106 protein-coding genes and 1 pseudogene are annotated in these 99,577 nt (G+C 69.8%); 59 read left to right on the top strand and 48 right to left on the bottom strand.

What is annotated here, in order from left to right; genetic code table 11:
• The first annotated feature begins 74 nt into the window (after nt 1–74).
• Nucleotides 75–1,163: an AraC family transcriptional regulator gene (locus tag NYZ98_RS20385; RefSeq protein WP_262844424.1), complete on the top strand. Its 1,089-nt coding sequence runs from the start codon at nt 75–77 to the stop codon at nt 1,161–1,163.
• Between the two features lie 8 nt (nt 1,164–1,171).
• Here the strand turns inward: NYZ98_RS20385 and NYZ98_RS20390 are convergent, their stop codons facing one another.
• Nucleotides 1,172–2,023, bottom strand: coding sequence for a L,D-transpeptidase (locus NYZ98_RS20390; RefSeq protein ID WP_262844425.1), 852 nt, complete (start codon nt 2,021–2,023; stop codon nt 1,172–1,174).
• A gap of 102 nt (nt 2,024–2,125) precedes the next feature.
• Entirely contained in the window at nt 2,126–2,929 is an 804-nt protein-coding gene (locus NYZ98_RS20395) for an Ig-like domain-containing protein (RefSeq protein WP_262844426.1), read from the bottom strand.
• 653 nt (nt 2,930–3,582) lie between these two features.
• Between NYZ98_RS20395 and NYZ98_RS20400 the strand changes: the two genes are divergently transcribed.
• Nucleotides 3,583–4,557: a zinc-binding dehydrogenase gene (locus tag NYZ98_RS20400; protein ID WP_262844427.1), complete on the top strand. Its 975-nt coding sequence runs from the start codon at nt 3,583–3,585 to the stop codon at nt 4,555–4,557.
• Here the strand turns inward: NYZ98_RS20400 and NYZ98_RS20405 are convergent.
• The 6 genes from NYZ98_RS20405 to NYZ98_RS20430 all read right to left on the bottom strand — a co-directional run bounded on the left by NYZ98_RS20405 (nt 4,535) and on the right by NYZ98_RS20430 (nt 11,321).
• On the bottom strand, nt 4,535–4,681 hold the full coding sequence (locus NYZ98_RS20405; protein ID WP_262844428.1) for a hypothetical protein: 147 nt from the start codon (nt 4,679–4,681) through the stop codon (nt 4,535–4,537). The two genes, NYZ98_RS20400 and NYZ98_RS20405, sit on opposite strands and share 23 nt — an antisense overlap.
• Complete coding sequence (locus NYZ98_RS20410; protein ID WP_262844429.1) at nt 4,681–5,436, bottom strand: PadR family transcriptional regulator; 756 nt, start codon at nt 5,434–5,436, stop codon at nt 4,681–4,683. Before NYZ98_RS20410 ends, NYZ98_RS20405 begins: the two co-directional genes overlap by 1 nt.
• On the bottom strand, nt 5,433–6,227 hold the full coding sequence (locus NYZ98_RS20415; RefSeq protein WP_262844430.1) for a DUF4097 family beta strand repeat-containing protein: 795 nt from the start codon (nt 6,225–6,227) through the stop codon (nt 5,433–5,435). The genes NYZ98_RS20410 and NYZ98_RS20415 overlap by 4 nt, the downstream gene beginning before the upstream one ends.
• Nucleotides 6,228–6,388: 161 nt before the next feature.
• A complete protein-coding gene (locus NYZ98_RS20420; RefSeq protein WP_262844431.1) occupies nt 6,389–6,568 on the bottom strand; it encodes a DUF6104 family protein in 180 nt (59 codons plus the stop codon).
• Nucleotides 6,569–6,699: 131 nt separating this feature from the next.
• The gene (locus tag NYZ98_RS20425; RefSeq protein WP_262844432.1) at nt 6,700–10,401 is read right to left on the bottom strand and encodes a multifunctional oxoglutarate decarboxylase/oxoglutarate dehydrogenase thiamine pyrophosphate-binding subunit/dihydrolipoyllysine-residue succinyltransferase subunit; all 3,702 of its coding nucleotides are present in this window, start codon (nt 10,399–10,401) and stop codon (nt 6,700–6,702) included.
• Between the two features lie 233 nt (nt 10,402–10,634).
• The gene (locus NYZ98_RS20430; RefSeq protein WP_262844433.1) at nt 10,635–11,321 is read right to left on the bottom strand and encodes a B3/B4 domain-containing protein; all 687 of its coding nucleotides are present in this window, start codon (nt 11,319–11,321) and stop codon (nt 10,635–10,637) included.
• Nucleotides 11,322–11,418: 97 nt separating this feature from the next.
• Between NYZ98_RS20430 and NYZ98_RS20435 the strand changes: the two genes are divergently transcribed.
• The 7 genes from NYZ98_RS20435 to NYZ98_RS20460 all read left to right on the top strand — a co-directional run bounded on the left by NYZ98_RS20435 (nt 11,419) and on the right by NYZ98_RS20460 (nt 16,710).
• Nucleotides 11,419–11,997: a winged helix-turn-helix domain-containing protein gene (locus NYZ98_RS20435; protein WP_262844434.1), complete on the top strand. Its 579-nt coding sequence runs from the start codon at nt 11,419–11,421 to the stop codon at nt 11,995–11,997.
• Nucleotides 11,994–13,379 carry an MFS transporter gene (locus NYZ98_RS20440; protein ID WP_262844435.1) on the top strand — a complete coding sequence of 462 codons (1,386 nt, stop codon included), beginning with the start codon at nt 11,994–11,996 and terminating at the stop codon, nt 13,377–13,379. Before NYZ98_RS20435 ends, NYZ98_RS20440 begins: the two co-directional genes overlap by 4 nt.
• 58 nt (nt 13,380–13,437) lie before the next feature.
• Complete coding sequence (locus tag NYZ98_RS20445; RefSeq protein WP_262844436.1) at nt 13,438–14,646, top strand: MBL fold metallo-hydrolase; 1,209 nt, start codon at nt 13,438–13,440, stop codon at nt 14,644–14,646.
• A gap of 63 nt (nt 14,647–14,709) precedes the next feature.
• Nucleotides 14,710–14,790: a putative leader peptide gene (locus NYZ98_RS41545; RefSeq protein WP_380707096.1), complete on the top strand. Its 81-nt coding sequence runs from the start codon at nt 14,710–14,712 to the stop codon at nt 14,788–14,790.
• An 87-nt stretch (nt 14,791–14,877) separates the two neighbouring features.
• Nucleotides 14,878–15,393 (top strand): NADPH-dependent FMN reductase, encoded by a 516-nt coding sequence (locus NYZ98_RS20450; protein ID WP_262844437.1) that lies wholly within the window; start codon nt 14,878–14,880, stop codon nt 15,391–15,393.
• Nucleotides 15,390–16,019 (top strand): flavin reductase family protein, encoded by a 630-nt coding sequence (locus NYZ98_RS20455; RefSeq protein WP_262844438.1) that lies wholly within the window; start codon nt 15,390–15,392, stop codon nt 16,017–16,019. The genes NYZ98_RS20450 and NYZ98_RS20455 overlap by 4 nt, the downstream gene beginning before the upstream one ends.
• 115 nt (nt 16,020–16,134) lie before the next feature.
• A complete protein-coding gene (locus tag NYZ98_RS20460) occupies nt 16,135–16,710 on the top strand; it encodes a DUF305 domain-containing protein (RefSeq protein ID WP_262844439.1) in 576 nt (191 codons plus the stop codon).
• Between the two features lie 13 nt (nt 16,711–16,723).
• On the opposite strand, the gene NYZ98_RS20465 is transcribed toward NYZ98_RS20460, so the two are convergent.
• The gene (locus NYZ98_RS20465) at nt 16,724–17,782 is read right to left on the bottom strand and encodes an NAD(P)H-dependent amine dehydrogenase family protein (RefSeq protein ID WP_262844440.1); all 1,059 of its coding nucleotides are present in this window, start codon (nt 17,780–17,782) and stop codon (nt 16,724–16,726) included.
• A gap of 204 nt (nt 17,783–17,986) precedes the next feature.
• Between NYZ98_RS20465 and NYZ98_RS20470 the strand changes: the two genes are divergently transcribed.
• The 7 genes from NYZ98_RS20470 (at nt 17,987) to NYZ98_RS20500 (ending at nt 26,524) form a co-directional block, all read left to right on the top strand.
• Nucleotides 17,987–18,883, top strand: a complete 897-nt coding sequence (locus NYZ98_RS20470; RefSeq protein ID WP_262844441.1) for an SDR family oxidoreductase — start codon at nt 17,987–17,989, stop codon at nt 18,881–18,883.
• Between the two features lie 192 nt (nt 18,884–19,075).
• The gene (locus NYZ98_RS20475) at nt 19,076–20,248 is read left to right on the top strand and encodes an ROK family protein (RefSeq protein ID WP_262844524.1); all 1,173 of its coding nucleotides are present in this window, start codon (nt 19,076–19,078) and stop codon (nt 20,246–20,248) included.
• 162 nt (nt 20,249–20,410) lie between these two features.
• The gene (locus NYZ98_RS20480) at nt 20,411–21,919 is read left to right on the top strand and encodes a sugar ABC transporter ATP-binding protein (RefSeq protein WP_262844442.1); all 1,509 of its coding nucleotides are present in this window, start codon (nt 20,411–20,413) and stop codon (nt 21,917–21,919) included.
• The gene (locus NYZ98_RS20485) at nt 21,916–22,971 is read left to right on the top strand and encodes an ABC transporter permease (RefSeq protein WP_262844443.1); all 1,056 of its coding nucleotides are present in this window, start codon (nt 21,916–21,918) and stop codon (nt 22,969–22,971) included. The genes NYZ98_RS20480 and NYZ98_RS20485 overlap by 4 nt, the downstream gene beginning before the upstream one ends.
• 172 nt (nt 22,972–23,143) lie before the next feature.
• Nucleotides 23,144–24,202 carry an ABC transporter substrate-binding protein gene (locus tag NYZ98_RS20490; RefSeq protein WP_262844444.1) on the top strand — a complete coding sequence of 353 codons (1,059 nt, stop codon included), beginning with the start codon at nt 23,144–23,146 and terminating at the stop codon, nt 24,200–24,202.
• A 15-nt stretch (nt 24,203–24,217) separates the two neighbouring features.
• Nucleotides 24,218–25,402: a Gfo/Idh/MocA family protein gene (locus NYZ98_RS20495; RefSeq protein WP_262844445.1), complete on the top strand. Its 1,185-nt coding sequence runs from the start codon at nt 24,218–24,220 to the stop codon at nt 25,400–25,402.
• A gap of 114 nt (nt 25,403–25,516) precedes the next feature.
• On the top strand, nt 25,517–26,524 hold the full coding sequence (locus NYZ98_RS20500) for a sugar phosphate isomerase/epimerase family protein (RefSeq protein ID WP_262844446.1): 1,008 nt from the start codon (nt 25,517–25,519) through the stop codon (nt 26,522–26,524).
• A gap of 78 nt (nt 26,525–26,602) precedes the next feature.
• Here the strand turns inward: NYZ98_RS20500 and NYZ98_RS20505 are convergent, their stop codons facing one another.
• Genes NYZ98_RS20505 through NYZ98_RS20515 form a run of 3 tightly spaced genes read right to left on the bottom strand, consistent with a single transcriptional unit; the run spans nt 26,603 to nt 28,413 of the window.
• Nucleotides 26,603–27,688, bottom strand: a complete 1,086-nt coding sequence (locus NYZ98_RS20505; protein WP_262844447.1) for a Zn-dependent alcohol dehydrogenase — start codon at nt 27,686–27,688, stop codon at nt 26,603–26,605.
• A gap of 23 nt (nt 27,689–27,711) precedes the next feature.
• Nucleotides 27,712–27,900 carry a ferredoxin gene (locus tag NYZ98_RS20510; RefSeq protein WP_262844448.1) on the bottom strand — a complete coding sequence of 63 codons (189 nt, stop codon included), beginning with the start codon at nt 27,898–27,900 and terminating at the stop codon, nt 27,712–27,714.
• 36 nt (nt 27,901–27,936) lie between these two features.
• Nucleotides 27,937–28,413 carry a pyridoxamine 5'-phosphate oxidase family protein gene (locus tag NYZ98_RS20515; RefSeq protein WP_262844449.1) on the bottom strand — a complete coding sequence of 159 codons (477 nt, stop codon included), beginning with the start codon at nt 28,411–28,413 and terminating at the stop codon, nt 27,937–27,939.
• 149 nt (nt 28,414–28,562) lie between these two features.
• Here NYZ98_RS20515 and NYZ98_RS20520 point away from each other — a divergent pair, with 149 nt between their 5' ends.
• Nucleotides 28,563–29,204 (top strand): class I SAM-dependent methyltransferase, encoded by a 642-nt coding sequence (locus NYZ98_RS20520; RefSeq protein ID WP_262844450.1) that lies wholly within the window; start codon nt 28,563–28,565, stop codon nt 29,202–29,204.
• Between the two features lie 252 nt (nt 29,205–29,456).
• Complete coding sequence (locus NYZ98_RS20525) at nt 29,457–29,936, top strand: NUDIX domain-containing protein (RefSeq protein WP_262844451.1); 480 nt, start codon at nt 29,457–29,459, stop codon at nt 29,934–29,936.
• Between the two features lie 126 nt (nt 29,937–30,062).
• On the opposite strand, the gene NYZ98_RS20530 is transcribed toward NYZ98_RS20525, so the two are convergent.
• The 4 genes from NYZ98_RS20530 to NYZ98_RS20545 form a co-directional block, all read right to left on the bottom strand.
• On the bottom strand, nt 30,063–30,395 hold the full coding sequence (locus tag NYZ98_RS20530; RefSeq protein WP_262844452.1) for a P-loop NTPase family protein: 333 nt from the start codon (nt 30,393–30,395) through the stop codon (nt 30,063–30,065).
• A 17-nt stretch (nt 30,396–30,412) separates the two neighbouring features.
• Entirely contained in the window at nt 30,413–30,580 is a 168-nt protein-coding gene (locus NYZ98_RS20535; protein WP_262844453.1) for a P-loop NTPase family protein, read from the bottom strand.
• A 243-nt stretch (nt 30,581–30,823) separates the two neighbouring features.
• Nucleotides 30,824–31,021, bottom strand: coding sequence for a DUF397 domain-containing protein (locus NYZ98_RS20540; RefSeq protein ID WP_262844454.1), 198 nt, complete (start codon nt 31,019–31,021; stop codon nt 30,824–30,826).
• Nucleotides 31,014–31,871 carry a helix-turn-helix domain-containing protein gene (locus NYZ98_RS20545; RefSeq protein ID WP_262844455.1) on the bottom strand — a complete coding sequence of 286 codons (858 nt, stop codon included), beginning with the start codon at nt 31,869–31,871 and terminating at the stop codon, nt 31,014–31,016. Before NYZ98_RS20545 ends, NYZ98_RS20540 begins: the two co-directional genes overlap by 8 nt.
• 478 nt (nt 31,872–32,349) lie before the next feature.
• Between NYZ98_RS20545 and NYZ98_RS20550 the strand changes: the two genes are divergently transcribed.
• Nucleotides 32,350–32,871, top strand: coding sequence for an ATP-binding protein (locus NYZ98_RS20550; RefSeq protein ID WP_262844456.1), 522 nt, complete (start codon nt 32,350–32,352; stop codon nt 32,869–32,871).
• Nucleotides 32,872–33,226: 355 nt separating this feature from the next.
• On the opposite strand, the gene NYZ98_RS20555 is transcribed toward NYZ98_RS20550, so the two are convergent.
• The 8 genes from NYZ98_RS20555 to NYZ98_RS20590 all read right to left on the bottom strand — a co-directional run bounded on the left by NYZ98_RS20555 (nt 33,227) and on the right by NYZ98_RS20590 (nt 39,072).
• The gene (locus NYZ98_RS20555; RefSeq protein WP_262844457.1) at nt 33,227–33,958 is read right to left on the bottom strand and encodes a DUF7873 family protein; all 732 of its coding nucleotides are present in this window, start codon (nt 33,956–33,958) and stop codon (nt 33,227–33,229) included.
• Between the two features lie 137 nt (nt 33,959–34,095).
• Nucleotides 34,096–34,428, bottom strand: coding sequence for a winged helix-turn-helix domain-containing protein (locus NYZ98_RS20560; protein WP_262844458.1), 333 nt, complete (start codon nt 34,426–34,428; stop codon nt 34,096–34,098).
• Entirely contained in the window at nt 34,428–34,904 is a 477-nt protein-coding gene (locus tag NYZ98_RS20565; RefSeq protein WP_262844459.1) for a hypothetical protein, read from the bottom strand. The genes NYZ98_RS20560 and NYZ98_RS20565 overlap by 1 nt, the downstream gene beginning before the upstream one ends.
• A 186-nt stretch (nt 34,905–35,090) precedes the next feature.
• Complete coding sequence (locus NYZ98_RS20570) at nt 35,091–35,429, bottom strand: helix-turn-helix domain-containing protein (protein ID WP_262844460.1); 339 nt, start codon at nt 35,427–35,429, stop codon at nt 35,091–35,093.
• Complete coding sequence (locus NYZ98_RS20575) at nt 35,429–35,788, bottom strand: type II toxin-antitoxin system RelE/ParE family toxin (RefSeq protein WP_262844461.1); 360 nt, start codon at nt 35,786–35,788, stop codon at nt 35,429–35,431. Before NYZ98_RS20575 ends, NYZ98_RS20570 begins: the two co-directional genes overlap by 1 nt.
• 249 nt (nt 35,789–36,037) lie before the next feature.
• Entirely contained in the window at nt 36,038–37,123 is a 1,086-nt protein-coding gene (locus NYZ98_RS20580; protein ID WP_262844462.1) for a prenyltransferase, read from the bottom strand.
• Nucleotides 37,120–37,833: a class I SAM-dependent methyltransferase gene (locus NYZ98_RS20585; protein WP_262844463.1), complete on the bottom strand. Its 714-nt coding sequence runs from the start codon at nt 37,831–37,833 to the stop codon at nt 37,120–37,122. Before NYZ98_RS20585 ends, NYZ98_RS20580 begins: the two co-directional genes overlap by 4 nt.
• The gene (locus NYZ98_RS20590; protein ID WP_380707098.1) at nt 37,834–39,072 is read right to left on the bottom strand and encodes a glycosyltransferase family 4 protein; all 1,239 of its coding nucleotides are present in this window, start codon (nt 39,070–39,072) and stop codon (nt 37,834–37,836) included.
• Nucleotides 39,073–39,497: 425 nt separating this feature from the next.
• On the opposite strand from NYZ98_RS20590, the gene NYZ98_RS20595 reads away from it, so the two are divergent.
• Nucleotides 39,498–40,523: a GDP-mannose 4,6-dehydratase gene (locus tag NYZ98_RS20595; RefSeq protein WP_262844464.1), complete on the top strand. Its 1,026-nt coding sequence runs from the start codon at nt 39,498–39,500 to the stop codon at nt 40,521–40,523.
• Nucleotides 40,524–40,630: 107 nt separating this feature from the next.
• Here the strand turns inward: NYZ98_RS20595 and NYZ98_RS20600 are convergent, their stop codons facing one another.
• The 5 genes from NYZ98_RS20600 to NYZ98_RS20620 all read right to left on the bottom strand — a co-directional run bounded on the left by NYZ98_RS20600 (nt 40,631) and on the right by NYZ98_RS20620 (nt 45,427).
• The gene (locus NYZ98_RS20600) at nt 40,631–42,748 is read right to left on the bottom strand and encodes a multicopper oxidase family protein (protein WP_262844465.1); all 2,118 of its coding nucleotides are present in this window, start codon (nt 42,746–42,748) and stop codon (nt 40,631–40,633) included.
• A complete protein-coding gene (locus tag NYZ98_RS20605) occupies nt 42,745–43,179 on the bottom strand; it encodes a DUF6220 domain-containing protein (protein WP_262844466.1) in 435 nt (144 codons plus the stop codon). The genes NYZ98_RS20600 and NYZ98_RS20605 overlap by 4 nt, the downstream gene beginning before the upstream one ends.
• A gap of 447 nt (nt 43,180–43,626) precedes the next feature.
• Nucleotides 43,627–43,875: a hypothetical protein gene (locus NYZ98_RS20610; protein ID WP_262844467.1), complete on the bottom strand. Its 249-nt coding sequence runs from the start codon at nt 43,873–43,875 to the stop codon at nt 43,627–43,629.
• Between the two features lie 241 nt (nt 43,876–44,116).
• Nucleotides 44,117–44,524, bottom strand: coding sequence for a VOC family protein (locus tag NYZ98_RS20615; RefSeq protein ID WP_262844468.1), 408 nt, complete (start codon nt 44,522–44,524; stop codon nt 44,117–44,119).
• Between the two features lie 258 nt (nt 44,525–44,782).
• The gene (locus NYZ98_RS20620) at nt 44,783–45,427 is read right to left on the bottom strand and encodes a TetR/AcrR family transcriptional regulator (RefSeq protein ID WP_262844469.1); all 645 of its coding nucleotides are present in this window, start codon (nt 45,425–45,427) and stop codon (nt 44,783–44,785) included.
• A 107-nt stretch (nt 45,428–45,534) separates the two neighbouring features.
• Between NYZ98_RS20620 and NYZ98_RS20625 the strand changes: the two genes are divergently transcribed.
• Both NYZ98_RS20625 and NYZ98_RS20630 read left to right on the top strand, forming a co-directional pair.
• Nucleotides 45,535–45,744, top strand: a complete 210-nt coding sequence (locus NYZ98_RS20625) for an ATP dependent DNA ligase (RefSeq protein ID WP_262844526.1) — start codon at nt 45,535–45,537, stop codon at nt 45,742–45,744.
• A gap of 82 nt (nt 45,745–45,826) precedes the next feature.
• Nucleotides 45,827–46,645: a helix-turn-helix transcriptional regulator gene (locus tag NYZ98_RS20630; protein WP_262844470.1), complete on the top strand. Its 819-nt coding sequence runs from the start codon at nt 45,827–45,829 to the stop codon at nt 46,643–46,645.
• A gap of 95 nt (nt 46,646–46,740) precedes the next feature.
• Here NYZ98_RS20630 and NYZ98_RS20635 read toward each other — a convergent pair.
• Nucleotides 46,741–46,953: pseudogene (locus NYZ98_RS20635) on the bottom strand (tyrosine-type recombinase/integrase); the annotation flags it as partial.
• A 173-nt stretch (nt 46,954–47,126) separates the two neighbouring features.
• Nucleotides 47,127–48,071, bottom strand: a complete 945-nt coding sequence (locus tag NYZ98_RS20640) for a GlxA family transcriptional regulator (protein ID WP_262844471.1) — start codon at nt 48,069–48,071, stop codon at nt 47,127–47,129.
• Nucleotides 48,072–48,172: 101 nt separating this feature from the next.
• Here NYZ98_RS20640 and NYZ98_RS20645 point away from each other — a divergent pair, with 101 nt between their 5' ends.
• The gene (locus NYZ98_RS20645; protein ID WP_262844472.1) at nt 48,173–49,204 is read left to right on the top strand and encodes a saccharopine dehydrogenase family protein; all 1,032 of its coding nucleotides are present in this window, start codon (nt 48,173–48,175) and stop codon (nt 49,202–49,204) included.
• A gap of 236 nt (nt 49,205–49,440) precedes the next feature.
• On the opposite strand, the gene NYZ98_RS20650 is transcribed toward NYZ98_RS20645, so the two are convergent.
• Together NYZ98_RS20650 and NYZ98_RS20655 are read right to left on the bottom strand one after the other, a co-directional pair.
• On the bottom strand, nt 49,441–49,962 hold the full coding sequence (locus tag NYZ98_RS20650; RefSeq protein ID WP_262844473.1) for a hypothetical protein: 522 nt from the start codon (nt 49,960–49,962) through the stop codon (nt 49,441–49,443).
• Between the two features lie 609 nt (nt 49,963–50,571).
• A complete protein-coding gene (locus NYZ98_RS20655) occupies nt 50,572–50,928 on the bottom strand; it encodes a winged helix-turn-helix transcriptional regulator (protein ID WP_262844474.1) in 357 nt (118 codons plus the stop codon).
• A gap of 97 nt (nt 50,929–51,025) precedes the next feature.
• Here NYZ98_RS20655 and NYZ98_RS20660 point away from each other — a divergent pair, with 97 nt between their 5' ends.
• A complete protein-coding gene (locus NYZ98_RS20660; RefSeq protein WP_262844475.1) occupies nt 51,026–51,907 on the top strand; it encodes an NAD(P)-dependent oxidoreductase in 882 nt (293 codons plus the stop codon).
• A gap of 263 nt (nt 51,908–52,170) precedes the next feature.
• On the opposite strand, the gene NYZ98_RS20665 is transcribed toward NYZ98_RS20660, so the two are convergent.
• Nucleotides 52,171–52,827, bottom strand: a complete 657-nt coding sequence (locus tag NYZ98_RS20665; RefSeq protein ID WP_262844476.1) for a TetR/AcrR family transcriptional regulator — start codon at nt 52,825–52,827, stop codon at nt 52,171–52,173.
• A gap of 19 nt (nt 52,828–52,846) precedes the next feature.
• Nucleotides 52,847–53,566: a maleylpyruvate isomerase family mycothiol-dependent enzyme gene (locus NYZ98_RS20670; protein WP_262844477.1), complete on the bottom strand. Its 720-nt coding sequence runs from the start codon at nt 53,564–53,566 to the stop codon at nt 52,847–52,849.
• 322 nt (nt 53,567–53,888) lie between these two features.
• Between NYZ98_RS20670 and NYZ98_RS20675 the strand changes: the two genes are divergently transcribed.
• Nucleotides 53,889–54,626, top strand: a complete 738-nt coding sequence (locus NYZ98_RS20675; RefSeq protein ID WP_262844478.1) for a hypothetical protein — start codon at nt 53,889–53,891, stop codon at nt 54,624–54,626.
• A gap of 91 nt (nt 54,627–54,717) precedes the next feature.
• Here the strand turns inward: NYZ98_RS20675 and NYZ98_RS20680 are convergent, their stop codons facing one another.
• On the bottom strand, nt 54,718–55,920 hold the full coding sequence (locus NYZ98_RS20680) for a cytochrome P450 (RefSeq protein WP_262844479.1): 1,203 nt from the start codon (nt 55,918–55,920) through the stop codon (nt 54,718–54,720).
• A 284-nt stretch (nt 55,921–56,204) separates the two neighbouring features.
• Between NYZ98_RS20680 and NYZ98_RS20685 the strand changes: the two genes are divergently transcribed.
• The 9 genes from NYZ98_RS20685 (at nt 56,205) to NYZ98_RS20725 (ending at nt 65,067) form a co-directional block, all read left to right on the top strand.
• Nucleotides 56,205–57,083 carry a fumarylacetoacetate hydrolase family protein gene (locus tag NYZ98_RS20685; RefSeq protein ID WP_262844480.1) on the top strand — a complete coding sequence of 293 codons (879 nt, stop codon included), beginning with the start codon at nt 56,205–56,207 and terminating at the stop codon, nt 57,081–57,083.
• Nucleotides 57,080–58,396, top strand: coding sequence for an L-fuconate dehydratase (locus NYZ98_RS20690; RefSeq protein ID WP_262844481.1), 1,317 nt, complete (start codon nt 57,080–57,082; stop codon nt 58,394–58,396). Before NYZ98_RS20685 ends, NYZ98_RS20690 begins: the two co-directional genes overlap by 4 nt.
• A 36-nt stretch (nt 58,397–58,432) precedes the next feature.
• Nucleotides 58,433–59,179 (top strand): SDR family NAD(P)-dependent oxidoreductase, encoded by a 747-nt coding sequence (locus tag NYZ98_RS20695; protein ID WP_262844482.1) that lies wholly within the window; start codon nt 58,433–58,435, stop codon nt 59,177–59,179.
• A gap of 98 nt (nt 59,180–59,277) precedes the next feature.
• A complete protein-coding gene (locus NYZ98_RS20700) occupies nt 59,278–60,348 on the top strand; it encodes a sugar ABC transporter substrate-binding protein (RefSeq protein WP_262844483.1) in 1,071 nt (356 codons plus the stop codon).
• Entirely contained in the window at nt 60,348–61,853 is a 1,506-nt protein-coding gene (locus NYZ98_RS20705) for a sugar ABC transporter ATP-binding protein (protein WP_262844527.1), read from the top strand. The genes NYZ98_RS20700 and NYZ98_RS20705 overlap by 1 nt, the downstream gene beginning before the upstream one ends.
• Entirely contained in the window at nt 61,846–62,889 is a 1,044-nt protein-coding gene (locus NYZ98_RS20710; RefSeq protein WP_262844484.1) for an ABC transporter permease, read from the top strand. The genes NYZ98_RS20705 and NYZ98_RS20710 overlap by 8 nt, the downstream gene beginning before the upstream one ends.
• Nucleotides 62,890–63,228 (top strand): L-rhamnose mutarotase, encoded by a 339-nt coding sequence (locus NYZ98_RS20715; RefSeq protein ID WP_262844485.1) that lies wholly within the window; start codon nt 62,890–62,892, stop codon nt 63,226–63,228.
• On the top strand, nt 63,225–64,190 hold the full coding sequence (locus tag NYZ98_RS20720; RefSeq protein ID WP_262844486.1) for an aldo/keto reductase: 966 nt from the start codon (nt 63,225–63,227) through the stop codon (nt 64,188–64,190). The genes NYZ98_RS20715 and NYZ98_RS20720 overlap by 4 nt, the downstream gene beginning before the upstream one ends.
• Nucleotides 64,191–64,221: 31 nt before the next feature.
• Complete coding sequence (locus NYZ98_RS20725; protein ID WP_262844487.1) at nt 64,222–65,067, top strand: amidohydrolase family protein; 846 nt, start codon at nt 64,222–64,224, stop codon at nt 65,065–65,067.
• Nucleotides 65,068–65,127: 60 nt separating this feature from the next.
• On the opposite strand, the gene NYZ98_RS20730 is transcribed toward NYZ98_RS20725, so the two are convergent.
• Entirely contained in the window at nt 65,128–66,675 is a 1,548-nt protein-coding gene (locus NYZ98_RS20730) for a serine/threonine-protein kinase (RefSeq protein WP_262844488.1), read from the bottom strand.
• A 276-nt stretch (nt 66,676–66,951) separates the two neighbouring features.
• Between NYZ98_RS20730 and NYZ98_RS20735 the strand changes: the two genes are divergently transcribed.
• Nucleotides 66,952–67,542: an NADPH-dependent FMN reductase gene (locus NYZ98_RS20735; protein ID WP_262844489.1), complete on the top strand. Its 591-nt coding sequence runs from the start codon at nt 66,952–66,954 to the stop codon at nt 67,540–67,542.
• A 32-nt stretch (nt 67,543–67,574) separates the two neighbouring features.
• Here the strand turns inward: NYZ98_RS20735 and NYZ98_RS20740 are convergent, their stop codons facing one another.
• Nucleotides 67,575–68,462, bottom strand: a complete 888-nt coding sequence (locus NYZ98_RS20740; protein ID WP_262844490.1) for an EamA family transporter — start codon at nt 68,460–68,462, stop codon at nt 67,575–67,577.
• A 73-nt stretch (nt 68,463–68,535) separates the two neighbouring features.
• Between NYZ98_RS20740 and NYZ98_RS20745 the strand changes: the two genes are divergently transcribed.
• The 7 genes from NYZ98_RS20745 to NYZ98_RS20775 all read left to right on the top strand — a co-directional run bounded on the left by NYZ98_RS20745 (nt 68,536) and on the right by NYZ98_RS20775 (nt 74,035).
• Entirely contained in the window at nt 68,536–69,519 is a 984-nt protein-coding gene (locus NYZ98_RS20745; RefSeq protein WP_262844491.1) for a LysR family transcriptional regulator, read from the top strand.
• A gap of 238 nt (nt 69,520–69,757) precedes the next feature.
• Entirely contained in the window at nt 69,758–70,456 is a 699-nt protein-coding gene (locus tag NYZ98_RS20750; protein ID WP_262844492.1) for a hypothetical protein, read from the top strand.
• Nucleotides 70,457–70,511: 55 nt separating this feature from the next.
• On the top strand, nt 70,512–70,799 hold the full coding sequence (locus tag NYZ98_RS20755) for a hypothetical protein (RefSeq protein WP_262844493.1): 288 nt from the start codon (nt 70,512–70,514) through the stop codon (nt 70,797–70,799).
• Nucleotides 70,796–71,398 (top strand): hypothetical protein, encoded by a 603-nt coding sequence (locus NYZ98_RS20760; RefSeq protein ID WP_262844494.1) that lies wholly within the window; start codon nt 70,796–70,798, stop codon nt 71,396–71,398. The genes NYZ98_RS20755 and NYZ98_RS20760 overlap by 4 nt, the downstream gene beginning before the upstream one ends.
• A 12-nt stretch (nt 71,399–71,410) precedes the next feature.
• Nucleotides 71,411–72,526: a Mov34/MPN/PAD-1 family protein gene (locus NYZ98_RS20765; RefSeq protein WP_262844495.1), complete on the top strand. Its 1,116-nt coding sequence runs from the start codon at nt 71,411–71,413 to the stop codon at nt 72,524–72,526.
• Nucleotides 72,527–72,545: 19 nt separating this feature from the next.
• Entirely contained in the window at nt 72,546–72,857 is a 312-nt protein-coding gene (locus NYZ98_RS20770; protein WP_262844496.1) for a hypothetical protein, read from the top strand.
• Complete coding sequence (locus NYZ98_RS20775; protein ID WP_262844497.1) at nt 72,854–74,035, top strand: ThiF family adenylyltransferase; 1,182 nt, start codon at nt 72,854–72,856, stop codon at nt 74,033–74,035. The genes NYZ98_RS20770 and NYZ98_RS20775 overlap by 4 nt, the downstream gene beginning before the upstream one ends.
• 39 nt (nt 74,036–74,074) lie before the next feature.
• Here the strand turns inward: NYZ98_RS20775 and NYZ98_RS20780 are convergent, their stop codons facing one another.
• The 4 genes from NYZ98_RS20780 to NYZ98_RS20795 form a co-directional block, all read right to left on the bottom strand.
• On the bottom strand, nt 74,075–74,746 hold the full coding sequence (locus NYZ98_RS20780) for a FadR/GntR family transcriptional regulator (RefSeq protein WP_262844498.1): 672 nt from the start codon (nt 74,744–74,746) through the stop codon (nt 74,075–74,077).
• Between the two features lie 66 nt (nt 74,747–74,812).
• Nucleotides 74,813–75,844: an MBL fold metallo-hydrolase gene (locus NYZ98_RS20785; protein ID WP_262844499.1), complete on the bottom strand. Its 1,032-nt coding sequence runs from the start codon at nt 75,842–75,844 to the stop codon at nt 74,813–74,815.
• Nucleotides 75,841–77,001 carry a steroid 3-ketoacyl-CoA thiolase gene (locus tag NYZ98_RS20790; RefSeq protein ID WP_262844500.1) on the bottom strand — a complete coding sequence of 387 codons (1,161 nt, stop codon included), beginning with the start codon at nt 76,999–77,001 and terminating at the stop codon, nt 75,841–75,843. Before NYZ98_RS20790 ends, NYZ98_RS20785 begins: the two co-directional genes overlap by 4 nt.
• A gap of 117 nt (nt 77,002–77,118) precedes the next feature.
• Complete coding sequence (locus NYZ98_RS20795) at nt 77,119–77,793, bottom strand: TetR family transcriptional regulator (RefSeq protein ID WP_262844501.1); 675 nt, start codon at nt 77,791–77,793, stop codon at nt 77,119–77,121.
• Nucleotides 77,794–77,971: 178 nt separating this feature from the next.
• Between NYZ98_RS20795 and NYZ98_RS20800 the strand changes: the two genes are divergently transcribed.
• From NYZ98_RS20800 to NYZ98_RS20825, 6 genes are all read left to right on the top strand, one after another.
• Nucleotides 77,972–79,639 carry an AMP-binding protein gene (locus NYZ98_RS20800; protein WP_262844502.1) on the top strand — a complete coding sequence of 556 codons (1,668 nt, stop codon included), beginning with the start codon at nt 77,972–77,974 and terminating at the stop codon, nt 79,637–79,639.
• Nucleotides 79,639–80,736 (top strand): acyl-CoA dehydrogenase family protein, encoded by a 1,098-nt coding sequence (locus tag NYZ98_RS20805; RefSeq protein WP_262844503.1) that lies wholly within the window; start codon nt 79,639–79,641, stop codon nt 80,734–80,736. The genes NYZ98_RS20800 and NYZ98_RS20805 overlap by 1 nt, the downstream gene beginning before the upstream one ends.
• Entirely contained in the window at nt 80,736–81,890 is a 1,155-nt protein-coding gene (locus NYZ98_RS20810; RefSeq protein ID WP_262844504.1) for an acyl-CoA dehydrogenase family protein, read from the top strand. Before NYZ98_RS20805 ends, NYZ98_RS20810 begins: the two co-directional genes overlap by 1 nt.
• Nucleotides 81,891–81,931: 41 nt before the next feature.
• Nucleotides 81,932–82,888 carry a bifunctional MaoC family dehydratase N-terminal/OB-fold nucleic acid binding domain-containing protein gene (locus NYZ98_RS20815; protein ID WP_262844505.1) on the top strand — a complete coding sequence of 319 codons (957 nt, stop codon included), beginning with the start codon at nt 81,932–81,934 and terminating at the stop codon, nt 82,886–82,888.
• A complete protein-coding gene (locus NYZ98_RS20820) occupies nt 82,888–83,295 on the top strand; it encodes a MaoC/PaaZ C-terminal domain-containing protein (protein WP_262844506.1) in 408 nt (135 codons plus the stop codon). The genes NYZ98_RS20815 and NYZ98_RS20820 overlap by 1 nt, the downstream gene beginning before the upstream one ends.
• 81 nt (nt 83,296–83,376) lie before the next feature.
• The gene (locus NYZ98_RS20825) at nt 83,377–84,549 is read left to right on the top strand and encodes a lipid-transfer protein (protein ID WP_262844507.1); all 1,173 of its coding nucleotides are present in this window, start codon (nt 83,377–83,379) and stop codon (nt 84,547–84,549) included.
• Nucleotides 84,550–84,667: 118 nt separating this feature from the next.
• Here NYZ98_RS20825 and NYZ98_RS20830 read toward each other — a convergent pair whose 3' ends face one another.
• A complete protein-coding gene (locus NYZ98_RS20830) occupies nt 84,668–86,512 on the bottom strand; it encodes a hypothetical protein (RefSeq protein WP_262844508.1) in 1,845 nt (614 codons plus the stop codon).
• A 382-nt stretch (nt 86,513–86,894) separates the two neighbouring features.
• Between NYZ98_RS20830 and NYZ98_RS20835 the strand changes: the two genes are divergently transcribed.
• From NYZ98_RS20835 to NYZ98_RS20855, 5 genes are all read left to right on the top strand, one after another.
• A complete protein-coding gene (locus NYZ98_RS20835; protein ID WP_262844509.1) occupies nt 86,895–87,938 on the top strand; it encodes an ABC transporter ATP-binding protein in 1,044 nt (347 codons plus the stop codon).
• A complete protein-coding gene (locus NYZ98_RS20840) occupies nt 87,931–88,596 on the top strand; it encodes an ABC transporter permease (RefSeq protein ID WP_262844510.1) in 666 nt (221 codons plus the stop codon). Before NYZ98_RS20835 ends, NYZ98_RS20840 begins: the two co-directional genes overlap by 8 nt.
• Nucleotides 88,593–89,264 carry an ABC transporter permease gene (locus NYZ98_RS20845; protein ID WP_262844511.1) on the top strand — a complete coding sequence of 224 codons (672 nt, stop codon included), beginning with the start codon at nt 88,593–88,595 and terminating at the stop codon, nt 89,262–89,264. The genes NYZ98_RS20840 and NYZ98_RS20845 overlap by 4 nt, the downstream gene beginning before the upstream one ends.
• 35 nt (nt 89,265–89,299) lie before the next feature.
• Complete coding sequence (locus tag NYZ98_RS20850; protein ID WP_262844512.1) at nt 89,300–90,223, top strand: ABC transporter substrate-binding protein; 924 nt, start codon at nt 89,300–89,302, stop codon at nt 90,221–90,223.
• A gap of 351 nt (nt 90,224–90,574) precedes the next feature.
• A complete protein-coding gene (locus NYZ98_RS20855; protein ID WP_262844513.1) occupies nt 90,575–91,447 on the top strand; it encodes an SAM-dependent methyltransferase in 873 nt (290 codons plus the stop codon).
• A gap of 559 nt (nt 91,448–92,006) precedes the next feature.
• On the opposite strand, the gene NYZ98_RS20860 is transcribed toward NYZ98_RS20855, so the two are convergent.
• On the bottom strand, nt 92,007–92,585 hold the full coding sequence (locus NYZ98_RS20860) for a GNAT family N-acetyltransferase (RefSeq protein WP_262844514.1): 579 nt from the start codon (nt 92,583–92,585) through the stop codon (nt 92,007–92,009).
• A gap of 9 nt (nt 92,586–92,594) precedes the next feature.
• A complete protein-coding gene (locus tag NYZ98_RS20865) occupies nt 92,595–93,332 on the bottom strand; it encodes a GntR family transcriptional regulator (RefSeq protein WP_262844515.1) in 738 nt (245 codons plus the stop codon).
• A 273-nt stretch (nt 93,333–93,605) separates the two neighbouring features.
• Here NYZ98_RS20865 and NYZ98_RS20870 point away from each other — a divergent pair, with 273 nt between their 5' ends.
• Both NYZ98_RS20870 and NYZ98_RS41385 read left to right on the top strand, forming a co-directional pair.
• On the top strand, nt 93,606–94,100 hold the full coding sequence (locus tag NYZ98_RS20870) for an ATP-binding protein (protein WP_262844516.1): 495 nt from the start codon (nt 93,606–93,608) through the stop codon (nt 94,098–94,100).
• A gap of 186 nt (nt 94,101–94,286) precedes the next feature.
• Nucleotides 94,287–94,589 (top strand): flavin reductase, encoded by a 303-nt coding sequence (locus NYZ98_RS41385; RefSeq protein WP_316249583.1) that lies wholly within the window; start codon nt 94,287–94,289, stop codon nt 94,587–94,589.
• Here the strand turns inward: NYZ98_RS41385 and NYZ98_RS20880 are convergent.
• The gene (locus tag NYZ98_RS20880) at nt 94,514–94,840 is read right to left on the bottom strand and encodes a rhodanese-like domain-containing protein (RefSeq protein WP_262844517.1); all 327 of its coding nucleotides are present in this window, start codon (nt 94,838–94,840) and stop codon (nt 94,514–94,516) included. The genes NYZ98_RS41385 and NYZ98_RS20880 overlap by 76 nt on opposite strands.
• A 367-nt stretch (nt 94,841–95,207) precedes the next feature.
• Here NYZ98_RS20880 and dprA point away from each other — a divergent pair, with 367 nt between their 5' ends.
• Both dprA and NYZ98_RS20890 read left to right on the top strand, forming a co-directional pair.
• A complete protein-coding gene (gene dprA, locus NYZ98_RS20885; RefSeq protein WP_262844518.1) occupies nt 95,208–96,185 on the top strand; it encodes a DNA-processing protein DprA in 978 nt (325 codons plus the stop codon).
• Between the two features lie 55 nt (nt 96,186–96,240).
• Nucleotides 96,241–96,498, top strand: coding sequence for a ComF family protein (locus NYZ98_RS20890; RefSeq protein ID WP_262844519.1), 258 nt, complete (start codon nt 96,241–96,243; stop codon nt 96,496–96,498).
• Nucleotides 96,499–97,016: 518 nt separating this feature from the next.
• Here the strand turns inward: NYZ98_RS20890 and NYZ98_RS20895 are convergent.
• Nucleotides 97,017–97,283, bottom strand: a complete 267-nt coding sequence (locus NYZ98_RS20895) for a DUF397 domain-containing protein (protein WP_262844520.1) — start codon at nt 97,281–97,283, stop codon at nt 97,017–97,019.
• A gap of 27 nt (nt 97,284–97,310) precedes the next feature.
• Nucleotides 97,311–98,168, bottom strand: coding sequence for a helix-turn-helix domain-containing protein (locus NYZ98_RS20900; RefSeq protein ID WP_262844521.1), 858 nt, complete (start codon nt 98,166–98,168; stop codon nt 97,311–97,313).
• Between the two features lie 231 nt (nt 98,169–98,399).
• On the opposite strand from NYZ98_RS20900, the gene NYZ98_RS20905 reads away from it, so the two are divergent.
• Together NYZ98_RS20905 and NYZ98_RS20910 are read left to right on the top strand one after the other, a co-directional pair.
• Nucleotides 98,400–98,795 carry an ATP-binding protein gene (locus tag NYZ98_RS20905; RefSeq protein ID WP_262844522.1) on the top strand — a complete coding sequence of 132 codons (396 nt, stop codon included), beginning with the start codon at nt 98,400–98,402 and terminating at the stop codon, nt 98,793–98,795.
• A 339-nt stretch (nt 98,796–99,134) separates the two neighbouring features.
• Nucleotides 99,135–99,577 (top strand): flavin reductase family protein (locus NYZ98_RS20910; RefSeq protein ID WP_262844523.1); only part of this gene is annotated, 443 nt, incomplete at its 3' end.

The raw sequence follows: 99,577 nt of genomic DNA on the forward strand, positions 1-99,577 counted from the left end.
GGGCTCGGCCGGTGGTCGGGCCCCTTTGTCGCGTGTGGGGGTGGGGTGAGCAGGGGCGGGGGGAGAATGGGGGGGTGGGAGGGGACTGGTCGCGGTACTGGCGTTCGCCCGATCGGCCGCTGGAGGCGATGCACGCGCACTTCGAACGGCACGTCTACCACCGGCACAGTCACGAGACGTACTCCTTCGGGTTCACCGAGGAGGGGGCGCAGAGTTTCACCTGCCGGGGGGCGGCGCATACGAGCGCGGCCGGCATGGTGATGGTCTTCAACCCTGACGATCCGCATGACGGGCACGCGACCGACGAACTTGGCTTCACCTACCGCATGGTGCACATCGGGCCCGAGCTGGTGGCGGACGTCCTGGAGGAGGCGGCCGGGCGCCGGGTCGGGCTGCCGCTCTTCACCGAGCCGGTGATCCACGAACCGGGGCTGGCCCACGCGCTGCGGGCGGTCCACGAAGCCCTCCTCGGCGCGGCGACGCCGCTGCGCAGGGACGAACTGCTCGACACCGTGGTCGTGTCCATGGCGAGACGGGCGAGCGTACGGCTGCCGGAACTCACGTCGTTCGCCGCGACGGCGGCCCCCACGCCGGCAGGCGGTGACGCCCTTCCGCGGCGCCCGCGCGATCAGGCGTTCGGTGGTACGGACGCGGGCGTGGGGTTGTCGCGGGGGCGCTCGCGTGATCAGGTGTCGGGTGGTATGGACGCGGGCGTCGGGCTGTCGCGGGGGCGGTCGCGCGATCAGGTGCTCGGTCGTACGGACGCGGGCGGGGGGCTGTCGCGGGGGCGCTCGCGTGATCAGGTGTTGGGTGGTACGGACGCGGGCGTGGGGCGGCGGGTGGGGGTGGGGGTGGCGCGGGTTGTGCGGGAGTTGCTGCATGACGGGGATGATCTGGAGGTGTCCGCAGGGGACCTCGCCGCCGCCACCGGGCGCAGCCGGTTCGCGGTGTACCGCTCGTTCCGGTCGGAGTACGGCATGGCGCCCAGCGACTACCAGCGGCAGCTACGGTTGCGTGCCGCCCGGCGGCTTCTCGTCCAGGGGCGTTCGCTCGCGGAGATCGCCGCCCTGACCGGGTTCACCGACCAGAGCCATCTCACCCGCTGGTTCACCCGCTACTTCGGTGTGACCCCGGGCGCCTACCGCCGGGCCGTCGCCCGCTAGGTGACGGTCTAGCGGGTGATGATGATCAGGGTGCCCAGGGGGATGTGGGAGATGGCGTCCAGGGCCGGTTTGGGGAGGCGGACGCAGCCATGGGAGACGGCGTGGCCGAAGGCGGACGTGTCGGGCCAGCCGTGCAGGCCGACGGTGCCGGGGCCGCCGTCGAAGGTCTGCAGTTTCTCCGAGTGCATGCCCAGCGGGAGGATCACCGGGCTGTAGGTGACCTCGGGCGGTGAGAGGGAGGCGAGCAGGAACGTCCGGCCGACCGGTGTGGGGGTGTCCTTGGTGCCGATCGCGACGGGCCACGAGCCGGTCTGCTGCCCGTCCTTGAGCAGGTTCAGCCGCCGCGCCGTCAGGTCGATGCGCACCTGGTAGGGGCTGTGGCTCTCCTTGGTCTTGCCGGCGCCGGTGTAGATCCAGCCGGTGGAGCCGTTCGGCCGGCTCGGCAGGAGCACGCGCGCCCATTCCGGGCGGGACTCGATCACCGGCAGCCAGGTGGGGTTGTCGAGCTGGGTGGTGGGGAGCATCGCGATCGCCGGGCCGCCGGGTTCGGCGTACACCACCCTGGACGTCTGCGGGTGCAGTAGGAGCCCGTCGTTCGGGGCGAAGGGCTGCGGGTCCGGCTCCGCCCTGGCGATCTTCGTCCAGGTGGTGGAGAGCGGGAGGGCGGCGATCTGCTTGGAGGTCAGTTTGACCGGGGCGACGGGTTTGGCCGGCGGTGCCGGTGGCGCCGGCGGCCGGGCGAGTTCGCGGTCGACCTTCTTGTTGGTGAGGACCACGAGCAGCACGAGGCCCGTGAGTGCCGCGGCCACCACCGCGATGAGCGCGATGGTGGTGCGGAGGGACCGTTGGCGGAGGTACATGGGACTCTCCCGGTGGTACTGGCTCCTGTAGGTCGGGGGGTTCGGGGCCTGAGGGCCCGCCCGAGCGGATCGGGCGGGCCCTCGAAGACGCCGAGCCGTCTATCAACCGGTCACGGCGAAGTGGTGGACCGGCGGTGCCGGCTTGTGCCAGTGATGGCGGGGCTTCGCCGGGACCCAGCGGTTGTGCCTGGAGTCCCAGTACTCGCGGCCGCCGCCGCCGGTGTCGTAGTGACCTTCGATGTGGCGGCGGATGCCCCTGTCGATGAGCGTGGTGTAGTCCCTGTCGTGCCGCTGCCAGTGCCTGTGGCAGCGACGGCGGAGATCACGCCACGCCTTGCTGTGGGTGGTGTCGCTGGTTCCGGCCTCGTCGTCCTCCTCGTTCTCCCTGAAGTGGCGGCAGCGGCGCTCGAGGTTGTCGTCGCTGCTGGTGGTCGCCTCGTCGTCGTCATCGTCATCGTCGTCGTCGCTGACCTCCTTCTTCGCTTCGTCGACCTTCTGGATCAGCACCTGGGAGGTGCTGGGGTCGAAGGTGACGTTGCCCTGGTAGAAGGCGGTGAGGTTGTGCGTTCCCTCCGTCATGCTGGACATGGAGAAGGTCGACTGGGCGACCCCTTCGAGCTGCGACGTTCCGACATTCACCGAGCCGTCCCGCCAGATCACGGTGCCCGTGGGCACGATGGCGGAGCCGGTCGCGGTCACCGTGGCGGTGAACGAGACCGATTGTCCCTTCTTGGAGGGATTCTGGGACGAGGTCAGTGTCGTGGTGGTCGCGATGGCCCGTCGTACGTGGACGATGAACCCAGTCTTCACGGGCGCGGCGGGAAGCAGGGATGCTGCCTTCGTGCCGAGGTCATGCGGCGCCTGGATCGCGCTCGCGCTGCCTGGTGTCGCGACGAGTGCGCCCATCGCGAGAGCGCCCGTGAGAGCTGCGGTCAGCCATGAACGACCGACATTACGTTGTAGAGACCGAGGGTGACCGACGTCTATCATAAAGCGGTCCTTTTCTTTTTGCAGTTCAAAGTAAAGGAGCACCTCGATGCTGGCGCGCCTGCATGTCCGACCCTACTCATGGACGACCTCGATACTGTTGTCCGACATGCGAGAGATTCGCGCTACCAGGGAGTTAATTGCAAAAAATATAAGGTGACTACTCGGCCTTTTATCATGAAAAGTCGGGCAGTGTCCTTGCAGGTGAACTGGCCGGAAGCCCTGCCGACACGGGAAATCGGGGACACGCGAAAAATCGGCCGAAGGGCTTCAGCGATTCAGCGTGTCGGCTCGGTTTTTATTTGGTGTCGGCGTGTCGTCGGAGCATTGTGGGTTGGTTTGTCCGAGATTGCCGACAAACTCCGATAATCGCCGCAGGCGTGAGCGATCAGGCGGTCCCGTGGGACCGGGGAATGGTGTGCGGGAATTCGCGGCGGGTCGCATGAGTTCGCGTTCGATCCGGCCACGAGAGCGGCGCCCGATCACGGCCGCGAGGAGGGCGGGCCGGTGGGCCGTGGCGGGGCGCGGGGACGCGGTGGGGCCGTGCGGGGGTGCGGGGATAGGGTTCCGCCATGTTCGCCGTAACGTGCACGCGCACCGACTCCGACAACCCCCTCGCCGGGCTCACGCTCGGCGAGCGCCCCGAGCCGAAGGTCCCCGACGGGTGGACCACGGTGACCGTGAAGGCCGCCGCCCTCAACCACCACGACCTGTGGACGCTCAAAGGGGTCGGCATCCGCCAGGACCGGCTGCCCATCGTCCTCGGCTGCGACGCGGCCGGCGTGGACGAGGAGGGCAACGAGGTCATCGTCCACTCGGTGATCGGCACCCCCGTCAACGGGGACGAGACACTGGACCCCCGGCGCTCCCTGCTCTCCGAGAAGTACGACGGCACGTTCGCCGACAAGGTGGCGGTGCCCCGGGGGAACCTGGTGCCCAAGCCGGGCGCGCTGTCGTTCGAGGAGGCCGCGTGCCTGCCCACGGCGTGGCTGACCGCCTACCGGATGCTGTTCGACAAGGCGGGCCTGGAGCCGGGGTCGACCGTGCTCGTCCAGGGGGCCGGCGGCGGCGTGGCGACCGCGCTCATCGCGCTCGGCCGCGCGGGCGGCTACCGCGTCTGGGCGACGAGCCGTTCGGAGGACAAGCGCGCGCGGGCGCTGGACGTCGGCGCCGACCAGGTGTTCCCGCCGGGGGCGCGGCTGCCTGAGCGGGTGGACGCCGTGATGGAGACCGTGGGCGAGGCCACCTGGGACCACTCCCTGAAGTCGCTGCGTCCCGGCGGCCGCATCGTCGTCTCGGGCGCGACCAGCGGCGCGGTCCCGCCGGCCGACCTCAACCGGGTCTTCTTCCTCCAGCTGTCCGTGGTCGGCACCACGATGGGCACCCGTGACCAGCTCGGGCGGCTCGCGACGTTCCTGGAGCAGACCGGGGTACGTCCGATCGTGGACCGGACCGTGCCGTTGACGCGGGCCGACGAGGGGTTCGCGGCCCTGCACCAGGGCGACGTCTTCGGGAAGATCGTCTTCACTGGTTCCGCTGGGGGGTGAACGCCGCCCCGGGCCGCTCCGCGTCGGGCGGCTCGGGGTCGAGGGGGCCCGGATCCAGGAGGTCCAGGCCCGGTGCGGGTGCGGCGAGCCGGAGCAGCGCCGGCCGGAAGGCGTAAAGGATCATCATCGGAGCGCGGACCGGATCCGGGTCATGGCCTCGTACAGGGCGTCCTGCGCGGTCGCCAGGGCCTCCTCGGTCACCGAGGACGCCGCGGCGGCGCCGCGCACCTCCTCGACGAACTCGGCCAGCATCTGCCCCAGCTCGGCGTCATGGTCACGCGAACCCCGGCCCTCCCAGGTGTCGCCCCAGACGCCGCGCATCCAGTCCTGCTTCCAGCGCTGGGTCTCCGCCCGCCACACCCGCTTCTGACGCTGGAACTCCCGCTTCTGCTCCTGCCAGGCGCTCTTCTGCTCACGCCACGCCTGGCGGTAGTCGTCCTTGGCGGACCGCAGGTCGTCCTTGGCCGTGCGCTGCTCCTCGCGGGTGCCCTGGCGCACGTCCCTGGCCAACTGCGTGAGCTCGTCACGGAGGGACCGCACGGTGTCGCGCACGTCCTCCTTGACCTCGCGGGCGATGTCCCGCACCGACTGGGAGATCTCCAGCTCCAGCTCGGCGAGCTCGTCCATGCGCGCCTCCAGCTCGGCGCGGCCCTCGTCGGTGATCGTGAACACCTTCTTGCCCTCCACGACCTGGTGGGTGACCAGGCCCTCTTCTTCGAGGCGGGCCAGCCGGGGGTAGATCGTGCCGGGCGAGGGGGAGTACACGCCGAGGAAGCGGTCCTGCAGGAGACGGATCACCTCATAGCCGTGCCGCGGGCTCTCTTCGAGCAGCTTGAGCAGGTACAACCGCAGCCGTCCATGGGCGAAAACCGGGCTCACTGATCTCTCCTCAGAAGCGTCACATCGGCGGACACCGTGGTGGCCGACAGGGAGGCCATCCCCCCGCCGAGCCGGCCGGACACCGATTTGGCCCCCGGACGGCTGTTGTTGTCAAGGCCGGGGAACGAGGTGTGCAGGCGGCCTGACGTCGAACGGAGGTGCACTTCGGTGTCGACCACGTGCGGCAGCCGTACGACGATGGCGCCGGACACGCTGTGCAGGGTGACGTGACCGGTCGGCGGCAGCTCCAGGTCGGCGGTGATGCGGCCGGACACGGTGTTGGCGCGCAGGCGGTGCGGGGTGCCGCCGGCGACGGTCAGCTCGCCCGCCATGCTGGTGAAGGTCAGGTCTCCGGCCATGCCCCGGCTCTCGACCGCGCCGGACACGGTCTCGGCCTCGATCTCGCCGCTGACCCCGTCGAGCACGATCTCGCCGGACACGCTCTTGACGTTGGTGCGGCCCTCGAAGCCGGCCACCACCGCCGATGCGGAGATCACGCCGGCCTGGACCCGGCAGTCCTTGGGGACGGTCAGGGTCAGCACGGTGTCACGCCGGCCTGGCCGGAGCCAGCCGAGGATGCCGTCCCAGGTCAGGTCCTTGTACGCGACCGTCAGCCGGCCTCGCTCGTCATGTTCCACCAGGAGGGGCGGCGTCCCGATGTCGCTCACCTCGAGGCTCGGCGGCCCGTCGCTGGCCAGCACGGCGAGGCGGCCCGCGACGATGCGGACGCTCAGCTCGGTCACCGAGCCGAACGTCAGTTGCTCGGGCTTCTCGATGGTCCATTTGGGCATGGTCCCCGCCCTTCGACGGCTCTGCTTAGTTATCTACCATAAGACACGATATATCGCGTCGAGCAGAAGTCAAGATGTATCGCGTTGTCGTTCCGGCCGGTCCGCGATGCGGTTCGTGCGGCTACCGGGTCCGAGCGCGCGGGAACGAGGGGACCGAAAGGTCAGTCGTCCTCGTCGTCGTCGAGGCGGGCCAGCCAGGTCGCCAGGCGCTCCACGGGCGTCTCGAACTGGGGGTTCAGGTCGACGAACTCGCGCAGGCGCTCGGCCAGCCAGGTGATGCCGACCTCCTCCTCGCCGCGCCGCTCGACGAGCTCCTCGATGCCCTTGTCGGTGAAATACATCACATCTCCATGACCACATAACCGGACATATGGCGAAGTCCTCCACGGAAACCGACCGTGGAGGACTTCCTACGCGAACCAGCCGGTCCGAACGAATGCTCGGACCGGCCGGTTCGTGCTGGTCTGTACCGTCAGCCGAGGCTCTCGGTGACGATGCGCTCCAGCTCCGCGTCGTGGGCGGCGTGCGAGCCGACCGCCGGCGAGGAGTTCGCCGGACGCGACACCCGGCGCAGCCCCCGGTTCCCGATCACGCCTGGGTCCTCGGTGAGCTTCAGGGCGAGATAGGGCCACGGGCCCATGTTGATCGGCTCGTCCTGCGCCCACACCAGCTCGGTGTCGAGGCTGTAGCGGGAGAGCTCCGCGCGCAGCTCCTCGCCGGGGAACGGATAGATCCGCTCCAGCCGAACGACGGCCACGTCGGTGCGCTCCTGCTTGTCACGGGCGGCCGCCAGGTCGTAGTAGACCCTGCCGGAGCAGAGCACCACGCGCCGGACGTTCGACGGCTCCACCGTGGAGTCGCCGATCACCGGCTGGAACGCGCCGGAGGTGAAGTCGACGGTCGCCGAAGCGGCCGCCTTGTGCCGGAGCAGGGACTTCGGCGTGAAGACGATCAGCGGCTTGCGGCGGTTCGACAGCACCTGCCAGCGCAGCAGGTGGAAGTAGTTCGCCGGGGTCGTCGGCTGGGCCACCGTCATGTTGTCGAGCGCGCACATCTGCAGGAAGCGCTCGATGCGGGCGGAGGAGTGGTCGGGACCCTGGCCCTCGTAGCCGTGCGGTAGCAGCAGCACCACCGAGGAACGCTGGCCCCACTTCTGCTCGCCCGACGAGATGAACTCGTCGATGATCGACTGGGCGCCGTTGGCGAAGTCGCCGAACTGCGCCTCCCACGCGACCAGCGCGTCCGGCCGCACCACGCTGTAGCCGTACTCGAAGCCCATGGCCGCGAACTCCGACAGCAGGGAGTCGTAGACGTAGAACTTCGTGGTGCCCTCGTTGAAGGACTTCAGCGGGGTGTGGTCCTCGCCGGTGACCCGGTCGACCAGCACGGCGTGCCGCTGGCCGAAGGTGCCCCGGCGGGAGTCCTGCCCGACGAGCCGGACGGGGTGCCCGTCGATCAGCAGGGAGCCGAAGGCCAGGGTCTCGCCCATGGCCCAGTCGATGGCGTCCTCGGTGACCATCTGGCCACGGCGTTGCAGCACCGGGGACAGGCGGGGGTGGACCGTGAAGCCCTCGGGCAGGGTGAGCTGGGTCTCGACGACCCGCTTGACCGTCTCCTCGGAGATCGCCGAAGCGGTGTCGTCGTGGGACCAGGGCACCACCTCGTCGGGGACGGGCTTGACGACCGCACCCGGCTCCAGCGGCTTCTTGCCGGCCTCGCGGGTCTCGGTGAAGGCCCGCTCAAGCTGCTCCTGGTAGTCGCGGAGCGCCTGCTCGGCCTCGCCGACCGTGATGTCGCCCCGCCCGATCAGCGCCTCGGTGTACAGCTTGCGGATCGACCGCTTGGCGTCGATCAGGTCGTACATCAGGGGCTGGGTGAAGCTCGGGTTGTCGGCCTCGTTGTGACCTCGGCGCCGGTAGCAGACCAGGTCGATGACGACGTCCTTGCGGAAGGTCTGGCGGTACTCGTAGGCGAGCTTGCCCACCCGCACGACCGCCTCGGGGTCGTCGCCGTTGACGTGGAAGATCGGCGCCTGGATCATGCGCGCGACGTCGGTGGCGTACACGCTCGACCGCGAGGAGGCGGGCGAGGTCGTGAAGCCGACCTGGTTGTTGACCACGACGTGCACCGTGCCGCCGGTGCGGTAGCCGCGAAGCTGCGAGAGGTGCAGCGTCTCGGCCACGACGCCCTGGCCGGCGAAGGCCGCGTCGCCGTGCACCATGATCGGCAGGACGGTGAAGCCCTCCTCGCCGCGCTCCAGCAGGTCCTGCTTGGCCCGGACCACGCCTTCGGTGACGGGGTCGACGGCCTCGAGGTGGGAGGGGTTGGCCACGACGGACGCCGCGATCTTCTGCCCGCCGGGGGCGGTGAAGTCGCCGGAGGCGCCGAGGTGGTACTTCACGTCGCCGGAGCCGTGGGCGCTGCGCGGGTCGAGGTTGCCCTCGAACTCCCCGAACACCTGGGCGTAGGACTTGCCGACGATGTTGGCGAGGACGTTCAGCCGGCCGCGGTGGGCCATGCCGATCACGACCTCGTCCAGCTCCTCCTCGGCGGCGGCGGCGATCACCGAGTCGAGCAGCGGGATGAGCGACTCGCCGCCCTCCAGCGAGAAGCGCTTCTGCCCGACGTACTTGGTCTGCAGGAACGTCTCGAAGGCTTCGGCGGTGTTGAGCCGGCGCAGGATGTGGAGCTGCTCCTCGCGGTTCGGCCGCGCGTGCGGCTTCTCGACCCGCGTCTGGATCCAGGCCCGCTCCTCGGGGTTCTGGATGTGCATGTACTCGATGCCGACCGTGCGGCAGTACGAGTCGCGCAGCACGCCGAGGATGTCGCGGAGCTTCATCAGGGGCTTGCCGCCGAAACCGCCGGTGGCGAACTCGCGCTCCAGGTCCCACAGCGTCAGGCCGTGCGACTTGATGTCCAGGTCGGGGTGCTTGCGCTGGTTGTACTCCAGCGGGTCGGTGTCGGCCATGAGGTGGCCGCGCACGCGGTAGGCGTGGACCAGCTCGATGACCCGGGCGGACTTGGCCACGTCGTCGTCGTGGCTGGCGGAGATGTCCTGGACCCAGCGGACCGGCTCGTAGGGGATCCGCAGCGCCTGGAAGATCTCGTCGTAGAAACCGCCCTCGCCCAGCAGGAGCTGGTGGATGCGCCGCAGGAAGTCGCCCGACTGGGCGCCCTGGATGATGCGGTGGTCGTAGGTGCTGGTCAGCGTCATGACCTTGCTCACCGCGAGCCGGTTGAGCGTCTCGGGGGAGGCGCCCTGGTACTCGGCGGGATACTCCATGGCGCCGACGCCGATGATCGTGCCCTGCCCCTGCATGAGGCGGGGGACGGAGTGCACGGTGCCGATCGTGCCGGGGTTGGTGAGGCTGATCGTGGTGCCGGCGAAGTCGTCGACGCCGAGCTTGCCTGCCCTGGCCTTGCGCACGATGTCCTCGTACGCGGTCCAGAACTGGCGGAAGTCCATCGACTCGGCGCCCTTGATCGACGGCACGAGGAGCTGGCGGGAGCCGTCGCTCTTCTGCACGTCGATCGCGAGGCCCAGGCCGACGTGCTCGGGCTTGATCAGGGTCGGCTTGCCGTCGACCTCGGCGTAGGAGTGGTTCATGTCCGGCATCGCGGCCAGCGCCTTGACTATGGCGTAGCCGATGAGGTGCGTGAACGACACCTTGCCGCCCCGCCCGCGGGACAGGTGGTTGTTGATGACGATGCGGTTGTCGATCAGCAGCTTCGCCGGGACCACGCGCACGCTGGTGGCGGTCGGGACCGCCAGGCTGAGGTCCATGTTCGCCGCGGTGCGCGCGGCCGCACCGCGCAGCCGCACCTCCTCGGCGCCCGGACGCGCGGCGGCGGGCTTGGCCTTCTCGGCCTGCGGGGCCGGCACCGGGGTCGTCGCCTTCGGCGCCGCCTTCGGAGCGGCGGTGACCGGCGCGGCCTGCGCGGGTGGCGCCGCTGGTGCGGTCCGCTGGGCGGCGTCGGCCGTCGCGCCGTTGGACCCCACCGGCGCCGGTGTGCGGCTCGTACCGGAATCGGGGTTGTAGTCAGCGAAGAAATTCCACCAGGCGCGGTCGACAGACTCCGGGTCCTGGAGGTACTTCTGGTACAGCTCGTCGACAAGCCACTCGTTCTGGCCAAAGTTGGTGAGTGGGTTTGTCCGCGACGACTCAGACGACACGGCGGAAATCGCCCTCTTCCGCAGATCGGCGTTGTTGATTAGAGAACCTGTCCAAGGCTACTCGCCCAAATCAGTGGCGTGTGCGCTCATGGCCAGGGTCACCGCCCGATCATCCCAGGACCGTTCAAACTGGTCACGCCCGGGTAGTCCGTCCGGGGGGTGAGGTCATGCTCACCCGCGGGACCGTTCCTCTTACCCCGAGGGACCGCCCCTCACTCCGGAAGGACCGTCCCTCACCCGGGATCGGCGGCCCGCTCGGGGGGACCGACGAGCCGCGACTCGATCCGCACGTCCGGGCTGATCTCCCGGAGCAGCCCGGCGAGCTCGTCCCCGGCCGTCGACAGCTCCTCCAGCGTCATCGGCGCGAGCCGTTCCAGCAGGAACAGGGCGTCCACGGTGTCCTCGGTGATCCGCGTGCGCACGCACTGGCGCCAGTTCCACCTGCGGCAGGTGATCCCCCGGTCGTCCCGCCAGACCACTTCGCCGATCTCCGGGTGGTCGACGGCGGGCTCGCCCTTCTCGATCACGTCGAACGGCTCGTCGCCGCTCGCGCGGACCAGCCTGGCCGTGCCCTCGTAGTGGCGCAGGTCCTCGCCGCCGATGGGCAGCACGTGGCGGATGCTGACGGAGTTGTACGCGTCCACCACCAGGTTGATGTCGGGGGGCGGCATCCTGCGGACCAGGGCGTCCACCGAGGGGCGGGTGCGCTGGGGCTTGGCGCCGAAGGCGCGGTAGGCGTCCTGCCAGGCGACGATCTTCTCGTCGCCCGGCTGGGGGGCCAGGTCCGCCGCCTCGGCCAGCCACCGCCGGGAGTGGTCGTCGGACGGCCCGTTGCGCAGGCCGTACGCGGCGATGACGAGCACTTTGAAGTCCGGCCGCAGGCCGGTGACCGCCTCGTCGACCCAGATGGCTTCGATCATGCCGGACACCTTAACGGGCCCGTGGCGGGGTTCCGGGGGCCCGCCAGTTCGCAAAGGACTCTTTGCAAAGAGAGCTTTGTGAAGTTATCTTCATCACATGAGCGAACCTTCCGGCATCTTTCACGTGAAAGACCCACAGGCCCTCAAGGCGGTCGCCCACCCGCTCCGGGTGCGGCTGCTCGGCGCCCTGCGCGTGGACGGCCCCGCGACGGCCACCGAGCTGGCCGCCAGGTTCGGGGAGAGCTCCGGCTCGACCAGCTACCACCTGCGCCAGCTCGCCCGGTACGGCTTCGTCGAGGAGGTCCCCGAGCGGCGGGACGCGCGCGAGCGCCGCTGGCGGCCGGTGCACAAGTACACCTCCTGGAGCGAGCTGGAGCTCAGCGGCTCCCCGGAGGGGCGCGAGGCGGCCGGGTTCCTGCGCGACCGGCAGATCGAGGTGCTGGTCCAGGACCGCGAGCGGTTCGAGCGCGAGCGGGAGTCCTGGGGGCCGGCCTGGTCCGACGCGGCGGGCATGTCCGACGACGCGGCCCGGCTCACCCCGGCGTCCGTCTCGTTGCTGTACGAGCGCTTCAGGGCCATGATCCGCGAGCTGGAGGCGGCGGACGCGGGCGGCGCGGACGTCGAGCGGGTCTCCCTGCACCTCGCGGCCTTCCCCGCCCGGGGGTACGCCCGGTGACCTCCCCTCGCGCCGACGACACCTCCCGCGCCCACACGCCCCACGCCGACGACCCTCCCCGCGACGCCGGCGTCCCCCGCACGGACGGCACCCCGCCCGCCGGGGCCGCCTCCCACGCCGAGCCCCCCGCCGGCGGGCACACGCTGTCCCCGCGGTCGGCGATGCGGCGGTACGGGCTGGTCGGCTTCCTCACCTGGTTCCCGCCGGGCCTGATGATGGCCTCGATGGTCCTGCTGATGACCTCGCGCGGCCTGGACCTCGGTGAGGTGGGCGCCGCGACGGCCGTCTTCTCGGTGGTCGTCGTGGTCCTGGAGCTGCCGACCGGCGGCCTGGCCGACGTGGTCGGGCGGCGCGCCGTCCTCGCCGCGTCGGCCCTGTTCAGCGTCGTGGCGCTGAGCCTGATGGCGGTCGCCACCTCCTTCTGGGCCTTCGTCCTCGTGTCGGTGCTGAAAGGGGTGGCCAGGGCCCTGTCCAGCGGCCCGGCCCAGGCCTGGTACGTCGACACGCTGCACGCCGCGCGCGGACGCGACGCCGACCTCAAGCCCGGCCTGGCCAGGGGGAACGCCATGGAGTCCTCGGCGCTGGCCCTGGGCACGCTCGGCGGGGGCCTCATGCCGCTGTTCGTGCCCGGCGGCCTGGTCGCGCCGATGGTCGCCGCCGCGGTGGCGGCCGCCGCGCTCTTCGTCGTGGTGCTGGTCGCGATGCCCGAGCCGCCGCGCCCGCGCACGTCCCTCGGGCCGGTCCTGCGGGGCGTCCCGGTGACGGTCGGCTCCGGGATCCGGCTGGCCGTCGCCGACCCGGGGCTGCGCCGCCTGCTGTTCGTGGCGTCCGCGCTCGGCGCCGGGCTCATGGCGATCGAGCTGCTCACGCCCGGCAGGCTCGCCGCCCTGACCGGCGGGGCCGAGTCGGGCAGCTCGGTGTACGCGCTGGTCGCCTCGGCCGGGTTCGCCGCCAGCGCCCTCGGGTCCTGGGCGGCGCCCTGGGTGGCGCGGCGGCTGCGCCGCCCTGGGGTGGCGGCGATCGCGGGCATGGTGGGCGGCGCCGTGGCGCTCGCCACGCTGGCGGCCTCGGTCACGCTGTCCGGAATACCCGGCATCGTCGCGGCGGGCGCCGCCTATGTGGGGATGTTCGCCAGCGTCGGCGTCGCCGAACTGATGCGGGTGGAGATGATGCACCGCCGGGTCGGCGCCTCGCGCCGCGCCACGCTCATGTCGGTTGACTCGCTCCAGCTCCAGTTCGGCGGGGTGCTCGGGTCGCTGGGCCTCGGTTTCCTGGCCGCGCGGTCCGGGACGGCGTCGAGCTGGTGGGTCGCCGCCGTGATCGTCCTGCTGGCCGCCCTGCTGTACGTGCGCCTGCCGGCCGTCCGCCCCGACCCCGAGTAGAACAACATTCGGTGACCGGTGCACAATCAGGGCGTCGGATGCCGAAGGGAGCGCGGGGATGAGCGATCAGGGGGCCGCACGGGTCGCCGGTGCGGCGGGGGATGCGCCTGAGCCGGGGAAAGCGGGGGATGCGCGCGAGCCCGGGAGAGCGGGGGATGCGCGCGAGCCGGGGAGAGGGGTCACGCCGGCCGGCGGGGACGCGCCCGAGCGGGGGAGGCGGGTCACGCCGGCCAACGAGGAGCAGCGGGCGGCCTGGCTGGGCGGCGCCATGCCCGAGGTGGAGCGGGTGCGCCCGGGGCTGTGGTCGATCCCGGTGCCCATCCCGGTGAACCCCCTGAGATACGTCCTGGTCTACGCCCTCGAAGTGCCGGACGGCGTGGTGATCATCGACGCGGGGTGGAACACCGACGAGGCCTTCGCCGCCCTCGCGAGCGGGCTGGGCGTCGCGGGGTACGCGATGGCCGACGTGCGCGCGGTGCTGGTGACCCACATCCACCCCGACCACTACGGCCTGGCGGGCCGGGTGCGTGAGGCGTCGGGCGCGTGGATCGGCCTGCATCCGGCGGACGCGGCGCTGCTGCACGACCGCTACGACGAGTCGGCGATCGACTCCCTGGTCGGGCGCGAGCGGGCGATGCTGGCCCGCTCGGGAGTGCCGCCGCTCAGCCTGGACGAGCTGAGCGGGGCGTCCAGGATGATCAGGAACTACGTGTCGATGGCCGTGCCCGACCGGCTGATCGAGGATGGTGCCGCGCTGGAGGTGCCCGGGTGGGACCTGCGGGCCGTCTGGACCCCGGGCCACTCGCCCGGCCACCTGTGCTTCCTGTCGCCCTCGCGGCGCGTGCTGTTCTCGGGGGACCACGTGCTGGCCAGGATCACGCCGATCGTGGCCGTCCACCCGCAGTCGGCGCCGGATCCGCTGGCCGACTACCTCGGCGCGCTGGCGGCCGTGCGGGACTTCGAGGTCGACGAGGTGCTGCCCGCCCACGAGTTCCGGTTCCTGGAACTGGCCGACCGGGTCGACTACGTGACCGCCCATCACGGCAGGCGGCTCGCGGAGATCGAGGAGGCGGTGTCCGGCGCGGACGGGGTCACGTGCTGGGACGTCACGACCCGGCTGACCTGGTCGCGGCCCTGGGACACCATCCCGGCGTTCATGCGGAGGGCGGCCACCAACGAGACCCTCGCGCACCTGGTGTACCTGGAAGCGCGAGGCCGGCTGCGCCGCGTGCCGGGCGAGGCGGACCTCTGGTATCCGGACATTTAGTATTTCAGGCAATACTGGTAGGGAATATTGACATTACGGTTTGGTCTACGTAGGTTTTCGACCATGAGCCAGATCCCCCTGACCCGGCGCCAGCACGTGGACCTCGTCCGCGTGACCAGTGCCCAGTGTCGCCCAGCGAGCTGACGACGGCGATATCGAAACACTCCTGGCACCGGCCCGAGGGCCCGGTGCCGTCGCGGGAACCGGGAGAAGATGAGTGGTGAGCGGCAGATGAGCCTCGTGACGTTGGTGGGCAATCCGCGGGAGGGGTCGCGTACGCGGACGGTGGCGGAGCACGCCGCCGCGCTGGTGGCGGATCGGCTCGGGCACACCGGGCCGGGGGACGTGGTGGACCTGGCCGGGCTGGCCCCCGTCCTGCTCGCCCCGCGGCCTCCCAGCGAGGTCCAGGCGGCACTGGAACTGGTCGCGGGCGCCGATGTCCTGCTGGTGGCCAGCCCGACGTACAAGGGCACCTACACGGGCCTGCTCAAGGTCTTCCTGGACCGGCTGCCGTCCCAGGCGCTGGCCGGGACCACCGCGCTGCCGGTCCTGGTGATGGGCGACCCGAGGCACGCCCTGGCGGTCGAGACCCACCTGCGCCCGCTCCTGGTCGAGCTGGGCGCGAACGTCCCCACCCCCGGGCTGGCGCTCCTGGAGGCGGAGATCGCCGCCCCCGAGGAGGTGCTCGGCCGGTGGGCGGACCGGGTTGTGCCCCAGATAGTGCGGCGGGAAGGCGCGAGGGTATGACCGAGACGCTCTCAGGATGCGCCGTGGCCGGCGAGCCGCGCCGGGAACGCGCCGTGAACGGTGAGACACGTCCAGAACACGCCGTACGCAGGGAAACGCGCCCGGAACGCGCCGAGTCGCTCCCCGAACCGCCCCTGCGGCGGGCCGTGGACGGCGAGGGCTTCCGCCGGGCGCTGGCCGTCCACGCGGCCGGGGTCGTCGTGGTGACGGCGCAGACCGAGGGGGTGCCCGTCGGCCTGACGGCGACCTCCTTCTCCTCGGTCAGCCTGGACCCGCCGCTGGTGTCCTTCTACGTCGACCGGTCGTCCACGACCTGGCCGTGGCTGCGGCGGGCCGGGAGCTTCGCGGTCAACGTCCTGGCCAGCGACCAGGCCGAGCTCGCGTCCCGGTTCGCCAGGAAGGGGGCCGACCGGTTCGGCGAGCCGACCCGGTGGGCGCCGGGCCCCGAAGGCGTGCCCCTGCTCGGCGGCGTGTCCGCCCACCTGATCTGCGCGCCGCACAGGACCGTCGAGATCGGCGACCACATCCTGGTCGTCGGGCTGGTCACCGGGACCGGCATCGACACGACCGGCCGTCCGCTCCTCTACCATCAGGGCCGGTTCGGCCGGTTCACCCCGCACTCCTGATCCCTTTTCGGGCCGTCTGAACGCTTCGCCGGATATTCGCGTATCTCGGCAGGAGCGGTGCGCGGGAGTCTCCGCGCGCCGGCCGGACGCCGCCGACAGGGGAAGAGGAGAGTCGATGGGCAGGGCCTTCAGCGTCACCGCGATGGGCCTTCTCGTCGCACTGGGCTTGTCGGCGGTCACCGGCTGCGCCTCGGCGCCCGGCCGGGGCGCGGTGTCGGTCGCGGCCACCTCGGCGGTCCCGTACAACCTGACGGACGTGCTGTTCTCGCGGGAGATGATCCTGCACTACCGGCAGTCGATCGTCATGGCGGGCCTGGTCAAAGGCCGCAGCGACGACCCGTACGTGAAGGGCCTGGCGGACGCGATCGTCAAGGAGGAACCGCCCCTGATCGACGCGATGGTCCGCTCGCTGAAGACCTGGGAGTTCACCGTGCCGGACGCGGACAACCCGCCCGAGCACCAGATGCCGGGCATGCTGTCACCGGCCCAGCTCCTGCTGCTCAAGGGCAAGTCGGGCGAGGACTTCGACAAGCTGTGGCTGACGACGCTGGCCCGGCACGTCAACTACGGCGTGCTGCTCGCCGAGAAGGCGCGCGACCAGGGCAAGGACCGCGCGACCGTGGAACTGGCCCGGGGGATCGCCGCGACCGAGAAGCCGAGGATCGCGCAGATCGTCCAGCACCTCTCCTGACCGGGACGGCCGCTCAGGCCAGGCGGGTGGTTCCCCGCCCGGTCGCCAAAGGGAGGTCGAGCAGGGTGCGGATGCCGGGCGGGGCCGCGCACACCGAGGCGATCGAGTTGACGGCGTGGGCGGCGGCCCCGGCCAGCCCGTGGGACACCTCGTCGATGGTCAGCATCATCTGCGGGCGGCCCTCGATGTGGATGGCGAACCCCGGCTCCGGCCACCGGCGCACCTTGGCGGCCGAGGCCTTGTAGACGCACTCGACCGTCATGAACGGCCGGCCGCGTACGAGCCCGGAGAAGATCCAGCGCGACGCGCAGACCGTGCCCGGCCGCACCGTGCCGGCGGCGATCTCGAACTCCTCGGCGGCCAGCTCGTACTCGTCGGTCTCCTCGACCTCGTCCAGCCGCACCTCCAGCGCGCTCGCCACGAGCTGGACGCTCTCGGAGAACAGCGCGCGCTGGACGTTCCTGAACGGTCGCACGGTCGTCGCGTACTCCTTGGGCGCGCGGCCGAACCCGATCAGGTCCATGACGATCTGCCGCGAGGGGTGCCCGACGTAGTCGGAGGACTCGCGGACGTAGATGTGGTCGAGCCGGGTCGACAGGCCGCTGAGGGCCAGCGGCAGCAGGTCGCTCATGAACCCGGGGTTGATGCCGGTGCCGTACACCGAGGTGCCGCCCGCCTGGCAGGCCGCCTCCAGGCGCTCGACGACCGCGGGGCCGTACACCTGCGGGTAGATGAACCCCGTGGTGGTGATGACGTTCTTGCCGGAGGCCAGCAGCGCGCAGACCGTCTGGAGGTCGGCGGCGTAGTCGCCGCCGAAGTAGGCGGCGGGGAGCGGCATGTGGAGCACGCAGTCGGCCTCGGAGGCGAGGACGTGGTCGACGTCGTCCACACAGCGCACGCCGGTCTCGGGGAGGCCGACCAGCGGGCCGGCGTCCAGGCCGACCTTGTCGGGGTCGTAGACGAGCACGCCGGAGAGCTGGAACTCCGGGCGGGTGATGACGCTGTGCAGCGCGTCGGCACCGACGGCGCCCGTGGCCCACTGGATCACGCGGAGGGGCGGCTGAGCAGGCATGCTGGGCCTCCAGCCCGTGGTTCCTTGCGTGGTCCTGCGGGGATGGGGGTCGGCGCTGACCACGTCCGTGCGGGGCAGAAACTATAGCAGGATCCGACCCTCACGATCACAATCCGCTACGTCGCGAACGGCTCTGGGTGCGGCGGCCGGTGCAGGCTATTGTGATGGTCACTAGAACCTTGTTCTCCTAGAAGGGCGGGCGGCATGCCGGAACTCAGGTTCAACGGGAAGGTCGCGGTCGTCACCGGCGCCGGGCACGGGCTCGGCCGGTCGCACGCGCTCCTGCTCGCCGAGCGCGGCGCGAAGGTCGTGGTCAACGACCTCGGCGGCGCGCTCGACGGCACCGGAGCCTCCACCGGACCCGCGGCCGAGGTCGTCGAGCTGATCGTCAAGAACGGCGGTGAGGCGGTCGCCAGCGCCGACAACGTGGCGACGCCCGAGGGCGCCGAGGCGATCGTCCAGGCCGCCCGTGACGCGTTCGGCCGGGTGGACATCCTGGTCAACAACGCCGGCATCCTGCGGGACAGGTCCTTCGGGAAGATGAGCGTGGAGGAGTTCGACTCCGTGCTGGCCGTGCACGTGCGCGGGTCGTTCCTCGTCAGCCGCGCCGCGTTCCCGCACATGAAGGAGCAGCGGTACGGGCGCATCGTGAACACCTCCTCTCCCGCGGGCCTGTTCGGCAACTTCGGCCAGGCGAACTACTCCACGGCCAAGATGGGGCTCGTGGGCCTGACCAAGACGCTCGGCATCGAGGGCGCCCGCGCGGGCATCCGCGCCAACGCGATCGCGCCGATCGCCTGGACGCGGATGACCGAGGCTTTGCTCCCCGCCGAGTTCGAACAGCGCTTCACCGCCGACCGGGTGAGCCCGCTGGTGGCCTTCCTCGCGCACGAAAGCTGTGAGACCAGCGGCGAGGTCTTCAGCGTCGGCGCGGGGCGGATCGCCCGCGTGTTCGTGGCCGAGGGGCCCGGCTGGCGTACCGACGACCTGAGCATCGAGTCCATCGCCGACAACTGGGACGCCATCCTGGCCGAGCAGCCGTACGTGCAGCCCACGACCCTCGGCGAGCAGGCCAGCGCGTCCATGAAGGCCATGCTCTGACCCCTGCCCGACCACCGGCCCCCAGGAGCGGACGCCCGCACCTGGGGGCCTCGTCATGGGTGAGGTGTGTCACCGGCTTTCGTTTATAACGGCGAAAGTTATGAAATCTCATCGTAAAGCCCTTCCCGTATCAGCGGAAGTGAACTAACTTCGGCCTCACATCACTCCGATTCCGGAGGCTCTGTGAAGCGAATGCCCGTACGCCCGGAGAACGTCCACCAGGCGACTCTGCTGCGCCTGCTGCGTGACGGCGGCCGGTCGCGCGCGGAGCTCGGAGACGTCGTCGACCTCTCCCGGTCCAAGCTCAACCTCGAACTCGACCGGCTCATCGAGATGGGCCTGGTCGAGCAGGCGGGGCTCGCCGCCTCGCGCGGGGGGCGGCGGTCGGGGATGGTCCGGCTGTCGCCGCACATCAGGTTCGTGGGCATCGACATCGGCGCCACGTCGGTGGACGTCGCGGTCACCAACGGCGAGCTGGAGGTCCTCGGTCACGTCAGCGAGCTCTGCGACGTGCGCGAGGGCCCGGCGGCGGTGCTCGACCGGGCGATGGAACTGCTCGGCAAGCTGCGCGAGCAGGGCCTGTTCACCCAGCTCCACGGAGCGGGCATCGGGGTCCCCGGCCCGGTCAGCTTCCGGGAGGGCGTCCCGGTGGCCCCGCCGATCATGCCCGGCTGGGACCGCTACCCGGTCAAGGACGCGATCAGCCAGGAGCTCGGCTGCCCGGCGATGGTGGACAACGACGTCAACCTCATGGCCCTGGGCGAGCTCCACACCGGCCTGGCCAGACAGGTCGACGACTTCCTGCTCATCAAGATCGGTACGGGCATCGGCTGCGGGATAGTGGTCGACGGCAAGATCTACCGAGGTGTGTCGGGAAGCGCCGGCGACATCGGCCACATGCGGGTCGACGACCAGGGACCGACCTGCACCTGCGGGAACACCGGGTGCCTCGAGGCCTACTTCGGCGGCGCGGCGCTCGCCAGGGAGGCGGTCAGGATCGCCCCCCGCTCGTCGTACCTGGCCGAGCGGCTGGCCCTGGTGGGGCGGCTGTCCGCCGAGGACGTGGCCGCCGCCGCGACGCTCGGGGACCCGGCGGCGATCCAGCTCATCCGGGACGGCGGGCGCCAAGCGGGACAGGTGCTCGCGAGCCTGGTCAGCTTCTTCAACCCGGGCCTAGTGATCATCGCGGGAGGAGTGGCCCGTCTGGGCCATGTACTGCTGGCCGAGATCAGGAGTGTCGTCTACCGCAGGTCGCTTCCCCTGGCGACCGGGAACCTTCCCATCGTGCTCTCCGAGCTGGGTGACACCGCGGGGGTCATCGGGGGCGCCCGGCTGATCAGTGACCATGTCTTCTCCGTCTCCTAGACCGATGCCGCCGCGACCGACAAACGTCGGATCTATTCCCGCTTCGCTCGATCTTTATCCGATCGTTCGACTCCGCACCTGCTCATACCTCCGATCTATGAAACACTCACAATGACTCCAGCCCCTCAGAACACCCCTCTAGACCCCCCTTCCGGAGGCCCTGTGAGCGACCTGCTGGTCATGCGCGGGATCGTCAAGCAGTTTCCCGGCGTGCGCGCCCTGGACGGCGTCGACCTGGACGTCCGCGCCGGCGAGGTCCACTGCCTGCTAGGGCAGAACGGCGCGGGCAAATCGACCCTCATCAAGATCCTCGCCGGGGCCCACCAGCCGGACGAGGGCACCATCACCTTCGGCGGGGAGGACGTGCGGTTCTCCGGCCCCATCGCCGCCATCAAGTCCGGCATCGCGACCATGTACCAGGAGCTCGACCTGGTCGACGGCCTGTCGATCGCGGAGAACATCTTCCTCGGGCACGAGCAGGCCACGATCGGCTTCACCCGCCGCGGCGAGATGAACAAGGCCGCGTCGGAGCTGCTGGGGCGGCTGGGCCACGGCGAGATGCGTCCCGCGACCGAGGTCGGCCGGCTGTCGGCCGCCGGCAAGCAGATCGTCAGCATGGCGCGGGCGCTGTCGCACGACGTGCGCCTGATCGTCATGGACGAGCCGTCGGCCGCGCTCGCGCACGACGAGGTGGGGAACCTGTTCCGGGTCATCAGGGACCTGACGGCGCAGGGGGTCGCGGTCGTCTACATCTCCCACCGCCTGGAGGAGATCCGCGAGATCGGCGACCGGGTCACCGTGCTCAAGGACGGCAGGACGGCCGCCGTCGGGCTGCCCGCCCGCGACACGCCGACCTCCACCGTGGTGTCGCTGATGACCGGCCGGGACGTCGCGTACGTCTTCCCGCCGCGTCCTGACCCAGGATCTCACGACAACAGCCCCGAGGTGCTGAAGGTCGAGGGCCTCACGCTCCCCGGCCGCTTCACGGACGTCTCGCTCACCATCAGGGAAGGCGAGATCGTCGGCCTGGCCGGCCTGGTCGGCTCGGGACGGTCGGAGATCGTCGAAACGGTGTACGGCGCGCGGCGCGCGTCGGCCGGGCAGGTGGTGCTCGCCGGCGAGCCCGTGCCCCCCGGCAGCACCTCCAGGTCCGTACGGCTCGGCATGGGACTGGCGCCCGAGGAGCGCAAGTCGCAGGCCCTGCTGATGAACGAGTCCGTCGCTCGCAACATCACGATCGCCGGACTCACCAAGTACGCCCGGTTCGGCTGGGTCGACCGCAAGGAGGAGAGCGCCGCGGCCGTCCGCCTGGCCGAGGCGCTCGACATCCGGCCGCCCGACCCCCGCCGCCCGGTCAGGACCCTCTCGGGCGGCAACCAGCAGAAGGCCGTGTTCGCCCGGTGGCTGGTCGAGGACCGCAAACTGCTGCTCCTGGACGAGCCGACCCGCGGCGTCGACGTCGGCGCCCGGGCCGAGCTGTACGCCGTGATCCGGCGGCTCGCGGACGAGGGCGTGGGCGTGCTGCTGGTGTCCAGCGAGGTGCCCGAGGTCCTCGGCCTCGCCGACCGGGTCCTCGTCCTGCGCGAGGGCAAGGTCATCCACGAGTCGGACGCACGCGACCTCGACGAATCACGCGTTCTAGACATGATCATGGAAGGGAGCGCGCTGTGACGGACGCACGCGCCACAGGGGGCACCCCGCCCAGTACCCAGCCGCCCGCAGACGAGCACACCAGGGTCGAGGAGCAGGCGCGGGCCGTCCCCGCCCAGCCCGGCGTGCTGAGCCGGGTGGGGCAGGCACGCCACCTCGGCCTCGTCGTCGCGCTGGCCCTGCTGGCGGTGGTCGGCCTGGTGACGACCCCGGAGAACTTCGCCACCTCCTCCAACCTCGTGAGCATCCTCGCGCTGGCCTCGACGATCGGCGTCATCACGGTCGGCATGACCTTCGTGATCATCGGCGGGGGCATCGACCTGTCGGTCGGCGCCGTCATGGCGCTGGCGTCGGTGTGGGCCACGACGCTCGCCACCCAGGCGTACGGGCCGGTCGTCATGGCGATCTGCGCGATCCTGGTCGGCACGGGCGCCGGGCTGCTCAGCGGCTTCCTGATCTCCTACGGGAGGATGGTGCCGTTCATCGCCACACTGGCCATGCTGGTGGCGGCGCGCGGCCTGGCCCAGCGCATGTCCGACCGCAGGACCCAGCTCGTCCAGCCGGACAACAGCGCCATCGTCGACCTGTCGACCACCCGGGTGCTCGGACTGCCGCTGCTGGTCTACATCTTCGCGCTCGTGGTCGCGATCGGATGGATCGTGCTCAACCGCACGACCTTCGGGCGGCGCACCTACGCGGTCGGCGGCAACCCGGAGGCCGCCAGACTCGCCGGGATCAACGTGCGGCGTCACACGATGATGCTGTACGCGCTCTCCGGCCTGTGCTGCGGCATCGCCGCAGTGATCATCATGGCCCGTACCACCACGGGCTCCAGCACCCACGGCGATCTCTACGAGCTCGACGCGATCGCCGCGGTCATCATCGGGGGCACCCTTCTCACCGGTGGCCGGGGAACCATCATCGGCTCGATCCTCGGGCTGCTGATCTTCACGGTCATCACCAACCTGTTCATCCTCAACGGCCTCAACACCAGTGACCAGCTCATCGCCAAGGGGCTGATCATCGTCATCGCGGTCCTCCTGCAGCGACGAAGCCTGGAATCGCGAACATAGGACCCGGCGCCGGGGATCGCGCACTGAGGGCATGACGGCACGTCCGGACGGCCGCGGGGGTTCCGCGGTCCCGTTCGCCGCGCCGGGAAGCCACCAGGCCGCGAGGTTCCAAGACATCGAAGGTCTCCGCACCGAGGCCCTGTACCCCCCGCATCAGAAGGAGATAGTCACCATGAAGAAGAGCGTCGGCCGGCGAGGGTTCCTCGTCAGCGGAGCCGTCGTCGGCGCAGGGGCACTCGTGACCGCCTGCACGAGCAACGCGCCCGCCGCCACCCCCAGCTCCGCGGCCCCGCAGGCCACCACGGCCGGCACCGACAACGACCAGCCGGGTACCAAGGTCGTCATCGGCTTCTCGGCCCCCGCCGCCGACCACGGCTGGATCGCGGCCATCGCCAAGAACGCCGAGACGCAGTCCAAGGAGTACTCCGACGTCGAGTTCAAGCCGGTCGAGCCGACCAACGACATCAACCAGCAGATCTCCGCGGTCGAGTCGCTGATCGCGGCCAAGGTCGCCGCCCTGGTGATCCTCCCGAACGACGGCGAGCAGCTCAACCAGGTCGCACGCAAGGCCATGGACGCCGGCATCCCGGTGATCAACCTCGACCGCGTGTTCCCCGACAAGCTGTCGTACCGCACCTGGATCGGCGGCGACAACTACGGTATGGGCGTGGCCGCGGGCACGTACGTCGGCAAGACCCTGAAGGACAAGGGCGTCACCAACCCGGTGATCCTGGAGATCCAGGGCATCGCGACGCTCCCCCTCACCATGGACCGCAGCAAGGGCTTCGCCGACGCGCTCAAGACCTTCGGCTTCACGGTCACCGCCAAGCAGGACGCGAAGTTCACCGTCGAGTCCGGCACCCAGGTGGCCAGCAACCTGCTCCAGGCCCACAAGAAGATCGACGCCATCTGGAACCACGACGACGACCAGGGCATCGGGGTGCTCGCCGCCATCAAGGAGGCGAACCGCAGCGAGTTCTTCATGGTCGGCGGCGCCGGCTCGGCCAACGCGATCCGCGACATCGCGGCCGACAGCGGTGTCCTGAAGGCCACCGTGACCTACAGCCCCACGATGGCCTCGTCCGCCATCAAGCTCGCCCGGCTCATCGCCCAGGGCAAGGGGCTCAGTGACCTCGTCGAGAACTCCGTCCCGACGTCGATCACGCTGGCATCGGAGACCATCACCAAGGAGAACGCGCAGAAGTATCTGCCGCTCGGCTTCGAATCCTAATCGGGGGTTTTTTTCGTGAGTGACAACAGGCCGGCGCTCGGGGTCGGCATGGTCGGGTACTCGTTCATGGGACGCGTGCACTCCCAGGCGTGGCGCAGCGTCGGCGCGTTCTTCGACCTGCCGGTCGCGCCGGTCATGGCCGTGCTGTCCGGCAGGAGCGAGGAGCGTACGGCCGCCGCCGCCGCGAGCCTTGGCTGGGCCGCGGTCGAGAACGACTGGAAGGACCTCATCAGGCGGGACGATGTGGACATCGTCGATGTCTGCACGCCTGGTGAGTCGCACGCCGAGATCGCGATCGCCGCGCTCGAGGCGGGCAAGCACGTGCTGTGCGAGAAGCCGATGGCCAACACCGTCGCCGAGGCCGAGGCGATGGCGGCGGCCGCCGAGCGGGCCGCGGAGCGCGGCGTGCGGAGCATGGTGGCGTTCAACTACCGCCGGGTCCCCGCCGTGGCGCTCGCGCGGCAGTTCGTGGCCGAGGGCCGCCTGGGGGTGCTGCGCCACGTCCGCGCGCAGTACCTGCAGGACTGGATCGTCGACCCGGAGTTCCCGCTGGTGTGGCGGCTGCAGAAGGACAAGGCGGGGTCGGGGGCGCTCGGCGACATCGGCTCCCACATCGTGGACACCGCCCAGTTCGTCACCGGCCAGCTCCTGACGGGGGTCTCGGGACTCACCGAGACCTTCATCAACGACCGGCCGACGGCCGAGGAGTCGGCGGGCCTGGCCGCCGGCTCGGCGGGCGCCGAGTCGACCGGCCACGTCACCGTCGACGACGCGGCGGTGTTCATCGGCCGGCTCTCCGGAGGGGCCCTGGCCTCCTTCGAGGCCACCCGCTTCGCGACCGGGCGCAAGAACGCGATGCGCATCGAGATCAACGGGTCGCTCGGCAGCCTGTACTTCGACTTCGAGTCGATGAACGAGCTGTGGTTCCACGACCACACCCTCCCCGCCGAGGAGGCCGGGTTCCGGCGCATCCTGGTCACCGAGGGCGGGCACCCGTACGCCGGGGCCTGGTGGCCGCCGGGGCACGGGCTCGGGTACGAGCACACCTTCAGCCACGAGGTGAAGGACTTCCTGGAGGCGATCGGCACGGGCACCGACCCGGCCCCGTCGTTCGCCGACGGCCTGCGGGTGCAGCGGGTGCTCGCGGCCGTCGAGGAGAGCGCGGCCGGCGACAGCCGCTGGACGCCGATCCCGCAGTGAGCGTTGCCCCGCGCCAGGGCCCCGGGAAGCGCCGCCTTCCCGGTGCCCTGGCGCGGGTGGATCCCGGCAGAGGATCCTCGTGAGACACGTGTATGCACCGAAGGAGAAGCGGACATGACGCGACCGATCACCTTGTTCACCGGCCAGTGGGCCGACCTTCCCTTCGAGGAGGTGTGCCGCCTGGCCGGCGAGTGGGGATACGACGGCCTGGAGATCGCCTGCTGGGGTGACCACTTCGAGGTCGACAAGGCGCTGTCGGACGACACCTACATCCCTCGCAAGCTGGAGATCCTCGACAAGCACGGGCTGAAGGTCTGGACGATCTCCAACCACCTCGTCGGGCAGGCGGTCTGCGACACCCCCATCGACGAGCGCCACAAGGGGATCCTCCCGGCGCGCATCTGGGGCTCCGGCGACCCCGAGCAGGTGCGCCGCGCCGCGGCCGAGGAGATGAAGGACACCGCCCGCGCGGCCGCCGCGCTCGGTGTGCGGACCGTGGTCGGGTTCACCGGGTCGTCGATCTGGCACACCGTGGCCATGTTCCCGCCGGTCCCGCCGTCCATGATCGAGGCCGGGTACCAGGACTTCGCCGACCGGTGGAACCCGATCCTGGACGTCTTCGACGAGGTCGGCGTGCGCTTCGCCCACGAGGTGCACCCGAGCGAGATCGCCTACGACTATCACACCACCGTGCGCGCCCTGGAGGCCATCGGCCACCGCCCGGCCTTCGGCCTCAACTGGGACCCCTCGCACATGGTCTGGCAGCAGATCGACCCGGTCGGCTTCATCCTCGACTTCGCCGACCGCGTCTACCACGTCGACTGCAAGGACGCCAAGGTGCGCTCGGGCGACGGCCGCCGTGGCCGGCTGTCCTCCCACCTGCCCTGGGCCGACCTGCGCCGGGGCTGGGACTTCGTCTCCACCGGCCGGGGCGACGTGCCCTGGGAGGACTGCTTCCGCGCCCTCAACTCCATCGGGTACGACGGCCCGATCTCCGTGGAGTGGGAGGACGCCGGCATGGACCGCCTGGCCGGCGCCCCGGAGGCCCTGGGCTTCGTCAGGGGCCTCAACGCCATCACGCCGCCCACCGCCTCCTTCGACGCGGCCTTCTCCTCGGAGTGACCCCGCGCGAAGCCGCGGCCCCGCCCTCTGGGAAGGGCGGGGCCGCGGCTTTCGGCTTTGCGGGGGGTGGGACCGGCGTCAGTCGAAGACGACGATCTGGCGGAGCACGTCGCCGCCCCGCAGGGCCGCGACGGCGTCGTTGAGGTCGGCGAGCTTGATCCGGGAACTGATCATGCTGTCCAGGTCGAGCTTCCCCGCCTTCCACAGGTTGGCGAAGAACGGGAAGTCGCGCCGCACGTCGCTGCCCCCGTACAGCGAGCTGAGCAGGTTCTTGCCCTCGAACAGCAGGCTGAAGGCCGTCAGGGGCACCACGTCGTCCATGGCGCCCGCGCCGACGACGATGACGTCGCCGCCGCGCCGGGTGGCCTGCCAGGCCGACATGATCGACGCCGACTTGCCGACCACCTCGAAACCGTAGTCGAAGCCCTGGCCGCCGGTCAGCGCGCCGATGGTCTCCATGAGCTTGTCGGGGGTGCAGGCGTCGGTGGCGCCGACCTTCTTGGCCAGCGCGTGCTTGGACTCCAGCGGGTCGACCGCCAGGATCGTCGTCGCGCCGGACACCCGGGCGCCCTGGATGACCGACAGGCCCACCCCGCCACAGCCGATGACGGCGACGGTGGAACCGGGCTTGACCTTCGCCGTGTTGATCGCGGCGCCCACGCCCGTGGTGATGCCGCACCCGATCAGGGCCGCGACCTCGTACGGGACCTCGGGGTCCACCTTGATCGCGCCCTGCCAGGGGACCACGATCTCCTCGGCCCAGGTGCCGCATCCGGCCATGCCGAACGCGGGGGTCTCGCCGCCGTAGCGGAACCGGGCCAGGGAGAAGCTCTCCATGACGTAGGTCATGCACAGGAACGGCTGGCCGACGATGCAGTTGGGGCAGGTGCCGCAGGCCGGCGTCCAGTTGATGATGACGTGGTCGCCCGGCTTGACCGAGGTGACGTGGTCGCCGACCTCCACGACCTCGCCCGCGCCCTCGTGCCCGGGGATGACCGGGAGGGGCATGGGCAGCACGCCCGAGATCACCGACAGGTCCGAGTGGCAGACACCGGTCGCTCTGATCTTCACGCGGACGTCCGTGGGACCTACCGGCATGAGCGTGAAGTCGTCGCGGATGTCGAGCTTGTCATCGCCTACGGCGTGCAACAGCGCGGCTCGCATAAAGGGACCTCCTTGGGGGACGCCTACTCGAGGGAGAGGGCGGCTTTGGGGCAGGATCGGACCGCGTGGCGCACGCGGTCGAGCATCTCCGGCGGTGGCTCGGGGAGCAGGACGTTCAGGTTGTCGTCGTCGTCCACTTCGAAGACCTCGGGCGCGAGGCCCATGCAGACGGCGTTGGCCTCGCAGACGTCGTAGTCGACCTTGATTCTCATCGGAACCCTCCTCGCGTGTTCACGGCTACAGCGAGACTAGGCCGAAGCGGGGGTCGCCAGCTTGCGATGATCCCAAGAGACCACTCGGTCCGGTTCGACGATGTAGGCGATCCGCTTGCGCCCGGTCTGCTCCACGTACCCGCGAAGCTGCTCCGTGGACTCGGCGTCGGAGATTCCGGTCATCCGCTTGGTGATGGTCATGCCGATGTCGAGGACGTCGGCCGGCGTGTCGATGAGACGCGCGGTGCCGTACAGCAGGACGCCCCGCAGGTCGAAGTAGTCGTCCCCGGCCTCGATCAGGCAGGTCACCCGGGCGTCTCGCTCGATGTTGCGCGTCTTCTGGGCCTTGCCGTACGTCCAGAAGCCGATACGCCCCTCGACGAGGCCGTAGAACATCGTCACCATGTGCGGTGTCCCGTCGGGATTGATCGTGCCCAGCTGGAGCTTGCGGGACTCCTCCAGGAACGTGGTCACCTCGTCGTCGGACATCACTATGCGAGCACGCTGGTTCACGCAGCAAAGTAGAACACGTTCCACCAGGTGGGGCAAGGGTTGCCCGAATATTGTTCGGCTGGTTTCGATCAAGAAAGGGGGCACGGTTCCCGCGCTGGAGACGTTGACAGATAGGGTGCACCAGCATTGCCGTACTCAGGGGAAAAATCATGACTCACGTGTCCATGCCGCCGGACCTGCGTCACGCGGCCGAACGGGCGAAAGGCTTCATGCCGCCGGCCGAAGGCGCGGCATTGTTCGACACCGCCTGCGCCTACGGCACTCTCGGCCCCATCTGCGAGATCGGCACGTACTGCGGAAAGTCGGCGATCTACCTCGGCGCCGCCGCCCGCGAGACCGGCACGGTCGTCTTCACCGTCGACCACCACCGGGGCTCGGAAGAGATCCAGCCCGGCTGGTCGCACCACGACCCCACACTGATGGACCCGCGTTTCGGCAAAATGGACTCCCTCCCGTTCTTCCGCACGGCCATCGCGTCGGCAGGGCTGGAGGACCACGTGATCGCGATCGTGGGGAGCTCGGAGACGGTGGCCCGCTACTGGCACACCCCGCTGGCGATGCTCTTCATCGACGGCGGCCACTCCGAAGGGCCCGTCACCAAGGACTACGAGGGCTGGGCCAAACACCTCCTGCCCGGCGGCGCCCTGGTCTTCCACGACATCTACCCCGACCCCGCCAAGGGCGGCCAGGCCCCCTTCCACGTCCTCCAGCGCGCCCTCGCCTCCGGCGACTACAAAGAGATCACCACCGAAGGCTCCCTCCGCGTCCTCGAACGCACCCCCACCCCCTGACAGCTTTCCGCCTATCGTCCTCGCCTTCGGCTTCGACCTTCGGTTTGGCCTTCGGTCCTCGCCTTCGGCTCGGGCAGTGTCTCCCAGGAGGGCTCCGCCCCCTTCGACCCCCGCACGAGGGCTCCGCCCTCGCGGCTCCCGGCCCAGCAGGGCCATTTCGGCGATACCGCTCGACAGCCGGGCATTCCGCCAGACAGACGACATCAGGCCGGGAGCCCTCTTGACCACGACCTGGTCCCGTACGGTGTGCGGATGGGCGATCCGGATCCTTCCTTCATCGCGGGACTGCCACGTGTGCGCGCGGCGGCAGGCGCGCTGATCCGCGACGAAGGCGGGCGGGTGCTGGTGGTGCACCCGACGTACAAGCCCGGCTGGGACATCCCCGGCGGCATGATCGAGCTGGACGAGTCCCCGCGTGCGGCCTGCGTACGCGAGATCGCCGAAGAACTGGCCATCGTGCCGCGGCTCGGGGCGATGCTCAGCGTCGACTGGGTACCACCACGGCCCCCTTGGGACGCCGGCCTGCTGTTCGTGTTCGACGGGGGCGTGATCACCGCCGCCGAGGCGGCGACCATTCAGCTCCCGGCCGACGAACTCGACCGATTCGCCTTCGCCGAGACCGCCGAACTCGACACCCTGCTACCGCCGATCCTCACGCGCCGCGTGAAAGCCTCCCTGCACCGCCTCAACACCGGCGCCCTCTACCTGGAAGACGGCTTCCCAATCGGCTGACCCCCAACGTCCTCGCCTCGGGCAACGTCCTCGCCTCCGGCTCGGGCAGTGTTTCCCAGGGGGTTCCGCCCCCTTCGACCCCCGGACGGCTCGGTGTCTGGCCCGGGGACGGCCTGCCCGCTGGTGTCAGGCCGTTTGGTGACTCGTCGCTAGTCGGTCGAGTAGCCGATTGGCCTCGTCCCGGCTGTGGATGACGTGCACGGTGGCGTGGCCGGCATGCTCCTCGATGAGTCTCCGGACCCGAGGTGCCATGGCGCGACGGTAGTTCCACACGTATCGGACGAACTCCCAGGTGATCCGGTCGTAGACGCCGATGGCATCGTGCTGCCCGCCACCCAGACGAATGCGACGTTGCACGATCCCCCAAAGACAGGCGGCCGGGGAGATGTCGAGGAAGATGACCGTGTCGGCGGCCTTGAGCCGGATGGGCAGTGTGGAGGCGTAGTTGCCGTCGATCACCCACGCGGACGCGGAGGTCAGTTCCCTTGGACGGCGGCGAACTTCTCCACGGACAGCGTGTTCCAGGCGTCGTCGTAGTACACGCCGTCCAAGTGCGTGACCGGGACGTCAAGAATCGCGCCCAGGCGCCGTCCCACAGTGGACTTGCCACTACCCCCACAACCGATCACCGCCACTCTGCGCACGGCTGCAACGTCCTCGCCTTCGGCTCGGGCAGTGTTTCCCAAGGGGCTCCGCCCCCTTCGACCCCCGGACGAGGGCTCCGCCCTCACGCTTCAGCCCAGCACGCTATTCGGCATCTGAGCCCGGTACCGAGGTTCTACGGTCCGGTCGAGTACGGTTTTCGCGTTCTACATAGGCGTCCACGCGATCAGGCCCCGGGCCGCACCGACTCCATGTTCAAGCCCGGTCTCATCGAGGGTGAAGCGTCAGCGCGATGTCCCGTCCTTGACCCCATTGACGAAGGCTCTCCATGCGGCGGGTGTGACCCGCAAGACAGGGCTCGTCGGGTTCTTGCTGTCCCGGACCGCGACGGCCCCGGGGAAGCCGCGACTCACCTCGACACAGTTGTTGCCGCTGCCGCTGAAGCTGCTTCGTCGCCATCGGACTTGAGTCAGATCAGTCATGGGCCATGCGTTCCTTCGTCTCCGCGATCAGCCTCAAGGATTCGCTCGGAGGCAGAGCGGCATCACAGATGCGCGCAAAGGCCACCTTATAGCGGTCAACCTGCTCGGAACCCTCGACGTACACATCACCCGCCGTCCCTTCTACATAGGCCACATCGGGGTCGACTTCCTCGGAGAAGGACAGGATCGAGAAGGCTCCCTCCATGCCGGCGTGTGCTCCGATGCTGTACGGGAGGATGCGAATCGTCACATTAGAGCGGCGTGCGGAGACGAGCAGTGCTTCCAACTGGTCGCACATAAGGTCCGTCCCGCCGATCGGACGGCGGAGGGCACCCTCATCGAGTACCGCGTAGAGTTCGGGCGCATTGGGGCGGCTGAGAAGCGTGCGCCGTGCCATACGTGCCATGACGCGCCTGTGGACATCTTCGACGTCACAGGCGTCCGGTCGTCCAGCGCTGATCACCGCCCGGGCGTAGTCCTCGGTTTGCAGAAGGCCCGGAATGAGCTGAACTTCCCACTGGTGAATATGAGCGGCTTCGTCTTCCAAGCCAATGTAAGAGCCCGTAAACACATCGGCATAAGCCGTCCACCACCCCCGTTGCTGGACATCTTTCGCGAGCTGGACTAATGCTGCACGGACTGCGGAATCAGCACCGTACAGGTCGCACACTTGAGTGACGTCGCTGGGGCTCGCGCGTGTGCGACCTGTTTCGACCCGGCTGACCTTACTGCGGCTCCATCCAAGTCGTGCGGCGGCGCCCTCAGGGCTCAATCCACTCTTTTCTCTCATCTTGCGGAGCTCCCGTGCGAGCCGCCGAAGCCGCACGGTCGGGCTATGGGTCACTGACATGCCTCAAGTTTGCCTGAGGAGTCGATCAGGAGTCTGGGAGATGCGCAGACTGTATAAATTCTGCACAGTGCATTGACAGCTTGCATTGATTGAGAGCATCATCGCCTCCATGGCCACACAGAGCGATCGTGTGGCTACATTTCGTCAATCGGGGCGCCGGGGTGACGGTCTAGGACTGTCTACGTCGCCGGCACCTTTGACCAGGCAGGAGGTTGGTCGTGATCGCACACTTCCAGGAACAGCAGTTCATTCACCTGGTTCGGCTGGCATGGGATCTGCGTGGTCGAGGGCGGAACACGGCGCTCGAATTACCGAACGAGAGCGAACCGGCCCTACTGGTGTCACGGGTCCCCATTCCGCTCCGAGTCACGGCGATCATGTCCCGCGGACAATGGTTCTTCACGTGGGGACGCGGGCGGGACCGGCACGTGCGAGCACTAACGATCCACGCGGCGGATCGTGTCTGGGAGTTGACGCGATGACGACTCTCGGCCTAATCGGCACGATTCATCTTCCTGGCCGAGCGCTGTCGGTTCACGTGGCGCGGGCATTCGTCCGAGAAGCGCTGCGGGCCGATGGGTGGCAGGAGGTCGACGAGGCCGAACTGCTGGTCAGCGAGCTCTTCACCAACGCCGTGCGGCACTCTCGTTCTGGCAGTAGGCCGCACGGACTGGTGACGCTGGTCGTGACCGAACACACTGGCTCGGTTCGTATCGAGGTGATCGATGAAGGATCGCCTGAGCGTGTGCCCTCTGTGCAAGATGCCGATGTCGACGGTGACGGTGGACGTGGTCTGTGGTTGGTCGAGCAGATCGCTTCGACATGGGGCGTCCGCGAGAACCTGACGGGGCGCGCAGTCTGGTTCGAGATCTCCGACTCCCGCTCTGGCCCGGTCGCCGGCGATCTGGCGTTCATCGGGATGCTTGAGGCCGAGCCTGATTTCTCCGAGCGGGCCGGGGAGATGCTCGGGGCATGGAGCGACCCCCGGGAAATGCCCTGAATCCCGGGGGTCTGGGGGCCGTCATATCGTGGTGTCAGCGGCGTTTAAGGGTGCCGGTCAATCGTCACGTTGTCGCGCTCTGCCATTAAGCCATGGGCGCGTGTGGAGCACCCAGCGGGGATCGAACCCGCATCTCGACAATCACTGCCTTCACCCGGTTGATCTGACACTCGACGGCGATGCTGAGTCTGGAGCGAGAATCTGAACTTGAGCGGCTGCCTCTGCCATTGGGCTACCCCAACCCGTGGTGTTGGGGAGAGGAATCGAACCTCCACTGGGGCCGTAGATCAGGTTGAGCCTCATTCTCAGCTTGCGCTCCTGGCGCACCCCGGCTCGCGCCGGGGGGTCTGTGGGGTCATCCGATGAGGTAGCCGAACACCTTCTCGCCGATCCGCTGGTCGACGATCTCGATGCCGTTCGCCTCCTCGCGAGCGTACTTCACCGCGTCCTGGAGTTTCTGCAGCCGGCCCAGAAGCTCGTTGACGCGACGCTGCGGAAGGGCGCCGGAGAAGGCGACCTTCGTCCAGTAGCCGACGACGACGTCCTCGGTGAACACCTGCACCTGCGCGGGGTGCTTGTCGGTGGCCTCCGCGAGGACGTGGTTGCGCGGCACCTTCTTGGTGCGCGTGGTCTTCACGGCCTCGGTGCGCCAGGTGTCGGTGTTCTCGTCCAGCGTCCAGGACTCCGACGGGTCGAGCGTCGGGAGCTTGGAGATCAGCGTGTGCAGGTCGACGAGCTGCTTCTCCAGGAACAGCAGATAGGTCACCGGGACGGCTTCGAGGAGCACGACCCCGTCGACCTTCACGTCGCCCCTGGCCGAGCAGTTCGCCACGTCCTTGGTCGCGGTCACGTCGAACAGCCGGGTCAGCGTCGCGCCGACCTCCCGGAGGACCTGCTCGGCCTGCACCTGGACCCGCGTCGACTCGGGCGGAAGCTGCTCGCCTTCGTCGTCGATCGGCTGGTAGCTCCGGGAGATCCCCGAGAGCAGGGGCGTCTTCTGAATCGCGTGGTAGGCATCGGTCACCTTGCGCTGAACGTCGGACTTGACGCCCTTCTCCACGGCCAGGATCTGGTTGAGCTTCGTCACGCTATGACCATAGGGGCAGGAGATACCCCTTCACACCTTTATTTCGCTGACGCGGAGAATGCGAGCGCATTGCCGTTAATCGCACGTGTTCCACCTTCGTGGAAAAGACGCAAGGCGTTCGGGCTCGTCCGGCCGGGTCATCGGGTTCTCGCGTCCGGTGCGGTCACCCGCTCCACCGGGGTGCGCGCGGCCTCAACGATCCGTTCCAGGGCGGCCGCGTGCCGCTGGAATGCCTCCCGGCCCTCCGGGGTGAGCTGTACGTGGGTGCGCCGGGTGCCGTTGTCCTGCGTCTTGCGCACCGAGACATATCCGGCGCCGGCCAGCGCGGAGACCTGTTTGGACAGGGCCGAGTCGCTGGTCTCGATCGTGTCGCGCAGGAAGCCGAAGTCCACCCAGCCGGCCGGCGCCAGCAGCGCCACGATCGACAGCCGAGCCGGGACGTGCAGGAACTCGTCGAAGGACGGGTCCATCAGCCTCGCCCGTCCTGCCGCTGCATGATCGACTTGACGATCCCGCGGAACAGCGGCGTGGCCGCGACGTACGCCAGGGCCGTGACGGCCGCGGCGAGCGTGTCCGTCGCGGGCAGGCCGAGGGCCTCGGCCACCCACCTGGCCACGAGGAAGAACACCAGAGGGCTGGCCGCCCAGCTCAGGTAGAAAACCAGCTCCAGGCGTTCGGGCACCCACAGGAAGCGCGGGCGCACCGAGGCCCTGCACATGCGTAGATGTTGCACGACCACCACTCCTATGAACAGGCCGAATCCGAGCACGACAGCGACATCGTCCCAGGAACCCGGGAGGTCGGACGATGCGTACCCGATGAACAGGCCCACGGCCATGAGGGCCATGTAGGGAAGGGAGAAGAGCTGGCGGGCGAGCTCGTCGCGGGTCTTGTCCTGTAGGCGGCGGATGTCATGGAGGGCGGTCTGTGCGTCCTGAGCGTTCATGGGGGGTCCTTGTTCGCCGTGGCTGCTTTCCTAAGAGGAAAGTAGCACCTATTTTCCTCACAGGAAAGTAGGCACCCGCGCCGACGTTCCGGCCGACCCGCTCAGGCCCGGACGATAAGCCGCACACGGGCGAGGGCGGCAGCAAGCCGCCGTAGTGCTCAGCCGTGCGGCCGGCCTCTACCTTGGTCAGCCCGCGCGACGTCCGCGTGGCGTGTCGAGCACCATGACGGACTCACCGAAGTCGGCGACGATCTTCAGTTGTCCACCTAGGGCCGCGACGTAGCCGGCCAGAGTGGCCACTTCGCTGATCACTCCGTTCTCGATCTGGGAGATACGTGCCTGCGAGACGCCCATCGCCGCGGCGACATCCTCTTGGCGCAGCCCGCGCTCTTTCCGGGCCTCCGCCAGTTGATACGCACGCTGCCGCGCTACAAGCTCCTCGCGAAACCTGGCGACCTCCGGCTCGTCCTCCGGACGGATCAGCTCGGCACGCAGGTCCTCCCAGCTCATCTCCTGATCGCTCATTACTTCCTCTCCTCGATATGCCGCGCGAAGCGTGCTTCTGCTTCCTTTATCGCCACGTCATACCAATTGTCCCAGTCAGCGGATTTGTCTCCTACCACCAGGAAGACGGCCTGGCGCCAGGGGTCGAAAACGAAGAGCAATCGCACTTCGCTTCGTCCGCTGGATCCGGGCCGGAGTTCCTTGAGGTTGCGAATGGTTGAACCGCGGAGCGTATCGACCAAGGGTCGTCCCATGCCGGGGCCGTCCTCCGCCAAGCGGTCCAAGGCTGCAGTGACCAGCGAGAGTGTCTGCCGATCGGACCTCCGAAGTCCATGCAGCCACTCGCGGACCTCGGGAACGATTTTTATCTGCCAATGCACGCCAGTATAATAAGTTTCTTATCTTCCGCCAAGTGTGGGGACGGTAACTTTTCGTGGGTAGATTTTTACCGTGAGTTGCGGTGGTCGCAAGGCTCCGAGCGTGAAGACGGTCTCGCTGAGTCTGGCCTGCCGAGATCAAGGTATGGACGGGCGGACCTGGGGCGAAGTTCGGGGGTCGAAGGGGGCGGAGCCCACCTGGGAGATACTGCCCGAGCCTTGGGCGAGGACATTGCCTTGGGCCAGGGGTGTTCACGCGTGGGTGGAGGTGTGGGAGCAGCCGCAGGTTTCGGGGTTGGTGGCGGGGATGGTGTGGCGGCCGGCGTCGCGGAACAGGGAGGCGGCCGGGGTCGCGCCGGAGAGGGCGTCGGCGGCCAGGATGACGGCGGCGGCGGTGTAGGCCGACTGCTCGTTCGGGAACCACTGCTCGTTGACGAACTGCCAGCCCGTCCAGTACGAGCCGTCGTCGTGCCGGAGGTGCTGCATGTCGCGGAACAGCGCCAGCGCGCGGTCCCGGTCGCCGATCGCGTCAAGGGTGAGGGCCAGCTCGCAGGACTCCGCGCCGGTCACCCACGGCTGGTCGGACACGCAGCGGATGCCGAGCCCGGACACCACGAAGGTGTCCCACTCCTCCTCCAGCCGCTCGATCGCCGCGGTCCCGCGCACCGCGCCGCCGAGGATCGGGTAGTACCAGTCCATCGAGAACCGGCTCTTGTCGGCGAACGCCTCCGGGTGGGCGGCGAGCACGTGCCCGAGCCGGTCGGCGGCCAGTTCCCAGTCGGGTTGCGGGTCGCCCAGGTGCTCGCCGAGCAGGACCCCGCAGCGGAGCCCCTGGTAGACCGAGGAGCAGCCGGTCAGCAGGGCGTAGTCCGCGGGCAGGCCGGTGGCCGCGCGCTCCCAGACGATCTCACCGCGCGGGGTCTGCAGGCCGACGGCGAAGTCGAGGGCCTTCCTGACGACGGGCCACATCGCGCGGGCGAAGGCCGGGTCGCCGGTGACCAGCAGTTCGTGCCACACGCCCACGGCGACGTACGCGGCGTGGTTGCTCTCGCCGTTGCGCTCGGCGGGCTCGCCGCCCACGATCCGCATCGGCCACGCGCCGTCGTCCCGCTGGACCCGGGCCAGCCAGTCGTAACCCTTCCTGGCCTCGGCGGTGAGCCCGGCGACCGTCATGGCCATCAGGCATTCGACGTGGTTCCAGGCGTCGACGTGCCCCTCCGGCCAGGGCACCCCGCCGTCGGCCTCCTGGACGGCGGCGATGCTCCGCGCGGTCTGGACGACCTGCTCCGCTGTGATGATCCCGGGTACGGCCGGGACGGCCCGGCCGTGCGGGGTCAAGCGGGCTTCCGGACGTAGACGACCACGCTCTTTCCGATGAGAGGGTTGAGCACGGCCTCGGCGATCCGGGTGGCCGCGGGGCGCTTCATGATGTCCCAGACGAGCAGTTCGTGGTAGGCCTTGGCCAGCGGGTGGTCGTCGTCGTTCACGCCGACCGCGCACTTGATCCACCAGTACGGGGAGTGCAGGCCGTGGGCGTGGTGGTGCGGGCCGATCTCCAGGCCGGTCGCCTTGAGTTTGGCCGTCAGCTCCGCCAGCGTGTAGATCCGGATGTGCCCGCCGGGGGCCGTGTGGTACGCCTCGGACAGCGCCCAGCAGATGCGTTCGGGCAGGAAGCTCGGCACGGTGATCGCGGCCCGGCCGCCCGGCTTGAGCACCCGGTGGATCTCGCGCATCGCCGCCATGTCGTCGGGAATGTGCTCCAGCACCTCCGCCGCGATCACCCGGTCGAACGAGGCGTCGGGGAACGGCATCGCGAGCGCGTCGCCGGTCACGGTGTCGGCGGTCGCCTCCGGGGGCACTTCGCCCGCCTTGTCCATGGCGGCGAACATGTTCGCGACGGTCTTCAGCTCGGCGGCGTCCTGGTCGAACGCCACGACGTCGGCGCCGCGCCGCAGCACCTCGAAGGCGTGGCGGCCACCGCCGCACCCGAGGTCGAGCACGCGTACACCGGGTCCGACCGGGAGCTTCCCGAAGTCGACGGTCAGCACTTACCGCTCCCCTTTCGCCTTCGCGCGGGCCTCGATGGCCTCGCGGTACGCCTCGACGGTCCGCTTGGCGACGACGTGCCAGGTGTACCGCTCCATCACCCGCTCGTAGCCGGCCCGGCCGACCCGCTCCCGCTCCTCGGGGGAGTCGTGCAGCCTGCGCAGCACCGACGCCAGCTCCTCGGGGTCGCCCGGCGGGACCTGGACCGCCGCGTCGCCCACGACCTCGGGCAGCGCGCCCGTACGGCTGGCGACCAGCGGGGTGCCGCAGGCCATGTGCTCAACGGCGGGCAGCGAGAAGCCCTCGTACAGCGAGGGCACCACGGAGATCTCGGAGGTCGCGATCAGCTCGCCCAGCGCGTCGTCGGAGATGCCGTGCACGAAGCGGACGCGGTCGCCAAGGGCCAGTTCCTGGACCAGCTTCTCGGTGGGGCCGCCGGCGGTCGGCTTGCTCACGACGGTCAGGTTCACGTCGCGTTCGGTGGCGAGCTTGGCGACCGCGCGCAGCAGGGTCGCGACCCCTTTCATGGGGGAGTCGGCGCTCGCCACGGCGACGATCGAGCCCTTGCGTTTGGGCAGGTGCGGGCGCGGGTGGAAGTACCGGGTGTCGACGCCCAGGGGGATGAGCCGCATGTTGTTCTGCGGGACGTTGAAGTCGCGGTGGATGTCGGCGAGGCTGGACTCGCTCACCGTGAGGATCGGCTTCAGCCGGGGCGCGACGTGGCTCTGCATGCGGACGAAGCCGTACCAGCGGCGCATCGAGAGCTGCTTGCGGAACGGCGCGGCCTTCAGCTCGATGCGGCGGTCGACGCTGATCGGGTGGTGGATGGTGCCGACGACGGGAAAGAGTTTCTGGATGCCGAGCAGGCCGTAGCCGAGCGTCTGGTTGTCCTGGACGACGTCGAAGTCGCCCTGGCGCTTCTTCAGCTCGCGCAGCGCACGCAGGCTGAAGGTCAGCGGCTCGGGGAACCCGGCCGTCCACATCGTGGCGACCTCCAGCACGTCGATCCAGTCGCGGTACTCCGACAGGCCGGGGGTGCGGAAGGGGTCCTCGTCGCGGTAGAGGTCGAGGCTCGGGATCTTGGTGAGGACGACGCCCTCGTCCAGCTCGGGGTACGGAGGGCCGGACAGCACCTCGACGTAGTGCCCGAGCGCGACGAGCTCGCGGCTGAGATGGCGCAGGTAGACGCCCTGGCCGCCGCAGGTGGGCTTGCTCCGGTACGACAGGAGGGCGATGCGCAGCGGGCCTTCGGGGGATCGTCCGTCCGGACCGGGCGTCACGGCGTCCTGGTCCCCTCCGCTGGCCTCGTGCTCCCGCGCGTCGTCTGGAACCTCCACGGACACCCCTTTTCGTGAGCGGTGCTCCGGCAGCCGCCCGCATGGGGCACACACCGCGAAAGCCGATCTTAGCCGCGAACCCTACCATCTGGTAGTGGACTCATCTTTAATATGGAATTGTGCCTCATATCACCCTCACGCATCGCGAACTGCGAAGTTAGGCCGACCGAGCGCCGCTCGGTAGAACGTGTTCTACGGTCTGGGCGCCCAGGATCATGGGCATCCCATAGCGCTTGCCGGGGCCCATGACGGTACATTCGCGTCTTACAGCTCAAAGTTTCGGACGAGGGCCACCCGAGCCGCCGAGTCCGAAGAACAAGGAGGACCCGTTGGCCAGGCGTGCGCTGATCACTGGCATCACCGGGCAGGACGGCTCCTACCTCGCCGAGCACCTGCTGGACCAGGGATACGACGTCTGGGGGCTGGTGCGCGGGCAGGCCAATCCCCGCGTCTCGCGGGTGCGCAAGCTGCTGGGGGACGTCCAGCTCGTCCGGGGCGACCTTCTCGACCAGGGCTCGCTGATCTCCGCTGTGGAACGTGTTCAGCCCGACGAGGTCTACAACCTGGGCGCCATCTCGTTCGTGCCCATGTCGTGGGAGCAGGCCGAGCTGACGGCCGAGGTGACGGGCATGGGCGTGCTGCGCATGCTGGAGGCGATCAGGGTCTGCTCGGGGATCACCGCCTCCCGGGGCTCGGGTCCGGGGCAGATCCGGTTCTACCAGGCCTCCTCCTCGGAGATGTTCGGCCAGGTCCGCGAGACGCCGCAGAACGAGCGCACCCCGTTCCACCCCCGCTCGCCGTACGGCGTGGCCAAGGCGTACGGGCACTTCCTCACCCAGAACTACCGCGAGTCCTACGGGATGTTCGCCGTATCCGGGATCCTGTTCAACCACGAGTCGCCCCGGCGTGGCGCCGAGTTCGTCACCCGCAAGGTGACGCTGGGCGTCGCGAGGATCAAGCTGGGCCTGGCCACCGAGCTGCGGCTGGGCAACCTGGAGGCCCGGCGCGACTGGGGCTACGCCGGCGACTACGTCAAGGCCATGTACCTGATGCTCCAGGCCGGGACCGCCGAGGACTTCGTCATCGGCACCGGCCGCACGCAGTCCGTCCGCGAGCTGGTCGTCGCCGCCTTCGAGGCCGCCGGGCTCGACTGGGAACGCCACGTCGTCGGCGACCAGGCCCTGCACCGGCCCGCCGAGGTGGACCTGCTGTGCGCCGACCCGAAGAAGGCGCGGGTCCAGCTCGGCTGGGAACCGTCGGTGCCCTTCGAGGAGCTCGTCGCGATGATGGTCGAGTCCGACATGCGCCTGCTGTCCAACGGCGACGACCTGGAGCAGGACTCCTCCTGGCCGTGACCCGGCCCTGCCCGGTTTTATGAGCGGCCGGGATCGTTCTGCCCGGCGGGAGTACGGTCCGGTTTCGTGGGCGGCCGGAATTGTCCTGCCCCGCTTTGCGCGTGTGGTCAGCCGCCGTGGGCGCCGTGGAACGGCGTGGTGACGCCCTCGTAGGCGAGGTGCAGGGCCATGCCCAGGTCGGCGTGGGCCAGGTTGTGGCAGTGGTTCATCCACATCCCGGGGTTGCCGGCGCGGAAGGCCACCTCCCAGACCTCCCCGGGCCGCACGTCGAAGGTGTCCAGCCACAGGGGGCTGCCCGCCGGGCGGCGGCCGTCGCGGGACAGCACCAGGATCGTGTGCCCGTGCAGGTGCCAGGGGTGGGTGTCGCCGCCCCGGTTGACCACGGTGAAGCGGACGAGGTCGCCTTCGCGCACCATCTGGGTGGGGATGGAGGGGAACGCCCGGCCGTTGACCGTCTGCGCGTACAGCGGCCGGCCGCCGGTGAACGTCAGGCCCCGGTCGAGGACGAGGGTGAACCGGCGGTCGAAGCGGCTGCCCGCGTCGAACGGCGTGGCGGCGGGCGTGCCGTACGACAGCGGGTCGAACTCGGGCCACCCGGCGGTCTCACTGGGTGCGACCGGACTGCTGTCCGTGACGGGCGTGCCTTCTGGGACGGGGGCGTCGGTTGCAGTGGTGGGGGAGGTGCCGGTGGCGTCCGGGACGAGGTGGAGGCTCGCCGCGCGGCCGTCCACGATCAGCGCCGCCGGTCGCCGTGGCATCGGGAACACCAGGTCGTACCGGCCACCCGCGGGCAGCCGAAGCCGGGTCCGGCCCAGCTCACCGGGGCCGTGCAGGTCCCTGCCGTCGATCGCCGCCAGCCGGTACGTCGTGCCGGCGAGCGCGAACTGGTGCGGGGTGTCGTCGGTGTTGATCAGCCGCAGCCGCACGGGGGCGCCGGGCGGCACCCGCCGCTCGAACGGCCGGTCCTGGTCCCCGAGCGCGGTCACCCCGGCGAAGGTGTGCACCGGGAGCACGAGATCGGCTCCGGGTGGGACGTTGCCGGTGGCCGGTGGTTCGGTGGTGGCCGTTGGTTCGGTGGTGGGCGAGGCGAGGTCGGTGGTGGGTGGGACGTGGTCGGGGTCGGCGGCGCTCCCGTCGGCCGCCGTCCGGGGAGTGACGATGAGCGTCCCGTAGAGGCCCATCTTCACCCCACGGTCCGACACTTCGTGCGTGTGGTACCAGTACGTCCCCACCTGCGTGGCGCGGAAGCGGTACACGAACTCCCGGCCGGGCAGAACGGCCTCCTGGGTGAGACCGGGGACGCCGTCCTCGCCGGAGGCCACGTCGTAGCCGTGCCAGTGCAGGGTCACGCCCGCCGCGATGTCGGAGTTGCGGAGCCGTACCTCCACCAGGTCGCCCTCGGCGGCGGTGACCGGCGGGCCGGGGACCCGGCCGTCGAAGGTCCACGCTTCGACACGTCGCCCGGAGGAGAGAGTGATCGTCGCGGTCCGGGCGGTCAGGGTGTACCGGCGCACCGTGCCACCGGGCGCGGGCGTGACCGGCCCCCGCAGGTCGGTCACCGGCCGCCCCGGCCGATCGCTGGTGTCGACCGCCCTCATGCCGGCCGGACCCATGGCGCCCGGGTGGGTGCGGGCCATGCTCATGGGGCTGCCGGCGTCCGGGGGGCCGCCGCCGGTGTCGGTGGCCGGGGCGGGGACGAACGCGAGGCCGGCGCCGAGCAGGCCCGCCGCCAGCGTCGCGGCCGCCGCCGCCCGCAACCTCGGGGCGGGAGACGCGACGACCCGCCAGGTCACCAGCACGGCCACCCCGACCAGGGCCAGGGTGAGCAGCCCGGTGCTCAACGTCGCCGGATACCCGACCAGGAGCGTGACCACCGGCCCTGCCGCCGCCGAGAACCCGGCTCCGAACAGCGGCACCACGACGACCGGCTTCGTGAGCGCGTCCGTCGTCAGGAGGCGGGGCGCGGCCAGGACGGTCGCCGCGAGCGCGGCCACGACCAGCAGTGGCACGGTGAGGGTGATCTTCTCCTGGACGAACCACCACCCGGAGAAGCCGAGCGCCACCGTCAGCCCCACCCGGGCCAGCGACGCCACCAGCGCGACGGCGAACAGGGCCGCCGCCACCCGGGCGCGCCGGGTGGCGGCGGTGGCGCCCGCGCCGAGCCACGCCAGGGCGGCGACGACCCCGGCGAGCAGGTCGAGCGCCGTCAGGCTCGCGACGGTCATCGCACGGGTGCGGTCTCGCCGGGGGCCGTCGCGCCGGCGAAAAGCCTGGCCTGGCGGAACACCATGGCGGAGACCCCCATGATGGCGAGTCCGTTGAGCGCGTGCAGGCCGAGGACGATCAGGCTCGGGGTCGTGGTGTTGCCTGCGCTGTCGTCCAGCGCGCCGCCCAGCACGATGATCAGCACCTGGACGATGACCAGGCCGAGCGGGGCGATGCTCATCCCGATCAACCTGCCTGGTGCCTTCGCGATGGCGGCGGCGACGGTGGCGAGCACGGAGAGCAGCGGGATGATCATCATGCCGGTCATGCTGTGCAGCGCGAACGAGCCGTCCTCCTGTGGCTTGTCGAACGCGCCGACCGCCGCGAGGTAGAACTGCACGACCACGGAGAGCAGCAGAAGGCCGGCAAGGACGGCATAGGCCTTGCGCACGGGGTACCTCCATCGGTAGGGGGTGGTACCGCGATCGTGGCCGACACGACCTCGCCAGGTCGTCCGTCGAGCAGCGTCTTATCCGCTACGCCCCAGGGAGTACTTCCGCCCATCCCAGATACACAGGGAGTACTCCCGCCCTCCCACACCCTCGCCCCACCAACACGGATACCACCGCCCGCGCAGCTCGTACTTCCGCCCCCCACACTCGCCCCACCAACGCGAATGCCAAGGACATCCGCCCCGACCTGATCACCCCCACCGGCAATCGCAAAGGAAAAAGCCCGAGCCTGGCCAGCATCTACCGCGCGCTCGCCGAACACGCCAAGACGCAGGCCTACCCCGAAGCCGTCGACCAGGCCCACACCGAGTTCGCCACGCTCCCGACCCAGGACCTGACACAAGCTCACCGCGGGTCGGCGATATGCGCCCGTTTTCCGGCGAGTACTACGGCGTCCCCTTGACGCGGGCGCGGTCGTAGCCCAGGCGGGCGTGGCCGGTGTGCGGGCAGATGTCGGCGGCCGCGGGCCGGCGGGCCGGGGCGGGGCGGCGCATCGACAGGAACAGCGGGCCGCTGGTGCGCGAGGTCTCATCGGGCAGGCGCAGCAGCCGGGGGAGCAGGTGTCCCAGTACACCTATTCGATCGCCCCGCCCTTGGAGCGGACCGGGGCGCGCGGGTTGTTCGTCTCGGGGCATGACGAGCATCGGACCCGGGCCGGTTCCGCCGCAAGTCCACCCCGCCCAGCCTGCCCGCTGCGGTCTGGATCAACGAACCTGCCAAGGAGGAATCCAACTCCGATAAAGAACAAGCTTCCTAATACGTCTCAAACGGTTTGACAGCTACCGTTGCCGTACCTATGCGGCCACAACCAGCGAGATCACGATCTGTCACTGGAGTATTAGCTGCCGAGGCTCCCGGTCGTTGTGGCGGGAGGTCTCAGGCTCCTGCTTTCGGGATCCAGCTCTTGTGGACGAATTCGAGCCGGTTGTCGTCGAGGTCGATGACGTTCGCGGCGTAATAGCCGTCGCTGAAGTACGTGCGCATCGCGGGAGGACCGTCGTCCCTGCCGCCCGCCTGCAAGGCCGCAACGTAGGCGGCGTCGACCGTTGCCTGCTCCTCGGCTGCCAGGCCGAGGTAGAACCCGGTCTCGCCGGCCGTGCGCTGACGAAGCCAGATGCTGTTACCGCCTTCGCTGATCAGGCCCCAGAGATCGGGCACGCTGGAGGGGCCCGAGGTGGAGTCGTACTTGAGGAACTCCTGCCACCCCAGGGGCTTGAGGGCCGCGGTGTAGAAAGCCAGCGAGCGAACGGGGTCGCTTACCGAGATGTAGACGTGGTCGATCATGTGAGGTGCCCCCCGTTGATGTGCTGACGTTCGGCGCGAGTTGCGCTGCCACGTGGCTCGATGCATCACCGTACCTTCTATTTTACACCTGTCAAACAGTTGGCCGTGGAGGCATCGAGACCTCCGCGCCACCCGCGGGGCCGCCTCATCCACTCGTGCACGCGCTCGCGATGATCCACCGGCTGCGGACGAACGGCCCCGGGCCCGGCATGCAGGGTCTGTCAAACAGACGGGAGTGAAAGGCGTTAAGGCCCCGCGCTAGCCGCGGGGCCGCCTCATCCACTCGGGAAGCAGAGAGTACGCGACAGACGCGACGTCAGCGGCGTCTTGCTCTCCCCTAGCGCCAGTGAGCAGCACGGCATACAGGCCGGCCGAGATGTAGATGTCCTCGGCGGCGGAGTTCACCGTTGCCGGTGCCCCGAACTCGGCTCGGTAGCGATGTATCTGGGCCAGCACGATGTCGGCGAGGCCGGGCAGCACGGAATGCGTTTGATAGCTGTCGGCCAGACGCACGAGTTCGCCATTGGCGCGCAGCAGTTCGACGATCTTGCGCAAGCTGTCGACGCCAACGACGTCGGGGGTGAGACCATCGCGTCGCGCGGCGGTGTCTTGGGTCATGAGATGCTCAAAACTGTCGAGAATCGCGTGCCAGGCCGCTTCCTCCAGACTCACGAAGTGGTTGTAGAAGGTCGCTCTGGTGATCCCGGCCGCTGAGCTCACCGCGGATATGGTGAGATCGTTTTCGTGTGCGACGTGCCGCAGAGCCGCCATCATGCGGTCACGTGATCGACTGGTTCGCGGATCGTCCGGCGACGAACGTCCTCTCGCTTTCGACATGTCTGTTCGGCTCATCTCGTGCGGCGCGCCTTCGCGCCTGAGACCACGCTGGCGAGCGTCGTTCACCGATAATAGATTGTCTGCCGGCGTGCCGGAACTGAAGGCCCGCTCGGCTGTCGATCGCCTTGAAGTGACAACCGGACGCGGGGTACCGCGCCGGCACGCTGACCGAGATCCTCGCCCCGCTCGCGCGGCCCACGCCGCCCTTCGACGGGCCGGTGCCCCGTGAACAGGCCAGGCACGCCCGCTGGGTGGACCCGGTGCTGGCCGGAGAGGTGCAGTACGCCGAGTGGACCCACGAGGGCATGCTCCGCCGCCCCTCCTGGCGCGGCCTGCGCGACGACAAGGACCCGCGTGACATCACCCGCGAAGACCGCTCGTGAGCCGGCCGGGCACGCCGGCCGATCACCTTGGGAGGGCGTGAGGGGACATCTTGGGATTTGCGGCATGTCGTAGCTTGGAGATATGGAGCCTAGAGGGCCGCTTGGGGAGTTTCTCCGGGCTCGACGGCAGGCCACGAGCTTGGGGCAGGTCGGGCTGACCACCACCGGGCGGCGCCGCACACCGGGGCTGCGCCGCGAGGAGGTCGCCCTGCTGGCCGGGGTCAGCACCGACTACTACATCCGCCTGGAACAGGGCAGGGAACGCCGCCCGTCGGACCAGGTGCTCCACGCCCTGGCGCAGGTACTCCAGCTCGACGACGAGGCCAGCGCGCATCTGTACCGGCTCGCGCACCCATCCTCCTACGATCTCCAGGCCAGTAGGCCCTCCGACGAGGTGGGCGCGAACATCTTGCGGCTGATCGGCAGATGGGACGACGTCGTGGCCTTCGTGGTGAACCACAGGCTGGACGTGCTATCCAGGAATGTGGCGGCCACCGCCCTCTACGGCGCGATGGAGCACCGGGAGAACCTGCTGCGACTGGTATTCCTCAACCCCGATTCACGGGCGTTCTACCGGAACTGGGAAGAGGATGCCATCTCCAAGGTGGCCCATGCCCGTGCCGTGGCGAGCCTGGGCCACCGCGATCGGGCGACGCACGAACTGGTGGGGGAACTCTCCCTCAAAAGCGAGGATTTCCGATCGATGTGGGCACGTCACGACGTCCGGGTCGAGGCCCGCCAGAACATCTACCTGCACCACCCGGAGGTGGGCGACGTGATACTTCTGCACGAGACCCTGTCCGTCGACAGCGCACCAGGGCTGCGCGTCTTCACCGGCCAGACCGAACCCGGCAGCTCGTCGGAGGCGGCCATCGCCAATCTCGTCGACCGGTACCAGTAAGAAATGACCTTGAGTTCGTTGGGCTCGTTGTGGCCTGCGTAGCCCCAGGACCTGGGCCACCACCGTTCGGTGAACCAGGGGTCGGTGAGTTGGACGTAGATGCCCAGGGAGCGCAGGTTCCGATGGCCGGACAGAGCCATGAGCATGGAGGATGACCAGCCGTCCTCGCCCAGGTGGGTCAGCCGGGAGTGGCGCAGTTGGTGAAGGGTGTAGCCGGCACCGGTCGAGTCGATGCTCTTGGTCAGCTGCTTGAACAGGTACTCGGCGCGTTCGCAGGACAGGCGGGCGCGTCCGGTGACCGGGCACAGATCGGCTGCGGCTGGAGTGCGGGCTGGGCCGGGCCGCCGGTCGGTGAGGAAGACAGGCCCGCGGGTGCGGCCGGCGAGTAGTCGGGGAACCTCAGCTCAGCATTTCGGAGAACACGACCGCGTCGCTAGTCGGCGGCTAATCGCATGTTGCGAGCAGGCGCCGGCCTCGGGGGTCAACGGGGCCGTGAGCGGAAGGTGCGGCGGTAGGTGTCCGGGGGCACGCCGACCGTGCGGTTGAAGTGCCGGCGCAGCGTCGTGGCGGTGCCCATGCCGGTGGACGCTGCGATGGTGTCGATACTGTCGTCGGTTTTCTCCAGCAGTTCCTGGGCGTGGCGGATCCGCTGGGTCAACAGCCATCGCAGGGGGGTGGTGCCGGTCGCCGCTTTGAAGTGGCGGCCCAGGTGGCGTGAGCTCATCCGCGCCCGGCGAGCCAGGTCCTCCACTGTCAGCGGCTGGTCAAGCCGTTCGATGATCCAGGGAAACAGGGCGGCGAGCGGGTGGTCGTCCTGGGCGGGCACCGGGGTGGTGACAAACTGGGCTTGGCCGCCGGCCCGGTGCGGTGGTACGACCAGGCGGCGGGCGACGGCGTTGGCGATCGACGCGCCGTGGTCGAGGCGGACGAGGTGCAGGCAGAGGTCAAGCGCGGCGGCCTTGCCGGCGGAGGTGAGCACGCTGCCGTTGTCGACGTAGAGCACGTCCGGGTCGACCTCCACCCGGGGGTGGCGGGCGGCCAGAGCCTCGGTGTGCGCCCAGTGCGTGGTCGCGCGCTTTCCGTCCAGCAGGCCAGCTGCGGCCAGCACGAACGCGCCCGTGCAGAGGGAGGCCACGCGCGCGCCCGCCTCGTGAGCCGCGCGCACCGCGTCGACCAGGTCGGCGGGCGGATCCTCGTCGATATCGGCCCTTCCGGGGACGATCACGGTGTCGGCGTGCCGGAGCCGGTCGAGCCCGAGGTCGGGCTCCAGCCGGAATCGGCCGACCTGCACGGCGACCGGCCCGCAGACGGTGACGTCGTACCAGGGGACCGTCACGCCGTCCGGGGCGGCGGTGAAGACCTCGTGTGCCAGGGACAGTTCGAAGTGCAGCGTGCCGTCGGTGACGGCCAGCGCGACAGTGTTCATGTCCGGAATTGTACGAGTCATGGCGTTCCGGACACTCACGGTCGGCTGCCCGCCGCCGTCAGGATGTCCGCAGTGGATCATTCGAGCACAGGGGAGAGCACATGGGATCGGGGCAGATGGTAGCGGTGTTCGGCGCGTACGGGCACACCGGGCGGTTCGTGGTGGCGGAGCTGCGGGAGCACGGGTTCGTCCCGATTCTCTCCGGCCGCGACGCCGGCAAGCTACAGGCGTTGGCGGCGTCGTGGCCCGGACTCGAGGCCCGGCCGGCGTCAGTCGGCGATCCGGTCTCGCTCGACCTCGCGCTGGCCGGGGCGGCAGCCGTGATCAACTGTGCCGGGCCCTTCGCCACGACGGCCGCCCCCGTGATCGAGGCGGCACTGCGCGCCGGGATCGCGTACGTGGACGTGGCGGCCGAGATCGAGGCCAACGTCGACACGTTCGCGCACTTCACCGACCGCGCCCGCGCCGCGGGAGCGGTGATCGTCCCCGCGATGGCCTTCTATGGCGGCCTCGGCGACCTGCTGACCACCGCGGCGATGGGCGACTGGACGGCAGCCGATGAGGCGCACATCGCGTACGGGCTGAGCGGTTGGCAGCCCACGGACGGGACGCGGGTCGCGGGAGCGGTCTCCCGGCAGCGGCGGGGCGGCGCACGCGTCGTGTACAGGAACGGGCGGCTGGACTATCGCCAGGACGACGCGACGACCCTCAAGTGGCCCTTCCCCGACCCGATGGGCCCCCGGGAGGTCATCGCGGAGTTCACGATGGCTGATGTCGTCACCGTTCCCAGCCACCTGTCCATCCCCGAAGTGCGCACCTACATGACGGTCGAGGCGGCCAGGGACCTGTCGGCCCCGGACACACCGACGCCGGTTTCGGTCGACGAGCGGGGGCGGTCCGCGCAGACCTTCCTCGTCGACGTCGTCGTGCGCTCCGGCGGCGGTGAACGGCGCGCCGTGGCGAGCGGCCGGGACATCTACGCCGTCACCGCGCCGCTCGCGGTGGAGGCGGTCCACCGCATCCTCACGGGACAGACCAGGACGGTCGGCGTCGCCTCCGCCGGCGAGATCTTCGACGCGCCAAGCTTTCTTCGCGCGCTGTCCTCGCACATCTCCTTGGAATTGCGTTTGTAGCAGGCGGGCAGCAGGTCGAGCCGCCTGTTCGTGTCGAGGGCAGCCGAATATGGCAAGCCCGCATAGTCACGGAAGTACCTGGCGGCTAGGACGTTCGTGGGCGGAGGGCCGGTCAGAGCCTACTTTGGGGCTGGGGCCACGTGCGGGAGCGGAGGGCCCAGACAGCGCGTTACATCCGATGCTTTTTCACCCGTCAGCCCGTCGGCTGACCACCTCAACGGCGGGGCCGTCGAGGACTAGGAAGCTGTCACGATGCTGCGCGGCCCCGGGCGCAGAGACCTCTTGGTCTCGGTGAAAGTCAGCAAGCCGCGCTCGGCCAGGTGGTGGATGGCCGCATCGACCACGGGGCGGGACCACCCGAAGGTCGCCCCGACCTCTTGCCAGGTGGGGCCGACATTGCGCCGGGCGACAAAGTTTGTGACGAACGCGACGACCTCGCCTGTCCGGCCAGCGAGATCGTCAGGCACCTGAGATCTCTGAGCCGAGACCTCCTGCTCGACGGCCTCCGGAGTGGGCAGCTCACCGCGGCTGACCAACGCCTGCCAGACCAGTACTTCCTGGCGGGTGACGTGGCCGATGCGCTGGACCCACGGCGCTAGCCGATCGATCTGGAGCAGGGTCACCGGCTGGCCCAGAATGTCCAGCCAAGCCATCGCCACGGCCGGACGCGGCAGCTTGATCATGCGCTGGTCGCGGCCCCGTCCAATCTGCACGACCTTGGCGGCCCACTGCACCAGCTTCGGCGTCGGGTTGGTCACCCCCGCGCAACGCAGCCAGTATCGGGCATGTCGCCGACTCTCAGCGGGAGAGTTCGAGCGCCGCTGATCCTCCGGACGCAAGTTCATCATGAGCCTCACACCTATCGAACCGGGGGTGCTCCCACACACGGACACGCCGTCCATGGCCGCTCATCAGGGGACTGTGACATGGGCTTTCCACATGTTCGATAACGAGGGGAGCTCGGGCCGAGCCCAGTCGACTTGGCCTACGTGACAGAAGAGATCATCTTCCTCTGACCTGCTGGAAGGGCCCTAAACCGCCCGCGCAGCTCGTACTCTCGGCCGCTGCTGTGCTCGTCCAACTGGGCGCCGAGGCGGCGGGACGGGGGTACGGCGATTCCGGCGCCTCATACGGCGCCGAGCCCAGTGGAAAAGGTCCTCGCCTTCGGCTCGGGCGTTTTTCCGGGCCTAGCGGCCTTGCTTGGCCCCGCGCACACGTTCGCCGGGTTCGACGGGTTGACCGCGGGGCGCCAATTTCGCCATACCTCGTTCTACCGAGCCGGCGCCATTAGACGGACGTGTTGTGGGTTGGGAGGGGTCCGGTCCGGCGGGAAAACAGGGATTGGTTACCTGATTCACGAACGCTGCTTAGCGCTGGACATGAGAAACTTTCTCCATATTGCCGAGTATGTGCTCCCGTCCCCATGCGCCGAGCGGCGCCAGCGCCTCGTTGAGCATGACGCCAAGCGAAGTCAACGAGTATTCGACGCGGGGAGGCACCTCGTCGTACACCTCGCGGTGCACGATGCCATCCGCCTCCAGTTCACGCAAATGAGAGGCGAGCACCTTCTCGGTCACTCCCGGCAACAGCCTGCGCAACTCGCCAAAGCGACACGCCCGTTCGTTGAGTGCCCAGAGGATCAACACCTTCCACTTGCCGGCGATCACGTCCATCGCCGCGTCGATCCCGCACTCGTAAGCCCCCGGCCTCCGCCCAATCGCCATGACCCCACCCCTCCTGCCTGCTCGCTCACCCCAAGGTAACCACGCACCTCAAAGTGCTCACTTGATCGATCCGGGGCTTGCGACGAGTCTGACCAGCATGAATGACACCACCTTTGAGAAGTCCCGGCTCACTCTCCTCGGGCTCGGGGCCATGGGTACCGTGCTCGCCCGTGCGTGGCTCGCCGCCGGCCATCCGCTGACCGTTTGGAACCGTACCTCCACCCGGGCCGAACCGCTCGCCGCCGAGGGCGCGACGGTCGCCGGAACGGCCGCTGAGGCGGTGGCCGCGAGCGATCTCGTGGTCACCTGCCTGCTCGACGATATCTCGGTCGGCGAGGCTCTGTCCGACGTGGATCTGACGGGCAAGGACCTGGTCAACCTGACCACCGGCACTCCCGCCCAGGCCCGCGCCCGCGCCGCGTGGGCCGAGAAGCGTGGCGCCCGCTTCCTGGACGGTGGGATCATGGCGGTCCCGCCGATGATCGGCGCGCCGGGATCCGGCGGCTACGTCTTCTACAGCGGATCTCGCGCCCTTTTCGATGCCCGCCAGGGTGCGCTGGCCATCCCGGCCGGCGCCATGTACGTCGGTGAGGATCCCGGCTTCGCCGCCCTCCACGACGTGGCATTGCTGAGTGCGATGACCGGAATGTTCGCCGGGGTCTCGCACGCTTTCGCGCTGATCCGCAAGGAGGAAATCGCGCCGAAAGACTTCGCCCCTTTGCTCGTCGATTGGCTCACCGCCATGGCCCCCTACGTGTACGGGGTCGCGGGCCATCTGGAGAGCGGCGACTACACCAAGGGTGTGGTTTCCAACCTCGCCATGATGGTCGAGGGCAATTCGACGCTGCTGCGCACGGCCGAGGAGCAGGGGGTCAGTTCCGAGCTACTGACCCCATTCATGGCCCTGATGGAGCGCCGCCTCGCTGCCGGCCACAGTAACGAGGGCACCACAGGCGTAATCGACCTGCTCACTCACTGAGGTGTGTGCCGGGTTTTTCACCTCCCCGTGATGGATGTCCACGGGACAGCCTCTAGTGGGAATAGTGGGGTCGGTTTGGTGTCAAGGGTCGGCAGGGCCGCTAGGCCAGGGAATACTGCCCGAGCCGGAGGCGAGGACCTTCTCCGCCGGGCTCGGCGCCGTATGAGGCGCCGGATTCGCGGTACCCCCGTCCCGCCGCCTCGGCGCCCCGATTGGGTGGTGCGACGGGCGGGGGCAGTGGGCGGTGGGGGTGGGTTAGCTGGTCAGGAGGATGGGGTGGTGGTCGGGTCGGGGGTGAGGAGGGATGTCAGAAGGCGTTGGGCGGCTTGGTTCATGGCTTGGTGGGTGGCTTCGGGGTCGGGGGAGCCGGCGATGGCGAGGCCGGCCTGGACCAGGGCGCCGTACAGCAGTTCCGCCAGGGGTTCCACGGGCTGGTCGGCCAGTACGCCCGCGTCCACGGCGCTCCGCAGCCCGATGACAAGCAGTCCGCGGGCGCATCTCGGGTCGTCGGAGCGCCGCCATCGCTCCCACCCGAGTACCGAGGGACCTTCGAGCAGGAGGATGCGCTGGATCCGGGGATCCACGCAGGTGTCGAGGAAGGCGGCCATCCCGGCTCGCAGCCGGTCCGCCGGGCCGGCCGCCTTCTCCGCCGCCACGCTGATCAGCTCGGCGATCTCCAGCTCGATGGACTCGAACGTGGCACGGAACAGCTCGTCCTTGTCGGCGAAGTGGTGGTAGAGCGCGCCGCGGGTGACCTCGGCGCGCTTGACGATCTCCGCCGTGGAGGTGGCGGCGTAACCCTTCTCGGCGAACAGCTCGGTGGCGGCCCGTATGAGCGCGAAGCGGGTCGCCGCCCCCTGCTCGACCTTGAGGTTGCGGGTGGCCGTCACCTGCGCCATCTTGAGATTTCTGCCCGCCATGCCCACATCGTAGGTCCCGTCAGCCTCGGTAGATGTTGACCTCCTCGGTGAGGCCGAGGGCGGCGGGGTCGGTCCGGCCGGTGGCGACGAGGAGGAAGCCGAGGGCGTCCAGGCGGACCGGCGTGCTCGCCGCGCCGTCGTCGCCGAACAGCAGTTCCTCGGTCCCTGACCCGCCGTCCAGGCCGTCGACCAGGATGCGCGCGGGGCCGTACCCGTCGCGGCGGAGCCGGTCGGCGGTGTTGGCCACGCTGGCGACCAGGCCGGCGCCCCGCTCGGAGGGCAGGCCGAGTGCCGACCGGATGTCGTCGACGTGGATGTAGAGGTCGTGCCAGATGCCGAGGGCGCCCTGCTCGATGGTGAGGCCGGGGTTCGCGCTCGGGAGCTGCCAGGACGGCTCGTCGAGCGTGCTCAGGGTCTGGATGAGGACGCCGGCCGGGGCCCGCATGAGGTCCGCCATCTCGCCGGGGGTACGGTCGCGCAGGCTGGCGGCCTGCTCGTCGGCGGTGCGCGTGCCGAAGGTGCCGGCGATGACGTCCGCGACCAGCCCGGTGATGTGGCCGGCGACGTCGCGCACCTGCCAGCCCTCGCAGCGGGTGGGCTCCCGCCACTGGTCGGCGGTGAGCCCGTCAAGGAGGGTGGCCGCGCCCTTGTAGGTCGCCTCCAGGCCGTGGACGAGCTCTCGGCCCTGGGGCCGCTTCATCGGGGTCCCGGTCTCCGGGACGTCAGGTGAGGAGGTCATGACGAGGATCATACATACATACTGCATGTACGTACATACTGCACGGACGTTCCCCGGAGAATGGTCCTCGCCTTCGGCTCGGGCGTTTTTTCCGGGCCTGGCGGCGTGCTTTGGCGTCGTGCACGCGTTTGCCGCAATCGCCGCCGTACGGGCGCCGTCTTTGCCGTACCCCGGTCCTCGTCGTTCAGAGGCGCCCGAGCGAGGCTACGGTCAGAGGTTACGGTCAAAGGGGCGTGGTCTCGGCTATCAGCGGGGACAGGTATGAGTGCGATCGGCGATACGGGAGCATCGCCCGGGAGCTCGAACGTCAGGGGAAGATCCGGTGCGTCGACGGAATTTGCTGGCGAACCTGGCGGTCACCGCCGCCGCTGCCGCGAGTTCCCCAATTCTTGGGGGCACCGCGCAGGCAAACGAGGCCCTGCTCGGCGAGGTACTCGTCGCCGGGCTGCGTGACGCGATGCTCGGCCTCGGCGGCCCGGTCGGTGACCCACCGCCCGAGCAGCTACCTGCGGAACTCTCGCGGGCGCTCGCCGACTTCCATGCTTGCCGTTACGGCAGCCTCGCCGTACGCCTACCCCGGCTGATCCGCGCCGGGCACGCGCTCGGCAACAGCGAAATGGATCACGCGCTCCTTTCACAAAGCTACGTTCTGGCAACCCGAATGGACGAGGCCGCGGCGATCGCCGTCGGACTCGGCGGGACCATGCTGCGCGACCATGGCGGGGGTTTCAGCCCGATCACTGTGCAACTGCATCTCATCTCGGCCGAGAACTCTGCCGGGGATCCGGCCGCCGCCCTTGGCGCCGCCCGGGTGATCGCACCGCAGAAACTTCCCAGCGTGGAGCGCCGATCTCGTTATTACACCGACGTCGCCGCGGCCTTCGCCCAGTTGGGGCGCCGGGACGAATGTGTTCGTGCGCTTCTGACCGCCGAGCATCATGCCCCTGAGGAGACGCATGCACGCCCGGCGGTGAAGTCCCTCATCTCTGGTCTGCTGGTGTCTGGACGCACGGCGCCGGAACTGCGCGGTCTCGCCGCTCGCAGCGGTGTCCTCACGTGACACCAAGCCGGTCCATGCGGACCGGGTCGAGGGAGACGCGGAACCGTCCCCCTGGTGCCTCGGGGTAGGGGGACGGGCGTGCGTGTGGTGGTCAGACTTCTACGGGGAGGGTTTTGATGCCGTTGATGAAGTTCGAGCGGAGGCGCTTGGCCTCGCCGGACTGGCGCAGGTTGGGCAGGCGCTCGGCGACGACCTCGAAGAGGACGCGGAGTTCCAGCTTGGCGAGGTGGTTGCCCAGGCAGAAGTGGGCGCCGCCGCCGCCGAAGCCGATGTGCGGGTTGGGGTCGCGGGCGATGTCGAAGTCCGACGGCGTGGCGAACACGTCCTCGTCGCGGTTGGCCGAGGAGTAGAAGACGACGATCTTGTCGCCCTCCTTGACCTGCTTGTCCCGGATGGTGGTGTCACGGGTCGCCGTGCGGCGGAACAGGTTGACCGGCGAGACCCACCGGACGATCTCGTCGGAGGCCGTCCGCGCGAGCGAGGGGTCGCGGACGAGGCGATCCCACTGCGCGGGGTTCTCGAACAGGGAGAGCATGCCGCCGGAGGCCGCGTTGCGGGTCGTCTCGTTGCCCGCCACCACAAGGAGCAGGATGAACAGGTCGAACTCGTCCTCGCTGAGCGACTCGCCGTTGTCCGCGGTCTGCAGGAGCTTGGTGACGATGTCGTCGCGCGGCTGCTCGCGGCGCTCGGCGGCGAGCTGGTTGGCGTACGCGTAGACCTGCGCGGCGGCGTTCGCGGCCTCGTCGGGGGCGCCGGCGTAGTCGGGGTCCTCGGCGCCGATCATCCGGTTCGACCACTCGAAGATCTTGTCGCGGTCCTCGACGGGCGCGCCGAGGAGCTCGCAGATGACGTAGAGGGGCAGGGGCGCCGCCACGTCGGTGACGAAGTCGATCGAGCCCTTGGTCGCGGCCTCGTCGACGAGCTGGTGGCAGATGTCGCGGATGTGCGCTTCCAGCATGCCGATCTGGCGCGGCGTGAAGCCCCGGTTGACCAGGGACCGCCTGCGGGTGTGGTCCGGGGGGTCCTGGTTGAGCATCATCATCCGCTGGAGCTCGCGCTGCTCCTCGGGCACCTCGTTGAACAGCGCCAGCTTCTTGCTGGAGGAGAACAGCTCGGAGTGGCGCGAAACGTGCACGACGTCCTCGTGCTTGGTGACCGCCCAGAACCCCGGCCAGTCGCGCTCCGGGTCGCCCTCGTGCCAGAACACGGGATCGTTCGCCCGCAGCCATCGCAGTTGCTCGTGCGGAACGCCGTCCCGCGCGTAGTGATCCTGGTCGACGAGGTTGATGTGCATATGACCACCTGAGGGCTTGATCAAGCGCGCTGGCCGAACTTGTTTCTGAAACGTGTTCTATTACGGGTGTGCGGACACGTCAAGGCGAGCCTACGGTGCTGAGTGACCCACGGGCGCGCCGCACAGCGTAGGGTATCCGTCCCGTTACGGAGTAGCGTGCGGCGCATTGTACGGGTGATCGATAACCATCGGATGAATATTGCCATCTGACCTCGGCGGACTTGACGCCAAGCCATCTCCGCGTAGTCTTCTCTCTCAAGACATCCGATGAATTGAGGAGACGCGTGAAGCTACTGCGAGTCGGACCACCCGGAGAGGAGCGTCCCGCGGTCCTGGACGACGCCGGGCGTACGCGTGACCTGCGAAGCCTGCTCGGCCAGACAGCCGACATCGACGGGGACTTCTTCGCTTCCGGGCTCGCGGCACGCGTCGCACACGCGCTCCGCAGGGACGAGTTGCCGCTCTTCGACGGGGACGGCGCCACCGGTGCCCTGAGGGGACGCGTCGGCCCGCCCGTCGCCCGCCCGGGCAAGGTGGTGTGCATCGGTCTCAACTACAGCGACCACGCCGAGGAGACCGGGGCCACCCCGCCCAGCGAGCCGATCATCTTCATGAAGGCGCCCAACACGGTCGTGGGACCGGACGACGAGGTGCTCATCCCGCGCGGCAGCGTCAAGACCGACTGGGAGGTCGAGCTCGCGGTCGTCATCGGCTCGACGGCGCGCTACCTCGGCTCCCACGACGAGGCGCTCGCCTGCGTCGCCGGGTACGCCATCTCCAACGACGTCTCCGAGCGGGAGTTCCAGCTTGAGCGCGGCGGCCAGTGGGACAAGGGCAAGTCGTGCGAGACGTTCAACCCGCTCGGCCCCTGGCTGGTCACCGCGGACGAGGTGCCCGACCCGCAGAACCTGGGCCTGCGGCTCTGGGTCAACGGCGAGGTCCGGCAGAACGGCGGCACCAAGAACATGATCTTCGGAGTCGCCGAGGTGGTCCGCTACCTGAGCCAGTTCATGGTCCTCGAGCCCGGCGACGTCATCAACACCGGCACCCCCGCAGGCGTCGCCATGGGAATGCCGGGCCAGCCCTACCTCAGGGCGGGCGACGTGGTCGAGCTGGAGATCGACGGCCTGGGCCGCCAGCGCCAGACCGTGGGGCAGGCATGAACGGCCGCCCGCTGATCACCGGCCTGGAGACCCACGACATCCGGTTCCCCACCTCCCGGGACCTGGACGGCTCCGACGCCATGAACCCCGACCCCGACTACTCCGCCGCCTACGTGGTCCTGCGGACCGACGGCGGCGCCGAGGGCCACGGGTTCGCGTTCACCATCGGGCGCGGCAACGACGTGCAGACCGCGGCGATCAAGGCCCTTGAGCCCTTCATCGTGGGCCGGCGGCTGGACGACCTCGGCGCGCTGTACAAGGAGATGGTGCACGACTCCCAGCTCCGCTGGCTCGGCCCGGAGAAGGGCGTCATGCACATGGCGATCTCCGCGGTCGTCAACGCGCTGTGGGACCTCAAGGCCAAGATCGAGGGCAAGCCCCTGTGGCTGCTGCTGAGCGAGATGTCCCCCGAGGAGATCGTCTCGCTGGTCGACTTCCGCTACCTCAGCGACGCGATGACGCCGGACGAGGCGCTGGAGATCCTTAAGCGGGCCGAGCCCGGCCGCGCCGAGCGGATCACCCGCCTGCGGGCCGGCGGCTTCCCCGCGTACACCACCTCGCCCGGCTGGCTCGGGTACGACGACGACAAGCTGCGCCGCCTGTGCAAGGAGGCCATCGATCAGGGCTTCACCCAGATCAAGCTGAAGGTCGGCGCCGACCTGGAGGACGACCGGCGGAGGATGCGCATCGCCCGTGAGGTCTGCGGCCCCGGCTTCCGCATCGCGATCGACGCCAACCAGCGCTGGGACGTGGGCTCGGCCATCGCCTGGGTCAACGCGCTGAGGGAGTTCGAGCCGTACTGGGTCGAGGAGCCGACCAGCCCCGACGACGTCCTCGGCCACGCCACCATCGCGCGCGCCCTGTCCCCGATCAAGGTCGCGACCGGCGAGCACGTGCAGAACCGCGTGATCTTCAAGCAGATGCTCCAGGCCGGCTCGCTGTCGGTCGTCCAGATCGACGCGGCCCGCGTGGGCGGGGTCAACGAGAACATCGCGATCCTGCTGCTCGCCGCCAAGTTCGGCAAGCCCGTCTGCCCGCACGCCGGCGGCGTCGGCCTGTGCGAACTGGTGCAGCACCTGGCGATGTTCGACTTCGTCGCCGTCGGCGGCAGCCTGGAGGACCGGGTGATCGAGTACGTCGACCACCTGCACGAGCATTTCGTCGACCCCGTGGTGATCGAGAACGGCCGCTACTGTGCTCCGACGGCGCCGGGTTTCAGCGCCGCGATGCGCCCGGAGTCCATCGCCGACCACACCTTCCCCGGCGGATCCGTCTGGATCGCCGACGCGACCACCGCACTGGAGCCATTGTGAAGTGCCCCATGGCCACGCCCGTGAAGGGAGAGGTGGATGAGTGAGTTCGGCGGCCTCGCCGCGCTGGTCACCGGCGGCGGCTCGGGCATCGGCCTGGCGACCGCCACACTGCTCGCCGAGCGCGGCGCCAGGGTCGCGTGCCTGGACGTCAACCCGCCCGGCGACCCCTTTTTCGGCGTGAAGGCCGACGTGACCGACGACGCCGCGGTCCGCACCGCCGTCGCGGCGGCGGCCGAGCATCTCGGCGGCATCGACATCGTGGTCAACAACGCCGGGATCGGCGCGGCCGGTACGGTCGAGCAGAACGCCGACGAGGAGTGGTTCCGCGTCCTGGACGTCAACCTGCTCGGCATCGTCCGCGTGACCCGCGCCGCCCTGCCGCACCTGCGGGCCTCCGATCACGCGGCCGTCGTCAACACGTGCTCGATCGCCGCCACGGCCGGTCTGCCCAACCGCGCCCTGTACAGCGCGTCCAAGGGCGCGATCCTGTCGCTCACGCTGGCCATGGCGGCCGACCACATCGCGGAGGGCATCCGCGTCAACTGCGTCAACCCCGGCACCGCCGACACTCCGTGGGTGAAGCGGCTACTCGCCGCCGCGCCCGATCCCGACGCCGAACGCGTCGCCCTGGAGCAGCGCCAGCCCATGGGACGGCTCGTCAGCGCCGAGGAGGTCGCCGCCGCCATCGCGTACCTGGCGAGCCCCACGGCGTCCGGCACGACCGGCACCGCCCTGGCGGTCGACGGCGGAATGCAGGGGCTACGCGTGCGTCCCAGGTCCTAGCCGGCGGGCACGGCGCGGCGGCTCCCCATACGAGAACAGACCCTGGCACTCTCCATGAGCGCCAGTACCCCCCGAAAACCGTTGAATAGAGGCAACTAGTGAAAATACGATCATCGGCCACCCTCGTGGGCCTGTTCGCGGTCACCCTGACGCTTTCGGCGTGCGGCTCCTCCGACACCACCACGACGCCCTCGGCCTCGGCCGGGAGCGGCTCGGCGGCGGCGCCGGCCGGCGGCGGGAAGGTCGGCATCGACTTCCCCCGCGCAGACTCCGACTTCTGGAACTCCTACAACAAGTACGCGCCGAAGATGGCCACCGACCTGGGCATCGACCTGATGCCGCCGACCAACTCGCAGAACGACGTCGCCAAGCTGGTGTCCAACACCCAGGCGATGGTGAGCCAGGGCGCCAAGGCCATCGTCATGGCCCCGCAGGACACCGGCGCCATCGCGACCACCCTCGACCAGCTCGCGAGCAAGAACATCCCCGTCGTCACCGTGGACACCCGCCCCGACAAGGGCAAGACGTACATGGTCGTCCGCGCCGACAACCGGGCGTACGGCGAGAAGGCGTGCAAGTTCCTGGGCGACCAGCTCAAGGGCAAGGGCAAGGTCGTCGAGTTCCAGGGCTCGCTGTCGTCGGTCAACGGCCGCGACCGGTCCGAGGCGTTCGCCGAGTGCATGAAGGCGAACTACCCCGGGATCACGGTCTTCGCCGAGCCGACCGAGTGGGAGGGCCCCAAGGCCTCGGCCGCGCTGCAGACCCGCCTCACCCAGCACCCCGACATCAACGGCATCTACATGCAGGCCGGCGGCGTGTTCCTCGCGCCGACCCTCCAGCTGCTGAAGTCCAAGAACCTGCTGGTGCCGCCGACCGACCCCAAGCACGTGTTCATCGTCTCCAACGACGGCATCCCGCAGGAGTTCCAGGCCATCCGCGACGGCCAGATCGACGCCACGGTGTCCCAGCCCGCCGACCTGTACGCCAAGTGGGCGCTCACGTACGCCAAGGCCGCGCTGGAGGGCAAGACCTTCGCCCCCGGCAAGACCGATCACGACAGCACCATCGTCGACGTGGGCGGCGGCCGTCTGGAGGACCAGCTGCCGGCCCCCCTGGTGACCAAGGAGAACGTCGACGACCCCAACCTCTGGGGTAACCAGGTCAAGTGATGCAGCAAACCGCCACCCCGGCCGTCGAGGCCCGGAGCGTCACCAAGCGCTTCGGGCCCACGACGGCGCTCGACGACGCCGGGATCGTCATCAGCGAGGGCGAGACCCACGCCCTGGTCGGCCGCAACGGGGCCGGCAAGTCCACGCTGGTGTCGATCCTCACCGGACTCCAGCGTCCCGACGAGGGCGAGGTGCTCTTCGCGGGCGCCCCGGCGCCGTCGGTCGCCGACCGCGACGGCTGGCGGCGGCAGGTCGCCTGCGTCTACCAGAAGTCCACCATCATCCCGACGCTCACCGTCGCGGAGAACCTCTTCCTCAACCGCCAGTCGGGCCACGGCCCGATCAACTGGCGCTCGCTGCGCGGCCGGGCGCGCGACCTGCTCGACCAGTACGGGGTGGACGTCGACGCCGGCCGCCTCGCCGGCGAGCTCGACGTCGAGCAGCGCCAGCTCCTGGAGATCGCGCGGGCGCTGTCGTTCGGCGCGCGGTTCATCATCCTGGACGAGCCGACCGCGCGGCTGGACGGCCCGGCCATCGAGCGGCTCTTCGAGCGCATGCGGGCGCTGCGCGCCCAGGGCGTCACGATGATGTTCATCTCCCACCACCTGGAGGAGGTCTACCAGGTCTGCCAGTCGGTCACCGTCTTCCGCGACGCCCGGCACATCCTGACCAGCGCGGTCGACCGCCTCCCGCACGACGAGCTGGTCGCGGCCATGACCGGGGAGGCCGCCGCCGGCTACCAGGCGCGGTCGCGCACGGTCGCGACGGGGGCCCCCGTGGTGCTGAGCGCCGAGAAGCTGTCGCTCGGCGAGCGCTACCGGGACGTGGACCTCACCGTCCACGCCGGGGAGATCGTCGGGCTGGCCGGGTCGGGCAGCAGCGGCAAGATCGGCCTGGCGGAGACGCTGGTCGGCCTGCTCGCCGCCGACGCCGGCACGGTGACCGTGAACGGGCGCACGCCCAAGCCGGGCGACGTCACCTCCACGCTGCGCGCCGGCCTCGGGTTCGTCCCGGAGGACCGGCACAAGGAGGGATTCGTCCCGCTGCTTTCGATCGCCGAGAACGCGACGCTCCCCATCGCCCACAAGCTGGGCCGGTTCGGGGCGGTGTCCCCGGCCTTGCGGCGGGCGCGGGCCGAGCGGATGATCGAGGACCTGACCATCAAGACCACCGGACCGTCCCAGCCCGTCGGGGACCTGTCCGGCGGGAACGCGCAGAAGGTCGTCATGGCGCGTGCGCTGGCCGACGACCCCAAGGCGCTCGTCGTGATCAACCCGACCTCGGGGGTGGACGTGCGGGCCAAGCAGGTGCTGCTCGGCGCGGTCGAGGACGCCGCCGAGCGCGGCGCCGGGGCCGTCCTGGTCTCCGACGAGCTGGACGATCTGCGTATCTGCGACAGGGTCGTCGTGATGTTCCACGGCCGTGTCGTCAAGGAAGTGCCACGCGGCTGGGCGGACGCCGAGCTCGTGGCGGTCATGGAAGGTGTGTCGACGCACGATGACTGAAACGACCGTGGCCTCTCCCGGCACGCCGGGCGGCTCCCAAGGCTCCCCGGGCAAGGCGCGGCCGGGGCCGTCCGGGTTCCGGATCGCCCGGTTCCGGGACCTCGCCCTGGTGCCGGCCATCCTGCTGCTGATCGTCGTGGGCGCGCTGATCGAGCCGGCGTTCCTGAGCGCCGACAACCTGACCAACGTGCTCCAGCAGCAGACAGAGCTGTCGCTGCTGGTGCTGGCCGAGGCGATGATCCTGATCGCCGGCAAGTTCGACCTGTCGCTGGAGTCCACCGTGGGCCTGGCGCCCGCGCTGGGCGTCGGCCTGGTCATCCCCGCGGCCTCCAACGGCCTCGGCACCGACTGGCCGACGACGCTCGGGATCCCGATCTGCCTGCTCATCGGCGTGCTCATCGGCGCGTTCAACGGGCTGCTGATCCTGCGGTTCAAGCTGTCGGCGTTCATCGTCACGCTCGGCATGCTGATCGTGCTGCGCGGCCTGCAGATCGGCTTCACCGGCGGCCAGAACCTGTTCGCGCTGCCCGAATCGTTCCTCTACCTGGGCAACGCCCGCTGGCTCGGGCTGCCCGCGTCCATCTGGATCTGCGGCATCGCCTACGCCATCGGCATCCTCGCGCTCGGCTACTTCCGGCACGGCCGGTCGATCTACGCCATCGGCGGCAACGTGGACGCCGCTCGCGCGGCAGGCGTACGTACCGACCGGGTGGTCTGGATCGTGTTCATGATCGGCGGCTTCCTGGCGGCGCTCTCGGGCCTGCTGATGACCGGCCGGCTGGGCTCGGTGGCCGCGGCCCAGGGCGACGGCATGATCTTCACCGTGTTCGCGGCGGCGGTCATCGGCGGCGTCAGCCTCGACGGCGGCAAGGGCACGCTGTTCGGCGCGCTGTGCGGCGTCCTGGTGCTCGGCCTGATCAACAACATCCTCACGCTGGCGGGCGTCTCGGCCCAGTGGATCCAGGCGATCTACGGCGGCATCATCCTCATCGCCCTCATGCTGGCCCGTGTGACCAGCGGAAAGGCACAGGATTAGATGCAGCGCATCGCCCTGCGCACCCGGCTCCGGCCCGGCGCCGAGGCAACCTACGACAAGGAGCACGCCACCATCCCGGCCGATCTGGAGGCCGAGATGCGCGCGGCCGGGGTACGCTCCTGGACGATCTGGCGCGACGGCCTCGACCTGTTCCACTACGTCGAGGTCGAGGACTACGCCGCGCTGCAGGACAGGCTGAGGGGCAGCGCCGCCAACCAGGCGTGGCAGCTCCAGATGAACCGTCTCCTCGACGGCGACTTCGACGCCTCCTCCACCGGCCTGCCCCGGGTGTGGACGATGGGACCGCCCGCCGGCGGGACGGAAGGAGAGGCCGCGTGAAGGACCAGGTCGTGGGCCGGGGGGCCCGGGTCACCGCGCTCGGGTTCGGCGGCGCGCCGATCGGCAACCTGTTCTCCGCGATCAGCGAGGAACGGGCGGCGGAGACGGTCGAGGCGGCCTGGGCCGCCGGGGTCCGCTATTTCGACACCGCCCCGCACTACGGGCTCGGCCTGTCGGAACGCCGCCTCGGCGCCGCGCTGCGCGACCGGCCGCGCGACTCCTACACCCTGTCGACCAAGGTGGGCAGGCTCCTGGTGCCCGCCACCGGCGGCGGGCGCGACGACCAGGGCTTCGACGTGCCCGCCGCGTACCGGCGGGTCTGGGACTTCTCCCGCGACGGGGTCCGCCGGTCGATCGAGGAGAGCCTCGAACGCCTCGGGCACGACTCGATCGACATCGTGCTGATCCACGACCCCGACGACCACTGGGCTGAGGCGGCCGGGCAGGCCTACCCGGCCCTGGCCGAACTCCGCGACCAGGGCGTGGTCAAGGCGATCGGCGCGGGCATGAACCAGTCGGAGATGCTCGCGGACTTCGTCAAGGAGACCGACCTGGACGTGGTCATGCTCGCCGGGCGCTACACCCTGCTCGACCGGTCGGGCGCGGCCGAGCTGCTGCCGCTGTGCGAACGGCGCGGGGTGGCGGTCCTGGCCGCCGGGGTGTTCAACAGCGGCCTGCTCGCCACCCACGACGCGACCGGCACCTACGACTACGGGCCCGCGCCGGCCGCGCTGGTCGACCGGGCGCGGCGCATGGCGGCGATCTGCGAGCGGTACGGCGTCACGCTGCCGCAGGCGGCCCTGGCCTTCCCCGCGCGGCACCCGGCCGTGACCTGCGTCGTGGCGGGCGCCCGGTCCGGCGCGGAGGTCGAACGCAACGCGGCCCTCGCGGCGACGCCGGTCCCCGGCGAACTCTGGGCGGCACTCGCCGAAGAGTCCCTGACCAACGGCCACCCGGCCTGAGCGCGACCGTCCCGACGATGGAGAGCCACCGATGATCGACGCGCATCACCACCTGTGGGACCCGTCCCGGCGGGAGTACCCCTGGATGGCGGGCGAGGCGTTCGCGCCGCTGCGCAGGCCGTACGGGGTCGAGGACCTGCGGAGCCGGACGGCGGAGGCCGGGGCCGAGCGCACGGTGCTGGTCCAGACGGTCGGCTCGGTCGAGGAGACCGAGGAGTTCCTCGCCCTCGCCGCCGCGTCCGACGGGCTGGTGGCCGGGGTCGTCGGGTGGGTGGACCTCACCGATCCCGCCGTCGCCGACACCCTGATGCGGCTGCGCACCGGACCGGGCGGCGACCTGCTGGTGGGGATCAGGCACGCCGTGCAGGACGAGCCCGACCCCGCGTGGCTGGCCCGCCCCGACGTGCGGCACGGCATCCGCGCCGTGGGCCAGGCCGATCTCGCCTACGACCTGCTCGTGCTCACCCCGCAGCTCCCCGCCGCCAGGGACCTCGTCCGGGACCTGCCGGGCGTCCGGTTCGTCCTCGACCACGCCGCCAAGCCGCCGATCGAGTCGGGCGCGACCGAGCCGTGGGCGGGGGAGATCAAGGCGCTCGCCGAGTCGCCCAACGTGACGTGCAAGCTGTCCGGGCTGGTCACCGAGGCCGGCTGGACGGACTGGGACGCCCCGCGCATCGCCCCGTACGCCGACCACCTGCTGTCCGCCTTCGGCCCCGAGCGGGTGATGTTCGGGTCGGACTGGCCGGTCTGCGAGGTCGCCGCGACGTACGCCGAGGTCACCGCCCTGGCCCGCGAGCTCACCTCGGGCCTCGGCGCCACCGAGCGCGACCACGTCTTCACCACCACCGCCCGCACGGTGTACGCCCTCCCGGCCTGACCGGCGCCACGGGGGAACGATCGCCGGGGTACGCGGTGGTCGCGTGCCGGGCGTGGGCGGTCAGGAGGAGCGGACGGCCGTGCCCGTGTAGCGCGGGACCTTCTCGCCCTGGCGGGTGACGCGGAAACTCACCTGGTCGGTGCCCCTGGGGGAGAGTTCGACCATGCTCGGGTGGCACTCGGCGCCCCGTACCTGGTCGAGGCGGAACCTCCGCGCGGCCGCCCCGCCGCCCGCCCCGGTCAGCCTCCCCGCGCAGTGCAGGTCCGCGCCCCACCGCATGAGGCCCGGCCGGGTGAGGTCCACCAGGCGGATCTCCACCGGGAAGACCCGCTCGGCCGTCGGGTGCTCGGCGCTGCCGGTCCAGCGGCCCGCGTACGAGAAACCCGCGTCGGCCGCCTCCTCCTGCCCGGCGTACCCCTGCCACAGGGCGAACCCGGCCGTGCCGGAGGCGAGGACGGCGGCCGCGGCGAGGACCGTGAACCGGTGGTACCACCGCCGGGGGCGGGGCTCGACCGTCTGGAGGCCGTCCCGGGAGGAACGCGAGTCGACGGTGTCGGGGCCGCCGGGCTCCGTGACCGGTTCCAGGTCGAGCGTGCTCGGGCCGTCATCGGTGACCGGGTCGAGGCTGAGCGTGCCGGGACCGTCGCCGGTGACCGGTTCCAGGTCGAGCGTGCCAGGGCCGTCGCCGGTGACCGGGTCGAGGCCGAGCGTGGCGGGGCCTTCGTGTTCGCCGGTCGGCGCCGAGGCCAGGGTGGCGCCGGTCTCCAGGACCTGACCGGCCGACCGGCCGGGCGGCGGGGCGGACCCCTGGCCGATCAGGTGACGCAGCACGTCGTCGGCGCTCGGCCGCAGCGCGGGATCCTCGGCAAGGCACGCCACCACGATCTCGCGCAGCGGCCCGGCGAGCGGGTCGAGGTCGGCCTCACCGAACAGGATGCGGCCCAGCGTCGCCTCGAAGGACCCGGCGGCGTAGGCGTGCCGGCCGCTGGCGGTGAAGGCGACCGTCAGCGCCCAGCCGAACAGGTCCGCCGCCGGCCCCGCGCGGTCGCCCTTGAGCTGCTCGGGAGACAGATAGGCGGGCGTGCCGACGGGGACCCGCCCGGTGGTGACGGTGGTGTCCATGATGCGGGAGATGCCGAAGTCGATCACGCGCGGCCCGTCCCTGCCGAGCAGCACGTTCCCTGGCTTGAAGTCGCGGTGGACGACGCCCGCGCCGTGGATGGCGGCCAGCGCGGTGGCCGTGCCGACGGCGACCCGGTCGAGCGAGCCGCCCGTACGCGGGCCGTTCACCATGACGTCGTCCTGCAGGGAGACTCCGTCGACGTACTCGCTGACGATGTAGGGCCGGTCGCCGTCGAGGTCGGCCTCCAGCACCTGGGCGGTGCAGAACGGCGCGACCCGCTGGACCGCCGCCACCTCGCCGATGAACCGGCGCCTGGCCCGGTCCTCGTCCAGCCGGGAGTGCATCAGCTTCACCGCGACGTGCACGCCGGCGGGGGAGGCGGCGAGGAACACCACGCCCTGGCCTCCCCGGCCGAGACGCCCGAGGAGCCGGTAGTGCCCGAGTCGCTCGGGGTCCTCAGCGCGAAGGGGGGCCGGCGGAGACATATGCCCATGCCTACCACGACCGCGACCGCCTCGTGTGGCACGCCGCCGATCACGCAGGGGACGGTCACCCCTGGTGGCCCGGCGGAGAACGCCCACCCCAGAAGCACCCCAGCCGGCCCGTGGAAGGGAAATAACCCGGTCAGAAGCCGTGTTCATTGCAGCCGGAACCATCAACGCGCCCGTGATGACCTCTCGAAGATCCTCGCGGCCACGCACCGGCACCGAGACGCGCACCCTGCGGCCGACCGCAGGTCTCAGCGCTGCATAGGAGACGACATGACCAAGCCGACCCTGCAGATCATCATCGGCAGCACCCGCCCCGGCCGCGTCGGCGGCAGGGTCGCCGAGTGGTTCCGCGACAGGGCGGTCGCCCACGGCGACTTCGCGGTGGAGGTCCTCGATCTGGCCGAGTTCGGCCTGCCGCTGTTCGACGAGCCGCACCACCCGCGCCTCGGCCACTACGTCAACCAGCACACCAAGGACTGGAGCGCCGCCGTCAGCCGAGGCGACGCGTACGTCTTCGTCATCCCCGAGTACAACCACGCCATCAACGCGGCCACCAAGAACGCCCTCGACTACCTGCACTCCGAGTGGGCGCACAAGCCGGCCGGGATCGTCAGCTACGGCGGCGTCTCCGCCGGCACCCGCGCGGCGCAGATGCTCAAGCAGGTCCTCGCGGCGCTGCAGATGGTCCCGCTGGCCGAGGCGGTGAACATCCCGTTCGTCCAGCGGCTCCTGGACGGGGACGGGAACCTCGTCCCCAGCGAGGTCATGGAGGCGGGCGCTATCACCCTGCTCGACGGGCTCGCCAAGTGGACCGAGGCCACCACGCCCCTGCGCGACGGCCGGGCCGACAAGGCCGCCTGAGCCGACCGCCGTAGGGGTCCTGAACAGAGGGGTCAGGCTGTCTGGGCCGAGGGGAGGGGCCGTCGGTCGCGGGCGCGGGTGGCGAGCGTCGCCAGCCCGGCCAGGACGACCGCCCCGCCGGCCAGCTCCGCCGTGCTCGGCACCTCGCCCAGCCACAGCAGGGCCGACGCCATGCCGACCACCGGGACCAGCAGCGTGAACGGCGCCACCGTCGAGGTCGGGTAGCGGCGCAGCAGCGCGTTCCACGCGCCGAAGCCGCCGAACGTGGAGAGCACGACGACGTACGCCAGCGCCGCCAGCGAGTCGGGATGGAAGGTGGCGAACGCCCCGGTGATCGCGCCGGGGCCCTCGACCACCATCGAGAGCGCCAGCAGCGGCAGCGGCGGCACCAGGCTCGACCACACCAGCAGCCCCGGGCCGGCCGGCGCCTCGGCGCGCCGCACGCACACGTTGGCCACGCCCCACGACGCGGCGGCCCCGAGCGCGAGGAGCAGCGGTAGCAGGGGCGCCTGGGCGCCCCGCCCGACCGCGATCACCAGGATCCCCGCAGAGGCGACGGCGACGCCGAGGAGCTGGCGGCGGCTCGGCCGTTCGTCCAGGGCCACGGCGGCGATGCCGAGCGTGAAGATCACCTGTGCCTGCAGCACCAGGGAGCTGAGCCCGGCAGGGAGCCCGAGGTGCATGGCCGTGAACAGCAGGCCGAACTGCGCCGCGCCCAGGAACAGGCCCACGGCGACGATCCAGCGTGCCGCGATCGCGGGGCGGGGGACCAGGAACACGGCCGGGAGGGCGACCAGGGTGAAGCGCAGCGCCGCGAACAGCAGCGGCGGGAAGTGCTGGAGGCCGACGTCGATGACGACGAAGTTGACGCCCCAGACGACGGCGACGGCGAGCGCGATGACGGAATGAAGGGGACGCACGCGACGAGTCTCGGGCAGGTCCGATCGTGCAGTCCATCTGGTTCTTCTACCTGTGGAGCGGTAGTTTTCCTACATGATCGAGGTCAGGCGGCTGCGCATCCTCCAGGAGCTCGACGCGCAGGGCACCGTCGCCGGCGCGGCCCGCGCCCTCCACCTCACCCCCTCGGCGGTCTCCCAGCAGCTCGCCGTCCTCGCCAGGGAGGCCGGCACCGAGCTGCTCGAACGGGACGGCCGGCGGGTGCGGCTGACCGGCGCCGGCCACGTCCTGCTGGCTCACGCGCACGCGGTCGCCGCCCAGCTGGAGGCGGCCCGGGCCGACCTCGCCGCCTACGCCGAGGGCCGCGTCGGGCTCGAACGCGCGGGCGCCTTCCCCTCGGCCATCTGCCGGCTGCTGGCCCCGGCCGCGGCGGCGCTGCGGGCGACCCATCCCGGCTGGCGCACCGAGATCTCCGAGGTGGAGACCGAGATCGCCCTGCCGATGCTCGCCCAGGGCGACCTGGACCTGGTGGTGGTCATGTCCTCCTCGCACCTCCCGGAGCGGGAGGACCCCCGGATCCGGCTCGTGGAACTCCTCACCGACCCCTTCGACGCCGCCCTCCCCTTCGACCACCCCCTGGCGACGGCCACCGAACAGGCCGCCGGGCGCGGCCTGGGCTCGCCGGACGGAGGGCTCGATCTCGGCGCGTTGGCGGGCGAGGAGTGGGTCGCGTCCCTGCCCGGGACCGCGTGCCGGGAGGTCCTGGAGGCCGGATGCCGCCAGGCGGGCTTCCAGCCCCGCGTCACGCACGGCGCCACCGACTTCAGCGCCGTGCTCGCGCTGGTCGCGTGCGGCCTCGGGGTGACGCTCGCCCCCCGGCTGATCGGCGCGGGCGGCGTGCCCGGCGTCACCGTACGCCCCCTGCGCGGCCCGGCGGTCCCGATCCGTCGCCTGTACGCGGCCCTGCGCCGAGGCAGCGGCACGACCCCCCTGCTCGCCGCCCTCCAGCACCAGGCGACTCTCCTCCACGACCAGGCGACGCCGCCCGGGACCACCCTCCAGGGCCCTTCGGCGAGCTGACCGGGAAAACCCGCCGGGCGGCTTTCCCTCGATTTCCTTCCCCAGAAGAAAGTGGAATTCGCGTGCACCGGATCACGACCCGGCGCGTCTCATATACGTGATTCTCGTGGACCGGTCTTTCCAGCCACGCAAATCGAACAATTCGGACAGAGTTCTGATTCCTGTACGCCGCGGGGGGCCGTGGGCGTGGAAAGGGGTCACTTCGGCATGGGACCAGGCAGGGACGGGCGGGGGATAAGTGGAGATCATAGCGGTGCTTCTCCAGGCGCTCAGCCAGGTCGGATTCGAAGCGGTGGCACGGCGCTACCTGCGTTCCTTCACCGCGCCCGACCACGGAATCGACTTCTCGGGCGGCAGCCCCGCCACCTGGCTGCAGGCCCGCCTCAACACCGCGACCGGGCTGGCGCCCACCTGGGTTCTCGTCGGTTTCCTGCGGGCCGACGACTGGTCGCGCGCGGTGCCGGTGAAATACGGCGAGAAACTGTCCCTCCGGCTGAAGCGCGGCAACTACCAGGTGGTCGCGTGGTTCTTCTCGGTCGCCGCCGACGGCAGGACCCCGATGCTGGAGGGCATCGCCACCGACACCGTGATGGTGATCAGCAACCGGCCGCAGCGGATCCAGCTGACCGGTCACGTCGCGCAGCCGACGGCGATAGACGAGATATATCGCGCGGCGCCCGATGGATTGCCGTTCAACGTTCCCTTTTCGCCGGCCCGGCGGGAACTCCTCCCCGGCACCGGCACGGAATCGAATCCCCATTTGGAAATCATCAGCATCGGCACCTGCGACGCCCGCGTGAACGGCGGGCCGTGCCGTCTTCCCATCGAAGAAGAAGGGCGGTGCGCCCGGCATCGGGCCGGTGCGGACAGCTTGGAGATCATCGCCTGGTCGGGGAGAGACGATTCCCCATTCTTCGGGCAGGCCGGCGACCTGTGAAGGCACGAACCGCCGGCCCACGTTCTTACGGATCGACGTGCAGGAAGAGAAAACGGTGACCAAGAAGATCAGGATCAATCTCCTCCACCCGACGAACTCCGCCGAAATCCTGTCGGTGGCCGTGAGCGACACCGCCACCCCCAAATTCCTGATCGCCGAGATGATCCGGGCGGGATTCATCCCGCAGCCGAACCACGTCGGCCAGTACAAGCTGCGCAACACCCGGACCGGACACCAGTTGCTCGACGACCAGGCGCTCGGGGCCGGCGGGGTGACCGACAACGCCAACCTGTCGGTCGACCACGCCACCACCGGGGCGTCCCCCGAGGAGGCGGCGCGGTGAAGGGCGCGGAACTGGCCAGGCGGCGCAAGTTCGACTACGAGATCCTGCGGGACATGCGGTGCCCGTCCTTCGACTTCGAGGCGTACCGCACCGGCGGCGACCTGGAACGCCGGGCGAACAGGGTCACCGACGCCCAGGCCGGGTCCGCCGGCCGCTACCGGCTGAAACTACGGATCCCGACGCTGATCGGGCCAGGCAAATGGGCCCAGGAGACCATCATCGGCGTCAACGTCGACGTCGCCGACTACCCCCGCGCAGAGCCGGCGACCTGGGTGATCTCCCATCCGGTGCCCTGGTCGCCGCACTTCCGCGCGGGCTCCCCGGTCTGCATCGGGGAGGAGTTCTGGCAGGCGCGCGAGGGGCACGTCACGCTGGGACACCTCGTGGTGCACATCGCCAGGATGCTCAACTGGGACGAGAAGGGGCGCGGCGGCGGGTATGTCGGCTGGAACGCCAAGGCGATCGAATACCACCAGACCCACTACGGCGGCCGTCCCCTGGACAGCGCCCTGGTGTACCCCGTGCTCCCGTCATGGCTCTACGGAGAGCCGGACGACGACCAGCCTTTCGAGATCATCACGCACCAACGGCCGCGGTGAACAGGACGCGACATGGACGAGCCCGAGTTCGAGATCGTAGAACACCACGTCAGCCTGCCCTTCCGGTCGCGCGGCCAGCACAGGGACTACGAGGTCTACCACTCACGGCACCTCGACGTCTGGGTGGCGCCCAAGACGATGACGAACGTCCGGTGGTACGCCCACATCGCCGACCCGGACGAGACGGGCGGCCTGCTGACCGGCAGGGTGCTGCGGGACGACGACGGCGTGTACGTGATCGTCACCGGGGCGGTGCGCGCGGGCGACGCGGCGGGCGGCAGGGGGCACTTCACGCTGTCGGCCGAGCAGACGACCGACCTGCGCCTGGAGGCCGCGCGGCGTGACCCGGGCGCGGACGTCATCGGCTGGTGGCACAGCCACCTGGAGTGGAGCGGGTACAGCGGGGTCGACGCCAAGACGCAGTCGATGTGGACGTCCCCGCACCACGTCGGGCTGCTGGTGTTCGCCCGGGGCCGGTCGTGGGTTCAGGCCTATCTCGGCCCGGATTCGGTGCTCATGAGCCCGCGCGACCGGGCCTCGCCCAAGACGGCCCCCGGGCCGCCGTCCCCGTTCGTCAGGTCGTCGTCCCCGGTCGCCAGGCCACCGTCCTCGGTCGTGAGGCACCCGAACGCCTCCCGGTCCTCCTCGCTGACCGTCCCCCGGATCTTCTCGCACCGGGCAGGCCCCTCGGCCGGCGCCGAACGCCCGCGCGAGGCCCCGGGTCCGCCGCCCCCCGGGTCCCCGCCGCGATGGCGGCCCCTGCTGGCCCTGCTCGCGCTGGGCCTCCTCGCCGTCCTCCTGCTGATGGTCCTGTCCGCCCTCCGCGACGGCGGGAGGGACCGGACGGTGGCCTGGTCCTGCGTGGCCGCGAACGCGCAGGCTGTCTGCCACGCGCAGACGAGCGAGCCGGGTGAGATCCAGTGGTATCTCGCGGAGCGGCAGGTCGGCGTCGGGCCCGACGTGTCGTTCGCCCTGCTGTCCGACCGTGAGGCGGTGTCGGTCGTCGTGCGGTCAGGCGAGACGGAACTCGCGGGCGGCGAGCAGTGGCTGACCTACGACGGGCTCGTCGAGCCGCAGCCGACCCGCGGCAAGGGGACCCGCTCGGATCCGGCCGGACTCGGCCCCTAGATGGCGATCGGGGAACGTCATGGAAGCCTTCTGGATCATCGTCGTCATCGTCGGGGTGGTGGTCGTCGCCGGTTACCTGCTGAGCGGCGGCGGCAGGCCGCCGAACGGGCCTCCGCCGGCTCCACCGGGACGGGCGGCCGGGGGATCGCCGGACTTCCAGATCATCGACTGGCAGAAGGCGCGGTCCACCACGTCCTCGCCCGGTCCGGTGGGAGCCGAGGGAGGACCGATCGGGCCCACCGTCCGCCGGGTCAACCCGACCGCGCGCTGCAACAAGACAGGTTCGCTCGTCCGTGACTGCACCTGCGAGAAGCATCGGGGTATTCGATGACGACCACCCGGCTCCACTCCCGCGACATGCGCGCCGGCTACGACCCCGAGCGGCTGGCCCGCGCGCGCGTCCTCGTCGTCGGGGTGGGGGCGCTGGGGCAGAACATCCTGCAGACGCTGGCGCTCAGCGGCGTAGGGAACTTCCTGCTCGTCGACTTCGACCGGTTCGAGGACCACAACGCGACCCGGTCGCCGTTCTTCCCTGCGGACGGATGGGGTGCGCGGTACGAGGGCCGCAAGGCGCCTCTGGTGGCCATGCGCGCCCTCGCCGCGAGCACCGCCACCGACCCGGCGATCTACTACTCGACCGAGACCGTGCAACAGGTGGGGGACACCGGCATCCGCTGGGCGGACGTGGTGGTGTCGGCGGTCGACAGCGTCCCGGCGCGGGGCTGGCTCGCCGAGCGGTCCCGGCTGCACGCGACGCCGATGGTGGAAGGGGGGTTCTCCGGCTCGGAGTTCAACTTCTCCAGCTTCTCGGCGGAGGCGGGGACCGTCTGCTACCGGTGCTTCAACGCCGAGCGCGCGTCCTCCACCTCCTGCACGCGGTACGCGCTCGAACTGGAGCGTGAGGCCATCGTCCCCTCGATCCAGACCACCGCGGCCGTGCTCGCCGGGTACATGACCGAGCAGGTGATGGGGATCGTGCACGAGGACTGGGCCGTGTACGGGACGCGGTCCTACGGCGACGTCCGGCGCACCCGGTTCGAGACCGCCGTGCTCCCCGTGCACCCGCGCTGCCCCGGCGAGCACGTCCCGCTGCCGGACGCGGGCGAGCTTCCCGGCGGGCTCGCGACGGTCGGTGACCTCATGGCGGTGCTGCGCGACCGGTACCGCGAGGGATGGCTCCTGCTCTCCGAACCCGTGGTCCTCGCGCAGACGTGCACGGTGTGCCTGCGCATGTGCCAGGTGCGGTCCCTGGAGTCCTCGTGGATGCTCGACCCGGTCTGCGTGGACTGCGGCGGGCCCTGGCCGCTGGGCGACGCCAGGGAACCCGACATCGCCACCCTCGTCGACTTCACCCTCACCCCCGACGACCGCCTCGCGGCGACCCCCCTGCACGACGTAGGCGTCCGCCCCGGCGGCTCCGTCGTCGTAGAACCCCTCGACACCCCCCAATTCCTCCTCCACACCCCCGGCACCCTCCCCGAAACCTGCCCCCGCTACCTCGTCCCCTGATCCCCGGGCGAAGGTGGGCGTGGAGCTACGCGGAGGGCGTCACAGGGCGCTGCGGAGCCATTGTTCTACGCCGGCCACGTGGACGGTGGCCCAGGCGCGGGCGACGTCTGGTTGGTGGGCGGCGATGGCCTCGTAGATGGCTAGGTGTTGTTCCTGGGTCTTGACGGTGGCGCCCTCTTGGGTGAGGCCGCGCCAGATGCGGGCCCGGGTGGTGGGGCCGGACAGGCTTTCGATGAGGGAGCACAGCACGGTGTTGCCGGAGCCCAGGGCGATGCGCTGGTGGAACTCCAGGTCGTTGGCCACGAGCTGCTCGATGTTGGGGTTCTCGGGCAGCGCCTCCAGGATGGCCCGCAGCTCCTTGATGTCGTCGGGGCCCATGTTGGCCGCGGCCATCGCCGTCGCCGACGGTTCGAGGATGCGGCGCACCTGGAAGAACTCCAGGACGGTGTCGTCGCGGTGGAAGTCGACCACGAACGACAGGGCGTCGAGCAGCAGCCGGGGCTCCAGGCTGGTGACGTACGTGCCGTCGCCCTGCCGCACGTCCAGCACGTTGATCAGCGCCAGCGCGCGGACGGCCTCGCGCAGAGAGTTGCGCGAGAGGCCGAGCCGTTCGGCGAGGTCGGCCTCCTTCGGCAGCCTGGCGCCGGGGGCCAGCTCGCCCGAGACGATCATTTCCTTGATCTTGTCGATCGCCGCGTCCGTGACCGCCACGGAGTCACCACCCCTAGAGTTGCTTTTCGTCCCGCACAGACATCCGATGTCTACGAGTGTAGGCGCTCAGTGTGACAGGGTTGTGAACCGGACGGGATCGCCGGGAGCGCCAGATACCCGACCGGCGAGCCCGCGTACCTCGAGTGTCCGCAGGTGGGCGGCGGCCTCGCCCGCCGCCATCCCGCGCTGCATCGGCCCGAGATCCGCCCACGGACGGTTCCAGGTCATCCGCTCGGCTACGTCCCAGATCGTCGGCGGGGCCGTCCTGAGCCCCGCCAGCAACTCGCGCAGGACGGTGAGCTTCTCCTCGTGGTGGGCGCGGATCTCCGACGCGCGCGCGGCCACGTCCGGGAACGTCCACTCGTGCGCGGGCAGCGCCTCGACGTCCACGAGCTCCGCCACGCGGTCAAGAGACGCGAGGAAGTCGCCTAATGGGTCGACATCGTTCCGGTCATACGGATAAATGCCGATGTGGGGGGTGATGCCGGGGAGAACGTGGTCACCGGTGAAGAGCCGGCCGGTGTCCTCCAAATAGAGGCAGACATGGCCGGGCGTGTGCCCGGGTGTCCAGACCGTCCGCAGCCGCCGCCCCGGCAGGTCGATCAGGTCCCCATCCTGGAGCTCCAGATCGGGCAGTGCGGGCGGATCGGGCCGGTCGGCGACCGAGACCGCGTCCGCCTCGGAGCCCGCGCCCGCCCGGCGCATCATGTCGGCCTGGAAGTCGCGGGCGCTGCCACCCGCCATGCCGCGGATCAGCCGGACCAGGGTGGCGTCCGCCTCGTGCATGGCGATCCAGCCGTCGGACTCCTCGCGCACCCGCCCGGCGAGCCCCGCGTGGTCGGGGTGGTGGTGCGTGACGACCACCCCGCGCACGTCCCGGACGTCGATGCCGAGCGCGGCGAGCCCGTCGCGGAGCGCCGCCCAGGCGTCCCGGTGGTTCCACCCGGCGTCGACGAGCACCGGCCCGGCGGGGGAGTCCACCGCGTACACCAGCGTGTACCCGAGCGGGTTGCCGGGGATCGGCACCGGGACGCTCCACACGCCGCCGCCCAGGTCCGCGGGCCGCTGCGCGCTGTAGGGCCTGCGCCGCGTCTTCACACCCGCTCGAGAACGGTGGCGGTGGCGAGCGCGCCGCCGGCGCACATCGTGACCAGGGCGGTGGAGGAGTCCGACCGCTCCATCTCGTGCAGGGCGGTGGTGATCAGCCGCGAACCCGTGGCCCCGACCGGATGCCCGAGCGCGATCGCGCCGCCGCTCACGTTCACGTGGTCCATCTCCGGCCGGTGCACCGTCGCCCATGACAGGACCACGGCGGCGAACGCCTCGTTCACCTCGAACCTGTCGATGTCGGCCATCGTCATCCCGGCGTCGGCCAGCACCTTGGCGGTGGCGTCCACCGGGCCGTCCAGGTGGAAGTACGGCTCGGAGCCGACCAGGGCCTGGGCGAGGAGACGGGCGCGCGGGCGCAGGCCCTGCCGCGCGGCGGCCTCCTCGCTCATCAGCAGCACGGCCGCCGCGCCGTCGGAGATCTGCGAGGAGGTGCCCGCGGTGTGCAACGCGTTCTCGCCGAGCACCGGCTTGAGCCTGGCCAGCCCCTCGGCCGTGGTGTCGCGCAGGCCCTGGTCCCGGGTGACCTCGCGGGTCTCGCCCGTCGGCAGGCCGTCGTCGCCGAGTACGGGCGCGGTGACCGGGATGATCTCGCGTTCGAACCGGCCGTCGGCCCACGCCTTGGCGGCGAGCTGCTGGGACCGCGCGCCGAACGCGTCGAGCCGCTCGCGCGTGAGCCCCCGGCGCCTGGCGATGCGCTCGGCGGCGGTGAACTGGTCGGGCATGTCGATGGACCAGTCGTCCGGACGGGGACTGGCGGGCAGCACGTTGCTGCCGAGCGGCTGGCGGCTCATGACCTCGACGCCGCAGGCGATGCCCGCGTCGATCACCCCGGCCTGGATGAGCGCGGCGACGAGGTGGACGGCCTGCTGGGACGACCCGCACTGCGCGTCCACGGTGGTGACGCCCGTCTGGTACGGCAGTCCGGCGTACAGCCAGGCGTGCCGGCCGACGTGGCCGCCCTGCTCGCCCGCCTGCGTGACGCAGCCGGCGAACGCCTGGCCGATGGTCGCGGGGTCGACGCCGGACCTGTCCACCACGCCCCGCATCGCCGCCGCGAGCAGGGCTTGGGGCTTGACCCCCGAAAGCCAGCCGTTGCGCTTGCCGATCGGGGTTCGTACGGCCTCGACGATCACCGGCGTGCCCATACGGGCCTCCTCAACGTTCGAACGTTGTTCTAGCCGAGACTGTAACGGGTTCTATTTTCGGGCGGAAGTCCCGCGCCGGGGCGCGCGTACGGCGCGCGCGCCCGGAAAGCGTCCCGGTCAGACCTCGAAGTCGGCGAGGAGGCGTTCTGCGGCGATCTCGATGCGGCGCTGGATCTGCTCGTACGTGCGCCGGCCGCGGAGCATTTCGAGTAGTTCGTGCACCCACACGCTCGCCAGGGAGCCCGCAAGGGCGAACTGCACCTCGCTCGCGGACTGGGCGGTGAGGCCGTCGCCCGCGACGCGCAGCAGCAGCCCGGCCATGCGGTCGCCGAACGGGGTGTCGACCTCGGCCATGATGAGCGAGCGGATCAGCGCGTCGGCCAGCTCCGGCTCGCGCATGAGGCCGCGCGTGGCGCGCATGAGGACGTCCACGGCCCGGCCGGCCGGGGACGCCGCGCTGGGCGGGCGCCGCTCGATGCTGCTCTCGAGCAGGTCGATCTCCTCGCCGACGACGGCGACGACGAGATCCATCTTGGAGGGGAAGTAGCGGTAGAGCGTGCCGAGGGCGACGCCGGCGCGCTCGGCGACGGTCCGCATCTGCATCGCCTCGACACCGCCGCGCGAGGCGAGCGCCGCGGCGGCCTGGACGATGCGCTTGCGCCGCTGGTGCTGGCTGCGCGTGCGGGCGCCCGAGGAGACAGGGACCGCTGGGGGCGGGTGCACCGCGTGATCGCCGCCGTCGGGGCCTGTGGGCGCCGTGGCGGCTGAGGTGCCGGCATGCGTGGTGCGCATAAGAACACGTTACCGGATTACCCGCAGGTAGGGCGTGTTACTGGCCGGTCACAAGGAATGCCGGTCTTGCATGACGTTTGTGTTGCGTACACATGTCCTGGAGCCTTCACGCACATCACCTCTGGACACAGATTAGAATCTGTTCTAGTTTGCGGCTGACCAGGTCATGGGAGGCGACATGCCGGTGGACACGCTCGCGGGCCTGCTCCGGTCCAGGGCCCGGGACCGAAGGCCGGGGCTGTACTTCGAGGAGCGCGTGTGGTCCTGGCGTGCATACGTGGACGAATGCCGCGAACGGGCCGCCTGGCTGGACGCCGCGCACGCGGCGCGGGATGCCGAGGAGCGGGCCACGCCGGGTCCGCTGCACTTCGCGGTCCTGTTCGACAACGTCCCCGAGCTGCTGTTCCTGCTGGGCGGCGCCGCGCTGTCCGGGCACGTGCTCGTCGCGCTCAACACCACCAGGAGCCCTGCCGAGCTGGAGGGCGACGCGCGGGCGACGCACGCCGCCCTCGTCCTCCACGAGCCCGCGTACGCCGACCTGGCCGGCCACGTCGCCGGGCGGCTCGGCGTGCGGGCCGTGTCCACCGACCTGAGGGTTCCGTTCGCCACCGCGACGACCGCCGGCGACGCGCCCTCGAACGGCGAACGAGAGGCCGCCCCCGAGGACCTGGTGATGCTGATCTTCACCTCCGGGACGTCGGGACGTCCCCGCGCCGTCCGGGTGACCCAGCGCAAGATCGCCGTGCCCGGCACCAGCCTGGGGGCCGGGCTGACGCCCGAGGACGTCGTCTACAGCTCCATGCCGCTGTTCCACTCCGGCGCGATCATGGCCGCGTACGCGCCCGCCGTGGCGTCCGGCGCGGGCCTGGTGCTCCGCAGGCGGTTCTCGGCGTCCGGCACGCTGCCCGACGTGCGGCGCTACGGGTGCACGTACCTGCACTACGTCGGCAAGGCCCTGTCCTACGTCCTGGCCACGCCGGAGCGGCCGGACGACGCCGACAACCCGCTGCGGCTCGCATTCGGCAACGAGGGGAGCGCCACGGCGGTCCGGCGCTTCGGGCGGCGGTTCGGCTGCCACGTCGTCGACGCGTTCGGCTCCACCGAGACCGCCATCGCGATCAGCCCCGACCCGGCGGGCCCGCCCGGCTGCCTCGGCCGCCTCCCCGAGGGGGTGGAGATCCGCGACCGGGCCACCGGGCGCCGCTGCCCGCCGGCGGTCGTCGAGGACGGCCGGCTGCTCAACGCGGACGAGGCGATCGGCGAGCTGGTCAACACCCGGGGGCTCGGCCTGTTCGACGGCTACTACAACGACGCGGCGGCCGACGGGGAGCGGGTACGGGAGGGCGAGTTCTGGAGCGGCGACATGGCCTACGCCGACCCCGCCGGCTTCGTGTTCTTCGCGGGACGGGGCACCGAACGCCTGCGGGTGGACGGCGAGAACCTGGCCGTCGCCCCCATCGAAGGGGTGATCCGCGAGTTCCCCGGCGTCGTGGAGGCGGCCGTGTACCCGGTGCCCGACGCGGCGGCCGGCGACCAGGTGATGGCCGCGCTCGTGCTCGACGGCGACTTCGACCCCGGCGCGTTCGCCGCCTTCCTGGCCGGGCGGGCCGATCTCGGCGGCAAGTCGCTGCCGCGTTACGTGCGGGTCGCAGGCGAGCTGCCGCAGACCCCCTCGCACAAGGTCGTCAAGCGCGTCCTCGCCGCCGAGGGGTGGCGCGCCGGCGACCCGGTCTGGTGGCGTCCCCCCGAGGCGCCGTCGGCTTTCAGGCAGATCACCAAGGCGGACCTCGCGGCGATCGAGGACGAGTTCGTCCGGCACGGCCGGCACCACCTACTGGAGCGCTGATGGACTTCACGCTGGACGAGACACAGGCGGAGCTGAAGGAACTGGCCGCGGGCCTGTTCGGCCGCGAGGCCGCCCAGGACCGGCTCGCCGACCACGACAGGAGCGGCCGGCCGTACGACGCGGCGCTGTGGAAGGCGGCGGCGCAGGCGGGGCTCATCGGCGCCTGCCTGCCCGAGGACGCGGGCGGCGCCGGGCTGGGCGCGGTGGAGATGGCCGTGATCCTGCGCGAGGCCGGGGCCAGGGTCACCCCGATCCCGCTCCAGGACGGCCTGGTGGCGGGGATGGTCATCGGGAGGCACGGCACCGCGGAGCAGCGCGGGGCCCTGGGCCGCCTCGCCGAGGGCGAGATCGTGCTGACGACCGCGCTGCTGGAACCGGGCCAGGACCTCGGCGCGGCCCCCCGTACGACGGCGCGGCGGACGTCGGGCGCGGACGGGGAGGGGTGGCTGCTGTCCGGGCGCAAGACCATGGTCTCCTACGCCGCCGAGTCCGAGGCGATCCTGGTGCCCGCGCGGACCGACCGGGGCGCCGGCCTGTTCCTGGTGCGGCCCGGGGCGGCCGAGGTGCGCGCCGTCCCGGCCTCCACCGGCGAGCCCACCGCCGCCCTGATCCTCCAGGACGTCCCGGGCGAGCCGATCGGCGAGCCCGACGGCACGGCCTTCGGCGCGCTGCGGCTGCTCTCCCTGGTGGCGCTCACCGCGTCGGCCTCCGGCGTGCTGGCCGGGGCTCTGGAGCTGACCACCGACCACATCAGGACCCGCAAGCAGTTCGACCGGGTCCTCGCGGAGTTCCAGGCGGTGACCGTGCAGATCGCGGACGTCTACATCGCCGGGCGGGCCCTGGACGTGGCGGTCTGGTCGGGGGCGTGGCGGGTGGACCAGGGGCTCGACGAGGAGGCCGGGCTGGACCTGTCGGTCGCCGCGCACACCGTCGCCGACTCCGCGCTCGCCGCCCTGTACACCTGCCAGCACCTGCACGGCGGGATCGGGCTCGACGTCACCTACCCGCTGCACCGCTACTTCGCCTGGGGCAAGCACCGGGCCCACCTCCTCGGTGGCATCGAGGCCCGGCTGGACACGATTGGAGCGCTCGTCTGATGCTGATCGACCTCACCCCCGAGCAGAAGCGGCTGCGCGGAGAGCTGCGCGAGTACTTCACCGCGTGCCTGACCGGCGAGGACCGCAAGAAGATCGCCCAGGATCCGTTCGGCGAGACCTACATCGAGCACTGCCGCAGGCTCGGCCGCGACGGCAAGCTCGGCCTCGGCTGGCCCGCGGAGTACGGCGGCGGCGGCCTCGGGCCCCTGGAGCAGCAGATCTTCGCCAACGAGATCGCCCGCGCCGAGGTGCCGTACCCGATCATCACGCTGCAGACGGTCGGCCCGACGCTGATGCAGTACGGGACCACGGAGCAGAAGGAGTTCTTCCTGCCCCGGATCCTAGCGGGCGACTGCCACTTCGCCATCGGGTACAGCGAGCCCGGCGCCGGGACCGACCTCGCGTCCCTGCGCACCACGGCGGTCAGGGACGGCGACCACTACGTCGTCAACGGGCAGAAGATCTTCACCTCGGGCGCGCACTACTCCCAGTACATCTGGCTGGCCGCGCGCACCGACCCGGCCGCCAAGAAGCACCGGGGGATCTCAATGATGATCGTCGACACGGCGGACCCCGGGTTCTCCTGGACGCCGATCATGACGATGGACGGCCGCCACCACACCAACTCGACGTACTACTCGGACGTGCGCGTACCGGTGGACATGCTGGTCGGCGAGGAGAACAAGGGCTGGGACCTCATCGTCAACCAGCTCAACCACGAGCGGGTCACGCTCGGCCCCGCGGGCAACATCGCCCACGTGTACGACCGCTTCACCGCCTGGGCGCGGCGCACCGGCGTGGCCGGCGAGCCCGCGGTGCGCAGGGCCATCGCGCGCGTGTACGCCTACTGGCGCACCAACGAGCTGCTGAACTGGCAGGTCGCGGCGAACATGGACCTCGGCTGGCTGGGCGCGCCCGACGCCTCGGCCACCAAGGTCTACGGCTCGGAGCGCATGCAGGACGTGGGCCGGATCGTGGGCGAGGTGCTGGCGCGCTTCGGCGACCCCGCCGACCCCGAGACCGCCGAGTTCGTCGACGTGCTGGACCGGTCGGTCAAGGGGGCGGTCGTGCTGACCTTCGGCGGCGGGGTCAACGAGGTCCAGCGGGAGCTCATCGCGACGCTCGGCCTGCGGCTCCCGCGACCGCCCCGATGAGGCCGGCCCACGAGTAAAGGAACCGACGCTGAGGAGAAAGAGTGACGACGACGGCTGAATCGAGCCTCCACGAACTGCTGACCGCCCTCGGGGAGCGGCAGATCGCGGTGGGCGAGGTGCGGGGGGTGGCCGCGACCGACCCGGTGAACCTGCCGATGATCCACCACTGGACCGACGCGATGGGGGACGCCAACCCCGTCTACACCGACGAGGACTTCGCCCGGGGGAGCGTGCACGGGGAGATCGTCGCGCCGCCCGCGATGATCCAGGTGTGGACGATGCCGGGGCTCGCCCGCGCCAAGGGCGCCGCGTCCCCGATGGACGACGTGCTGGGCGCGCTCGACGAGAACGGCTTCACCGGCGTGGTCGCCACCAACTGCGAGCAGACCCACCACCGCTACCTGCGGCTGGGGGAGACGCTCGTGCCCGCCACCCGGATGACCGGGATGTCGGGGCCGAAGACCACGGCGCTCGGCGTCGGGTATTTCGTGACGTGGGTGGTCACCTGGTACTCGGGCGACGAGCCGGTAGCGGAAATGATGTTCCGGGTACTGAAATTTCGTCCCCGGGAGAAGAAATCCGAGCCCGAGGCCCGCGCGCCCTTTCCTCTTCGACCCGCCGTCAACAAGGACACCGCGTTCTTCTGGGATGGTGTGCGGGAAGGCGAGCTGCGGATCCAGAAATGCGGCGACTGCGGTGAGCTGCGGCACCCCCCGGGCCCGGTCTGCCCGTCCTGCCGATCGGTCAACCGGACGCACATCGTGGCCGCCGGCACCGGCGAGGTCTACAGCTTCGTCGTGCACCACAACCCCCCGGTGCCCGGGATCGAGACGCCGTTCGCCGTGGCCGTGATCGAACTACCGGAGGGCGTGCGCATTGTCGGGAATGTTGTTGGATGCCCGCTGGAAAAGGTGGGTATCGGTATGCAGTTACGTGTGACCTACCGAGAAATGGACGACGAGCTCGTCCTGCCGATGTGGGTACCCAGGGAGTCATGATGCGCACACTCACGGAGAAGGACATCGAGAGCGGTACCACGCTCCCGCCGCTGCGCGTCGACCTGAGCCCGACACTCGTCATCTCGACCGCGCTGGCCACCATGGACTTCACCCCGGTGCACCACGACGTCGAGCGGGCGCGTGCCCAGGGTTCCAAGGACATCTTCCTGAACATCCTGACGACGATGGGGCTGGTGGAGCGCTACGTCACCGACTGGGCCGGGCCGGAGGCGCTGATCCGGGGCATCAACGTCCGGCTCGGCGTGCCCGCGTACGCCGGCGACGCCATCGTGTTCAGCGGGACGGTCGTCTCGCGCGAAGGCGCCGAGGTGACCGTCGAGGTACGCGGCACGGTCAGCCTGGGCGACCACGCCACCGGCACCGTCCGCTTCTGCCTGCCCGGCTGAGCCCGCCGCCCCCCTCCCGGACCGGGCTCCTTCCCGAACCGCACCCGGCCCGGGCCGTTCGTCAGCAGAAAGGCACACCACGTGTACTCGCTCTCCGGCCGCACGGCCGTCGCGGGCATCGGCGCGACCGAGTTCTCCAAGGCCTCCGGCCGTACGGAGCTCCAGCTCGCCGCCGAGGCCGTCTTCGCCGCGCTCGACGACGCGGGCCTGTCCCCCTCCGAGGTCGACGGCCTGGTCACCTACACCCAGGACAGCAACCAGGAGATCTCCGTCGCGCGCGAGGTCGGCATCGGCGACCTGTCGTTCTTCTCCCGCGTCCACTACGGAGGCGGAGCCGCGTGCGGCACGGTGATGCACGCGGCCATGGCGGTCGCGACCGGCGCGGCGTCCACGGTCGTCTGCTACCGGGCGTTCAACGAGCGGTCGGGCCGCCGGTTCGGCCAGCCGGACGCCGGGCTCGGTGGCGAACCGTCGTCGCAGGGCATGGAGATGAGCTGGCACGTGCCGTACGGGCTCATGACGCCGGCGGCCTGGGTGGCGATGTTCGCCCAGCGGTACATGCACACCTACGGCGCGAGTTCGGAGGACTTCGGGCGGGTGGCCGTGGCGATGCGGCGGCACGCCGCAACCAACCCGGCGGCCTGGTTCCACGGCCGGCCGATCACGCTGGAGCAGCACCAGGCGTCCAAGTGGATCGTGGAGCCGCTGCACCTGCTCGACTGCTGCCAGGAGAGCGACGGGGCGGTGGCCCTGGTCGTCACCTCGGCCGAGCGGGCGCGTGACCTGCGGCGGTCCCCGGCGATCGTCTCGGCCGCCGCGCAGGGGTCGGGCGCCGGTCAGATGATGATGACGAGCTTCTACCGCGATGACATGTCCGGCTTGCCGGAAATGGGCGTTGTCGGGCGTGGGTTGTGGGAAATGTCGGGGCTTGCTCCGAAAGATATGCAGGCGGCGATCATCTACGACCATTTCACGCCGTTCGTGCTGAGCCAGCTGGAGGAACTCGGGTTCTGCGGCCGGGGCGAGGCCAAGGACTTCATCGCGAACGGCGGGATCGAGATCGACGGGCACCTGCCGGTGAACCCGCACGGCGGGCAACTCGGCGAGGCGTACATCCACGGCATGAACGGCATAGCGGAGGCCGTGCGCCAGATCAGGGGGACGTCGGTGAACCAGGTGGGCACGGTGCACAACGTGCTGGTGACCGCCGGCACGGGCGTCCCGACCAGCGGCCTCATCCTCTCCCAGGACTGACCGCCTCCCGACCGGCCGCCTACGCGCCGCCCGGGACCGCGCCTCCGTGACTCCCGGGGCCCGCTTTCGTGACTCCCGGGACCGCTTCGTGACTCCCGGGACCGCTTCCTGACGGCGGTCAGCGGGTGATGATGCCAGGCATCAGCATGAACACGAGCAGGGCGATCAGGACACAGAGGATGAATCCGCCCAGCTCCCAGAGCCAGTCGAAGTGGTGCTCGCCCAGTTTGATCGGCTTGAGCCGGTCGTGCCGGTGCCGCGTCGCGGGCTCCGCGCCGAACGGCGCGGCGTCGGTCTCCGCAGCCTCCGCCGCGTCGTCCTTCGCCTCCGAGGCGGAGTCCGCCTTCGTCCTGGCGCGGGTCGCCTTCACCGAGAAGACCGGAACGATGGGCACGACGGGGTCCGGGGTCGCCTTCGTGTCGTACGGCCCCTCCGGCTCGGCCAGCGCCGAACCTCGCGCGGCCGGCCCGTCCTGGGGCTCGTCGACCGGTGTCACCGGACTCACCGGACTCACCGGACTCACGACGGTGGACGAGGTTTCCTCGGCGGGCGTCGCGGAGGTGTCCGGTTCGGCGGGCGCGCGGGTGGACGCCATCCGCGCCGCGACGGCGTGGGTGAAGGCGGTGCGCGCCGCGACGGCGTGGGTGACCGCGGTCCGTGCCGCGACGGCGTGGGTGACCGCGGTCCGTGCCGCGACGGCGTGGGTGACCGCGGTCCGTGCCGCGACGGCGAGCCTGGCGAGGACGCTCGCCGTATCGGGCTCGGTGGAAAGGGACGGCTCCGGTTCCGCCGAAGCGGGGACGGCCTCGGTCTCCGCCCCCTCCGTCTTCGCCGGCGGGCGGCCCGCGGCGAAGGTCCGCTGGAGCGTGGGCCAGTTGCCCGCCGCCAGCGCGTCACCGAAGGACCGCTTGGGCATCGGCGCCCGCACGCCGGCGGGCTCGTCCACGGCCGTGGACCCGGCCGCCTCGGGGACGTCCGGCGCGACCGGCTTCGCCGAGGACGCGACCAGCGTGTCAGGCGGCGGAGGCGGTGCTTCACGGAAGGCCGGGGGAGCCGGGGGCGGCGGGGGTGGTGCCGCGTGGGAGACCGGGGGAGCTTGTGGTGGCGCGGGCGGTGCCGCGTGGGAGGCGGGTGGGGGTTTGACCAGGGAGTTCCGCTGGCCGGGCACCCGGACCTTGGGCATCGGCTCGGTGGTGGCCTCGTGCCGGGACCTGCGGCCGGGCTTGGGCGGCGTCAGCTCCTGGGCGGGGAAGACGCCGGTGTTGGTGAACGGGTTCGGGTCGGCGAGCGGCAGCGGCCACCGAGGCGTGGTGGGCCAGCGCAGCTCGCCCGCCGGTCGCGCGGTGGCCGTGGTGGCGTCCTCGGGGATCGCGCTGAGGATCCGCACCCGCAGGCCCAGGGACGGCGCGCGCCAGGGCAGCCGGGCCAGCGCGTCCTCGATGGGCGCGACGGCGAGCGCGCCGTACGCCTCGGCCACCGCGGGGGGCGCCGACGGTGCGGGCAGGGCGGAGGTCACGGCGGTGGACAGGGAGTGGCCGAACCGCTGGCGGGCGCTGAGCACGAGCTGCTCGGCGGTGTCGGCCGCGACGTCGAGCACCCAGGCCAGCTCCACGACGTCCAGCCCGCAGACCGCCGAGAGCAGCAGGACCTCGCGCTGGTGCGGCCGCACCTCGCGGATCACCCGCTCGATCAGCGCGGTCGCCGGGTCCACGGCGGGGTCGACGGACGGGAAGGCGTAGGCGACGTCGCGGCGGTAGATCTCGCGGCGGGCCAGCGCGTACAGCGCGGCGCGCGGGGGCTCGACGGCCGGGACGTTCTCGAACACGGCGACGAGCGCGTCGGCCGCGGAGGTGGTGCCGCCCAGCTGGTCGTGGCAGTACGCGTACAGGCCCGCGGCGTTACGGTCGTACAGCTCGGCGACCAGCTCGCCGCGGGGACGCCGATCGGTGAGCGATGGGGTCACGGCCGGTTCCTCTGGAATTCTCGAGCGGGCTGGTGGGTTTGGCCTGGCTGAGGAGGTTAGAGAGGGAGCTCGGGAGCCCCATCATGCCAAGGCTCCCCAGGAGCCACACTAATCGATGCCAGTTTGATAGATATCGCGAAAGTACCAGGAAGAAGCGGCCGGGCAGCTGACATTCGAACCTTTCAGAAATGCTGACATCCCGACAGGGCTGCTGTCCTGGGACAGATTGGTCCAGATCCCCATAGGGTGTGTCGGGAAAGATCAAGTGGACCCGCGGTCGGACCGTCACCTACCGTGGGGGCTGCCGAGCGGGTGGTAGCTGCGCAGCCGACTCGACGATTCCGGGCCATATGGGTCCCGGCCGAGAAGCACGAGGTCGTGCGTGATCACATTTGAAGGCGTCACCAAGCGCTACGGGGACGGAACGGTCGCCGTGGACAACCTCAACCTCCAGGTGCCCACAGGGGCCATAACCGTCTTCGTCGGGCCGTCCGGGTGCGGCAAGACCACTTCGCTACGCATGATCAACCGCATGATCGACGCGACTGAGGGGCGCATCCTCCTCGACGACCAGGACGTCAGGAAGATCGACCCGCCGACCCTGCGCCGGGGCATCGGCTACGTCATCCAGCAGTCCGGCCTGTTCCCGCACCGCAAGATCGTCGACAACGTCGCCACCGTGCCGTACCTGCTGGGCTGGGACAAGAAGAAGGCGCGCGACCGCGCGATGGAGCTGCTCGAACGCGTCGGCCTGGACCTCAAGATGGCCGACCGCTACCCGTTCCAGCTCTCCGGCGGCCAGCAGCAGCGCGTCGGCGTGGCGCGGGCGCTCGCCGCCGACCCGCCGGTGCTGCTCATGGACGAGCCGTTCAGCGCCGTCGACCCCGTCGTCCGCACCAGCCTGCAGGACGAGCTGCTCCGGCTGCAGGCCGAGCTGCAGAAGACGATCGTGTTCGTGACCCACGACATCGACGAGGCGATCAAGCTCGGCGACACCGTCGCGGTGTTCCGGGTCGGGGGCCACCTCGCGCAGGTCGCCGATCCCTCGACGCTGCTCGCCGAGCCCGCCGACGACTTCGTGGAGGGTTTCCTCGGCAGGGACCGAGGCATCCGCCGGCTGTCCTTTGTCTCCGCCGGCGACCTCGCCGTGCGGTCCGAGGCCGTCGTGCCCGGCTGGTCGGTCGCCCTGGACGAGGACAACCGGCCGCTCGGCTGGCGTCCGGACGGGGACGGGGCGGGACTTCAGCCGTTCGGTACGGTCGACCTGAAGAAGGACTCGCTGCGCGCGGCGCTGGACGCGGCCCTGCTCGCGCCGTCCGGCTGCCCGATCGCGGTGGACGGAGACGGGCGGTTCGCCGGAGTCGTCACCCGTGAGGCGCTGGACGAGGCGCTCACCCGGGCGACGAGGGGGCCCTCGGATGGGTGACGCCGAGCCCTTGGTGCGCTGGGACTGGATCGGCCGCAACTGGCCCAGCATCCAGACGCTCCTCGTCGACCACGTGATCATGGCGCTCGTCCCGGTGCTGCTCGGGCTGATCATCGCACTGCCGCTGGGCCTGGCGAGCGTGCGCTGGCGGCTGCTCTACCAGCCCACGGTCAGCCTGATGAACGTGGTCTACTCCCTGCCGTCGCTGGCCGTCTTCATCGTGCTGATCCCGCTGACCGGCCTCGCCGAGCGGGCCACGGTGATCATCCCCCTGACGTTCTACTCCCTGGCGGTGCTGATCCCCGCCGTGGTGGACGGCCTCGGGTCGGTGCCTGACCACGTCAGCCAGTCGGCCGTGGCGATGGGCTTCGGGCCGATGCGGCGGTTGCTGCAGGTGGACCTGCCCATCGCGGTGCCCGTCGTGCTCGCGGGCCTGCGGGTGGCCACGGTGTCCAGCATCAGCCTGGTCAGCGTCGGCGCCCTGATCGGCCGGGGCGGGCTCGGCTACCTGTTCATCGACGGGTGGCAGCGGCAGTTCTACACGCCCATCGTCGTGGGCATCGTGCTCGTCGTGGCGCTCGCCGTGCTGGCCGACGGCCTGCTGGTCCTCGCGCAGCGCCTGCTGACGCCCTGGGCGCGTGCCAGGAGGACCGCGTGAACTGGCTCTTCGACTTCTTCGGCAACGGGGACAACTGGTCCGGCTCCGACGGCATCCCGATGCGGCTCCTTGAGCACATCGAGTTCTCCGTGGTCGCCCTGCTGCTCGCGATGGTCATCGCGATCCCGCTCGGCCTGCTGATCGGCCACAAGCGGCGGGGCGCCGTCCTTGTGGTGGTCACCGCGAACGCGGCCCGCGCGCTGCCCACGCTCGGGCTGGTGGTGCTGATCGTCCTGCTGGTCGGGGTCGGCACGACGTGGCCCGTCCTGATCCCGCTGGTCGCCCTCGCGATCCCCCCGATCCTGGTCAACACCTACGAGGGCATCCGGGGCGTGGACGAGGACCTGCGCGACTCCGCGTACGGTATGGGCCTGCGCGGCGGGCAGGTGCTCATGAAGGTGCTGGTCCCGGTGGCGCTGCCGCTGATCCTGCTCGGGCTCCGCATCGCGGCGATCCAGGTGGTCGCGACGGCCACCGTCGCCGCGTACGTCGGCCTGGGCGGGCTCGGGCGGTACATCATCGACGGTCTGGCCACCAAGGACTTCCCCAGCACGATCGGGGGAGCGGTCCTGGTGGCCGTGCTCGCGTTGGTCGTGCAGCTTGGATTCTCGCTGCTGCAGCGCGTACTGGTCTCCCCCGGGGTGAGCCGGCGCGCCAAGGTCCGCTAATCTCTCTATTACCCCCCGCTTTGGAAGGGAATGCAATGAGGCGAATAATCACCACCGCGGCGGTCGCTCTGACCGCGGTGTTCACCCTAGGCGCGTGTGGTGGCGGGGACCCGCTCGACACCACCAGCAGTGCGAGCGCGGCCCCCAGCGCGTCCGGTTCCGCCGCCGGCGGTGCGAAGGTCGTCGTCGGGTCGGCGAACTTCCCCGAGAACGTCCTGCTCGCCTCGATCTACTCCCAGGCCCTCCAGGCCAAGGGCGTCCAGGTCGAGGAGAAGTTCAACATCGGCAGCCGTGAGGTCATCTACGACCAGGTCAAGAGCGGCGCGCTGACGGTGCTCCCCGAGTACAACGGGGGTCTGCTCAGCTTCCTGGACCCGAAGAGCACCGCCGCCAGCACCGACGACGTCAACACCGAGCTCAAGTCCAAGCTGGCCACCGAGCTGGAGATCCTCGACTCGTCCCCGGCCCAGGACAACGACTCGCTGACGGTGTCCAAGGACACCGCCACCAAGAACAGCCTGACGACGATCGAGGACCTGGCCAAGGTCGCCAAGGACTTCGTCGTGGGCGGCCCGCCGGAGTTCAAGAAGCGCCGTGAGGCCCAGTTCAAGGACGTGTACGGCATCACGTTCAAGGAGTGGAAGCCGACCGGCGACACCACGGCCGACGCGATCAAGAGCGACGCGGTCCAGGTGGGCAACGTCTTCACGACCGACCCGAAGATCCTGATCAACGGCCTCGTGTCGCTGCAGGACCCGAAGAACGTCTTCAGCGCCCAGAACGTGACGCCGCTGGTCAACAAGGCCGGCGCCAACGACACCGTGCGCACGACGCTCAACGCCATCTCCGCCAAGCTCGACACCAACGCGCTGGTCGACCTGATGAAGCGCGTTGCCGTCGACAAGGACGACCCGCCCGCGGTGGCCAAGGACTGGCTGACGCAGAACGGTCTCGCCTGACCCGCTGCCCGGTTCGCCTGCTGACCTGGTGAAAGGCCCTTTCTGGGAATGCCCGGGAAGGGCCTTTCGCATTGTCGGCACTTCTCGGCATTCAATGCTTTATATCGGCGCCTGTCCAAAGGTTGTGTCGTTTGCCCGTTAGATCGGGTTCCGATACGATCCTCGACACTGTCAGTCAGGATTTCGGGTGGACCTGAGGCAAGCCGGTCGCGAGGGCGCGACCAGCGGTTCACCGCGTGGATCGACCGTCGATGAGCCGCCCGGGAACGCGCCGGGACGCGCCACGACCCGCAGGCGGCGTCGCCCGCGTGGGCAGGTCATGACCGAGGAACACAACGGAGGCGGCCCCCCATGACATCACAGCCCGACGAGGCCGGCATGGGACCAGGTTCGCCCGCGGGCGTCGACCCCGACGTGCCCAACGTGGCCAGGATGTACGACTACTACCTGGGCGGCAAGGACAACTACGCCGCCGACAGGGAAGCGGCCCAGCGTGTCATCGACGTGTTCCCGCAGACGCCCCAGCTCGCGCGGGTCAACCGGGCGTTCCTGCAGAACGCGGTGCGGCACCTGGCCGGCGAGGCGGGCATCCGGCAGTTCCTCGACATCGGCAGCGGGCTTCCGACCCGCGAGAACGTGCACCAGGTGGCACAGGGCATCGACCCGGACGCGCGGGTCGTGTACGTGGACCGGGACCCGGTCGCGCTGGCGCACGCCCGCGCGCTGCTGGTCGAGAACGACCTGACCCGCGTGATGCAGGGCGACCTTCGCCGGCCCGACGAGATCCTCGCCCAGAAGGAACTGTCGGAGATCATCGACTTCTCGCAGCCGGTGGCCATCCTGCTGATCTTCGTGCTGCACTTCGTCAGGGACAACGAGAACCCGTACGAGATCGTGAAGACGCTCATGGACGCGGCGGCCCCCGGGTCCTATCTGGTCCTGTCGCACGCCGAGCGCGACACGCGCCTCCTCGACGGGGTACCCGTCTACGACGCGGCGACCTCCCCGGCGGTGCTCCGCTCCTACGACGAGATCGCCCGCTTCTTCGAGGGCCTGGAGCCCGTCGACCCCCGGCCCCAGGACGGCGGCCCGGACAACGACATCGAGACCCCCGAACAGGCCGCCTCAGGCGTCGTCCGCCTCGGCACCTGGCGCTCCCGCTGGCCCACCTTCCACTCCGACGCCCCCCTCCCCGCCTTCTCCGGCGTAGCCCGCAAAAACTGACCTATACGCCTTCTGCCTCGCCTCAAAGGCATCGTCCTCGCCTTCGGCTCGGGCGTTTTTCGGGAGCCTGGCGGCCCATCTTGGCCGCCGACCGGCACCTAGCAACGAGAACATGTTTGTCGCCCGCGATGAGCTGGTCGGACGCTTCCATGGGTTCGTCGTCCCCCGAGTGAATGGTCCTCGCCTTGGGCTCGGGCGTTTTTTTGGAGCCTCGCGGCCTACCTCGGCCGCCGAACACGCCTTTCCCGGTTGATCACCACTTAAGGCGTCAGCTTCGCCGTACGGCGGCACTCCAATGACCATAAGTCGTTCTACCGCACCGACCCCGTCAGCACCGAGCGCTGGCGCCGTGGATCGTGATGCGGGTATCCGCCACCCCGTGTGGCACCGCGACGACCGCAACCTCTTTCTGCTCGCAGAGTTGGTTCAGGATTGGGCGCCGACGCGGAGGGGTGTGGTGCGGCGAAGTCGGCGCCTTGTGCGGTGGTCGACCGGTGTCCGCATATTGAGACCAGGCGAGGACCATATTCGACGTCCCTCTCATAGCCCCGCAAGCTGATTAGTACGCCTGTTGCCCCGCTTCAAAGACACCTCGTACGTTCGGCCATTCCTCCCGTATCACGCTGTAGTAGACGGAATGGCGAACGTACCCGTCGCGTAGGATCCGATGGTTTCGGAACACCCCCTCGCGGGTCGCGCCCAGCCCTTCGATCGCGCGCTGCGACCGGACGTTGCGACTGTCGGTCTTGAACACGACCCGGATGGCGTCCAGCCGGTCGAAGGCATGCCGCATCAGGAGGAAGGCCGCGTCCCGCGCCGCCCCCGTACGCCACCGGCTGGGCGTCACCCAGGCCCACCCGATTTCCAGCCCGCGATGGGCGGGCTGGATGTCGATATAACTGATGCTGCCGATCGCCAGCCCGGTCCGCCGCTCGACGATCGCGAAGGCCAGCCGCTCACCCCTCCGCTGCTCGTCCAGGGCGTCCGCGACGAGCCCGGCCACGTGCGGCGCCGGCTCGTCCATGTAGGTCCAGACCTCGTCATGCCTAGCGGCATCGGTCAGCCCGGCCACATGCCCGTCCCCCAGCGGCTCCAGCCTGACGACCTTACCTTCGAGAACAACAGGTTCGATACGCACACGACGCCCCTATCCGGCCGGCACCTTGTAGACGAGAACATGCTTGTCGCCCGCCATGAGCTGGTCGAACGCCTCCACAGGTTTGTCGTCCGCGTCATAGGCGATGCGCACGACCCGCACCACGCACGCCCCGGGACCCAGCCGCAGCACGGACGTCTCCTCCGGCGTCGGCATCCGGAAACTCAGCTCGTCGACGAAATAGGCGATCGGCCCTCCGTTGGCCTCTTCCAGAACGGCGAGCACCCCCTCCTCGACGGGCTCCTCCCGCGCGATGGCTGTCTCACGGACCAGTTCGTGCACGTAGTAGCTGTCGCCCAGTTGATACGGCTCCTCGTCCACCAACATCACCCGACGCCGCGCCAGTAATTCGGTGCCTTCGGGAACGGCAAGCCAACGGGCCGTCTCCTCGGTCGCGGGTACGGGCCCGACGCTGATGATCCGCTGGCGTCCTATCCCGCCCTGACGAGCCACCTCAGCGTTGAACGTCGCCGCGTTGTTCTCCGCCCGGCGGTCGCGCTTGTCCTGATCCATGGCCATGACCCGGATCGGTCGGATCTCGCGGACGTACGTGCCCTGGCCTTGTCCTGAACCGATCAACCCCTGCGACTTCAGGGCCGAGAGTGCGAGCCGCACCGTCGTCCTGGAGGCGTTGAATCGTTCGGCCAGCTCACGTTCAGGTGGTAGCCGTTCGCCAGGACCGAGGTCGCCCCGAGTGATCGCCCCACGTAGTGCGGTGGCGAGGCTCACATGGCGGGGTTCCACCGGAGTGGGTTCCCCCTCCGAGCTCATCGTCATCAAGTTCCATCCGTCGGGATCGTGTCCTTGCGTTGAGTCGCATTCTAACCACTTGGTAGGTACCAAGCATTGACAGGCTGTGTGCCTGCCTGCTGTCCTTGGTATGTACCAAGCGTGACCGAATGGCCGCGCCCCGTAGCGATCCTGTCGGGGCTTCGGCGCGCCTGAATACGACTACTTCAAGTGATGCATCGGTCGCAATTCGATCATAGGAAGGACGGCGACATGGAAGGGACCACCAGCCGCCAAGGAACAGACGCCTCCCCAGACCCGACGGCCCACGCGAAAACAGACGCGGACCTCCAAGCCCCCGAGGTATTCGCCGTCCAGCCAGGGCAGGCGACAGCCGTTCAGGTGTTCGCCGGGCTCGCTGGGCAAGTGGTGGCCGTCCGGGCGTTCGTACGGAAGACCCTCGCTGACCCCCACTTCAAGGCGGCGGTGGAGGACGTCGAACTGCTGGCCACCGAGCTGGTCACCAATTCCATCCGCTACAGCAGGTCGAGAGATACCGGGACCGTGCGGGTCATGATCGTCACCGGGGAGACGGTCCGCGTGGAGGTGCAGGACGACGGATCAGACACCTCCGTACCGACCGCCGGCACCGCTGGGCCCATGGACGTCACCGGACGCGGGCTCATGCTCGTTGAGGCACTGTCGACCAGCTTCGGCGTTCGAGTGGAAGAACACAGCACGACGACCTGGTTCGAATCAACCCCATGACCCCTGCAGTCGCCCGGCCACATCCACGAGGTGGGTGAGGGAAGGGGGTGAACGAGGGTTGAGGCGGACAGGGGAGGTCGCCAGGCTCAGGAATACGCCCGAGTCGTAGGCGAGGACCGTTGGGACTTGGTGATGGGTGGGGGATCGGTGGTAGGAGTGGGGGTCATGAACGAGTTCGTGGAGGCAATGGGGCAGCTTGTCGCGGGGGTGACCGTGGTCACGGTCCGGGATGGGCGGGATGACATCGGCACCACGGTCACCACGTTCTCGTCGTTGTCGGCCGACCCGCCTATGGTGATGCTCAGCTTGATCTCCTCCGGGTATCTCTGCGAGGTGCTGCTCCGCTACCGGGGGACGGGCAAGGCTTTTCTCGTCACCCTTCCCGGGTGGGGGTCAGGTCCCCGGGTTGGGGGTCAGGCGGATTCGGTGGGGAGGCCGGCGTCGGCCCAGTCCTCGATGCCCTCGCGGTATTTGCGGAGGTTGGTGTAGCCGAGGGCGGTGAGCCGGTCGGCGACCTGTCCGCTGTTGGGGCACGCGGGGTTGGAGCAGTAGGTGACGATCGGCGCGTCGAGGTCGGGCAGCAGTGTGGGTGCCAGGTCGTCGACATCGTTCCTGACCAGGGCGACAGCACCTGGCAGATGCTGCTTCGCGTAGTACTCCCCGCCCAGCGCGTCGACGACGGTCACGGTGCCCGCATCGATCGCTGTCTTCAGCTCGTCACGGGTGATGAGTGCGGTCATGTCACTACCTCCGATGGAATCGGACCATAGTCCGGTTGTGTCACGACAATAACGGACCGCAGTCCGATTCGGCAACGTCCCTCGGCTCTGTGACGCTCGGCCATCGCCGTGCGCGTCAATCAAGGAGCGTCACGGCAAGGCGCGGACGGAAGCGTGTAACTGTCTACCCGGGTCCTTGTAGCATTGTTCTCGTACTCAAAGTGATCGTCCAGTGACCGTGTGTCAGTGGCGTCAGATCCCTGTCTGCAGGTAATTACGGACAGCTGTTAAATTGGACATGTCTAGTACTACCTGGTGTTTTGGTCATATCTTTTCCGACACTGCTGTACCGTATGACACGCATTCGAACATTTGTTTGGAGAGTAGGATGCGGATCACTGAAGAGCAGTCACGGCTGCTCGCCATATGCATGATCAAGGGCGTGAGCTGGTACTTCATCGCTCGCGAGGCTCAACGCCTGGACGGCCTGGCGCGCTTGTGGTCGGGCGACATCATCGAATGCTCGCCCGAGGCGACCAAGGCCCGAGCCCTCATCAATGACAACGCCTCCGAGCTCGGCCGCCACGTCAAGTCCGCCATCCAGGAGGCGGAGCGCGCCGCCGACGCCGGGGCCCGGCTTGTCACCGTCCTGGACCAGGAGTACCCCGCCACCCTGCGACTCATTTTCAACCCTCCGCCGTTCCTGTTCGTTCGTGGAGAACTTCGCGACGCGGACCTGCGCAGCGTGGCCGTCGTCGGTACCCGGCAGGCGAGCGAGGACGGGCTACGCCGGGCACGCCGGATGTCCGGCCTGCTCACCGAACATCAGGTCACCGTCGTGTCCGGCCTCGCCCGAGGCATCGACACCGCAGCGCACACCGCAGCACTCGACACCGGCGGCAGGACGATCGCGGTCGTAGGAACCGGCATCCTGCGCTGCTACCCGGCCGAGAACCGCGCCCTTGCCGACCGCATCGCCGAGAGCGGCGCCGTGGTCTCCCAGTTCTGGCCGGACGCCAACGGCGCGACCTACACCTTCCCCCGCCGCAACGTCACCATGTCCGGCATCGCGCAAGGCACGGTGGTGATCGAGGCCGCCAGCACGTCCGGGGCGAAGATGCAGGCCCGCCTGGCGCTGGAACATGGCAAGAGGGTGTTCCTGCTACGGAGCCTCACCGAGGCTCAACCATGGGCGCAGGAGTACGTCAAGACACGCGGGGCGCTCATGGTCGAAGACGTGGACGATGTCGTGAAGAGCCTGTCCAGCCCGGACCGGATTCAGGAAGTCAACGCGTCCCGCGCTCAGCTCACCCTGGAATTCGAGGACATGAAGCTGGGGGAGTCGGCGCCCGAGGCGCTGTGGTGACCAGATCAGGACGGCCGGCATACGGCGATGGTCCACCTCCGGCCGGGTTCGGCAATTGCCGCTCATCGAGAAGACGCGTGCCACGCCCCGGATGCGTGACACCGCTTCTCTTGTTGAGCGGAAGGTCGCGGCGCAGGTGCTGTACGCGGCGCTGAACGTGCCGGACCCGGCTCGGGTGGCAGGACGGCGCGTCATGGTGTATGACGACGTGTTCACCGCCGGCAGTAGCCTCAACGCGGTCGCCAGGCGGCTCAAGGCGAGTGGCGCGGAGAAGGTGTACGGGCTCACCCTGGCTCGCGCCCAGTGGCGGTGAACCATCCGGCGAGAGCAGGGAAGAGCCAGGCCAGTTCGGAAGTGCGGGAGCCTGCGGGACGACCGGCAGCCGATCCGCGCGAGCTTTATGCGGTGGTCGACCGGTGGGGGCGGGTGGGCCGTCAGGCTCAGGAGAACACTCGAGCCGCAGCGAGGGTCATTCCGATACCCGGCCGGCACCCTGTAGACGAGAACATGCTTGTCGCCCGCCATGAGCTGGTCGAACACCTTCAGGGGTTCGTCATCCCCTGTCAATGGTCCTCGCCTTCGGCTCGGGCGTTTTTTGGAGCCTCGCGGCCTACCTCAACCGCCGAACACGCGTTACCGTCAACCACCCCATAAGGCCTCAGCTTTGCCGTACGGCGGCTGCGTGCGGCGCCCCGAAGACCGCAACCCTTCTGCTCGCAGTGCGGGTTCGGAATTGGGCGCCGACGCGGAGGGGTGTGGTGTGGCGAAGTCGGCGCCTTGTGCGGTGGTCGACCGGTGTCCGCGTATTGAGGCCAGGGGAAGCCGCCAGGCTCAGGAAAACGCCCGAGCCGCAGGCGAGGACCGTTGTTCGGCACCGAGAGCGAGGGTGAAGAGGCGCCACTCGTCACGCGTGGATTTCAGGATAGGACCCTCGGGACGCTTGGAATCCCGCACGAGAATCAGCGTCTCGCTAGCAGCTCCGAGATGTGCGTGGGCAGGTTCGTCCAGGACTGTGATCTCGACGCAAGCACCGCCATCACCATTGCTGTAGCTGCTCTTGCGCCAGGTGCAGAGCGACAGATCGAACGCGGGTGTCATCCCGTACTCCCTTCGTTGACTCCACGGCTACCCCAGTTCCCTGATCGTCTTGATGATCAACGCCACGGACTCAGGAGGACCGAGCGCCGAAGCACGAAGGCGGTCAAACACCAGGGTATATCGGTCAACTTGATGCGGCATTTCCAGATACAGGCTGCCTACCAGATTTTCTAGGTGAACGACCGACCGATCAGCAGGATCAGGAAATGTCAGGATGCGGAAGGATCCGTCCATGCTGCCGTGCGCTCCTGAAGAGAACGGAATGATCTGAACCTCCACATTCGGCAGGTCGGATACCTCAGCCAGTCTCCTGATCTGGGTTTTCCTCGATTCCAGGTCACCGACCTCGCGATGCAATGCCGCTTCGTCGATGACCGCCCAGAACAGCGGAGCGGGCTCACGCGTCAGAACGTCCTGACGAGCCATCCGGACATGGATCCGCCGCTCCGCCTCGCTCGGCCCGGTTGTCGGCCACCGTGCGTGCGTGATCGCCTGGGCGTACTCCTGGGTCTGGAGCAAGCCGGGGATCAACAGACCCTCATACGTCAGGATGGAAGCCGCCTCTGACTCAAGGCCGACGTAGACATCGAACGCGTCGGGAAGAATATCGTTGTACGCGTGCCACCAGCCCTTTTGGCGTGATTGCCGGGCGAGGGCGATGAGTGGTCCGATGTCAGCCTCTGGCACTCCGTACATTTCGAGCATCAGTCGCGCATCGCCCGAATTGACTCCCACGCGGCCCGTCTCAATGCGGCTGACTTTCGACGGATGGCACCCCAGTCTCTCGGCCACTTCCTCGCGAGACTTCCCCGCTTCTACGCGGAGCCTCTTGAGCTCACCGGAAAGCCGTCGCCGTCGGACGGTCGGACCGCTGTCAGAAGTCACGTTTGTCTCCTTGATCCACGTTCTCGTTCTGCAAGGTTCGATGCATTGTGCAGAACAGGTTGCATCACTCTGTGCTCCTATGCAAACTCTAAACGTAGTGGCATTCAACGATTAGTTATTGGTCGTTTCCAAAGAGCTACTGCCACGTAACCGATCAAATTGGTCGAAAGGGGCGCAGGGCATGTTCAACGCACGGCACGGGAGTGCCGCGATCGGGATAGGGAGCGGATGATGGCGACTCCCGGTATCCATGTCATGGCCTCGTTCCCTGCTTCGCCTGAGCAAGTGAGCAAGGTGCGGGCATTCATGCGCGTGACCCTCGGCGACTCTTGTTTCAAGGCAGTGGTCGAGGACGCGGAACTGTTGGCGACCGAACTGGTGACCAACTCGATCCGTTACAGCAGATCGCGTGAGGGCGGTGAGGTGCACGTCGTGATCACGGTGGATGGGGAAGTCCGTGTCAAAGTCATCGACGATGGTCCAGACGCGTCTGTACCGGTCGTCGGAGCCCTCGGTCCATTGGATGTCAGCGGGCGCGGGCTCATGCTCGTCCAAGCGCTGGCGAGCAGGTTCGGCGTGCGGTTGGGGGAGAGGAGCACGACGACTTGGTTCGAGCTGGATCTATGAGCAATGGCCTTCAAGGCATCGGTGGTTGCCATCTCCATGACATTCGCCGGCCGATCGCCGCAATGCGCCGCCATCACCACACCGCAGGGTTGTGAACCGTCATGCGGGAGGGCCAGGAGTTGCCGGGTCGGCTCCACTCAGCCCGCGATGGTGTGTCGTCTTCGGGCGTCGACGCGGTGGGACGGGTCCGGCGAGGTGGGCGCCTTGTGCGGTGGTGGAGGGGGTGAACGTGGGTTGAAGGCCAGGGGAGGCCGCCAGGCTTAGGAATACGCCCGAGCCGTAGCGAGGACCATTGAGGACTTGGTGATGGGTGGGGGATCGGTGGTAGGAGTGGGGGTCATGAACGAGTTCGTGGAGGCAATGGGGCAGCTTGTCGCGGGGGTGACCGTGGTCACGGTCCGGGATGGGCGGGATGACATCGGCACCACGGTCACCACGTTCTCGTCGTTGTCGGCCGACCCGCCTATGGTGCTGCTCAGCTTGATCTCCTCCGGGTATCTCTGCGAGGTGCTGCTCCGCCAGGACCGGTGGGCGGCGAGCCTCCTGTCCGGCGGCCAGGCCGTCGTCGCCAGCCGGTTCGCCAGCCCGGGTCGGCCGAGCGCCCGTCTCCTCGTCGCTGGTACGCCGCATCACCGTGGTGCACTCACCGAGGCGTTCGTCCTGGACGGTGGCGTGGCGGCTCTGGAGGCCGAGACGGCCCGGGTGATCCCGGCGGGCGACCACACCTTGTTCCTCGCCCAGGTCCTCGCCGTCGACTACGTGGACCCCACCCTCCCACCCCT

Source organism: Sphaerisporangium corydalis (genome assembly GCF_025506355.1).
GTDB lineage: Bacteria > Actinomycetota > Actinomycetes > Streptosporangiales > Streptosporangiaceae > Sphaerisporangium > Sphaerisporangium corydalis.

What these genes read in the sequence shown, in the direction of transcription:
- NYZ98_RS41385 (WP_316249583.1), top strand. Translation starts at nt 94,287, where the DNA reads ATGGGGCAGCTTGTCGCGGGGGTGACCGTGGTCACGGTCCGGGATGGG.
- NYZ98_RS20895 (WP_262844520.1), bottom strand. Translation starts at nt 97,283, where the DNA reads ATGACACCCGCGTTCGATCTGTCGCTCTGCACCTGGCGCAAGAGCAGC.
- NYZ98_RS20770 (WP_262844496.1), top strand. Translation starts at nt 72,546, where the DNA reads ATGGAAGCCTTCTGGATCATCGTCGTCATCGTCGGGGTGGTGGTCGTC.
- NYZ98_RS20710 (WP_262844484.1), top strand. Translation starts at nt 61,846, where the DNA reads ATGACTGAAACGACCGTGGCCTCTCCCGGCACGCCGGGCGGCTCCCAA.
- NYZ98_RS20455 (WP_262844438.1), top strand. Translation starts at nt 15,390, where the DNA reads ATGACCGAGACGCTCTCAGGATGCGCCGTGGCCGGCGAGCCGCGCCGG.
- NYZ98_RS20810 (WP_262844504.1), top strand. Translation starts at nt 80,736, where the DNA reads ATGCTGATCGACCTCACCCCCGAGCAGAAGCGGCTGCGCGGAGAGCTG.
- NYZ98_RS41545 (WP_380707096.1), top strand. Translation starts at nt 14,710, where the DNA reads ATGAGCCAGATCCCCCTGACCCGGCGCCAGCACGTGGACCTCGTCCGC.
- NYZ98_RS20745 (WP_262844491.1), top strand. Translation starts at nt 68,536, where the DNA reads ATGATCGAGGTCAGGCGGCTGCGCATCCTCCAGGAGCTCGACGCGCAG.
- NYZ98_RS20665 (WP_262844476.1), bottom strand. Translation starts at nt 52,827, where the DNA reads ATGGCGGGCAGAAATCTCAAGATGGCGCAGGTGACGGCCACCCGCAAC.
- NYZ98_RS20795 (WP_262844501.1), bottom strand. Translation starts at nt 77,793, where the DNA reads ATGCGCACCACGCATGCCGGCACCTCAGCCGCCACGGCGCCCACAGGC.
- NYZ98_RS20450 (WP_262844437.1), top strand. Translation starts at nt 14,878, where the DNA reads ATGAGCCTCGTGACGTTGGTGGGCAATCCGCGGGAGGGGTCGCGTACG.
- NYZ98_RS20800 (WP_262844502.1), top strand. Translation starts at nt 77,972, where the DNA reads ATGCCGGTGGACACGCTCGCGGGCCTGCTCCGGTCCAGGGCCCGGGAC.
- NYZ98_RS20405 (WP_262844428.1), bottom strand. Translation starts at nt 4,681, where the DNA reads ATGATCCTTTACGCCTTCCGGCCGGCGCTGCTCCGGCTCGCCGCACCC.
- NYZ98_RS20655 (WP_262844474.1), bottom strand. Translation starts at nt 50,928, where the DNA reads ATGGCGATTGGGCGGAGGCCGGGGGCTTACGAGTGCGGGATCGACGCG.
- NYZ98_RS20395 (WP_262844426.1), bottom strand. Translation starts at nt 2,929, where the DNA reads ATGGGCGCACTCGTCGCGACACCAGGCAGCGCGAGCGCGATCCAGGCG.
- NYZ98_RS20565 (WP_262844459.1), bottom strand. Translation starts at nt 34,904, where the DNA reads ATGAACGCTCAGGACGCACAGACCGCCCTCCATGACATCCGCCGCCTA.
- NYZ98_RS20550 (WP_262844456.1), top strand. Translation starts at nt 32,350, where the DNA reads ATGACGACTCTCGGCCTAATCGGCACGATTCATCTTCCTGGCCGAGCG.
- NYZ98_RS20525 (WP_262844451.1), top strand. Translation starts at nt 29,457, where the DNA reads ATGGGCGATCCGGATCCTTCCTTCATCGCGGGACTGCCACGTGTGCGC.
- NYZ98_RS20475 (WP_262844524.1), top strand. Translation starts at nt 19,076, where the DNA reads ATGCCCGTACGCCCGGAGAACGTCCACCAGGCGACTCTGCTGCGCCTG.
- NYZ98_RS20850 (WP_262844512.1), top strand. Translation starts at nt 89,300, where the DNA reads ATGAGGCGAATAATCACCACCGCGGCGGTCGCTCTGACCGCGGTGTTC.
- NYZ98_RS20705 (WP_262844527.1), top strand. Translation starts at nt 60,348, where the DNA reads ATGCAGCAAACCGCCACCCCGGCCGTCGAGGCCCGGAGCGTCACCAAG.
- NYZ98_RS20510 (WP_262844448.1), bottom strand. Translation starts at nt 27,900, where the DNA reads ATGAGAATCAAGGTCGACTACGACGTCTGCGAGGCCAACGCCGTCTGC.
- NYZ98_RS20715 (WP_262844485.1), top strand. Translation starts at nt 62,890, where the DNA reads ATGCAGCGCATCGCCCTGCGCACCCGGCTCCGGCCCGGCGCCGAGGCA.
- NYZ98_RS20545 (WP_262844455.1), bottom strand. Translation starts at nt 31,871, where the DNA reads ATGTCAGTGACCCATAGCCCGACCGTGCGGCTTCGGCGGCTCGCACGG.
- NYZ98_RS20435 (WP_262844434.1), top strand. Translation starts at nt 11,419, where the DNA reads ATGAGCGAACCTTCCGGCATCTTTCACGTGAAAGACCCACAGGCCCTC.
- NYZ98_RS20520 (WP_262844450.1), top strand. Translation starts at nt 28,563, where the DNA reads ATGACTCACGTGTCCATGCCGCCGGACCTGCGTCACGCGGCCGAACGG.
- NYZ98_RS20905 (WP_262844522.1), top strand. Translation starts at nt 98,400, where the DNA reads ATGGCGACTCCCGGTATCCATGTCATGGCCTCGTTCCCTGCTTCGCCT.
- NYZ98_RS20725 (WP_262844487.1), top strand. Translation starts at nt 64,222, where the DNA reads ATGATCGACGCGCATCACCACCTGTGGGACCCGTCCCGGCGGGAGTAC.
- NYZ98_RS20610 (WP_262844467.1), bottom strand. Translation starts at nt 43,875, where the DNA reads ATGCCCCGAGACGAACAACCCGCGCGCCCCGGTCCGCTCCAAGGGCGG.
- NYZ98_RS20415 (WP_262844430.1), bottom strand. Translation starts at nt 6,227, where the DNA reads ATGCCCAAATGGACCATCGAGAAGCCCGAGCAACTGACGTTCGGCTCG.
- NYZ98_RS20765 (WP_262844495.1), top strand. Translation starts at nt 71,411, where the DNA reads ATGGACGAGCCCGAGTTCGAGATCGTAGAACACCACGTCAGCCTGCCC.
- NYZ98_RS20735 (WP_262844489.1), top strand. Translation starts at nt 66,952, where the DNA reads ATGACCAAGCCGACCCTGCAGATCATCATCGGCAGCACCCGCCCCGGC.
- NYZ98_RS20840 (WP_262844510.1), top strand. Translation starts at nt 87,931, where the DNA reads ATGGGTGACGCCGAGCCCTTGGTGCGCTGGGACTGGATCGGCCGCAAC.
- NYZ98_RS20855 (WP_262844513.1), top strand. Translation starts at nt 90,575, where the DNA reads ATGACATCACAGCCCGACGAGGCCGGCATGGGACCAGGTTCGCCCGCG.
- NYZ98_RS20680 (WP_262844479.1), bottom strand. Translation starts at nt 55,920, where the DNA reads ATGCACATCAACCTCGTCGACCAGGATCACTACGCGCGGGACGGCGTT.
- NYZ98_RS20445 (WP_262844436.1), top strand. Translation starts at nt 13,438, where the DNA reads ATGAGCGATCAGGGGGCCGCACGGGTCGCCGGTGCGGCGGGGGATGCG.
- NYZ98_RS20690 (WP_262844481.1), top strand. Translation starts at nt 57,080, where the DNA reads ATGAACGGCCGCCCGCTGATCACCGGCCTGGAGACCCACGACATCCGG.
- NYZ98_RS20615 (WP_262844468.1), bottom strand. Translation starts at nt 44,524, where the DNA reads ATGATCGACCACGTCTACATCTCGGTAAGCGACCCCGTTCGCTCGCTG.
- NYZ98_RS20560 (WP_262844458.1), bottom strand. Translation starts at nt 34,428, where the DNA reads ATGGACCCGTCCTTCGACGAGTTCCTGCACGTCCCGGCTCGGCTGTCG.
- NYZ98_RS20670 (WP_262844477.1), bottom strand. Translation starts at nt 53,566, where the DNA reads ATGACCTCCTCACCTGACGTCCCGGAGACCGGGACCCCGATGAAGCGG.
- NYZ98_RS20600 (WP_262844465.1), bottom strand. Translation starts at nt 42,748, where the DNA reads ATGACCGTCGCGAGCCTGACGGCGCTCGACCTGCTCGCCGGGGTCGTC.
- NYZ98_RS20505 (WP_262844447.1), bottom strand. Translation starts at nt 27,688, where the DNA reads ATGCGAGCCGCGCTGTTGCACGCCGTAGGCGATGACAAGCTCGACATC.
- NYZ98_RS20640 (WP_262844471.1), bottom strand. Translation starts at nt 48,071, where the DNA reads ATGAACACTGTCGCGCTGGCCGTCACCGACGGCACGCTGCACTTCGAA.
- NYZ98_RS20470 (WP_262844441.1), top strand. Translation starts at nt 17,987, where the DNA reads ATGCCGGAACTCAGGTTCAACGGGAAGGTCGCGGTCGTCACCGGCGCC.
- NYZ98_RS20390 (WP_262844425.1), bottom strand. Translation starts at nt 2,023, where the DNA reads ATGTACCTCCGCCAACGGTCCCTCCGCACCACCATCGCGCTCATCGCG.
- NYZ98_RS20400 (WP_262844427.1), top strand. Translation starts at nt 3,583, where the DNA reads ATGTTCGCCGTAACGTGCACGCGCACCGACTCCGACAACCCCCTCGCC.
- NYZ98_RS20790 (WP_262844500.1), bottom strand. Translation starts at nt 77,001, where the DNA reads ATGGGCACGCCGGTGATCGTCGAGGCCGTACGAACCCCGATCGGCAAG.
- dprA (WP_262844518.1), top strand. Translation starts at nt 95,208, where the DNA reads ATGCGGATCACTGAAGAGCAGTCACGGCTGCTCGCCATATGCATGATC.
- NYZ98_RS20465 (WP_262844440.1), bottom strand. Translation starts at nt 17,782, where the DNA reads ATGCCTGCTCAGCCGCCCCTCCGCGTGATCCAGTGGGCCACGGGCGCC.
- NYZ98_RS20430 (WP_262844433.1), bottom strand. Translation starts at nt 11,321, where the DNA reads ATGATCGAAGCCATCTGGGTCGACGAGGCGGTCACCGGCCTGCGGCCG.
- NYZ98_RS20695 (WP_262844482.1), top strand. Translation starts at nt 58,433, where the DNA reads ATGAGTGAGTTCGGCGGCCTCGCCGCGCTGGTCACCGGCGGCGGCTCG.
- NYZ98_RS20460 (WP_262844439.1), top strand. Translation starts at nt 16,135, where the DNA reads ATGGGCAGGGCCTTCAGCGTCACCGCGATGGGCCTTCTCGTCGCACTG.
- NYZ98_RS20490 (WP_262844444.1), top strand. Translation starts at nt 23,144, where the DNA reads ATGAAGAAGAGCGTCGGCCGGCGAGGGTTCCTCGTCAGCGGAGCCGTC.
- NYZ98_RS20870 (WP_262844516.1), top strand. Translation starts at nt 93,606, where the DNA reads ATGGAAGGGACCACCAGCCGCCAAGGAACAGACGCCTCCCCAGACCCG.
- NYZ98_RS20775 (WP_262844497.1), top strand. Translation starts at nt 72,854, where the DNA reads ATGACGACCACCCGGCTCCACTCCCGCGACATGCGCGCCGGCTACGAC.
- NYZ98_RS20500 (WP_262844446.1), top strand. Translation starts at nt 25,517, where the DNA reads ATGACGCGACCGATCACCTTGTTCACCGGCCAGTGGGCCGACCTTCCC.
- NYZ98_RS20540 (WP_262844454.1), bottom strand. Translation starts at nt 31,021, where the DNA reads ATGACTGATCTGACTCAAGTCCGATGGCGACGAAGCAGCTTCAGCGGC.
- NYZ98_RS20820 (WP_262844506.1), top strand. Translation starts at nt 82,888, where the DNA reads ATGCGCACACTCACGGAGAAGGACATCGAGAGCGGTACCACGCTCCCG.
- NYZ98_RS20880 (WP_262844517.1), bottom strand. Translation starts at nt 94,840, where the DNA reads ATGACCGCACTCATCACCCGTGACGAGCTGAAGACAGCGATCGATGCG.
- NYZ98_RS20730 (WP_262844488.1), bottom strand. Translation starts at nt 66,675, where the DNA reads ATGTCTCCGCCGGCCCCCCTTCGCGCTGAGGACCCCGAGCGACTCGGG.
- NYZ98_RS20570 (WP_262844460.1), bottom strand. Translation starts at nt 35,429, where the DNA reads ATGAGCGATCAGGAGATGAGCTGGGAGGACCTGCGTGCCGAGCTGATC.
- NYZ98_RS20420 (WP_262844431.1), bottom strand. Translation starts at nt 6,568, where the DNA reads ATGTATTTCACCGACAAGGGCATCGAGGAGCTCGTCGAGCGGCGCGGC.
- NYZ98_RS20660 (WP_262844475.1), top strand. Translation starts at nt 51,026, where the DNA reads ATGAATGACACCACCTTTGAGAAGTCCCGGCTCACTCTCCTCGGGCTC.
- NYZ98_RS20645 (WP_262844472.1), top strand. Translation starts at nt 48,173, where the DNA reads ATGGGATCGGGGCAGATGGTAGCGGTGTTCGGCGCGTACGGGCACACC.
- NYZ98_RS20805 (WP_262844503.1), top strand. Translation starts at nt 79,639, where the DNA reads ATGGACTTCACGCTGGACGAGACACAGGCGGAGCTGAAGGAACTGGCC.
- NYZ98_RS20630 (WP_262844470.1), top strand. Translation starts at nt 45,827, where the DNA reads ATGGAGCCTAGAGGGCCGCTTGGGGAGTTTCTCCGGGCTCGACGGCAG.